General features: G+C 49.8%; 101 protein-coding genes (2 of these 101 cut by a window edge). 58 read left to right on the top strand and 43 right to left on the bottom strand.

Annotated elements, in window-relative coordinates:
- A protein-coding gene (locus tag H6F76_RS06535; RefSeq protein WP_190506892.1) for a M61 family metallopeptidase crosses the window boundary here: on the top strand, window positions 1–956 show its 3' portion. It extends 913 nt beyond the left edge of the window; only the last 956 of its 1,869 coding nucleotides appear in the window; its start codon lies beyond the left edge, outside the window; the stop codon is at window positions 954–956.
- Between the two features lie 82 nt (window positions 957–1,038).
- On the opposite strand, the gene H6F76_RS06530 is transcribed toward H6F76_RS06535, so the two are convergent.
- The 4 genes from H6F76_RS06530 to H6F76_RS06515 form a co-directional block, all read right to left on the bottom strand.
- On the bottom strand, window positions 1,039–1,788 hold the full coding sequence (locus H6F76_RS06530) for a response regulator transcription factor (RefSeq protein WP_190507089.1): 750 nt from the start codon (window positions 1,786–1,788) through the stop codon (window positions 1,039–1,041).
- A gap of 675 nt (window positions 1,789–2,463) precedes the next feature.
- The gene (locus tag H6F76_RS06525; protein WP_190506889.1) at window positions 2,464–3,603 is read right to left on the bottom strand and encodes an AI-2E family transporter; all 1,140 of its coding nucleotides are present in this window, start codon (window positions 3,601–3,603) and stop codon (window positions 2,464–2,466) included.
- Window positions 3,604–3,699: 96 nt separating this feature from the next.
- Entirely contained in the window at window positions 3,700–4,557 is an 858-nt protein-coding gene (locus tag H6F76_RS06520; protein WP_190506887.1) for an ABC transporter permease, read from the bottom strand.
- Window positions 4,558–4,687: 130 nt separating this feature from the next.
- On the bottom strand, window positions 4,688–5,698 hold the full coding sequence (locus H6F76_RS06515; protein WP_190506885.1) for an ABC transporter permease subunit: 1,011 nt from the start codon (window positions 5,696–5,698) through the stop codon (window positions 4,688–4,690).
- 477 nt (window positions 5,699–6,175) lie between these two features.
- Here H6F76_RS06515 and H6F76_RS06510 point away from each other — a divergent pair, with 477 nt between their 5' ends.
- The 7 genes from H6F76_RS06510 (at window position 6,176) to H6F76_RS06480 (ending at window position 14,135) form a co-directional block, all read left to right on the top strand.
- A complete protein-coding gene (locus H6F76_RS06510) occupies window positions 6,176–6,550 on the top strand; it encodes a hypothetical protein (protein ID WP_190450447.1) in 375 nt (124 codons plus the stop codon).
- Window positions 6,551–7,285: 735 nt separating this feature from the next.
- Window positions 7,286–8,194 (top strand): MoxR family ATPase, encoded by a 909-nt coding sequence (locus H6F76_RS06505; protein ID WP_190506883.1) that lies wholly within the window; start codon window positions 7,286–7,288, stop codon window positions 8,192–8,194.
- A gap of 139 nt (window positions 8,195–8,333) precedes the next feature.
- Window positions 8,334–9,605 carry a hypothetical protein gene (locus tag H6F76_RS06500; RefSeq protein ID WP_190506881.1) on the top strand — a complete coding sequence of 424 codons (1,272 nt, stop codon included), beginning with the start codon at window positions 8,334–8,336 and terminating at the stop codon, window positions 9,603–9,605.
- Between the two features lie 131 nt (window positions 9,606–9,736).
- Window positions 9,737–10,129, top strand: coding sequence for a hypothetical protein (locus tag H6F76_RS06495; protein ID WP_190506880.1), 393 nt, complete (start codon window positions 9,737–9,739; stop codon window positions 10,127–10,129).
- Between the two features lie 22 nt (window positions 10,130–10,151).
- On the top strand, window positions 10,152–10,337 hold the full coding sequence (locus H6F76_RS30315; RefSeq protein ID WP_199321960.1) for a hypothetical protein: 186 nt from the start codon (window positions 10,152–10,154) through the stop codon (window positions 10,335–10,337).
- 858 nt (window positions 10,338–11,195) lie between these two features.
- Window positions 11,196–13,145 (top strand): adenylate/guanylate cyclase domain-containing protein, encoded by a 1,950-nt coding sequence (locus H6F76_RS06485; RefSeq protein WP_199321959.1) that lies wholly within the window; start codon window positions 11,196–11,198, stop codon window positions 13,143–13,145.
- A 327-nt stretch (window positions 13,146–13,472) separates the two neighbouring features.
- Window positions 13,473–14,135, top strand: a complete 663-nt coding sequence (locus H6F76_RS06480) for a DUF928 domain-containing protein (RefSeq protein WP_190506877.1) — start codon at window positions 13,473–13,475, stop codon at window positions 14,133–14,135.
- Between the two features lie 188 nt (window positions 14,136–14,323).
- Here H6F76_RS06480 and chlP read toward each other — a convergent pair whose 3' ends face one another.
- On the bottom strand, window positions 14,324–15,547 hold the full coding sequence (chlP, locus tag H6F76_RS06475; RefSeq protein ID WP_190506875.1) for a geranylgeranyl reductase: 1,224 nt from the start codon (window positions 15,545–15,547) through the stop codon (window positions 14,324–14,326).
- 233 nt (window positions 15,548–15,780) lie between these two features.
- Complete coding sequence (locus H6F76_RS06470) at window positions 15,781–16,473, bottom strand: hypothetical protein (protein ID WP_190506873.1); 693 nt, start codon at window positions 16,471–16,473, stop codon at window positions 15,781–15,783.
- Between the two features lie 464 nt (window positions 16,474–16,937).
- Between H6F76_RS06470 and H6F76_RS06465 the strand changes: the two genes are divergently transcribed.
- Together H6F76_RS06465 and H6F76_RS06460 are read left to right on the top strand one after the other, a co-directional pair.
- Window positions 16,938–17,612: a PTPA-CTERM sorting domain-containing protein gene (locus H6F76_RS06465; protein ID WP_190506871.1), complete on the top strand. Its 675-nt coding sequence runs from the start codon at window positions 16,938–16,940 to the stop codon at window positions 17,610–17,612.
- 256 nt (window positions 17,613–17,868) lie between these two features.
- On the top strand, window positions 17,869–19,857 hold the full coding sequence (locus tag H6F76_RS06460) for a caspase family protein (protein ID WP_190506869.1): 1,989 nt from the start codon (window positions 17,869–17,871) through the stop codon (window positions 19,855–19,857).
- 413 nt (window positions 19,858–20,270) lie between these two features.
- Here H6F76_RS06460 and H6F76_RS06455 read toward each other — a convergent pair whose 3' ends face one another.
- From H6F76_RS06455 to H6F76_RS06435, 5 genes are all read right to left on the bottom strand, one after another.
- Window positions 20,271–20,906, bottom strand: a complete 636-nt coding sequence (locus tag H6F76_RS06455) for a hypothetical protein (protein ID WP_190506867.1) — start codon at window positions 20,904–20,906, stop codon at window positions 20,271–20,273.
- 232 nt (window positions 20,907–21,138) lie between these two features.
- Entirely contained in the window at window positions 21,139–22,785 is a 1,647-nt protein-coding gene (locus tag H6F76_RS06450) for a CocE/NonD family hydrolase (RefSeq protein WP_190506865.1), read from the bottom strand.
- A gap of 164 nt (window positions 22,786–22,949) precedes the next feature.
- Window positions 22,950–23,405, bottom strand: a complete 456-nt coding sequence (locus H6F76_RS06445; RefSeq protein ID WP_190506863.1) for a cupin domain-containing protein — start codon at window positions 23,403–23,405, stop codon at window positions 22,950–22,952.
- A 114-nt stretch (window positions 23,406–23,519) separates the two neighbouring features.
- Window positions 23,520–24,290 (bottom strand): isochorismatase family cysteine hydrolase, encoded by a 771-nt coding sequence (locus tag H6F76_RS06440; protein ID WP_190506861.1) that lies wholly within the window; start codon window positions 24,288–24,290, stop codon window positions 23,520–23,522.
- 262 nt (window positions 24,291–24,552) lie between these two features.
- Window positions 24,553–25,527 (bottom strand): DUF1517 domain-containing protein, encoded by a 975-nt coding sequence (locus H6F76_RS06435; RefSeq protein ID WP_190506859.1) that lies wholly within the window; start codon window positions 25,525–25,527, stop codon window positions 24,553–24,555.
- A 489-nt stretch (window positions 25,528–26,016) separates the two neighbouring features.
- Between H6F76_RS06435 and H6F76_RS06430 the strand changes: the two genes are divergently transcribed.
- The 3 genes from H6F76_RS06430 (at window position 26,017) to H6F76_RS06420 (ending at window position 28,520) form a co-directional block, all read left to right on the top strand.
- On the top strand, window positions 26,017–26,187 hold the full coding sequence (locus H6F76_RS06430; protein WP_190450462.1) for a hypothetical protein: 171 nt from the start codon (window positions 26,017–26,019) through the stop codon (window positions 26,185–26,187).
- A 171-nt stretch (window positions 26,188–26,358) separates the two neighbouring features.
- Window positions 26,359–27,747 carry an alkaline phosphatase PhoX gene (locus H6F76_RS06425; protein ID WP_190506856.1) on the top strand — a complete coding sequence of 463 codons (1,389 nt, stop codon included), beginning with the start codon at window positions 26,359–26,361 and terminating at the stop codon, window positions 27,745–27,747.
- Window positions 27,748–28,022: 275 nt separating this feature from the next.
- Window positions 28,023–28,520: a hypothetical protein gene (locus H6F76_RS06420; protein ID WP_190506854.1), complete on the top strand. Its 498-nt coding sequence runs from the start codon at window positions 28,023–28,025 to the stop codon at window positions 28,518–28,520.
- A 53-nt stretch (window positions 28,521–28,573) separates the two neighbouring features.
- Here H6F76_RS06420 and H6F76_RS06415 read toward each other — a convergent pair whose 3' ends face one another.
- Window positions 28,574–31,015 carry a GAF domain-containing protein gene (locus H6F76_RS06415; RefSeq protein ID WP_199321958.1) on the bottom strand — a complete coding sequence of 814 codons (2,442 nt, stop codon included), beginning with the start codon at window positions 31,013–31,015 and terminating at the stop codon, window positions 28,574–28,576.
- A gap of 736 nt (window positions 31,016–31,751) precedes the next feature.
- On the opposite strand from H6F76_RS06415, the gene ffh reads away from it, so the two are divergent.
- The 3 genes from ffh to H6F76_RS06400 all read left to right on the top strand — a co-directional run bounded on the left by ffh (window position 31,752) and on the right by H6F76_RS06400 (window position 36,460).
- On the top strand, window positions 31,752–33,209 hold the full coding sequence (gene ffh / locus H6F76_RS06410; RefSeq protein WP_190506852.1) for a signal recognition particle protein: 1,458 nt from the start codon (window positions 31,752–31,754) through the stop codon (window positions 33,207–33,209).
- A 150-nt stretch (window positions 33,210–33,359) separates the two neighbouring features.
- Window positions 33,360–34,139 carry a hypothetical protein gene (locus tag H6F76_RS06405; RefSeq protein WP_190506850.1) on the top strand — a complete coding sequence of 260 codons (780 nt, stop codon included), beginning with the start codon at window positions 33,360–33,362 and terminating at the stop codon, window positions 34,137–34,139.
- Between the two features lie 215 nt (window positions 34,140–34,354).
- Window positions 34,355–36,460 (top strand): thioredoxin domain-containing protein, encoded by a 2,106-nt coding sequence (locus H6F76_RS06400; protein ID WP_190506848.1) that lies wholly within the window; start codon window positions 34,355–34,357, stop codon window positions 36,458–36,460.
- Between the two features lie 194 nt (window positions 36,461–36,654).
- Here H6F76_RS06400 and H6F76_RS06395 read toward each other — a convergent pair whose 3' ends face one another.
- The 6 genes from H6F76_RS06395 to rpsB form a co-directional block, all read right to left on the bottom strand.
- On the bottom strand, window positions 36,655–37,335 hold the full coding sequence (locus H6F76_RS06395; RefSeq protein WP_242036560.1) for a TVP38/TMEM64 family protein: 681 nt from the start codon (window positions 37,333–37,335) through the stop codon (window positions 36,655–36,657).
- 67 nt (window positions 37,336–37,402) lie between these two features.
- A complete protein-coding gene (gene arsM / locus H6F76_RS06390) occupies window positions 37,403–38,371 on the bottom strand; it encodes an arsenosugar biosynthesis arsenite methyltransferase ArsM (RefSeq protein WP_190506844.1) in 969 nt (322 codons plus the stop codon).
- A gap of 199 nt (window positions 38,372–38,570) precedes the next feature.
- Window positions 38,571–39,491, bottom strand: a complete 921-nt coding sequence (locus tag H6F76_RS06385; protein WP_190506842.1) for a DMT family transporter — start codon at window positions 39,489–39,491, stop codon at window positions 38,571–38,573.
- 11 nt (window positions 39,492–39,502) lie between these two features.
- Window positions 39,503–41,023, bottom strand: a complete 1,521-nt coding sequence (locus H6F76_RS06380; RefSeq protein WP_190506840.1) for a site-2 protease family protein — start codon at window positions 41,021–41,023, stop codon at window positions 39,503–39,505.
- A gap of 134 nt (window positions 41,024–41,157) precedes the next feature.
- Window positions 41,158–41,850: a translation elongation factor Ts gene (gene tsf, locus H6F76_RS06375; RefSeq protein ID WP_190506838.1), complete on the bottom strand. Its 693-nt coding sequence runs from the start codon at window positions 41,848–41,850 to the stop codon at window positions 41,158–41,160.
- Window positions 41,851–41,946: 96 nt separating this feature from the next.
- Window positions 41,947–42,741 (bottom strand): 30S ribosomal protein S2, encoded by a 795-nt coding sequence (gene rpsB / locus H6F76_RS06370; protein ID WP_190450473.1) that lies wholly within the window; start codon window positions 42,739–42,741, stop codon window positions 41,947–41,949.
- A gap of 525 nt (window positions 42,742–43,266) precedes the next feature.
- On the opposite strand from rpsB, the gene H6F76_RS06365 reads away from it, so the two are divergent.
- Together H6F76_RS06365 and H6F76_RS06360 are read left to right on the top strand one after the other, a co-directional pair.
- Window positions 43,267–43,641: an SMI1/KNR4 family protein gene (locus H6F76_RS06365; RefSeq protein WP_190506834.1), complete on the top strand. Its 375-nt coding sequence runs from the start codon at window positions 43,267–43,269 to the stop codon at window positions 43,639–43,641.
- 257 nt (window positions 43,642–43,898) lie between these two features.
- A complete protein-coding gene (locus tag H6F76_RS06360) occupies window positions 43,899–45,449 on the top strand; it encodes a mercuric reductase (RefSeq protein ID WP_190506832.1) in 1,551 nt (516 codons plus the stop codon).
- A gap of 131 nt (window positions 45,450–45,580) precedes the next feature.
- Here H6F76_RS06360 and H6F76_RS06355 read toward each other — a convergent pair whose 3' ends face one another.
- Together H6F76_RS06355 and H6F76_RS06350 are read right to left on the bottom strand one after the other, a co-directional pair.
- Entirely contained in the window at window positions 45,581–46,324 is a 744-nt protein-coding gene (locus tag H6F76_RS06355) for a DUF2382 domain-containing protein (RefSeq protein ID WP_190506830.1), read from the bottom strand.
- Between the two features lie 142 nt (window positions 46,325–46,466).
- Window positions 46,467–47,384: a DUF2382 domain-containing protein gene (locus tag H6F76_RS06350; protein ID WP_190450477.1), complete on the bottom strand. Its 918-nt coding sequence runs from the start codon at window positions 47,382–47,384 to the stop codon at window positions 46,467–46,469.
- A gap of 668 nt (window positions 47,385–48,052) precedes the next feature.
- Between H6F76_RS06350 and H6F76_RS06345 the strand changes: the two genes are divergently transcribed.
- From H6F76_RS06345 to H6F76_RS06260, 18 genes are all read left to right on the top strand, one after another.
- A complete protein-coding gene (locus H6F76_RS06345) occupies window positions 48,053–48,697 on the top strand; it encodes a hypothetical protein (protein WP_190450478.1) in 645 nt (214 codons plus the stop codon).
- A gap of 253 nt (window positions 48,698–48,950) precedes the next feature.
- Window positions 48,951–49,994, top strand: a complete 1,044-nt coding sequence (locus H6F76_RS06340; RefSeq protein ID WP_190450479.1) for a hemerythrin domain-containing protein — start codon at window positions 48,951–48,953, stop codon at window positions 49,992–49,994.
- A gap of 688 nt (window positions 49,995–50,682) precedes the next feature.
- A complete protein-coding gene (locus H6F76_RS06335) occupies window positions 50,683–51,165 on the top strand; it encodes a rhodanese-like domain-containing protein (RefSeq protein WP_190450480.1) in 483 nt (160 codons plus the stop codon).
- Window positions 51,166–51,295: 130 nt separating this feature from the next.
- Complete coding sequence (locus H6F76_RS06330) at window positions 51,296–51,847, top strand: DUF6658 family protein (protein ID WP_190506828.1); 552 nt, start codon at window positions 51,296–51,298, stop codon at window positions 51,845–51,847.
- 332 nt (window positions 51,848–52,179) lie between these two features.
- Window positions 52,180–52,833 (top strand): DUF6658 family protein, encoded by a 654-nt coding sequence (locus H6F76_RS06325; protein WP_190506825.1) that lies wholly within the window; start codon window positions 52,180–52,182, stop codon window positions 52,831–52,833.
- Between the two features lie 406 nt (window positions 52,834–53,239).
- Complete coding sequence (locus tag H6F76_RS06320) at window positions 53,240–54,337, top strand: glycosyltransferase family 9 protein (RefSeq protein WP_242036549.1); 1,098 nt, start codon at window positions 53,240–53,242, stop codon at window positions 54,335–54,337.
- On the top strand, window positions 54,334–55,602 hold the full coding sequence (locus H6F76_RS06315; RefSeq protein WP_190506823.1) for a helix-turn-helix domain-containing protein: 1,269 nt from the start codon (window positions 54,334–54,336) through the stop codon (window positions 55,600–55,602). Before H6F76_RS06320 ends, H6F76_RS06315 begins: the two co-directional genes overlap by 4 nt.
- Before the next feature lie 348 nt (window positions 55,603–55,950).
- Window positions 55,951–56,943, top strand: a complete 993-nt coding sequence (locus tag H6F76_RS06310; RefSeq protein WP_190506821.1) for a glycosyltransferase family 4 protein — start codon at window positions 55,951–55,953, stop codon at window positions 56,941–56,943.
- Window positions 56,940–58,901, top strand: a complete 1,962-nt coding sequence (locus H6F76_RS06305) for a glycosyltransferase (RefSeq protein ID WP_190506819.1) — start codon at window positions 56,940–56,942, stop codon at window positions 58,899–58,901. Before H6F76_RS06310 ends, H6F76_RS06305 begins: the two co-directional genes overlap by 4 nt.
- 34 nt (window positions 58,902–58,935) lie before the next feature.
- A complete protein-coding gene (locus H6F76_RS06300) occupies window positions 58,936–59,661 on the top strand; it encodes an SDR family oxidoreductase (protein WP_190506817.1) in 726 nt (241 codons plus the stop codon).
- Window positions 59,662–59,767: 106 nt separating this feature from the next.
- A complete protein-coding gene (locus H6F76_RS06295) occupies window positions 59,768–60,397 on the top strand; it encodes an HAD family hydrolase (protein ID WP_190506815.1) in 630 nt (209 codons plus the stop codon).
- A 60-nt stretch (window positions 60,398–60,457) separates the two neighbouring features.
- A complete protein-coding gene (locus H6F76_RS06290) occupies window positions 60,458–61,549 on the top strand; it encodes a bifunctional ADP-heptose synthase (protein WP_190506813.1) in 1,092 nt (363 codons plus the stop codon).
- Window positions 61,546–62,808, top strand: a complete 1,263-nt coding sequence (gene waaF, locus H6F76_RS06285; protein ID WP_190506811.1) for a lipopolysaccharide heptosyltransferase II — start codon at window positions 61,546–61,548, stop codon at window positions 62,806–62,808. The genes H6F76_RS06290 and waaF overlap by 4 nt, the downstream gene beginning before the upstream one ends.
- Window positions 62,805–63,635 (top strand): glycosyltransferase family A protein, encoded by an 831-nt coding sequence (locus tag H6F76_RS06280; protein ID WP_190506809.1) that lies wholly within the window; start codon window positions 62,805–62,807, stop codon window positions 63,633–63,635. Before waaF ends, H6F76_RS06280 begins: the two co-directional genes overlap by 4 nt.
- A complete protein-coding gene (locus H6F76_RS06275) occupies window positions 63,632–64,762 on the top strand; it encodes a glycosyltransferase family 9 protein (RefSeq protein ID WP_190506807.1) in 1,131 nt (376 codons plus the stop codon). Before H6F76_RS06280 ends, H6F76_RS06275 begins: the two co-directional genes overlap by 4 nt.
- A gap of 42 nt (window positions 64,763–64,804) precedes the next feature.
- Window positions 64,805–65,950: a glycosyltransferase family 9 protein gene (locus H6F76_RS06270; RefSeq protein ID WP_190506805.1), complete on the top strand. Its 1,146-nt coding sequence runs from the start codon at window positions 64,805–64,807 to the stop codon at window positions 65,948–65,950.
- Window positions 65,951–65,981: 31 nt separating this feature from the next.
- Entirely contained in the window at window positions 65,982–67,229 is a 1,248-nt protein-coding gene (locus H6F76_RS06265) for a glycosyltransferase (protein WP_190506803.1), read from the top strand.
- A gap of 120 nt (window positions 67,230–67,349) precedes the next feature.
- A complete protein-coding gene (locus tag H6F76_RS06260) occupies window positions 67,350–67,583 on the top strand; it encodes a chlorophyll a/b-binding protein (RefSeq protein ID WP_347240761.1) in 234 nt (77 codons plus the stop codon).
- A gap of 115 nt (window positions 67,584–67,698) precedes the next feature.
- Here the strand turns inward: H6F76_RS06260 and H6F76_RS06255 are convergent, their stop codons facing one another.
- A complete protein-coding gene (locus H6F76_RS06255; RefSeq protein ID WP_190506800.1) occupies window positions 67,699–68,832 on the bottom strand; it encodes a glycosyltransferase in 1,134 nt (377 codons plus the stop codon).
- A gap of 546 nt (window positions 68,833–69,378) precedes the next feature.
- On the opposite strand from H6F76_RS06255, the gene H6F76_RS06250 reads away from it, so the two are divergent.
- The 7 genes from H6F76_RS06250 (at window position 69,379) to H6F76_RS06220 (ending at window position 80,241) form a co-directional block, all read left to right on the top strand.
- A complete protein-coding gene (locus H6F76_RS06250) occupies window positions 69,379–70,395 on the top strand; it encodes an SDR family oxidoreductase (protein WP_190506798.1) in 1,017 nt (338 codons plus the stop codon).
- Window positions 70,396–70,500: 105 nt separating this feature from the next.
- Window positions 70,501–71,205 (top strand): SRPBCC family protein, encoded by a 705-nt coding sequence (locus H6F76_RS06245; RefSeq protein WP_190506797.1) that lies wholly within the window; start codon window positions 70,501–70,503, stop codon window positions 71,203–71,205.
- Between the two features lie 65 nt (window positions 71,206–71,270).
- The gene (locus H6F76_RS06240; RefSeq protein ID WP_190506795.1) at window positions 71,271–72,440 is read left to right on the top strand and encodes a zinc-dependent alcohol dehydrogenase; all 1,170 of its coding nucleotides are present in this window, start codon (window positions 71,271–71,273) and stop codon (window positions 72,438–72,440) included.
- A 98-nt stretch (window positions 72,441–72,538) separates the two neighbouring features.
- Complete coding sequence (locus H6F76_RS06235; protein WP_190451108.1) at window positions 72,539–72,913, top strand: hypothetical protein; 375 nt, start codon at window positions 72,539–72,541, stop codon at window positions 72,911–72,913.
- 80 nt (window positions 72,914–72,993) lie between these two features.
- Window positions 72,994–73,362, top strand: coding sequence for a hypothetical protein (locus tag H6F76_RS06230; protein WP_190506793.1), 369 nt, complete (start codon window positions 72,994–72,996; stop codon window positions 73,360–73,362).
- A gap of 63 nt (window positions 73,363–73,425) precedes the next feature.
- Window positions 73,426–74,595: a zinc-dependent alcohol dehydrogenase gene (locus H6F76_RS06225; RefSeq protein ID WP_190506792.1), complete on the top strand. Its 1,170-nt coding sequence runs from the start codon at window positions 73,426–73,428 to the stop codon at window positions 74,593–74,595.
- 582 nt (window positions 74,596–75,177) lie between these two features.
- Window positions 75,178–80,241, top strand: a complete 5,064-nt coding sequence (locus H6F76_RS06220; protein ID WP_190506791.1) for an ATP-binding protein — start codon at window positions 75,178–75,180, stop codon at window positions 80,239–80,241.
- A gap of 406 nt (window positions 80,242–80,647) precedes the next feature.
- Here H6F76_RS06220 and H6F76_RS06215 read toward each other — a convergent pair whose 3' ends face one another.
- The 3 genes from H6F76_RS06215 to H6F76_RS06205 all read right to left on the bottom strand — a co-directional run bounded on the left by H6F76_RS06215 (window position 80,648) and on the right by H6F76_RS06205 (window position 83,809).
- Complete coding sequence (locus H6F76_RS06215; protein WP_190506790.1) at window positions 80,648–81,388, bottom strand: DUF2993 domain-containing protein; 741 nt, start codon at window positions 81,386–81,388, stop codon at window positions 80,648–80,650.
- Between the two features lie 469 nt (window positions 81,389–81,857).
- A complete protein-coding gene (locus H6F76_RS06210) occupies window positions 81,858–83,033 on the bottom strand; it encodes a PAS domain-containing protein (protein WP_190450503.1) in 1,176 nt (391 codons plus the stop codon).
- Between the two features lie 323 nt (window positions 83,034–83,356).
- Window positions 83,357–83,809 carry a response regulator gene (locus tag H6F76_RS06205; RefSeq protein WP_190506789.1) on the bottom strand — a complete coding sequence of 151 codons (453 nt, stop codon included), beginning with the start codon at window positions 83,807–83,809 and terminating at the stop codon, window positions 83,357–83,359.
- A gap of 187 nt (window positions 83,810–83,996) precedes the next feature.
- Between H6F76_RS06205 and H6F76_RS06200 the strand changes: the two genes are divergently transcribed.
- The gene (locus H6F76_RS06200) at window positions 83,997–84,377 is read left to right on the top strand and encodes a response regulator (RefSeq protein ID WP_190450505.1); all 381 of its coding nucleotides are present in this window, start codon (window positions 83,997–83,999) and stop codon (window positions 84,375–84,377) included.
- A 174-nt stretch (window positions 84,378–84,551) separates the two neighbouring features.
- Here the strand turns inward: H6F76_RS06200 and H6F76_RS06195 are convergent, their stop codons facing one another.
- Window positions 84,552–85,274, bottom strand: a complete 723-nt coding sequence (locus tag H6F76_RS06195) for a Crp/Fnr family transcriptional regulator (protein ID WP_190506788.1) — start codon at window positions 85,272–85,274, stop codon at window positions 84,552–84,554.
- 605 nt (window positions 85,275–85,879) lie between these two features.
- Here H6F76_RS06195 and H6F76_RS06190 point away from each other — a divergent pair.
- The gene (locus H6F76_RS06190; RefSeq protein WP_190506787.1) at window positions 85,880–86,065 is read left to right on the top strand and encodes a hypothetical protein; all 186 of its coding nucleotides are present in this window, start codon (window positions 85,880–85,882) and stop codon (window positions 86,063–86,065) included.
- Between the two features lie 312 nt (window positions 86,066–86,377).
- Here H6F76_RS06190 and H6F76_RS06185 read toward each other — a convergent pair whose 3' ends face one another.
- Window positions 86,378–87,109 (bottom strand): manganese catalase family protein, encoded by a 732-nt coding sequence (locus H6F76_RS06185; RefSeq protein WP_190450508.1) that lies wholly within the window; start codon window positions 87,107–87,109, stop codon window positions 86,378–86,380.
- Window positions 87,110–87,381: 272 nt separating this feature from the next.
- Window positions 87,382–87,837: a ribonuclease III domain-containing protein gene (locus tag H6F76_RS06180; protein ID WP_190506785.1), complete on the bottom strand. Its 456-nt coding sequence runs from the start codon at window positions 87,835–87,837 to the stop codon at window positions 87,382–87,384.
- Window positions 87,838–88,009: 172 nt separating this feature from the next.
- Between H6F76_RS06180 and H6F76_RS06175 the strand changes: the two genes are divergently transcribed.
- A complete protein-coding gene (locus H6F76_RS06175; protein ID WP_190507083.1) occupies window positions 88,010–88,819 on the top strand; it encodes a creatininase family protein in 810 nt (269 codons plus the stop codon).
- 35 nt (window positions 88,820–88,854) lie between these two features.
- Here the strand turns inward: H6F76_RS06175 and H6F76_RS06170 are convergent, their stop codons facing one another.
- On the bottom strand, window positions 88,855–89,364 hold the full coding sequence (locus H6F76_RS06170) for a TIGR02652 family protein (protein ID WP_190450510.1): 510 nt from the start codon (window positions 89,362–89,364) through the stop codon (window positions 88,855–88,857).
- Window positions 89,365–89,478: 114 nt separating this feature from the next.
- On the opposite strand from H6F76_RS06170, the gene H6F76_RS06165 reads away from it, so the two are divergent.
- Together H6F76_RS06165 and H6F76_RS06160 are read left to right on the top strand one after the other, a co-directional pair.
- On the top strand, window positions 89,479–90,024 hold the full coding sequence (locus H6F76_RS06165; RefSeq protein ID WP_190506783.1) for a gamma carbonic anhydrase family protein: 546 nt from the start codon (window positions 89,479–89,481) through the stop codon (window positions 90,022–90,024).
- Between the two features lie 72 nt (window positions 90,025–90,096).
- The gene (locus H6F76_RS06160) at window positions 90,097–90,219 is read left to right on the top strand and encodes a photosystem II protein Y (protein ID WP_190450511.1); all 123 of its coding nucleotides are present in this window, start codon (window positions 90,097–90,099) and stop codon (window positions 90,217–90,219) included.
- A gap of 128 nt (window positions 90,220–90,347) precedes the next feature.
- Here the strand turns inward: H6F76_RS06160 and H6F76_RS06155 are convergent, their stop codons facing one another.
- A complete protein-coding gene (locus tag H6F76_RS06155; protein ID WP_190506780.1) occupies window positions 90,348–91,205 on the bottom strand; it encodes a hypothetical protein in 858 nt (285 codons plus the stop codon).
- 324 nt (window positions 91,206–91,529) lie between these two features.
- Between H6F76_RS06155 and H6F76_RS06150 the strand changes: the two genes are divergently transcribed.
- Entirely contained in the window at window positions 91,530–93,206 is a 1,677-nt protein-coding gene (locus H6F76_RS06150; RefSeq protein ID WP_190506778.1) for a CTP synthase, read from the top strand.
- A gap of 19 nt (window positions 93,207–93,225) precedes the next feature.
- Here H6F76_RS06150 and H6F76_RS06145 read toward each other — a convergent pair whose 3' ends face one another.
- From H6F76_RS06145 to H6F76_RS06110, 8 genes are all read right to left on the bottom strand, one after another.
- Entirely contained in the window at window positions 93,226–94,077 is an 852-nt protein-coding gene (locus H6F76_RS06145) for a M48 family metalloprotease (protein WP_199321956.1), read from the bottom strand.
- A gap of 199 nt (window positions 94,078–94,276) precedes the next feature.
- Complete coding sequence (locus H6F76_RS06140; RefSeq protein WP_190506776.1) at window positions 94,277–95,587, bottom strand: Gfo/Idh/MocA family oxidoreductase; 1,311 nt, start codon at window positions 95,585–95,587, stop codon at window positions 94,277–94,279.
- A 42-nt stretch (window positions 95,588–95,629) separates the two neighbouring features.
- Complete coding sequence (locus tag H6F76_RS06135; RefSeq protein ID WP_190506775.1) at window positions 95,630–96,565, bottom strand: glycosyltransferase; 936 nt, start codon at window positions 96,563–96,565, stop codon at window positions 95,630–95,632.
- A gap of 60 nt (window positions 96,566–96,625) precedes the next feature.
- On the bottom strand, window positions 96,626–97,165 hold the full coding sequence (gene rfbC, locus H6F76_RS06130; protein WP_190450516.1) for a dTDP-4-dehydrorhamnose 3,5-epimerase: 540 nt from the start codon (window positions 97,163–97,165) through the stop codon (window positions 96,626–96,628).
- On the bottom strand, window positions 97,165–98,193 hold the full coding sequence (locus H6F76_RS06125; protein ID WP_190506773.1) for an SDR family oxidoreductase: 1,029 nt from the start codon (window positions 98,191–98,193) through the stop codon (window positions 97,165–97,167). The genes rfbC and H6F76_RS06125 overlap by 1 nt, the downstream gene beginning before the upstream one ends.
- Before the next feature lie 22 nt (window positions 98,194–98,215).
- Window positions 98,216–99,430 (bottom strand): L-2-hydroxyglutarate oxidase, encoded by a 1,215-nt coding sequence (lhgO, locus tag H6F76_RS06120; protein ID WP_190450518.1) that lies wholly within the window; start codon window positions 99,428–99,430, stop codon window positions 98,216–98,218.
- 84 nt (window positions 99,431–99,514) lie between these two features.
- Complete coding sequence (gene rfbF / locus H6F76_RS06115) at window positions 99,515–100,288, bottom strand: glucose-1-phosphate cytidylyltransferase (RefSeq protein ID WP_190450519.1); 774 nt, start codon at window positions 100,286–100,288, stop codon at window positions 99,515–99,517.
- 470 nt (window positions 100,289–100,758) lie between these two features.
- Window positions 100,759–101,319, bottom strand: a complete 561-nt coding sequence (locus H6F76_RS06110; protein ID WP_190506771.1) for a helix-turn-helix transcriptional regulator — start codon at window positions 101,317–101,319, stop codon at window positions 100,759–100,761.
- 280 nt (window positions 101,320–101,599) lie between these two features.
- Here H6F76_RS06110 and ureE point away from each other — a divergent pair, with 280 nt between their 5' ends.
- The 4 genes from ureE (at window position 101,600) to H6F76_RS06090 (ending at window position 104,822) form a co-directional block, all read left to right on the top strand.
- Window positions 101,600–102,034 (top strand): urease accessory protein UreE, encoded by a 435-nt coding sequence (gene ureE / locus H6F76_RS06105; RefSeq protein ID WP_190507081.1) that lies wholly within the window; start codon window positions 101,600–101,602, stop codon window positions 102,032–102,034.
- A 237-nt stretch (window positions 102,035–102,271) separates the two neighbouring features.
- Window positions 102,272–102,961, top strand: coding sequence for an urease accessory protein UreF (locus tag H6F76_RS06100; protein WP_190506769.1), 690 nt, complete (start codon window positions 102,272–102,274; stop codon window positions 102,959–102,961).
- A gap of 213 nt (window positions 102,962–103,174) precedes the next feature.
- Window positions 103,175–103,642 carry a pentapeptide repeat-containing protein gene (locus H6F76_RS06095; RefSeq protein WP_347275986.1) on the top strand — a complete coding sequence of 156 codons (468 nt, stop codon included), beginning with the start codon at window positions 103,175–103,177 and terminating at the stop codon, window positions 103,640–103,642.
- A gap of 37 nt (window positions 103,643–103,679) precedes the next feature.
- Entirely contained in the window at window positions 103,680–104,822 is a 1,143-nt protein-coding gene (locus H6F76_RS06090; RefSeq protein WP_190507080.1) for a 5-(carboxyamino)imidazole ribonucleotide synthase, read from the top strand.
- A 69-nt stretch (window positions 104,823–104,891) separates the two neighbouring features.
- On the opposite strand, the gene H6F76_RS06085 is transcribed toward H6F76_RS06090, so the two are convergent.
- Entirely contained in the window at window positions 104,892–105,377 is a 486-nt protein-coding gene (locus tag H6F76_RS06085) for a hypothetical protein (protein ID WP_190506765.1), read from the bottom strand.
- Between the two features lie 952 nt (window positions 105,378–106,329).
- On the opposite strand from H6F76_RS06085, the gene hisC reads away from it, so the two are divergent.
- Entirely contained in the window at window positions 106,330–107,379 is a 1,050-nt protein-coding gene (gene hisC / locus H6F76_RS06080; RefSeq protein WP_190506763.1) for a histidinol-phosphate transaminase, read from the top strand.
- A gap of 18 nt (window positions 107,380–107,397) precedes the next feature.
- Here the strand turns inward: hisC and H6F76_RS06075 are convergent, their stop codons facing one another.
- Window positions 107,398–107,679: a hypothetical protein gene (locus H6F76_RS06075; RefSeq protein ID WP_190506761.1), complete on the bottom strand. Its 282-nt coding sequence runs from the start codon at window positions 107,677–107,679 to the stop codon at window positions 107,398–107,400.
- 214 nt (window positions 107,680–107,893) lie between these two features.
- Here H6F76_RS06075 and hisH point away from each other — a divergent pair, with 214 nt between their 5' ends.
- Complete coding sequence (gene hisH / locus H6F76_RS06070; protein WP_190506760.1) at window positions 107,894–108,538, top strand: imidazole glycerol phosphate synthase subunit HisH; 645 nt, start codon at window positions 107,894–107,896, stop codon at window positions 108,536–108,538.
- Window positions 108,538–109,083, top strand: a complete 546-nt coding sequence (gene rsmD, locus H6F76_RS06065) for a 16S rRNA (guanine(966)-N(2))-methyltransferase RsmD (RefSeq protein ID WP_190506759.1) — start codon at window positions 108,538–108,540, stop codon at window positions 109,081–109,083. Before hisH ends, rsmD begins: the two co-directional genes overlap by 1 nt.
- A 73-nt stretch (window positions 109,084–109,156) precedes the next feature.
- Here the strand turns inward: rsmD and H6F76_RS06060 are convergent, their stop codons facing one another.
- The 3 genes from H6F76_RS06060 to H6F76_RS06050 form a co-directional block, all read right to left on the bottom strand.
- Window positions 109,157–110,020 carry a metal ABC transporter permease gene (locus H6F76_RS06060; protein ID WP_190506758.1) on the bottom strand — a complete coding sequence of 288 codons (864 nt, stop codon included), beginning with the start codon at window positions 110,018–110,020 and terminating at the stop codon, window positions 109,157–109,159.
- Entirely contained in the window at window positions 110,020–110,796 is a 777-nt protein-coding gene (locus H6F76_RS06055) for a metal ABC transporter ATP-binding protein (protein WP_190506757.1), read from the bottom strand. The genes H6F76_RS06060 and H6F76_RS06055 overlap by 1 nt, the downstream gene beginning before the upstream one ends.
- A gap of 169 nt (window positions 110,797–110,965) precedes the next feature.
- Window positions 110,966–111,961 carry a metal ABC transporter substrate-binding protein gene (locus H6F76_RS06050; RefSeq protein WP_190506756.1) on the bottom strand — a complete coding sequence of 332 codons (996 nt, stop codon included), beginning with the start codon at window positions 111,959–111,961 and terminating at the stop codon, window positions 110,966–110,968.
- Window positions 111,962–112,799: 838 nt separating this feature from the next.
- On the opposite strand from H6F76_RS06050, the gene H6F76_RS06045 reads away from it, so the two are divergent.
- Window positions 112,800–113,222 (top strand): response regulator, encoded by a 423-nt coding sequence (locus H6F76_RS06045; RefSeq protein ID WP_190450893.1) that lies wholly within the window; start codon window positions 112,800–112,802, stop codon window positions 113,220–113,222.
- 147 nt (window positions 113,223–113,369) lie between these two features.
- Here the strand turns inward: H6F76_RS06045 and H6F76_RS30930 are convergent, their stop codons facing one another.
- Window positions 113,370–114,467: a M23 family metallopeptidase gene (locus H6F76_RS30930; protein ID WP_277881193.1), complete on the bottom strand. Its 1,098-nt coding sequence runs from the start codon at window positions 114,465–114,467 to the stop codon at window positions 113,370–113,372.
- Between the two features lie 345 nt (window positions 114,468–114,812).
- On the opposite strand from H6F76_RS30930, the gene pgeF reads away from it, so the two are divergent.
- Window positions 114,813–115,343: the 5' portion of a peptidoglycan editing factor PgeF gene (gene pgeF / locus H6F76_RS06035; RefSeq protein WP_190507077.1), read on the top strand. It continues 252 nt past the right edge of the window; the window shows 531 of its 783 coding nt (coding positions 1–531); the start codon lies at window positions 114,813–114,815; the stop codon falls past the right edge of the window.

The raw sequence follows: 115,343 nt of genomic DNA, 5'->3' as shown, positions 1-115,343 counted from the left end.
CGCACGAATTCTTTCACCTCTGGAACGTAAAGCGTATTCGCCCTAAAGCGCTAGAAGTCTTTAACTACGAGCAAGAGAACTACACGCCCTCACTCTGGTTTAGTGAAGGTACAACGAGCTTTTATGATCTGGTGCTTCCCTACCGGGCAAAGATTTATGATGTACGGGCTTACTTCATGGCGCTGAACCGTGAAATTACCCGCTTCCTCATGACACCAGGGCGGAAAGTACAGCCCTTAAGTGAATCGAGCTTTGATGCCTGGATTAAGCTCTATCGCTCAGATGCCAATAGTCCCAACTCCCAAATGTCTTACTACCTGAAGGGAGAAATGGTGTCACTGCTGCTCGATTTGCTGATTCGTGAACGACATCGCAATCGACGATCGTTAGACGATGTCATGCGGCAAATGTGGGAACAGTTTGGCAAGCCCGACGTTGGTTTTACGCCAGAGCAACTCCAGCAGGTGATTGAAACCGTTGCCGAAATTGATCTGACGGACTTTTTTGAGCGCTATCTACACGGTCTTGAGGAACTACCATTTGACGACTACTTGAACCCATTTGGGCTGCGTTTAGTAGCTGATGCTGGGGCTGATGAGGGTGTCCCTGATCTTGGACTGGTGGTAAAAACTGAACATGGGCGTGATGTGATTAAATTTGTTGAAACAGCTTCGCCAGCCCAGAAAGCAGGTATGGCAGCGGGTGATGAGCTGCTGGCAATGAATGGGTTACGAGTCACTGCTGACCAACTTAACGATCGCTTGCGAGATTTTCAACCAGGCGATCGCGTGCAACTTTCGTTTTTCCATCAGGATGAATTGCACTCTCGCATAGTGACACTGGCAAAACCACGACTCAGCCGTTTTCAGATTGTGCCAGCCAAGCAGCCAACTCCTCGTCAGGAGCAAAACTTCCTGGGTTGGCTGGGCGTGCCACTAGCCGCAATGAGAGATTAGAGCACTGCGGCAACAGTTTTAATGCCAGTGTTCTCAATCGGTTGTATGGTTTTCAACCCATAAACTAATGCTAGCTAGACCCCTAGCCTAAGCGGTAGCCAAAGCCACGGACTGTAATCAGGTATTGCGGGCTGCTGGGGTCTAGCTCTAGTTTTTCTCTTAACCAGCGGATATGAACATCCACAGTTTTAGAGTCGCCCATGAAGTCAATACCCCAAACTTTCTCCAAAAGCTGATCACGAGAGAACACTCGCCGTGGATTGTTCATAAATAACTCTAGCAGCGTAAATTCTTTGGGAGATAGGCTTACAGCTTTATCGCGCACCGTAACCCGACATTCTTGAGGATAAAGCACAATTTCCTGAAACTGGATAACCAACTGCTCTTGAGGCTGGGGCTGCCGATTGGCTCGGCGGAGGAGCGATCGACAGCGGGCAATCAACTCTCGCATCCCAAAGGGCTTTGCCAAATAGTCATCGGCTCCAATTTCTAACCCAACAACAATGTCAGTTTCAGTGCCTTTTGCACTCAGCATCAGAATTGGGGTTGTCATGCCTTCTTGTCGCAACAGACGACATAAATCTAGTCCATTAATGTAGGGCAACATCAAATCCAGGATGAGCAGATCGATCGCTGGAATGTTTCCGCCCTCACTAGTGCAAGAGGCACGTACCACCTCTAGAGCTTGGCGACCGTCCTCAACAGCTAATACTTGGTAGCCTTCATCTGTGAGCGCCATAGTGATAGTTTCACGAATGAGAGACTCATCCTCTACAACTACTAGAAATGGCTGAGAGTCCTCAGGTGGCTTTGTCACTCCAGGCGATCGCATACTGGCAGTAAATTGTGCGGTTTCAAACATTCAATGATTACGGGCTAAAATTTCAGTGCTTGCCTTCGATCGTCTAAATGCCATTACGTACTGTTTAAGGCGCTCTTGCTTCCTTAAAAAACAGCAAAGAAAAGCTAGCGCTTAGAAACAGTTAGCTATAACCCAACTGCAAAAGCAGCCTTAACGAAGATAGAGATCTAAGCGGTAAAGCAACAGAATAAAGATTCATTGTTTACGACGAGTTAACGCTAAGTAAACAAAGGGTTAAGCCTAAAATAATTATTGGTTCAGATGATGTTTTAAGACGCCTATTTGTATTAGAAGCTGCTGAATGACTCGCCCAGTATCATACAAATTTTCTCAGCTACGACAAAGTTGTCAGGCACAGTGCACTCAAAACGTCGCGATTATGCTTACAAAAAATGCTATGGGTTTGAATTGCTAGAGCGATTAACTAGACCAAAGCCTAATAAGTTTTAGCGAGCTTTCTTTAGCAGGAGTTAACGTTTAAGGTGCAGCTTTCTGTCTGTTAAAGAAGCCAGAAAGCTCGTCCAGGCAATTAGCCTTTCATTGTCTCAGCCGCAATTGCAGCGATTAGGTTAGGCAGTAAGGCTCACGACTAATCCCTACACGTGAAGGCAGGATAACTTGCTTCTCTTAAGAGGGTGTAAAGCTCTAGGACGGACTTTCTGCAACGGATTGAATAGGGTCTTGGCTAACAGTTGAGTGAGATGCCTGATTGACGATCGCACTTTCAGAAGGGCTTTCAGGCGTAACTGACTCAACAGCAGAATGTTGCCGATCTTCGATCAGATCTTGAATGAATCCGGCTACAGGGACAGCCGTGAGCAATCCTGGTAAGCCAGCAATTTTAGTACCGATTAGGAGCGAAATAATGACCCAAATTGGTCTGAGACCAGTGAAGCCTCCCAAGACACGGGGTGCGATCGCCTGATCGACAATTTGATCGATGGTGGCAGCAACAGCAAGCGTTTTTACACCCAGCCCCAAATCTTGTGCGGCAACCAGCAAACTAATCAACCCAAAACTAAGGACATCCCCAAACGGAATAAGGGTCATCAACCCTACTAAAAGCCCAAGGAGTAAGCTGTATGGTACGTTGAGAAAAAAGAAAGCCAGCGTCAAAGCGGTGCCCATAATCAGCCCCATTGTCGCCTGACCAATGAAATAACGGTTGAAGTTGCTTTCTAACTGTTGAGCTGAGCGATCGCGGTACTTTTGCGGCACCCACTGAAAAAAACCATCCCAAACACGCCTGCCATCAAGCAACAGGTAAAGCGTTAGAACAATTACAAGCAGCGCTTCTGACAGGCTACCGATCGCATCAAGCGTCAATGTTACGCTCTGGTCAGCAAGTGCTTGTAGCTCACCTGGCAACCGATCAGAGAATTGTGCAATCAAGCGATTCAAATGTATAGGTAGCCGACGGCTCAACGCCCATGCCTGTAGCACCTCTAGCTTTTGGCTTAAGGCTGCAATCCAATCGGGCAGCAGTGTGACGATCTCGTTTAACTGCGTCACCACAGTTGGAAACAGCGTCACCCCCAGCGTAATCAATATCACCAGGCTCACCACCAACACCAGCAAAACGGCGTAACGGCGTCGAAGACCACTCCGATACAAAAACTGCACTGGGTAATTGAGGACGTAAGCCAGAACAGCAGACAAGATTAAAATCGTGAACAGTGGCTCAAAGTACTGCACGAGCTGGAGTAAGACCCAACCGTTGAGGACAATAAACGGCAGCGTTAACCGAATCTTAAGCCATTGAGTCCATTGATCAGATCCAAGCATGAGGGAGAGAGTAAGAGGGAGAGAGGATGGGGAGCCAAGCGTGAGGCTTCCTTCTACCCTACACCCTACACCCCTTCCCTAGCCCTGATGTATGGCTCAGTTCATGCTGACCGATCGCGGGTCAAGTCCATCGCGCAAGCCATCGCCTAAGAGGTTAAACGCAAGCACCATCAACGTAATGAATAAGCCAGGAAAGAGAGTTGTCCAGGGTGAAGAGAGCGAATATCCTCCTTTAAACGCATCCGACAGCATTGCGCCTAGTTCTGGTGTTGGTGGTTGTGCGCCTAGCCCAAGAAAACCTAGCCCAGCCGCTTCTAAGGTTGCCGTGCCGATCGACAGCGTTGTTTGCACCACAATAGGAGCAAGGCTAGCTGGCAGAATGTGGTGGATGATAATGCGATCGGGCGTTGCCCCCAAAGCCCGCGCTGCCTCGACAAATTCTTGCTCTCGTAGAGAAAGCACCATGGCACGGGTAAGCCGCGTAAACAGCGGAATTTGTGCCAGACCAACTGCAATCACTACACTTTGGATGCTGGGACGCGTGACAGTAACGATCGCGATCGCCAACAAAATTGATGGAAACGCCAGCAAAATGTCTGTGAGCCAACCAATGGCGACTTCAATAATGCCTCGAAAATAGCCAGCTAGCAGTCCCAACACTAAGCCAATCAACAGCCCAATGCCCACTGAGACAAGGCTGATGCTAAGTGATATCCGGATGCCATACCAAACTAGCGTCATCACATCCCGCCCCAAGGCATCTGTACCAAACCAGTGTGCTGCTGTCGGTGGTAACAGCCGCGCCAGATAATCACGATCGGTAGTCGGATCATACGGATGCAACACCGGAGCCAGCAACGCTAAAGCGCTCAGGGCGATCGTCAAAACCAGCCCAATCTTGCCAGCCGGAGACTGCCAAAAGCGCTGAAAAGCTCGTTGTGTCAGATATGGCATGGGAAAAAGCCGCAGAGGACATTGTTGGGGTTTAGAAGTAGACAGAAGACCAACGGTAAGAAAGTGTAGCCATAACTCCCAACGTCTAAAGCTTGCAACTCAAAACTCGAAACTCTCTTGTATTTCTTCCTCACCGAATTTGAATCCTAGGATCAAACAAAGCGTAGGAAAGATCGACCAGTAAGTTGACAAGGACGAAGGCGATGGAAACCAACATGACACCACCCTGCACCACAGGATAATCACGCGCCAGAATACCTTCATAAATCCAGGAACCGATACCAGACCAGGAGAAAATAGTTTCCGTCAAAATTGCGCCTGTCAGCAACGCCCCAAACTGTAAGCCCGCGATCGTTGTGATCGGCAAGAGTGCATTCTTGAGCGCGTGTCGCAAAATAACCCAGCGTTCTGGCACTCCCTTAGCGCGAGCTGTGCGGATATAGTCCTGAGACAGAGTTTCTAGCATGGCGCTGCGGGTAATGCGAGCGACGATCGCCAGGGGAATTGTACCCAGGGCAACGGCTGGCAAGATGAGATGCGCCAACACATCTTTAAGAGCAACACTATCGAGCCTAAGGAGTGCATCCAGAACGTAAAAGCCTGTAAGAGGCTGGAAGTTAAAGCCCGCTTCAACGCTGATCCGTCCGCTGGGCGGCAGCCAATGCAAGTTGATGGCAAACAGGTAGACCAACAGCAACCCTAACCAATAGACGGGCAACGAAACACCTAACAGCGAACCAGTCATCGCCAGGTTATCGAGCCAGCTATTTTTGCGAATCGCAGCAAGAATGCCAGCAGGCACGCCTACCACCAAGGCGATCGCCATCGCAGCCACCGACAGCTCAAGGGTAGCGGGAAACCGACTGCGAATTTCGTCAGCCACAGGGATACCGCTAATGATGCTGACACCCAGATCCAAATGGAGCAGTTGATTGAGAAACGCAAAGTACTGCGCCAGCAGCGATCGATTCAACCCAAGTTGCTCTCTCAGGGCAGCGATCTGCTCCGGTGTTGCCCGATCGCCCAGAATAACAACCGCTGGATCACCAGGGATGAAATACAGAAAACTAGATACTAGCCAAGTGATACCAACTAAAACGGGTATTAGTCCAAGCAAACGTTTAAGAATGTAGAGCCACACAGGCAATTAACTGGCAATGAGTATAAGGAAGATGATTGCACGCTTAAAAAGCATCTAAAAATTATTCTAAAAATCCATGCGGATGCCATTGCCGACAATTGTACGAGCGTAACTTAAAAGAGCTTTATATAACGCAATCATTAGTCTTAGATCTTAACTTGCGGCTAAGACAGAGCCAATGGGCGATCCCAGTCTTGTCAATCGCAAAAATTGACTAGCACTCGTCGCAGAATGGAAAACCAGATAAGAAAGAGTCATATTAAAGGTGCGAGTAATAGTTTGTTTTTGGGTACTAAAAGTAAGTTGAGGCACTGTTTAAGCTGTACCTAAGAAATTGTAAGTCAGCTACTACAGATGGTATAGAAAAACCACTTTCTATTGCCTTTTGTAAAGAGTATCAGCGCCTTAAAAAATGTGTCTCAAATTAACTTTTCTTTTGGTTCGGCAACTAATTAAGATCTTCAGGAGGACAAACCTATGTCAGTACTTTTTAAAACAGACTTAGCAGAATATGCTCGTCAATGTACTCTACAGCGACGACGGTATGAGGAATGTGTTCAGAACGCACAGAAAAGCGGCATGAACCCATCATTAGCCACTTCAGCTTGTTCAATAGACCAAGCCAGCGATTTAGATGGCTGCCCTGAACGAACCATGCAGGGCAGTGTCGTAGATCTCCTAGAACTATCGGTTGACCCATTATGGGAAGACAAACAAGTAGCTCTAGATAACGCAGGCAATGGGCAACCAGAAGAACAGCCCTGGCATGGCGATCGCTCACACTCTGTACAGCAACCGACCGCTGGTGCAACGCGAAAAGGTGCGAGTTCCGTCAGCTACGGCGCACCCTAAAAGTAAGCAAATTGCAGCACTTAATTTAAACTTAATTAAGCTATTAGCGGTCAATGATCAGCTTGAAAAATCAGGCTGATCACTGATAGTTAATAGCTTAAAATTTATTGATTTTGCCTATGACGTTGATGGCAACACCGCTTGCGGATCGGTCTGTACTAGATTGCAGTCTCTGAGGAGCAGGTGATTTTGCAAGAACGTCAGATGCTCTATACACACCATGCGCAGGTGCGATCGATGCTTCCATCTGCTCATAATAATGATCGGCATACTGTTGCCATCGCCTCTTGCTGCACTCAAAGAAACGCTTGGTATGAGATGCAAGCTTCTAAACGTGCTGTTCTGGAAGAAACGGGTGTAGTTGATCGAGCCTTTGAGTCATGTTTAGAGCGTTAGACGCCAGTGGCGATCGCCCGTAATCAAGGTCATTTTCCTGTAACCCGTCGCATGCCTAACGCTTCCAATGTTTGCGCTGTGGGGGAGTACCTAGCCGATACCAATGACATCGGTAGAACTTTGGCAGAGAGGAATAGCGCGTTTCCTTCCTCGCAGTGTAGTCACTTCCAACCTGAAAGAGCACGGAACGATTCCTAAACTCTGGAAAACACTGCGCCACAGCTTGAAGCTAGCCGCCATAATGCAACCCCTATTTGCGGTCTCGACGCTAGCTTGATAGTGTTAGTTGGGCATACTGAACTACTCACACTCCACTGCCCCCTTGGAACTTGCATCAGCATGAGAGAACGCATTCAAACACTGACAGAAAATTTGGGTCGAACAATCGTCGGCAAACATGACGCGATTCGACTGGTGCTGGTAGCGCTAATCTCAGGCGGACATACTCTCTTAGAAGACGTTCCGGGCGTTGGCAAAACCCTGCTGGCAAAATCACTCGCGCGATCGATCGATGGCAAATTTCAACGTATTCAATGCACACCTGACCTGTTGCCCAGCGACGTCACCGGGACAAATATCTGGAACCCTAGCAAAGGCACGTTTGAGTTTCTGCCGGGTCCCGTATTTGCCAATATTTTGCTAACAGATGAGATCAACCGCGCTACTCCACGAACCCAGTCCGCGCTACTGGAAGTGATGGAAGAACAGCAGGTGACAGTTGATGGTGTGTCGCGTCAGGTGCCGAATCCATTTTTTGTCATTGCCACCCAGAACCCTGTAGAGTACCAGGGCACCTTTCCCCTTCCAGAAGCGCAGATGGATCGGTTTATGCTGTCGCTCTCGCTGGGCTACCCTACAGAAGCAGAAGAACTGCAAATGCTGCAACGCTTGCAAAACAGAGGAGCATTGGAGGAACTGCAACCCTGCTTGTCGATTGCAGACGTACAAGAACTACGCCGACGCGCTGCCTTAGTAAATGTGGATCAATCGTTGCAACAGTACATCCTCAACTTAGTACGGGTAACCCGGCATGATGAAGAAATCACACTGGGAGTCAGCCCCAGAGGTACGGTTGCTCTATATCGTGCCGCCCAGGCAATAGCGTTTTTAGACGATCGCGATTATGTTATCCCAGATGATGTAAAGTTTCTTGCGCCGCACGTACTCGCTCATCGCATGATTCCAATTGGAGGGCGAAGGGCACGGGTGATCGTCGATCGACTACTAAACGCTACACCGATTCCCTAGCGTCGGTTTAAGGTGTCGTGCAAAAAAAATGATCACTACCCATGCTTCTGTAGTACTATCGTACTAATATCAATGACCTAGCCATTCGTTTCTTTTTGTTGAGAGACGTTTGGCTAAAGAAGCTGGTTATTCCCCGACCATGGACGAACTTCACGCACGCGTTAGATCTTTTCGATCATCGCCAACAGAAATAAACCTTGCCAAGCAGCCCTATCCAGAGTTTGACGATTCGGATACTGCTCTAAGGCAAGGAGAGGCAAATGTGGTAGAGATGCCCCATCGTCAAACGTACGAAGCCTTTGCACCGCAACCTTCTGAGCCGCCATCGCAAACGCAGCGCTCCACAGCAAAGCGGAAGCAAACTGCTGCCAAGCGTAAGCCAGTAGTGGCAAACCCTAAAGCACTTTCTTTTCGACAAATGCGGGATGGGCATCGACAGCCCTATATCGACGAGTTAAAGCGCTTGGAGGCACAGGCAGAACGGATTAATCAACTGCTTGCCGATCGCAAGCGAAAGCAAGCACGTGCTGGACAGCCCGAAGCCCTTACGAACCATGATTCGCTTCTTGAGGCAGATAAACCGTCTCCCAAAAAGAAGGCTTCAAAAAGTGCTAGACAAGCCTCTAGACCAGCAGCACGATCGCCTCAGCGAGAGGTTCCGCCGATGCCAGCACCAGATGACGACACAGAAGCGTTAGAAGCTCAGGCAGCACGGATTAAGGAGTTACTGCAAGCACTAGAAACCGCTATAGCAGAGGGCGAGACACTGCCGCCTGATGGGTCGATCGCACACCACAGCAGCATTGAAGACCCCGTTGAGCCTGCTAATCCTGAGATGAAAGTGTCAGTTCCATCTTCTGGTGTAGAACCGTTTAACTCCAGTACCTACCGCTATAGTGCCGATACACTGCCAACAGGTAGCCAAAAGCCAACAATCATCGGAGCGACTGACCACAAAGCACAGCAAGAGGCGGCTGAAACAGCTCAAGCGCTCCGCTATCTGGCAAGCCGAGACACGTTGGAACCTGCGATCGCTACTCCTCGGCAAGAGCCGCGCCGCCCTACAGGACGCTCACACGAACCGCGATCGTCTGCCAGTTCCTCGTCCGCAAATGTTTTGACCATCCGGCGTTATGCGTTAAAGCTGCGGCGGTTTCTCCAGATGCCACACACCTCGCTTGATCGAGTGAAGGATGCTGCCTTGTGGATTGTGCTTGCTGCTGCCATCCGAGTGGGAGCGCGACTTTTACTCATGCAGGTTCCAGCACTTGCGCCAGTGTTATTAATGCTGATGTTTGCGCCTGCAGCGGCGGCTGTATACCTAGCAATGTGTGTGCCAAAAGCTGGGTTCGTTTCCATTTACCGCCTGTTTCTTATCATGCTGGGGCTACTGCTGGGTGGCAGATTTTAGTTAACCAATAGTCAGCGCATCAGTCAGTACTTCAGGCAGCCCGACGGTAGACTCCAGCACCTAAAAGGCGTTGGTTGGTCTGCCGAGCGATGGCTGGATTTTTAGCTAACAGCGATCGATGAGGAGAACGAATGCAATACCCAAAGTCTGAACGGTTTAATTCAAGGCAGCTAATGGCTGGCGGAGTAGTGTTGCTGTCATTTGGGCTTTTGCTAGACCTGCATAGCCTGCCGTCTTTTCTTAGCAAAAAAACTTCTGGCGAACTGTGCCAGGAAGTTGTGCAATCACAAACGAAGCTGTCGAGGCAACAGTTAGCACGCTTACTTACGGTGCCAGAGGGCGATAAGAAGCAAAAAGTGCAGGAGATTTTGAAAGATCCGTATTGCAAACTCGTTGATCTTCAGGTGCGTGTCGGTGCAACAGCGCAGCGGGAGGCTTACCAGCTAGAGTTTGAACCGCAGACGTGGCTGGTCGTTCTTTATGAAGGTGAGCAATATGCTGGCTATCGTTTCAATATTCGCTAGGTCGGAGATTGCCCTGCTCAGCATGAGCTTGCTGGTCGCAACGCTGCTTTTACCGTTGGGCTGCGCTAAGTCTCCCAGTGATGAGGCACTACTTAAAATCAAGCTGTATCAAAACTGGGAACTGCAACCGGGTGATACGATCGGCGATCGCAAAGTTCTCGGTGGGCTTGGCGATATTGCTGTGGCGCTTGATGGTAACCCTGTTTAAGCACCCTTTGATGGTCGCGCCCAGCTTGATAGCAATCGTTGCCTGATTTTTTCTAGCCCTGACGTACCAGCCTATCTCTTTCGCCTCTGTGGGTTAAACAAACCGCGTCTCGGTGCTGTTAGTCAGGGCGATGCGATCGGCAGTGGCAGGTTACTTTTATTTGCAGCATTACGCAAGCAGCCAAACGGTACTTGGGCGATCGTCGAGCCTGCTAAAGGAATTTTGGAACGTACGCTGAAGAAGGCGGAGTGAAACAGTCAAAGGGTTGATAAGCGTAGCTATTGAGTAGCTGGCGCAATTATTGATAAGAGGCATTGAGACTTCGATGTGAGCGCTCAGTCGAATGCGAAGCCGAAATGCTCTAAGTTCGGTTGTAGGCGGGTTGAGCGCAGCCGAAACCCAGTCTCTCAGTAATGTTTAATCTAACTCTCCTACTTATAAGTGGAGACGGCACGTCATACTAATTCCCTTACACCCTACAAAGCAAGATCCCCCTGCCTGCACTTCCTTACGAAGGGGGATTGAGAGGAATCATTGGGAGAATCTATAGCCATCACTGTTTGAATTGAGACAAGCAGTGCAGTAGGACTTGTAATCTCGAAAGGGAAATCGGCATGAGAGTCGTTAACAGCTAAATTTTCTGGTTGTCAGGATATTGTGCTGTAAGGGATGTATAGCCTTAAAGGGCTGCTGCATTTTCTGAACAATCCAGGTGCATTGCTTGCCTTGCTTGAACTGTTAAGAACGAACGGTACGCTTTGAGCGGCTCAGAATACACGCCATACTAAATGGGGTTAAGCCACCGTTCAGCAGCTTCAGTTCAATATTCAATGTGGTGAAGCGAAGCTGAGAGTACCCGTGATTGCTAAATTGAAACGATGCCGCAATGGGTGGATAAAGTTGACGCATCTGCCAGCGATCGTTATGGTGCAGCTAGCGATCGTGGCTACAAGTGCGTCCGTAACCGGGGTTTTACTAGGTATGCGACAGGTGGGTTGGCTGCAACCGCTGGAACTTGCTAGCTATGATCTGATGGTGCGTTTGCGCCCCGATCAAGGTGTTGACCCACGCTTGCTGCTTGTGACTATTACCGAGGCAGACATCAAAGCACAAAAGCGGTGGCCCCTCTCAGATTTGACGATCGCAACAGCCCTAAAAAACTTGCAGCAGCAACAGCCCAGCGTTATTGGCTTAGACCTGTATCGTGATCTGCCCCAGGAGCCAGGTACTGCTGCCCTCGCCAAGCAACTGCAACAGTCAAACGTCATTGCCATTACCAAAGTTCCAGATGCGGATGATATTGGGGTCAAGCCGCCGCCCAGTGTGCCTAACGAGCGAGTTGGTTTTAACGACATTGCTAGCGACCCGGATGGTGTCATTCGTCGTGGGCTGCTGTTTGTTGATACTGATGCAACAACGCTCTACGCCTTTTCGCTACGGTTGGCGATCGCCCACCTTAAGCAGCAGGGCATCACACCACAGGCGGGACGTGATACCAACCATCTACGCCTGGGTGCTGCCGAATTTATCCCTTTAGAAGCTACTACTGGCGCGTACCAAACGGTGGATGCTGGGGGCTATCAAATTTTGCTCAACTATCGGGCACGTCACAAGCTGGCACGTCAGGTAACCCTAACTCAGGTATTGAACGGCGCGATCGATCCTAGTTGGGTCAAGGGCAAAATTGTGCTGATTGGCACCACAGCCCGCAGCGCCAAAGATTTGTTTCTTACGCCCTACAGTGCTGCTGAACCACAAAACCCCCTGATGCCCGGAGTGGTAATTCATGCTCAACTGGTGAGTCAGTTGCTGAGTGCTGCCTCAAACGAGATATCGCTTTTTGAATACTGGGCTGATTGGGTAGAAATGCTTTGGCTAGGGGTTTGGGTTCTGATTGGGGCTAGCCTTGCCTGGTTTGTGCGTCACCCGCTAGGGCTAGCACTAGCAATGCTCACTACAATGACAACGCTGCTGGCAACCTGCTATACCCTGTTTCTGCATCAACTTTGGGTGCCTATTGCTCTGCCTGTAGTGGGTGTTCTCACTGTTGTCATGCTGGTTGTCTCCTACCGGGCACAGCGAGCGCAGCGTCAGCAGATGATGATGATGAAACTGCTGGGGCAAAACACATCGCCAGAAATTGCTACAGCGCTATGGCAAAGCCGCGATCGCCTGCTTAAGGCTGGCAAACTACCAGGGCAACGGCTGACTGCAACCATGCTGTTTACCGACATTCGCAACTTCAGCGTCCTTTCAGAACAATTGCTGCCCGAAGACTTGCTGGAATGGCTAAACGAGTATCTCAGTGCCATTACCGAGGAGGTGAAAGCCAATCAGGGCATCATCAACAAATTCACAGGCGATGGCTTGCTTGCCGTTTTTGGGGTACCCATGAACCGGCGTACGCCGATCGAAGTGTCGCAAGATGCCTGCCTTGCAGTTGAGTGTGCGCTTGCCATGGGCGATCGCCTGGATCAGCTTAATCAAGACTGGCAGACGCGCAATCAGCCTCTTGCCCAAATGCGAGTCGGTATTTTTACTGGACCGATCGTGGCTGGTAGTTTGGGTGGTAAAGAGCGGTTGGAATATGCCGTTATTGGCGACAGCGTTAACATTGCCTCTCGTCTGGAAAGCTACGAAAAACACCGTCAGACAGAAACGTGCCGCATTCTAATTGCCCAAGAAACCCTCGTGCATTTACAAAACAAATTTGTGGTTGAACCGTGGGGGCTACTTGCCCTCAAAGGCAAACAGCAAATGGTTGATGTCTATCGGGTGCTAGGTCGTGCCCGTGCGTCGAAGGATTAGCGTTGTTGGTCAAGGTGCAACTAACCTAATAACTAAGCAAGCTGAAGCGTTGAGCAAGTTTAACCTTTGCTTAGAACGAGTGTATGAATAAGAACATCAAATTGTCAGTCATAGTTTGATAGAGAAGCTGAACATATCTGTCTAGCTGCTGAAGCTCCAGCACAATTTTCCGTAAGCCTGTATGCCGAGTCAGTAGTTATACCTGCTGTCAGTCTTACAGTTCCTCTCCCAAACAACGGTTTTAACGGTTAAAGCGGCTTAAATATGCGCCTTCAAAACAAGCGAAAACTGATGCTTGCCTGCCTATCTAGTGTTTTAAGCGTGGCTATGTGTAGTGCGCCACTGTTGGCGATCGCGCAAGAGTATCGCCCACCTCAGCGCGGCACCCCTGCACGACGTGAAGGTGCAGGCACACGCGGTACTTGCCTGCGGGGACCAAAACTACTCATGCCATTAATTCCGATCAATAACTTCAGTGCCACTGTGTCCAGCAGTCCCACCTTTTTCTGGTACGTGCCCAGAACGGAAGCGCAGACAGCCGAGTTCGCACTGTTAGATAGCAATGATCAAACGCTTTACAAAACTGTCATTAAGCTGCCAAACACACCAGGCATCGTGAGTTTCAACTTACCGACCAACGTTACCACGTCTGTTTTGACGGTTGGCAAAGATTTTCACTGGCAGCTTTCGCTTCTCTGCGATCCTAGCCAACCATCGGTTAACCCGTTTGTCGAAGGTGTGGTGCAGCGCATAAAACCGTCTGCTGCCTTAGCCAGCCAACTTAAAAAAGCAAGTGTGCGCGATCGCCCTGCTCTTTACGCTACCGCAGGTATCTGGCAGGATGCGATCGCTACTCTAGCGCAGCAACGCCGTGCCAATCCTCAAGATCCACGCTTGGTTGACAGTTGGTCACGGCTATTGCAGTCGGTTCAGCTCGAAGACTTTGCCAAAGAGCCGTTGCAGTCCTGTCCAACCGTTCCCCAGCGGTGATCTTAGAGACATGGCATTTGCAAAAAGTGCTGGCTACAGAGAATCAGTATTAGAGGACGGTGCTGGAAAATAGCCACAAACAACCAGCATTAAAGATACTCCTTAATGCTGGTTGAATCCAAGGCGTCAATGATGGGTTGATGGCGCAATAGCAACCGAATAACTAGCAATCAACCACGTTTCAGACTCTAGGGTGCAAGCGCATTGCCACGAATCAAGCTACCGATCGTCTTCGCTGTGATCTTAAGCTGCGTTAGTGGATTCGCTGGCACAACTGTTTTGTACAGGTAGCTGTCGAAGGTGAGCTTTTGCACATCAAGGTCAGAGCACATTTCAACAAACGCCTCGCGAGTCGCATCTGAGCGGTAGAAGACGGTTTGCAGAATATCTAGCACCTTGTAGGTCAAGCCATATTGCTTGTCCCAACGCTTGATGTAAACCTTAAGATCGGCTTCAGTGGGAACGCGATCGCCCTTGCCAGAAAATTCCACAATGGCTTCAGCACACATCCGTGCCGACTTCGCTGCAAAGTAAATGCCTTCACCGGAGGACTTTGTAACCGTTCCAGCCGCATCACCCACCAGTGCGACCCGACCTACCACGCGGCGAGGTCTGGGATGTTCGGGAATGGGGTGTGCTTCAACCCGAATGATTTTGCCGCCTCGTAGTTTCTCTGCTGCACGAGCGCGAATGCCTGCTTGCAGTTGCTTGATCTTTGCCTGGTTGGGCTTCATGGTGCCTGTACCGACTGCTACGTGGTCGTATTTAGGAAACACCCAGGCGTAAAAGTCGGGCGAAACATCATCACCGACATACATTTCTGCCAGTTCGTTGTAATACGCCATCTTGTCTTCGGGAAGACGAATCCGCTCCTGGAAGGCGATCGCATAATTGTAGTCACCGGCATCAATCGCTTTCGCTACCCGCGAATTAGCACCATCCGCACCAATCACCAAATCGACTTGCAGTGTCTTGGGTGTTCCTTCCAGGCTGCCATTGGAGTGATCCGCGTAGTGCAGCGTGTAGGGATCTTTGTCATTGCCGGGAATTTCCAGCTTGTGCATCGTACCGTTGATGACCTTAGTGCCAAGCTTTTCGGCACGATCGCGCATAAAGCCATCTAGCACTTCCCGACGGCACATCCCAATGTACTCATCATCCTTCAGTGTGCCGCCAATGTTGACCTCCACGTTTGAGGGCGAGATCATTTTCATCTTGCGAACACGGCGATCGATAATTTCTGGCGGCAGGTCAAATTCGCTCACCATACACAGCGGAATAGCTCCACCGCAAGGCTTCACGTTGTTTAACTTACGCTCAATCAAATAGGTTTCAATACCCGCTTTTGCCAAAACTTCCGCCGCAGAGGAGCCTGCTGGACCGCCACCGACAACCGCAACCCGTAGTGCCAAAGGTTTTCTCCTAAAATCGCTAGAAGCTACAGGATGCATGGTATCACGGAGCTTTAACAGACACCCGTGAGTTGGAGCAGATCCCGCCAAGTTGAAACAGAGCTTAACAAACCTGGGACCGGGAGAAGGAGACAAGGCAGAATTGGGAGCATAGGAAGAGACGGGAAGAAGGAGAGCTTTGCAACCACTTCCTCGCCTCCTCAGCTTCCCCTGCCTCCCCTGCTTTTTATCTGCTACTTTCCAATATTTGCTGGAGTGGGAATACGCTGCGGCAGAATAGGGCTGCGGGTCGGGGTTGGTGTTTGAGTTCTACCAGTCGTTGCACCAGTTGTTGCGCCACCACGAGCCGCTGCGGGTGCCGTGGAAGTATTGGCAGGAGTCGATCGCGGTTGCGGTGCTGTGGAAGTTGCAGCCGGAGCCGAGGTTGTAATCGTTGGCTGAGCGGTTGTTCCTGCGCCAGAGGGTGCTGTGTTCATACCCAAGAGCGCTTTAGCAGTGCTGTAATAGGTTGCCCAACGACGTGCATCTGGCTGACCACGCCACTGAGAGCGGGTTGTGGTAAGTGACAGCACTGGCACAGTAGAGGTCGCGCTTTGAGCAATCACAACGATCGCGACATCCGTCATCAAAATGTCACGATCGAAGCTGCGTTGTGTAGCGGCTCTGGCAATCGCTTCCGCCCGACGTACTAGCGTGTCATAGGTTTCGCTGGGCTGCACGTCGATCGTCACATTCACCGTCCCTGTATAAGCGTGAACGGCAGAGGGTGCGATCGTTTGAATAGCAATCAAACCTCCGGCAAGCCCCAGCGTCACTGCCATGTTTGTCACTGATGTCTGCCGTTTCAACCAGTAGCGAAACTGGCGTACCACTGGAGCAGTGACCAACGGGAGAAGATTTAGTTGGGGTGACACGAAGGGCGACATAATTACTCCTAGTTGCAATGAAGCGTGGGACTTGCAGAATGCGATGCCTCATTATGATTCAGCGTGCCCAAAATTCAACTTGCTAACGTGTAGTGCAATCATTCGCAAGCCTCGCAGTGACTGAGAGTGATTTCCACTCCGTACAATCTACATCTCCTAATGCGCTGCCTAGATGAAGTTCAGCAGAAATTCATGTCCATGTAAAACGGCTCAGGCTAGAATCTTACAGCAGCGGCATTTAAGTTGGATGAGCCAGCAATTCCTCAATGATTCACCGCTAGGGTGCCTTTTTCAGACTTTGTAGCATCAACCACTCCCCACGCACTACCCGACTCGCATTTTGATGCTGTCTAGGGAGCCAAATTTGCAAAGAATAAATGACATTTGAAAGAGGAGCATTCCTCTAGTCTCGCTCTCAGGGTACTCCTACCAATTACCTTCTAACGTGTGGAGTCTTGAATTTCATGACACTTGGGAAACGAATATCCACTTCTTTCGCAGCCGTTGCAACACTACTGTCCTTCGGTATCCTTAGTTGCGATCCTACTCAAGCTGCCATTGTTAAAGGCAGCGTCACTGGAACTTGGGACTATAGCTACGTTCAGGGAACCAATGTCAGTATTGGGGACTCGTATACAGCGACTTATAGCTACGATGATGCTCTCCTTACGCCTTACAGCGCTTCCATCCCTGGTGGCGTCCGGTATTCTGGGTTATACGGCTCCTTAATGAGCTTGGTTGTCAATAGCGGCAGCTACAGTCACACCTTTGATTTCTCAAACGGTCGTGGTGAAGTCCGCTTCGAGGATTACATTAGAGACCCTGACTTTTACAACGCCTCTTATACCTCTAAGTTTTTTGGTGTGTTTGGGTTGGATAACACGGCTCAGGGATATAACTTCTTTAGAGCCTACAATCAATCGGAAGAATTTGGCAGCTTACCCGGCATACTCTTCAACAGCGAGTATGCTCGACTTAATACCAGGAATAATCAGGGAACTGACACAAACCTTGTCGAGGCCTCTAATGCAAGGTTCAGGTCAGGCTCTACGGCTGTTCCCACTCCTGCACTGCTGCCAGGGCTGATTGGTTTGAGCATAAGTGTGTTGCGGAAGCGTAAGGCGCAAGCGGCTAAATAGGCTGTCGAAGTTTAAGTTCAGCCGTGTTTCTCAAGCACTGATTCTACCTCTACCTTATTAACGGCTGTGCTTCTGATTAAGAGGCACAGCTTTTTGGCGGGTGCAAATGATAGGCTGGGTCTCGGTTACGCCAGTTTTCCTCATTAAATCCATGCTGGATCGATGTTGAGCGAATAGTATTTTGCCTTCTGAGGTGAGCGTGTCATGATAGACATGACTGGGAATGCTATGTCAAGAGATATCTGGGACGGCTGGCATGAGACACTGGGCAATCAGCATTGGCATCAATCAGTATGAGTTCTTGCAGCCTTTGAGCTATGCCCAGCATGATGCTCAGGCGATCCACCGATTTTTGGTTGAGGCGGGGGGCGTTCCGGCTGAACAATGCCTTCTGCTAACAGAAACCTCGCCACCCCAATGGGGCAAATCGACCTATCCCGATCGCGAGACGATTCAAAGCTGGCTTGATCTGCTTATTCAGCGGTATATACAACCAGGCGATGTGCTGTGGTGCTTTTTTAGTGGGTATGGCGTATGCCAGCAGGGGCAAGATTATTTGATGCCGATCGAAGGCAACCCAACGGCGATCGCTACAACCGCCATACCGCTTGAAGCGATTTTTCGCAGCTTGAGGCAGGTGGCAGAGGCGACCGTTTTAGTGCTGCTAGATATCAACCGCAACGAAAGCAGTTCGTATGAAACAGTCGGCACCCATACAGAGCATTTAGCAAGCATCACAGGCATCCCTACCATACTGTCCTGCCAGTCAGGTCAGTTCTCGCGTGAAACGTCAGCGTTGAGACATGGGTTTTTCACCGCAGCGCTGCTAGAAAGCTTGCGAGACAACCGCTCTACCACGCTAGCGGCAGTGGAGCAGTATTTGAACGATCGCCTGCCAGAGTTGAGTGAGCACTATTGGCGACCGATCCAGCAAGCTGTCACAATTTGTCCAGACGAAAAACGACAACAGCCTCTACTACCCCTGGCTCCTGGGGCAGCGACTCAGCAGAACGGCGATCGCTACGCTCCTGCACAGACCGCTTTACAGAGTGGTTCTGCGGTAGCTGTGAATGGTTCCCTTTCTACTACCGCCAGAACGCTACCTGATGGAGGTATACCTTCTATAACGTCTGGCGGTGCTGCCAATGGTAGTGGTTGGCAGTCGGTTGCAACAAATGGGCAATCGCTCGACACGAAGGACAGTGCGATCGCGGCATCAGGATACTTACCCCCTTATGCTACTGCTGCATCTAATGGCAATGGCAATGTCTCGACGAATGGCTCCGCACACCATCCAAATAATTTGACCGCCGTCTCGCCTCAGACAAATGGCAGGATGTCAGCGCCTAGCATTCATGCAGCGCTGCCTATCGACAGTGTTGCCCAAAATCATGACAATAGAGTTGCCCAACCCCCTCCAGTGCCTACCGTGCCACAGCCGTATTCTGACCATCCCGAGGACGCGAACGAAATCCCTGATGCTCTTTTCTGGCGACCTGTGCTGCGGTGGGGTGGGGTGGCTGTCGTTGTGCTGATTGCGGGCGTGCTGTTACGCAATTGTGCAGCCTTTACACCTAAAGCACCAGCAACTGGACAGCAACCGGGTACTGCTGCCTTGCGTTCATCACCGTCTGGTACAGGGCAACCAGACGTAGCATCGCTGACAACGCCATCGCCATCTGCTAAAACAAGCTTACCCGTTCCAACCCCTACAGCCTCTGCGACGAAAGCGATGCCATCTCAGTCCATCGCAACGGCTCAAGACTTTGGCGCTTCAGGAGCAAGCCGTCTGTCTCCAACAACGATCTCGCCTAACAAGCCGGAAGCCACGACACAGGCGCAACCTGCTCAGACAACGGGCGCAGCATCGATCGCCCAACCATTAGCCCTATCTCCATTAAATAAAGCAAGAGCACTGGCGGCGGCAAATACAGGTCAGGCATCATCCTACTCGTCTGCGATCCAAGAAGCTAAGACGGTGAAACCAGGTCAACCAGAGTATGCCCAGGCTCAGAAAGAGATCGCGTCGTGGAGCCGCCAAATTTTGTTGATGGCACGCGAACGGGGTAGACAGGGACGTTATGATGCGGCGATCGTGTCAGCGCAATTAGTACCGCAAAACCAACCAATTTATGCTGAGGCAAAGGGCGCACTTCTCCGTTGGTGCTCCAGACTCGATCGCCAGCGAAACGCTAACCCAGTGCAACGACGACAGGCAAGAACGATCTGCCGTAATCGTGGCTGATGCATCGCAATGCAGGAGTATTTACTGTTTCACAACGACTGAGGATTGTGGATTTAATAAAACCGAGTATTTACGTAACGTGAGTTCGGGTTAAGCCGAAGGCTAAAACCCCTACTATGAATAGCTTGAGTTAAGTAGCCAGCCAGTCACCCTTTCTCAATAAGACCTGCTACTGCAAGTATTTGCAACTGTGAGACTTATTGACAAGAACTTGACCGAGAGCGTGGTGGCAAGCCGCAGAAAATCAGGGCTTCTAGCGATTCCTTATCCCGAACTCACGTTACGTAGGATGTATAAAGCCGTTCCGGCATAGCAGAAAAGCGCAGCGTCATGCATCAAAAGCTTTGGAGGTGAGGCGTTACGGCTATGACCTTACACATCCTATAAAATCCGATCTTATTTAATTCTCATTCCTAAGGGTGCTGCACGTTTTCTCGCGACTGCGCTGCACCGGGTTCAGTGTTGTAGTAAGGCAAAAGTACCGAACCACCCCAAAGCAAAACCACGCCAACTAAAATGCCAGTAAGCAGCCGCACGCGCTGCTGTAGCCGCCGAATTTGACGCTCGCTCTCTATTGATGGGGCGTCATTAACTGCCAAGGCAGCACTAACCGGCTGAGCGGCTGCATCAGTTAGCGGTGCGGGTACTGGTGTAGGGGCTTCCTGTGCCTCCATTACTTTCGCTACGGTAACGGCTGGCTGGGTCTTTGGCGTACTGAAGCGTACTTTTTGGTGTAGCCAGTTAGCAATTAAGCTGGGACAGTTTTTATACAACCAGCGCAACGCAAACACTTTGAAGGCGGGCTTAGACATCACCGCGATCGCCTTCATCAATTGATTAAGCGGCTGAGAACGTACTTTCTGGTTGATCAAGTTAACCGAGCCAACATCATAAAGGCAGTCCAGGATAAACTTAAGCGTCACATCCTCCTGTCTGAGCATATGAGCGAGCAAAAGCTCCAAGTCTCGCATCCGCTCAACTTGCATCTGCGCTTCTGCTGTCAACTGTCTTGACTTTTCTGTTTGTCCTGATAAAGCCAGTTTAGCCATCACAAACCTGGTTCAGCCTGTCGGTATATTCAAATATGGATGCGTACCACTCCAGCATGACAAAGACTGTGGCGGTTCTCCTTCTGTCTAAAGGCACTTCTGTCTAAAGGTAATAATCATTTTGTACTGGTACAGCTTTGTACTCACACAATAACAGCCGCTCTCACCTTTCCACTTTTTCACCCTTCCACCTTTGCACTCTCCTATAAGTCCGTTACCCTCCTTTTGAAAATTACTCTAACTTAACCACAGGCAGCAAAACCTGAGAGGGTCGATCGTCGCCACTAGCCACTGTCACTGTAATAATTTGTTGATCAATTAAGCGTGTTTTACCAGGTGGTGTCCCGGTACCTGCATTCACCGGATATGCAGGAAAACACGCGGCGCTCAGGCTCAGGCGAATGGCGTTGCCTTTTGGAATGCAGACGCAGGTTGGTTGAAGTGAAATTTGTAACGGTGTCGTGGGCTGTGAAAGCACGTGGATGTAGCCCTGAGTGACGTTATAGACAGTACCATTGGGACGCACGTCAGATAAAACGGCACACAGATCAAAGCTAGGCAGATCAGCAGCGCAATACACCAAGGCTGATACCTCACCTGCTAGGTGCAAGTCTTCGGTAAGCGGCTCGGAAGTGTAGGTAAGTATATCGGTGCGGCAATCCAGGCTAGAGCGATCGTACGGTCCAGATGGCGCAGAGGCATGACCACCGCTTACGGGAATCGGTCGCCAGGGATCGTGGACGAGAACATCGGCTGAAGGGGTGAAGGAGTGAGGCGGTAAAGGGGACAGGGTGCCTTCCTGGTCACTTATGCTGGCAAGCCCGGTGCTGGTGAGAAAAAAAGGCGTTGGGTGAGTGCTGTGCCATGTGTCAAAGGTGCGCCACTGGTTGCTGCCCATTTCAAGGAGAGCGATCGTAGGTTCAGCCAGTAGTCCTGTATTTAAGCCTTTGAGCCACTGATCGAACCAGCGGATTTGCAGGCGATCGCAGGGGCTAGCAGCGGTGGCTCCAAAGTCGATCGCCCCCACCTTGCGTCCCCACGGCAGATGCGCCCAGGGTCCCACAATCAACTGCTGGCGATAGGTGCTCCGGGCTGCCATTTCTTTGTAAAGATGGATCGTTCCCCGCAGGAAAGTGTCGAACCAACCGCCAATATGTAACATTGGCAAATCGACGGCATGTAAGTATGACTTCGGCGAAAGCTTCTCCCAGTAGTCGTCTGGTTCAGAATGTTGTAGCCACTCGTGGTAAAACGAATCAGGATCAAGATCTTGAAGGATGGCAGGATTAGCAGGCACTGAGTCGCTCGGAGGCGGTTGTTTCGCTGCTGTTGCCAGCATCTGATATGCCGCAACATCACCCTTTAAACGAGCCGTTTCAGCGCTAATCTGGATTGCCCAGCTTAAGTTGGCTTGCAAACAAAAGGCTCCACCTTCATATGCCCAATCTGTATACAGGTCATAGCCAATCATGGCAGGGCAGATGGCTTTAAGGGCAGATGGCTTTGCGGCAGCAGCATACAGTTGAGTCATGCCTTGGTAGGAAAAGCCGTACATCCCAACTTGCCCGGTGCTGCCAGCAAGAGCCGCTGCCCACTGCACAGTATCCTCACCATCCTCAATTTCATGGGCAAAAAGCTTGAAGCTGCCCTCTGACGTACCGCGTCCACGCACATCTTGAATCACCACGATATAGCCATGAGCGGCATACCAGGTGGGATGAGCGTAGACGATAGTGGAGGCGATCGCCCTTCCGTAAGGCTGCCGCATGAGTAAAACAGGAAACGTCTCCTCTGCATCAGGGCGATAGATATCTGCATCCAACCGCACCCCGTCGCGGGTTAGCATAGACGCGGTTTCTTTAGGACGAACGTTGAACATGAGAAAAGGACTTTAAGCTGGTAGGGGAGGCGGCAGGGGAAGTAGGGGAGTCAAGAGAAGCACGGAAACTCTTGAAGCTGCAGGGGAAGCAAGAGAAGCAGAGGCATTTGGATCAACTCCAAAGCTTTCCTTTCTCATCCTTTAGCATTCATCCCTTAGCCTTTTCAACACAATACTGGCGATGGTGTACGGCGTAAAACCGCCATATCTTCCTCGTCGAGTTCAGCCGGAATGCCGCTGCGGATGAGTTCAGCAAAATTCTCATTCGGCACCATAAAGCAGAGTGCGTACAGCCGTCCTGATCCTATATTCTCAATGCCATGAATGCCAGTTGGCGGCACTAGAATACTATCTCCTGCCTGTACATGAACCGTCTTACCATCACAAGTTGCCAGCCCTTCACCTTTAAGAACAAAAAACATTTCGACTGCCCATTGATGACGATTAGGTGGAGTCTTGCCACCAACATCAAAGATTTCGACACACAGGGTCAGCGACATATTAGCAATTTGCGGATCAAACACGATCGCCAACCGATTGGTATCTTGAGGGCTAATCCGAAACGCTTGATAATCGACTGGTGATTTCACAACTGGGATAACGCAACTTTCAGAAGCCATTGGGTGTTCCTCAAAAACGTGGGTGAGAAAATGTAAGGGTGTTCTGAGTAGCGCTTAATGACGCTTTGCTGAAAAGTTTTGAGTTTGTTGGGGCTGCTGATTCCTGTCTTCTTTCTACTTCATCGCAGTTAAAAGGGCATGAGAATCAGTGACAAAGCCAAAGCATTGATTGACGTTATAAAGTGTGGCTTTCCAACAATAGTCTGGGGACGTAGTAGCACTGCAATCGGTTAGCAAAAGGCAATCGTAGCCCAGAAAATTAGCATCTTGTAGCGTTGCCATCACACATTGGTCGGCGTTTACACCAGCAAAGAAAAGGGTGGTTTTGCCCAAGTTTTTGAGAATGCTGTCGAGTGGTGTGTCCCAAAAGCCGCTCATGCGGTATTTATCAACCCGAATGTCGTCTGGTTTTGGTTCTAATTCATCAACGACGGCGGCTGCCCAGCTATCTTTAGTCAGGACAGGGGCACCGTTGGCTGGCAAGCGATCGCCCAGCCCTACTCCGTCTCCCGTCGGATTGTAGACATGGCGCGAGGCAGCGCTGATGTTGAGTAAATCAGGACGGTTGCCCCAGTTTACCCACATGATCGGCACCTGAACTGACCGTAAAAGCGGCAACAAGCCTTGCAATGGCACGATCGGCGTGCGTGCAGGGCTGACATCAACCCCAATGTGCGCTAACCAGCCATCGGGGTGGCAGAAATCGTTCTGCATATCAATGACCAGGATGGCGGCTTTCGCCAGATCCAGGCGCAGCGTTTTAGTCTCAGTGGTCAGCGTAATGACGTGTGGAGCGAGGGGCGGACGGGTAATGTCTGCGATCGCAGCATTCACTGACCAGGCATTAGGCGGCACCCCTAACGTCCGAAGCGGTGTAGTCGTCATAGGTTACACATGGCTAGACAGCAGCGTGATGCACTCAATAACGTTGGCTCGATTGATCGCAACAATACATGAATTTGTCTCAGTTTCTTTGACACTACTTTTTACTACACATTCGAGTCTGGGGAATGTTTAACTCGTCACTAATTGCCGCAGTCCCCAGCCGTTTTTAGCAAGAGAACGACATTAAAAAAGGGGGCTACCTAGCCCCCCCTGTGGATTTGCAATGAAGTAACGATCGCCTCAGCAATCTTGAATAAAACCTCTAGACAAGTTTCAAGTCTGGATACTGCACCACTACATCTTCGTTAGTGAGAACATCACCTTCTGCTTGAGGTGTCCAAAGCACTTCCAGAGCCAGGAGGCGATCGCTCGACACGCCACCCAACTGCTGCAACGCCAACTTCAAGTCATCTGAACTGTTCACTTTAGGTAGCTCCAACTTACCTTGAGTACCCACTAACAGCGTCACGACGATATATTCACCGGGACCATCTGCCTGAGCCAACGCGCCGCCTTTCTCAGCCACTGCAAGGCTGCTTGTGGACGCCTGCTTAAGCTGATTGTTGACGTTAGAAAGGGTTTCGCCGCTAAACTTGCTACGTTCAGACAACAGCAGACGGTTGAATTGAGCTTCTGCTGCTTCCAACCGCGTTTGTTGAACGGTAGAACCTGCGTAGACCCAATACTCTGGATGGCGCAGTAGTGCCAACGTCGATTCTTGCAGTACTTCGGTTAAACCAGCCGTAGAACTAGTATCGGCTTTCTGAGCAATGCGGTTCAGGTCAGCCTGTAGCTCTCTTGCTTCTGCCAGAAGACCGACTTGAAGCTTGGCAACCGAGATGGTGGGGTTTTCGGTACTGTAGCCCAGGCTATCGTCATCGGAGCGCGATCGACGGAAGCTTTGTACCAGGAAGTTAGCAACTGCCAGGAAAATCAGGATGCTGAACAATCCGCCAGCGCCACCACCAATGCTAAAGAAGGGAAACAGGAAGGGAAAGCCAAAACCGCCACCAGGATAGTAACCACGACTGTAGCCACCACCATAACCGCCGCCTGGTGCATAACTACGGGGAGCCGTAAAGGTTCGGCTGGGTGCGCGGAAAGAGCCACCGCCCATGCGACCACCACCCGCTGCGAGAGCGCCATCCGCATGACCAAATGACAGCGCGACCACCAAACCGATCGCCATGAGCGCTTTTACCCAGGGCTTCATGATTGAACGTAATACTTTGTGCATAAACAGCCTACCCAAACGCTTGCTAAATGACAGTGAAACTCTGTCGGCTCCCTGTTCCATTTTGCCTGAAACTTCGCAGCGGTTGACTAAAAACGAAAGCCACTGGTACTAACCTACGAGCCGAGTAGAGCGGTCCAAAACGTCTTAAGCTCTGTTAAGAGTTGTTACTTTAGACCTCCCTACTACTGTATCGTCTCCCCTGTTGCTTGCAAATCAATTAAAGGGTGTAGTTGTGGGTAGAAAGCCGTACGATTATGTTCGTTCATCGTCCTTTTAACCAGCTTTAAGGATCATTACTGTTGATAGCAATTTTTGGTTTTAAAAGGATTCGAGTAGAGCGATCGCTGCATTGTCGCAAGCAACCGTTACAATAAAAGTGTAAATATTTGTAACCCTCCGTTGGATAGATCTTTGGAATCAGCCCAAAACTGACCCATGATGTCAAAGCGGTTCGGTTTACATTTCAGCCTTATTGAGAGCTATTAACTCATGACAACACCTCAACCCACTGTCACCCCCAAGTTAGAAGAACCGAAGTTTGGTTTTAGCGGGTATGCCGAACGCCTTAACGGTCGCGCTGCCATGATTGGCTTTGCACTTACTCTGATTATTGAATACGTTACTGGACAAGGCGTGTTGGCTTGGTTAGGGCTTGGTTAATCGAAACCTGTTCTAGACATAAGGGGCGCTCCGTTATTTAGCGTTAATGGCGAGACAACATCTTGTTCAGTTAACAAGCCTAAAAATAACCAAAGCTTAAACCAGTGTTAGCGTGCGCTTGATTGTAGTTAAATATACTGAAGCCGTTATTTCGCATGCGTAAACAGTTTAATGAGCGTTTCTCGGCGTCGGTTTTTAACACTTGCTGGCGTATCTGCTGCTGGCGTGACGATGGTTTCTCCTTTAGAAGCCCTCTATGCACGAGTTGCTAATGGGCAGGTTGCTAATGGTATTGGCTATGGTCCACTGTCACCCAAACTTCCTGAAAATGCGGATGAACTGCAAGGGGTTGTCATCGGTGGGATTGACCTGGGAACAACGCCCCTGTTAGAACTTCCCCCTGGTTTTAACTACACTGCCATTTCAATCACAGGTCAGCCAATGACCGATGGGGGGAGAGTTCCAAGTAACCATGATGGGATGGCTGCTTTCCCAGGCTCCAACAACACGACGATTCTGGTACGGAACCATGAAGTCGGTGCTGCAACGAGTTCAAACCCAGTCGTTACTCCTAGTAAGTACGACCCGCTAGCTGGGGGCGGCACAACAACTCTGGTAATCGGTCCCGATCGCCGAGTTAAATCGCAATACGCTTCTCTTGGTGGCACGATTCGCAACTGTGCTGGCGGACCAACTCCTTGGGGTTCCTGGGTGAGCTGTGAAGAAGACGTTTCTATTGCACCCAAAAAGCATGGTTACAACTTCGAGGTGCCTGCTAGTGCTGCAATCCAAGTTGCTAATCCTGTGCCTCTGGTCGCTATGGGGCGCTTCAACCACGAAGCGGTGGCAGTTGAGCCAGAGACGGGTTGGGTTTATCAGACTGAAGACCGTGGCGATAGTTGTTTCTACCGTTTCCGTCCAAATCAGAAGGGTAATCTACAGAGCGGCGGTGTGCTTGAGGCACTGAAAATCACAGATAGCAGAGCAGCTAATATTGAACCCGGCACAGGTAGCGCTAATACCAGCACGGGCTATTTGGGTCTTAAGAACGTACCGTTGTCAGTCACTTGGGTGAAGATCAACGATGTTGATCCCGTTGGTGATACTGTGCGGGTAGAAGCGCGATCGAAAGGTGCAGCCCGCTTCAGTCGGGGAGAGGGAGCTTGGTACGGGAATGGCTTAACCTACTTTGTGTGTAGCAATGGTGGCGATGCAAGAACTGGACAAGTCTTTGCGTACAAATCCAATCCTGCTGACCCTACCACTGGTACTTTAACCCTGGTGGTAGAAGCGACTGCCAATGATGTTCTCGCGGCTCCTGACAACATCTGCGTAGCACCCTTCGGCGACCTCTTCCTCTGTGAAGACGGCAGCGGCACTGAATATGTTGTGGGCGTTAACCAACAAGGCGAACTGTATCGCTTTGCAACCAATGTACTTAACGGCAGCGAGTTTGCTGGTGCCTGCTTCTCGCCCGATGGCAAGACCCTGTTTGTGAATATCCAGAGTCCCGGCATTACCGTTGCCATTTGGGGTCCCTGGTCTCGCAAACGAGCCTAGAGTTTGGTCACTAGCTGGGTAGTCTAAAGCGGTTGCTCTTAAAGAATTTACCTGATGAATGTCGAAGGGCAAGCGGCTCACTTGTAGCGAGGGCAAGTGTCGCACTACGTCAGATCATTTCTCTTTGAAAAATCGCTTTCACATTGGCAGGGCTACTCCACCAACAAATTGGAGTAGCCCTTCCTCAAGTCCCCAGGAGGAAGTTGCAGCAATGTAGACATCCTCTGCAATCTTTTCCTGCTTTGTTAACTCACGTCAGATTATTGTGCTTTGCAATGTTGAAACTGTTTGTCCTGGCTAGGAAGCGCGTTAAACGAACCGGACGATCGCCCAGTCTCTTTACCTTGATACTGACATCGGCTGCGATCGGTGTTCTCCATAATCCACATGCTGCTTTGTCTCAAACTAGCTCTCTGACGGCACTCAACCCGGAAGATCATATCTGTTATATGCAGACGAGTGATGGGCGGGTGCTGAATCTAAGCAAACTGTGTGGTGGTAAGCAAGGGACTGTGAATGCTCTCTCAACAACCGATCAGAGTTTTCTTAACGATTACCAATCGTTCTTAAGCAAACGATCAACACGACTACCAGCCGTGAAGGCGGCTCTCTTGCAGGCGCAACAGAACCCTCAAGCGGTTTTACAGCGTGCCCAAGCGGTTTGTACAGCGCTGAGAACAGGGCAACCCCAACCAACCACAACAGGTCAAGTGGGCGATGATTTGTTCACAACGCTGGCTCCTGACTACTTCTGCCCTGAACTGGATGAGTAATCTTCTGGTGTAAGCGTTGCCCTTAACCAGGATTACTACCGCTTCACCCCGGCTTAGGTAGTCGAGCTATAGTTGCCTGACGCTTGGTTAGTAGCATCACGACCTTCAGGCAAGATGCGTGCACGGGCATACTTCAAGCCAGTCACACCTTGAAGCGGTTGGACGGTGCCACGCTCAATCTGGTCATCAATCCAACCTTCCCGCATCAAATAGCGGAAGTACTGCTGGTATTCTGTCCACTCCTGCTCAGTACAAAAGACCAGGGTTAGCATTCCGGGTTGCGTGATGCGAGTGTTTGTTTTGTCGTCGATCGCCTTGTCAATGCGCTTTTTGACAATTTCATAGCGGGTATCGCGACTGCCGCGCACGTCAAACATCCGCTCGGTAGTTTCATCGTGGAAGATATCAATGGTTGCATCCTGGACAAGCACAAGATGTGTGATCTGCATGTGCGTGCTATGTTTTTCCAGTAGTTGAAACGCTGTCCTGGCACAGGCACATACGGCACGAAGCTGTTCGTAGCGCAGACTCCGAAGCTGAAAGCTACCAAATTTAGGATCGATCGAGGCTCCGGCGTAGATCATGTGATCGATGCCATCGGTAGCTTCAATATCGCAGTAGTGAGGCGTAATCCGCTGCATTGTCTCCTGCCAGCGCTCCCAGGTTTCCCGCAGCAGCGTGTTGATGTTGTGCACCATCGCGTCATAGCGGGCGCGTGCTTGATAAATGCATTCATGAGCATTGGCGCACGCATTGCGGTACGTGTTGATGGCAGCGATCGCTGCTTCACCACATTGGGCAAAGTAGTCAAAGTAAATTTCTAAATGCTCACGCAGATAGCGTAGTCGGCTCACTTCAGCATCGACGGTGATGCCTTCTTGCAGTTGGCGAATGTGTTCCAGTAAATCCAACCGCAGTTGCTCGCCCAGGGCTGTCGTCGTGGCATTGCAGGCAGAATCAACCACCGCTAGTGCTAAATGAAACTGCTCTAGCAAATCGGCTTGGATTGCCAGATTGCGCTCATGAGACGAACCGCGAATGTCGGAAATGCCGTATAGGGGATACACGTTGAGAAACGCAATAGGTTCTGGTGGTAAGCCCATGCTTCGACGCTCTGCTTCCTGCAAAAAGCGCCACTCTACAGACGGGTGAATATTGGTAATCAAGCGCTGTTGTACGAGTTGTCGCTGGGCAGTTGTGAGTGCTTGTGTAAAGGCAAGAATCAACTGCTCGGCATGGCGGCAATCTAGCGCATCAAACGTGTAGGGTTGATCACTTAACAGAGCGACAACGCCCACGGCACCCGGAGGCTTCAGTACTGGGGGTGCTGCTTGCAGACTATCGCTGCTAGATGCATCTACCGCTTCTGTCCGATCGCCCAAACCACCATTGAGGGCTAGCAGCGGAATAAGCAACAAAGAGCGTACGCCCATTTTGACCAGTTGTCGTCCGCCATCAGTACGTGGATCTTGAGCTAGATCGGCAACGACAGATACCTGATTGCTGCGGAGTGCGTGCATAAAGTGAGATTCTTGCAGCGCCTCCAGCGGATAGAGCGTTGGATGCGCTTCGTCGCTCAATGATCCCATGAACAAACGAATCTGGTCGGTTTCAATGCTTAACAGCAGGGTATTCTGAGTGCGAAAGAGCGATCGCATCTGCTGGTTCAACTCGCGAAATTTGTGAGTACGCAGAATCGAATCGTGATCGACCAACAATTGAGTAATGCGGCGAATAATCTCCCGCTCTGTAACGTCCAAGCCTTCTAGCAGCAGACAGCCTTCGGGCTGATAATGCTGTAGCTCTAATTGCTGCTCTAAGCGCTCAACCTGCATTGGATCGGCGAGTGCGGCTTCCATCTGTGGCAGTGTCATTTGCTTCAGCTTAAGGGCAGCAGGCTCATCCAGTTGAACGTCGAGGCGGGTAAGTTGCAGTTGCTCAGAGCGTAGCCAGAACTCGATGTAGCGTGGTTCGGAATGCAATGGGCTTTGCAGCGCAATCATCACGGGTTCGTCTAGCAGACGGTAGCTTTGCAAATCAATTTGGTAAAACTGTTGCAGCACTCGATAGAGTAAATGTCGGCGATACAAGCGCTGGATTGCCCCATTATCAGCAACACCCATCAACTGCTGAAGGATGTGCTCCAACTCCCCTGCTGCGCCTGCCGCTGGCAGACCGAGAAGCCGACGGAAGTAAGCATTGGCATACTGCAACGTCATAGACTTCGGTGCGATCGTCGCGATAAGTAGCCGACTACATTGCTGAAAGTAGCTCAACCAAGCGTGCGTGTCAGTGGCTTGGGGCTCTCCTGCCTGGGTTTCTGCTGCTGGCGTAGGGATGATCGCCGCCTCAGTGACTAAAGGCAGTGGCGCTGGCTGGTAGTCCAACTTTATCGTTGAGCGATCGGGCGACTGGACTGACGTACCAATATTCTGAGTCGTAGCGGTTTGATGCTCGTTCAATGGCATATTTGTCACCGACTCAGAAGGATTCATAATAGTCTGCCTTAAGTGGATGAACACTTATAAAGTGAGTAACGCTTCAGGGTAATACACCAGTTTTAGAGCATTGATAGCTATAACGCAGTGATCTAACTAGTCAGCGGGGGCTTTAAATCGGTGGAGCCTCAGGTCAGTAGCTTCTGTCCTAATGAATGGTGTGACTGCTGCAAACAGGAGAACGTCGGTTACAAAGCAAAGGGGCATGGCTGTAGACAATATTTCCTGATACTCAATGTCGTAGGGTTGGCGATCGCGCTTACTTTAGGACGGAGGGTTAAAAAAGCGGCACCGTCTCTCACCAACCCAAACTTATTCTTTAACCCAAACTTGGTCTTTCGCAATGGTTAAGAGGAGGACTTGAAGCCATGCCTGGTTAGTAAGGGGGCTAGGACGATCGCTGCCTACCAGTATCGCAAACTATACCTTTTAAAGTCTCTCTTTAAGAAATAAGTTCGGGTGCTTCTCGTTCAAAGAGACACGATAGAATCAATGTCTTAGGCTGCACGTGCGTCAGTTCGATGTTTATAAGTTACTGCAACGTTTTTTCGGGCGTGTGCCGAACCAGGAACGATACCATTCTCCTTCTCTCAGCCTTTTTATGAATTCACCAGATCAGGCGAACCGAAAGCGCTAATCTGGATAAAGATCAGGCAGCAATTTGCTGTCGGGCAGTTTTTCGTGTAACAGTGCCACATCTGTGGACAATTAACTAGCTGGCAAAAAACGAGTCATGTTTGAAGCACTCTCCGATCGCCTAGAGTCAACCTGGAAAAAGCTGCGCGGTCAGGACAAAATCTCAGAATCGAACATTAAGGACGCAGTACGTGAAGTCCGGCGGGCGCTGCTAGAAGCGGATGTTAGCCTTCAGGTCGTTAAAGACTTTGTGTCAGCGGTCGAGACGAATGCCCAGGGTGCAGCAGTCATTGCCGGCGTGCGCCCCGACCAGCAGTTTATTGAGATCGTCCACAACGAGTTGGTGCGGGTCATGGGTGGCGACAACGCGCCCCTTGCCAATGCCGCTACTGCGCCGACGGTCATCCTCATGGCAGGGTTGCAGGGGACTGGTAAAACGACTGCCACAGCAAAACTAGCGCTGCATCTGCGAAAGGAAAACCGCTCCACGCTCCTTGTCGCAACGGATGTGTACCGTCCAGCCGCGATCGACCAGTTACTTACCCTTGGTCGCCAAATCGACGTACCCGTTTTTGAGCTGGGGGCGGATGCAAACCCCGTTGAAATTGCGCGTCAGGGTGTTGCTAAGGCTAAAGCTGATGGCATCAACACCGTCATTATTGACACTGCCGGACGCTTGCAGATTGACGAAAGCATGATGGCAGAGCTGGCGCAGATCAAAGAGACGGTGCAGCCTCACGAAGTCTTGCTGGTCGTTGATGCCATGACCGGGCAGGAAGCCGCTAGCCTGACTGAAACTTTCCATAGCCAAATTGGCATTACGGGTGCCATTCTGACCAAGATGGATGGCGATACTCGGGGTGGTGCTGCGCTTTCGGTGCGGCAAATCTCTGGTCAGCCGATCAAATTCATTGGCGTTGGCGAAAAAGTTGAGGCATTGCAGCCCTTCTATCCTGATCGCATGGCATCCCGCATTCTGGGCATGGGTGACGTACTGACCCTCGTTGAGAAGGCGCAAGAAGAAGTAGACCTGGCAGATGCCGAAAAGATGCAGGAGAAGATTCTCTCTGCAAAATTCGACTTCACAGACTTTTTGAAGCAAACCCGGATGCTCAAAAACATGGGTTCGCTGGGCGGCATCATGAAAATGCTCCCTGGCATGGGTAAAATCAGCGATGAACAGTTGCAGCAGGGCGAAAAGCAGCTTAAACGTGCCGAAGCAATGATCGGCTCTATGACCGTGGCAGAACGCAAAAATCCTGAGCTTTTATCAGGTTCGCCTAGTCGTCGCCGTCGTGTGGCGCGTGGCGCTGGCTATGCCGAAAGTGATGTGAGCAAACTGGTGAGTGACTTTCAAAAAATGCGATCGCTCATGCAGCAAATGGGACAAGGACGCTTTCCTGGTATGGGCGGTATGCCCGGTATGGGTAGTATGCCCGGTATGGGCAATGCGCCCGGAGGCAACCGCCCCCAGCAACCCGGCTGGCGTGGTTATGCGACAGGCGGCAATAAAAAGAAGAAAGACAAGAAAAAGAAGGGCTTTGGCAATTTGTAAGTAGGGCGACATCACTAAAGGCAAGACCCTCTGTAGTCTAGTAGGGCTATGGCACGTACTTTGTAGTAGGTGCGTGACATAGCACATCTCAACTTTTTTGAGATTCCGCTACTATAAGGAATTTGTGCAATGTACGGAGAGCGTCTCGCGATGAAACGAATGCTTATTGCTGCATGTTTGGCAGTGGCTAGTGTAGGCGCAGTGGCTTTTTACTACTGGCAGCAAGCAACCCGACTGCCCGACTGGTATGGTTCTACCCAGCCTGATTCATCGAGTCAGACAGGTCAAACCGACGTATCGACATCCTCACCTGGTAACTTTATAACTGATACGAAGCGATCGACTGAATCCGATCGTCGTCAACCTAACAGCCAGCCCTCCGTGACCATCACCCAGCCGAGCAAAAAGGTTGGTACAGTGCCGCAATCCCCTCCCAAGCAGCCAACGCCAACTAAGACGGAAGTGCAACAAAAAGAGTTGTCGCGGTTGTTTACAAACGAAATCACACGTAAAGCTGAAGATAAGAAGCTAGGCGCGGCTGTGAAAGGTGCGAACACTACAATCCAAAACGGCAATGTTGAAAGTGGGGCTGTTGTTAACTTCAAAGATATTTCGCTGGATCAACTGCCACCTGCCGAACGTGACTTTGTGACAAAGTTAGTCACTGCCTTTCCAACCTTGGGTCAGCAGAGCTTTTACATTGGCATCGAAGGCAAGCCCACCATTAAAGATGGTCAAGCTCAGTTAAACGATGATGTGCGGATCAAGCTCGGTAAACTTAGCTTTACGCCAGCGCAACTCTCACAGCGGCTGGACATACCCGAAGAGCAGATTCGTCAACAGATTCAACTTCAGGTGCAGCTAGGCAACTTTACAGCTGACAAAGTGCCTACAGCAAACGATCGCAACAAGCAGGGCAATGCAAATTAGTAGCCTGCACTTGCTACAGATCAACAAGAACTAGCCTTAAGGATTGCTAACACTGCACTGGTGAGATTGCCTAGGAGCGCAGCTTAAATAACCTCTACACTTCGCCGGTACGAGCACGGCATTTGACAGATGATTCTTTGGAAGGTTGCCAAGTTACCGAATGCTGTGACCTTACTAAAACTTGAACTTATTTCATGTTGCGTGTGTGCCCCGTTATGACCAACCGCCTTGCCCAAGCCAACAGCCTCTACCTACGGAAACACGCCGAAAATCCGATTGACTGGTGGTCTTGGTGCGACGAGGCACTCGACACCGCTCGACGCGAAAACAAGCCGATTTTTCTTTCGATTGGCTACTCTAGCTGCCACTGGTGTACGGTCATGGAGGGGGAAGCCTTCTCTGATGGGGTTATTGCCGATTACATGAATGCAAACTTTCTGCCCATCAAGGTCGATCGCGAAGAGCGCCCCGATCTTGACAGCATTTATATGCAGGCAGTGCAACTCATGATTGGGCAGGGTGGCTGGCCTCTCAACGTCTTCATCTCACCAGATGATTTAGTGCCCTTTTACGGCGGCACCTACTTTCCAGTCGAGTCACGTTACGGGCGACCGGGCTTTTTGCAGGTACTCCAGTCTATTCGCCAGTACTACGACACGCAGGCAGATAAACTGCAAGCTATGAAAGGTGAAATCCTAACGCACCTTCAGGAAGCGGCGACGTTTAACGCGGCGCTGTCAGTCGAAGCCGACCTGTTGCAACGCGGGCTAGAAGCCAATACTGGCATTCTTGCGTCTCCCAGGCCTGGTCCTCGCTTTCCGATGATTCCCTATGCGGATGTAGCGCTGCGATCGGCACGCTTCTCCCTTGCCTCACTGCATAACGCCAGCGATGTGAGTCGTCAATGGGGGCTTGAGCTTGCGCTAGGCGGCATTCTGGATCATGTGGGCGGCGGTTTTCATCGTTATACGGTTGACTCAACCTGGACGGTGCCGCACTTTGAGAAAATGCTCTACGACAATGGACAAATCGTGGAGTATCTAGCGAATGTGTGGGCTTCTGGTATGCAGGAACCAGCGTTTGAACGAGCGATCGCCCGTACCGTGCAGTGGCTCCAGCGCGAAATGACTGCCCCAGAAGGCTATTTCTACGCCGCTCAGGATGCCGATAGCTTTACTGATCCCACGACTGCTGAACCAGAGGAAGGCGCTTTCTATGTCTGGGATTATCAAGCACTGGTCGAGCTTTTAACGCTGCCGGAACTAGCAGAACTGGCAGAGCAATTTACCGTAACGGCCAGCGGCAATTTTGAGGGTTTCAATGTCCTGCAACGACGGCACCCCGGTACACTCACTGAATCTCTCGAAAAAACGCTCGGCAAGCTCTTTCTCATTCGCTACAGCGCTCCTGCTGAAGCCCTTTCTACGTTTCCGCCTGCTCGCAATAATGAAGAAGCGAAAGGTACAGGCTGGGCAGGTCGCATTCCTCCTGTGACCGATACGAAAGCGATCGTCGCCTGGAATAGCCTGATAATCTCTGGTCTTGCTCGTGCTGCCAGTGTGTTTCAGCAGCCATCATACCTGACACTTGCCGCTAACGCCGCCCATTTTGTCCTCCAGCATCAATGGGTTGAGGGGCATTTCTATCGCGTCAATTACGATGGCAAGCCTGATGTCCTGGCACAATCGGAAGACTATGCGCTGTTTATCAAAGCCCTGCTGGATCTAGATCAGGCTTCCGTTAGCGTTCAGGGATCAAGCATTCGAGGATCCCTGAACGAAGAGCCTTCTGCCTCACTCCCCACTCCCCACTCCTTCTGGCTCGATCGCGCTGTCGCACTACAAGCAGAATTTGACGAATTTCTCTGGAGTATTGAGCTTGGTGGCTACTACAACACGGCTGCCAGCGATAACCTGCTGCTGCGGGAGCGGAGCTACATTGACCAAGCCACACCCTCAGCAAATAGCATTGCGGCAGCCAATCTAGTCCGCTTGTCGCTGCTCACTGAAGATTTGAGCTATCTCGACAAGGCAGAGCAAACGTTGCAAGCATTTGGTAGTGTGCTGGAGCGATCGCCTCAGGCGTGTCCCAGCCTTTTTGCAGCGCTCGACTGGTTCCACAACCATGTTCTGATCCGTACGACAGCAGAACAGCTTGCCGCACTCTCTCTGCAATATCTGCCCACGGCTGTTTTCAAGCTGGAGTCTGACTTGCCTACTGGTGCCGTTGGCTTGGTTTGTCAGGGTCTTAGCTGTCAGGAACCCGCCCTTACTCAGGAACAGCTACAGGAACAGGTGCGGCTCAGTCAGGTGAGGGGCTAGTGTCGCTTTGGCAAGACAGGATGGGCTGTTCTCTTGCCAATCAGCAGCTTTCGGTCATGATCCCAACGTTGAACAAAGCCGAAAAGGATGAAGGATGAATAGAAGCCCTTGCTCAAAGGATGTTTCAAGGTTTAGGTCTGTCCTAACGGTCTCTTCGACTGCTAGAGAAACGAGCGGTTGAGTCGGTGCGATCGTTAAGCGTTCACTTTCTCAACCAGCGCCTTCTGCGCCATACGAGTCACGTAAATTGTGACTGCAACTGTTGCCATTAAACCAATGAGGCGTACTGCCCATTGCATGGCTGGATCGGTCGGCTCCGTCCCAATTCTGGCGAGATTGCCTGCTAGGGAACCGACGTAGACATACAGCACTATGGCAGGAAGCATTCCGATCGACCCTAGCGCATACGCTTTGAGCGAAACACCTGTGATGCCAAAGGCGTAGTTCAGCAAATTGAACGGAAAAAGGGGCGAAAGACGGGTGAGCAGGACAATTTTGAACCCTTCGCTAGCAACTGCCTGGTCGATCGCGGCAAAGTTTGGTTTCCCTTCAATCGTTTTGCTGACCCACCCCCGCGCCAGATAACGACCCACCAGAAAAGCGGCGATCGCGCCCAGCGTTGCCCCAATAAAAACATAAATGGCACCCAACCACACTCCAAAGACCGCGCCTGCACCTAGGGTGAGGATTGAGCCAGGTAGGAAAGCGACTGCTGCCACAATATAAAGGGCAATAAAAGCAACGCCGCCTGCTAGACCCAAACCTTCAATCCACTGCAAGGTATGACGAAGTAAATCAGTAGGATTCAATACTGGCGTACTCCCGGCACTTTGAGCGAGTGCAGGCGAAGCAATCAACCAGGCGATCGTACTCATGCTCAACCCATAAGTCCACTGCAAAATGCGGCTTTGAAGGATGCGACTGGAGTGCATAAGGGTTGCTTTAGCAGCATCCGCCACCGTTGTAGTGCCAGGTAGAATCCGTCACAATCACATCTTGCGGAAATTGCAAGGCTAACTTTGCCGCTGTTTTATCGCAGACCGCTAAGGGATTGCCGCGTTGCAGCAGGTGCCCAGCGCGATCGTCCAACTGCGGTTCCACACCACTGTAAATAGCGGTTTTGCCAGTAAAGATACAGGCACCATCCTCTGGTATCGGTGTTTTGAATGAAACGGAATCAAGGCTTTCTAGCAGGAGGGGAGTATCTAGGTTGTAACTATGTGCATCGAGCAGGCGATAGGGACGACGAGCGCGAATCTCAATCTGCCCAAAGCCAATTTCAATCAAATGTTGGATGTAGGCATCGTACGTCAAAGCCCCTGACAGGCAAAGGGCACGTAACCGTTCATCTTGCTGAAGGTGGAGTGGTATGGGACGAGTGGCGATCGGGTCACTCATAATCAGCCGTCCACCGGGCTTTAGCACTCGATAGGCTTCAAGCAGTGCTCGTTTCAGATCGTCCGGCTCAAAGATATTGAACAGGCAATTTTGCGCCACCACATCTACTGAAGCATCTGGTACAGGCAATGCAAAGGCATCTCCCGCCAAAACTTTAACAAAAGCAGGATCAAACCAATCGTTGTCCTGCGTTGCAAGCTGTAAGTTGCGAGTGGCAGCCTGTCGCATTTCAGGCACCGGATCAACCGCAATCACACCGCCCGGTTGACGACAGAAATAGGCAAACTGAAGTGCTTCAATCCCGCCTCCTACACCGATATAGAGGACAGTAGGCGAGCCAAATAGCTCTGTCGGATGCACCGTTGAGCCACACCCATAGTTCATCTCTTGCATAATGGTTGGGATCTTTAGCCCCGGCAGTCGAGGTGGTGGGGTGCTCACACAGCACAAGCCAACTTGAGGGGTCTCAGCCGCTTCAGCGTAGAATTGGGCGGTGGTTTCTAGATAAGTCATAGATTCAGTTTGAGGTGGTCAAAGCAAACATCAAAACGTAACAATGAGAAGCAATACTGCTTTGCTCTAGAGGCAACTTGTTAGTCTAAACGGCTGTTGTAGATTAAGTGGCAATCTATAGTTTAGATAACTCAGCGTGTACTGACTCTGGCTACAGACTGTTGCTCTTGAGGGCTAACCTAGTTGCTCATAAAGTTGCTCACAAAATTCGTGATGCAGCGCTGATTTGAGTCCGTTTTCCCAGTGCCACGCAGGCAATGACTCCCAAGGCGAAAACCAAGGTTGTCATTGTTAGATGCTCACCCAGCAAGATTGTGGATGCCATGATGGTCAGAAACGGCTGAAGTAGCTGAACTTGTCCGACACGCGCCACGCCGCCCAGAGACAGCCCTTGATACCACGCGAAAAACCCCAGGAACATGCTGAAGAGGCTGAGATACAGGAAACCCAGTACGGCACCCGCTGAAACGGTTGAGAAATTGGAGGGTGCGTGTTGCCACACGATTGGAAGCAGTAGCGGTGCTGCCAAAATGAGAGACCAACAAATAACTTGCCATGAGCCGAAGGTGCGCGATAGCACTGCGCCCTCTGCATACCCTAACCCAGCTGCCGCTACTGCCCCTAGTAAAGCCAGATCTGCTAACCGGATGGAGCCGCTCCCTGATAGCAGCGAAAAGCTAATGACTAAGGCGCTGCCTAAACCTGCAAAAACCCAAAAGGGCAAAGACGGACGCTCATCTGCCCGCCACACACCACACAATGCTGTCGAGAGCGGTAATAGTCCTGTAATAACGGCTCCATAAGAAGCGGGTGCATCTCGCATGGCGATCGCAGACAGCAACGGAAACCCAATGACAACACCAGCAACAACGATGCAAAAGTTGGGTAAAAATTGCAGCGGCGGGATTGTTTGGCGCGTAACGACTAGCAAAATGAATGACAATCCGGCTGCCACGATCGCTCGACCTAACCCAACAAAGACTGGATCGAATCCTGAAACGGCAATGCGAGTGGCTGGTAACGTCAAACTAAAAATCAGTACGCCTAAAAAGCCATAAACGAAACCTGACAACTCGTTCTGAGACTGTGGACGAGTGATTCTGCCTGTTTGATCGTTCATCCGTTCTCGCACTAACTACCAATACCTAACCGCCCAGCAAGGCTAGGAGTTAGTGGTAATAGTGTCACGATCGTTAAGAACAGAGCCAATAAGCCAAGCGCGGCTCTAGTGTCGTTCGGTTCAGTCAGTTCGTTTTGACTGGGGCGTTCGAGTTCGCGTTGCAGAAACAGCACCACGACTGCCCAATACAACGCCAGTGGATTCACGATTGACGCAAGTCCTAGTATGACAATGGTGCCGATGGTGGTGCGCCCAGCAATCTTACGACCATAAATTGCTTGCACGATGCGCCCGCCGTCTAGCTGCCCCGCTGGTAATAGATTGAGTGCTGTAATGACAAGCCCCAGCCAGCCCAGAATGACGAGTGGATGCACATCGACAAGCGACTCCTGGAGCGACTCTTGCAGCACGACGCGCGTCAATGTGCCCACTAAAATGGAGCCTTGAAAAAACTCCGTTGGCACCTGGAACAAGCTGCCTTTGTGCGAGAGTAGCAGCCCAGACACCAGCATCACCAGCGAGAGAATGCCGCCTGCTGCGGGACCCGCGATCGCAATATCAAACAGTGTGCTGCGGTTGGGCAAAACCGACTCAAACCGGGTAATGGCACCAAACGATCCGATTTGCCAGGTAGGAATAAAGAAGGGCAGGCTAAGACGGACTTGATAACGCTTTGCCATCACCCAATGCCCGACCTCATGAACTGCAAGCACGCTAAGAAGACCTGCTGCCAGCGGTAAGACCTCTGCAAAACGGTAGGGAGCCGTAAAGAAATCGAAGCCAAGCATTAAGCCTCCGGTTTCCAGGGTGGCAGCGATCGTTGCCAACAGCAGCATGACTGCCATTCCCTTTTGAAAGAGTGTTGATGGCTGCGGATCGCGGCTACTAGGCAGCACAATGACGACAGGCTTGCCGTCTTGCCCTTCTACTAAAAAGAGACGATAGCGTGGCTGTGCTGGATCTGTTTCGCTGACACCGACCTTTGCTTGCAACTGTTCCGAGAGACGAGCGAGTGTTGCCTCTGCCTCGCCCCGCAAATTTCCTCGCAGGATCACGCCTTCCTGGTAAGGAATGGTTTCAGTGACAAAGAACGTGTCAATACCAAAAATGCTCTGAATGACTTTTAGATCGTCGGCTGGGATGGGAACCATCTCATCTTCGATCGCTGCTGCTGTTACAGGGTTAGCGGGCTGCAAGGCACTGGAGTCCTCACCAGTGGCATCCACATGACTGCCGTTCTGTTCATCGACGATCGCTGTGGCACGCTGAGTAAGCGCTTCCGTTTGGGCAAGCGATCGAAGTTGCTTCCCTAAATAGATATATAGCCCGGTCGAAAGCAGGAAGAGAAACAACACACTCACAAAGTTGAGGTAAATCCCCACTACGGACAGGCTAAAAAACAGCAGCCACGGCGAAATCAGCACAACTGACTGAAGCCAGGCAACTAGCCCCAATTTGCCAAGCGGTCGAGCGCGATAAAAGCCCAAGCCCAGGAAACCCAGCGCTACCAGTACAGTGATCGCAGTAATCATTCACAACCCTTTCCAAGACGCATTTTGGCATTTTCAAACATGAAATGCCTTTCCTTAAATCTACCTGAATCAGGCACGGTCGCAACCATGCTTACAAGAAAGGCAGCCCCGGAGGACTGCCTTTCTTGCTGCTTTTAAACCAATCGACTAGAGCGATCGACAGTAGGGGCAGCGGTACCTAGTTGAGCAGCCACTTCAGCCGCAAAGTCTGTTTCCTCTTTCTCGATGCCTTCGCCCAAAACAAAGCGCACAAAGCGACGCACCTGAATGTTTTCACCCAGTTGAGCTACGTTTTGCTTCACTAGCTCATCAACCGTGATGTTTTGATCGCGGATGTAGGGCTGATCGAGCAAGCAAAGCTCTTTCAAGCGCTTTTCAATCCGTCCCTGCACAATTTTCTCTTTGATTGCTTCTGGCTTGTTGCCAAGGTCATCACGACCCATCTCGATCGCCTTCTCCCGCTCCACAATTTCGGCGGGGATGTCAGCAATTTTCACGTACTCAACTTGCTGCGATGCCACAATCTGTTTGGCAATGTCTTGCACCAACTTTTTGAACGCTTCGTTGCGCGCTACGAAGTCTGTTTGGCAGTTCACTTCAACCAACACACCAACACGGCTACCCGTGTGAATGTAGCTATCAATGATGCCTTCAGCCGCTACTTTGCTTGCTTTCTTCTCAGCCGAAGAAATCCCTTTTTTGCGAAGCCAATCAGCCGCTTGCTCCAGGTCACCATTAGTTTCTTTGAGCGCTTTTTTGCAGTCCATCATGCCTGCGCCCGTTTTTTGGCGCAGTTCACCGACTAATTTTGCTGTGATTTCCGCCATTGCCTTTTACTCTGAATAGTTTTTAGTTTTAGTTTTAGTTTTTAGTTGCTAGTTGTCAGAGTCTCTAAAAACCAACAACTAGCAACTAACCACTCTCTACACTGCGGTTTCTTCGCCAGCTTCGGGAATAAACGAGGTGTCGTTATCTTCGTAATCGAACTCTTCCTCGCCGCCTTCGTAGTCTTCGTATTCGTCTTCGGACTCAAGCTGACCGTGACGACCTTCGTAGATCGCATCTGCCAATCTGCCTACGATGAGCTTAATGGAACGAATGGCATCATCGTTTGCTGGAATCGGCACATCGACCAAATCGGGATCGCAGTTGGTATCGAGCAATGCCACGATCGGCAGTGAAAGCTTCTGGCACTCCTGCACCGCGTTGTACTCGCGCTTTTGATCCACCATGATGATGATATCAGGCACTTTGCGCATGGCTTTGATGCCGCCCAGATACTTTTGTAGCTTTTCCAACTCGCGTCGGAGTACAGAAGCTTCTTTCTTGGGCAGCAGATCGAGTCCACCGGTTTCTTCACGGCGCTCTAGCTCTTTCAAGCGATCGACCCGCGTTTTAATCGTCACCCAGTTGGTCAGCATCCCGCCCAACCAGCGTTGATTGACGTAGTAGCCGCCGCAGCGAGCCGCTTCCTGTGCAATGATCCCTGCTGCTTGACGCTTGGTGCCAATGAAGAGAAACTTCTTGCCCTGCTCAGACGCAGTACGGACGTAGTTATAGGCTTCATCCATTAACCGGGCGGTTTGCACCAGGTCAATGATATGTACACCATTCCGCGAGGTGTAGATATATGGATCCATTTTGGGGTTCCAGCGACGGGTTTGGTGCCCAAAGTGAACCCCAGACTCTAACAATTGAGCCAACGAAACAACTGGCATTTAATTTGAACTCCTGATTCGGGTTAATCCTCCATCCAGGAGCATCTTTGAGCAGTCAGCGTTCAGCGGTCAGCAGTCAGCTTTAAGAGAAACTCTTAGGCTGGTAGCTGATAGCTAGTAGCTGATGGCTAAAAAACACCCGAAATCCTGGATGTGCGATTTTAGACAACTTCTCTAGGTTAGCATCAAACGGTATCTGGGATGGCATCAAGCAGTAGGGAAATCACTCCTGTGCAGCCGATCGAAGAGGCTGTCTTGCACGGTAAAACTGCTAACCGGATTGGTGCGATCGGGACACCTTTCGAGACGCAGTGATCAGTGTGTCCCAAGCCAAGCCTCAAAAAGACTTTCTCACAAAGCCTTAGACCTTATAAAACATCGCTCTTTTACAAAGGTTGCCTTATGTACTTGAACAAAGCCATCGAACGGTTTCCAGACTTTTGCCAACAAACCCAACAGTCATGTGAGTTAAAACCTTCCAGTGACGCCCAGATTAAGGCGTATGAAGCAGAAATCTAGCTCCCTTTGCCCAAGGCTTACAAAGAGTTTCTCCTCTGGCTAGGAGAAAGTGCCGGGGGCTTTATGGACTCTTACGTTCTGCGCAGTGTCTATTTACGCCGCAATCGAGAAGATGCGCTCGAAATGATGGTGGAGGATGGCTGTACAGAGTTGCTGCCTGATGATGCGATTGTCTTTGCCTGGTATAACCAGGGGCAGGGGTTTGGCTTTATCCGCGCCTCTGAGGGAGACAATCCACCGGTTTACTTTTACGATGGTACTAAAGGCAGAATTGTACAGACTCATCCGACTCTAGAAGCTTTTGTCATTGGTTACATGGATGCTTTCTTAGACAACATCGTGAAACGAAAAGAGTGGAGCCGATCATTGAACAATGGTTAATGTGGGTGCTGGATGCGCCAGTACGACGGTTCACTTTATAGCGCAATCCTCATCCTGTGGGTGCTCGTTCCGTCTTAAACCATAAAACTGCTAATGCTACAGAGAACGAGTGGCTTGATAAAACGGCGTACAACAGAGTGATCGTTGGTTAAGCTCGTTATCCTTGTTACTGTGGCGTGACGACTCAACATGACCCGCGCTACATCAGTTATTGAACCTGATCGTCAAACAGCGTCTTGCGCTCAAAGAGTGAATTTATGACACCTTCAATCAGACAGGAACCAGCGCTTCAGCCGTTGAATGAGTACAATCAGGTGCTCATGGCTCATGTTCATCCACCCGATTGGGTCAATCCTAAACCGGCGGCTGTCTACGATCTAGTAGTGCTGGGGGCTGGTACGGCTGGGCTAGTCGTTGCGGCTGGTGCGGCTGGGCTAAAGGTCGGTTTGAAGATTGCCCTGATTGAAAAAAGTCTGCTGGGAGGCGATTGCCTCAACATCGGCTGTGTGCCGTCTAAGTGCGTGATTCGCTCGTCGCGGGTTGTTGGTGAAATGCAAAATGCTGCCTCGTTTGGCATTCACTCACCAGAGCACATCGACATTGATTTTGCGGCTGTGATGCAGCGAATGCGACAGATTCGGGCTGGAATTGGTGATCACGATTCAGTCGATCGGTTTAGCAAGTTGGGCATTGATGTGTTTTTGGGCAGAGCAGCGTTTGTCGATGGAAACACGATCGCCGTTAACGATAGCCAGTTGCGCTTCAAGAAAGCGGTAATTGCTACAGGTGCCCGTGCCACTCGTCCTGAGATTCCCGGACTGGCAGAAGCAGGCTACATGACCAACGAAACGATTTTTTCCCTTACTGAATGCCCAAAACGGTTAGCAGTAATTGGTGGTGGACCGATCGGTTGCGAAATGGCTCAGACATTCCATCGCTTGGGTAGTGACGTGACCATTCTGCATAAAAATGGACAGTTGCTCGATCGTGAAGATGCCGATGCTGCCGCGATCGTGCAGCAACAATTCTTGCAAGAGAAACTTCACTTGCTTCTGGATTGCAGCCTGGAAAAAGTAGAAAAAACAGAGTCGGGGAAAGTCATTCACTATCGCCAAAACGGTATTGTAAAAACCGTAGTGGTGGATGAGATTTTGGTAGGAACTGGACGGACACCCAATGTTGATGGGTTGAATCTAGAAACGGTAGGCGTTAAATATGACGCTCATCAAGGTGTGGTAGTGAATGACTATTTGCAAACCACTAATCCCCGCATTTATGCTGCTGGAGACATTTGCATGAGCTGGAAATTTACTCATGCTGCCGATGCCGCTGCCCGCATTGTGATCAGAAATGCGCTGTTTTGTCCCTTTGGTCTGGGACGCAGCAAACTAAGCAGTCTGGTAATGCCCTGGGTAACGTATACCGATCCAGAGATTGCTCATGTTGGACTATATGAGTCAGAGGCGCAAGCGCGAGGCTGGGCAACCGATACCATCATGATTCCATTCTCCGATGTCGATCGCGCCCTGGCAGATGGTGAGCCGGAGGGGTTTGTTAAAGTCTTACACAAGCGAGGCTCAGACAAAATCTTAGGTGCCACGATCGTAGCCCGTCATGCAGGAGAGATGATTAGCGAGATTACATTAGCGATCGTGACCAAACAGGGTTTTAATGCCATCTCTAAGGTGATTCATCCTTATCCTACGCAAGCAGAAGCAATCAAAAAAGCGGCAGACAAATATCTTCAACGCGCGCTTCTAAATCCCCGCACTCAGTTCTTGCTTAAACTCTTGAAACGGTTTAGCTAGTGATGTCGTTGGAATGCTTCTAGCCTGGATTTGATTTTGTGTAAGGGTGACCAAGTAGGGCGGCGATCGTAGCTGTCATGCAATCCCATCTAATTGGCTCGTTATAGAGCGCTTGCTTCAATCAACTGACGTTAATCGACGGAAGCACTATTGCTAGAGTAGCGATCGAACCATTGCTGATAAAGCTGCGCCTGTTCTGCACCCTCGACCACGAGTTTAATTTGTACCGTTTGGCAATCTACATCCGACTGGGCAGATGCGATCGTTCCTAAAAATTGGCTTGCTGCTTTGATTGAACTAAAGGTGCCACTGACGGTTGTTGGCAGCGATGCAGTGGAATGATTTGCCAACGAAACACCATCAAGATCAGACTCCTTTAAGTCGAGCACAGCGAGCTGTCTTGTTTCTAAGCCAACTTGTTCAATAATTAACTTCTCTCGCCGTACTGGCACTTCAACCATGTACGTTTCAATTTCTTTACGAACAATAACTTCACCAATTTTACGACGCTGGCGATCAACCACTAACCGCTCTTCCAAAACCTGAACCACCAATTCCTCTGCTATCGTTGGTGCCGCAAGCGGTTGCGATTGCCTTTGAACGTTAACTGCCTGATGATTGTAAGTATCGACACGCGCCGGCTCTACTGACGGTACTGGCGGATAGGAGCGATCGCGATCTACGACGGGTGTTTGAGTCTGAGAAAGGTTTGCCAAAGCTTCATCGACCTGATTATTAGTCGGTGCTGTTACCGACTTTACCTCTTCTCTAAACTCTAATGGTGCCGATGCTTCTAAGGGTGCCGATGCCTCTAGGGGCATAGAATCTAAAAACGTAGGTTGGTTGGAATTATTTTTAGGTTTTTTAGGTGCCATAACGCTTCCAAAACTTCTCTGTAGTTGTAAAAATTTAGGTTTGAACGAAAGTGCAGGCAAAGCTATATTGCCTTTACCTGCACTTGTAATTCCTGTCTAATTAGCCACTAGAACTAGACTGACGTTTCTGTAGCTCGCCAGTTTAGAGTCCCTTTTTAGTCTGCTTGTTAGGAGTTTGGTCAACAACTGGACGACCTTGAGTATCGATATCCAGTTCCTCACGACGAAGCTGCTCTTCAGCCTCAACGGTGTCGTGATCGACTTCTTTACGGATGCTTACGTTCTCACGAACGATGGTTTCTTTATGGATGTCAGGAACTTCTTCGTAGACTTCCATACGAGCAACTTCGCCTTCATGAAAATTAGCGGCAGCCGCATCAACGGGCGTACCAACGTTGCTTCCTGCTGTCCGCTCAATGACAACACGCTCGTGCTCAACGGGTACTGATACACGTGCGGTTTCAGTTTCCACCCGTTTGTTAACTGCAACTTCGCCAGTCTTTTGACGGGTTTTATTGGCAATCAAGCGTTCTTGATAAAGTTTGATGTTTTGGTGATTAGCTTCGTTGAGATCATAGAGATCTGGATCGCGATCGTAGCTATAGGTATCACGGCTGTAAGCTGTGGCTTGAGCCGATTGATTAAGGGGAGCGTTGCCCAGTGAAGCCGATTGATCAAGAGCCGCAGTGCTACCAGCAGTTGGTGTAGCACCTGAGCGGTAAGAGCCACGTACACGCTCTTCATGGTCATAATCAACAGTTGCTTTTTCGTCGAACTCAGGCAAGCCTTCTACTTGTTCTCGGCTGAGGTTGTCTGCATAAATCCGGTTCTCTTGGTAAGAGATCCGAGCGCGACCGATTGGGAGCAACACTTTCTTGCCGAAAACCCAAATACCTGTGTTGACCACTAAATAGCGGAAGTTGCCTTGTTCATCAACCAAAAGGTTGTCAACGGAGCCAACTTTTTCATTGCCACTGTAAAGATCGAAACTCAAAAAATCTTGGTTGTCGAAATGCTGGCGATAGTCTGGATCGAAGTCTTTGATTTTATAGAGAGCCATGTTTTTTCCTCTTTTCTCTTAACGAGTGCGAGCGTTCTTGTACGACTATAGAAATTTGTTTCTTGCCTTACCTCCCTCTAAAAGAAGATCCGATGCCTTTACCTGTTTTTAACAAAGAGTGAAGCAGCAAAATTTTGCAGTTGCTTAATAAGACGCTCTTTATATTTGTTTATGATCTTGTTTTCAAAGAGACACCCACAATTGAAGCTAGATATAGATTCAAGAGAGCAGAGAGCAAAGATTAGCAAGGCAACTTTAACTACCAGCAGCTTGTAAATATAACTACGATTCAGTTCCTTAAACTGTACTTAATAAAGAGAGGAACACTAAGCTGTAAAGATGATTTAAGGCAGCATTACACTGAATTGGTAGATACTCCACAAGTAGTAAGTCTACAGATTAAGTAATATATTGGTCTTCAAAAAAGCAGCACTCAAGCGCTTGGCTGTCGGCTTGTCGTCCTAAATGCATAGTGGCAAAAGCGGTCACTCAATGCTGCGCCTGTTGCATCTATAGACTGCTAAATAAACTTTACAGCCTTGCTTAGTAGTTTATGCCTGTGGATAGGGGTAGGCAGATCAACTGTTGCCTACTCTATTTACATTCCCCTGCTGCAATTAATCCCATTTGATGCAGGAACCAGTGTAAATGAGTTAAAGGCATAAACTATGGCATACGCAGATAGACCTATCAATAACGTGGTAGAGCGCTCCACCCTTCCTGTCGCCGATTATCACGATCGCGTACGGTGGGGTCCAATCATTGCTGGTCTCGTTGTTGCTCTAAGTACTCAGTTAGTGTTGAGTGCGTTAGGCGCTGCGATCGGCTTGTCTAGCATTTCTGGTTCAGGGTCTCCTCGGTCAGATGCAGGTGGTGTAGGTTCCGCTGTTGGTATTTGGGCAATTATCAGTCTGCTCATTTCGCTCTTTCTGGGCGGCTGGACGACGACTCGTGCTTGCGGACCCATGAATCGCAGCACTGGCTTACTGAATGGTGCCATTCTTTGGGCAACGACCTTAGCAATCAGCGCATGGTTGCTTTCTAATGGTGTTGCAGGTGCGTTTGGTATTGCGGCATCAAATGCTGGTGAAGTAATTAACCAGGCGCAGCAGTCTGGAGCTGGTCTTCCTAATCCGGCTGCCTCTCCCGATGTAAATGTAACCGCTCAGCAGACCCGTGATATTGCTGGGAATGCCGCTAAGGTCGGTTGGTCTTTTGCAATTGGTTCTTTGCTAGGTCTGGCATCATCATTGATTGGTGCATCGATCGGTACTCGTAGTCCCCGCACTACTACAACTACAACAGTGCAGTAGTAAGAGTACCCGCTTAAATTCTGTCCCGTTTAGATTCTGCTCATTGACGCTTTAGCTGTTCTACGACAACACTGCTAACTGTTCTTGCTGTTTATACAGGCTATTAGTTAGCAGCTTTGTCGAAGCAGAGGCAGTCTTTCATAGACAAATATTGCTAGTTCATTAATGGCTTTCGCTGTAAAAGCTGTTACGAATTTGATTTTGTCCGATTTCCTAATCCTTCACTAATCCTTCAGAAGAGAGAGAGTAACTAATGGTTTCCACACTCAACGACGCAAAACGTGCTGCAATTGGTCAGCAACTTGCTAGCATCAAAGCGATTCAAGAGCTGTTGATCAGCAACGAACAAACGCTGCTTCCTACAATTCCCGATGCCAACATCCGCGATCGTTTCCAAGACATGCTTAAGGATGACCAAAAAAACCTGGGCATCTTGGATACAGTCATTGTTCAGTACGGTATCAAAGAAGAACCGAAAGAAACGGTAACTGAACTCGTAGAGAAAGCGAAGCAACTAGCTGAAGGCTCAGAGCTATCTCTGTATGAGAAAGTGTTTCAGCACGAGTTACTTAAGCATCAACAAGCCATGAGTGGCATACTCGTGCATAAGGCAGCACAAAAGGTTGGTGCTGATGTTGAAGCGGCGATCGCTCCCCTTAACACAGTTAACTTTGAGAACCGTGCTCACCAAGAGCAACTGAAAGGTGTGCTTGAAGTCTTGGGTGTACGTGAGCTAACTGGAGAAGAAGCCGATCAAGGCTTGTGGGCACGAGTACAAGATGCAGTAGCAGCCGTAACAGGCGTAGCAGGCAGCGTCATTACTCAAAACTCTGACAAGTCTGACATGAACATTCAGGATGTGATTCGCATGGATCACCAGAAGGTTAACGTCCTCTTTACTGAACTTAACCAATCGAATGATCCGCAGAAGATCCAAGAGTACTTTGGTCAAATCTACAAAGACTTGACGGTTCATGCTAAAGCAGAAGAGCAAGTTGTTTATCCTGCAATTCGCTCTTTCTACGGCGACCACGATACTCAAGAGCTATACGATGAGCAGGCTCAGATGACAGTCTTGCTGGATGAAATCAAGTCGCTAAATCCTGCTGATTCTCAATTTAAGACCAAGGTTAATCAGCTCAAAGATATTGTCATGGATCACGTCCGGCAGGAAGAGAGCACTATGTTCGCCGCTATCCGTAATAACTGTAGCAGCGACCAAAGTGAACAAATGGCAACTCAATTTAAAGCAGCGAAAAGCCAGCTACAAGATCAGCTAAAGGCTGCCCTTCACTAAGCTTTAATTGTTTAGTTGTTACCTAAAAGACCATTGGGGCGCACTTATGTGCGCCCCTTTCTTTTAAACATATTTACTCTTACTCTAACGTTTGAGTAAATGTACTCCTGTTTCTAAGTAGCTGAGCGTAATTATTTATAAACTCATTTCGATTGCGCGTTTGACGTTTCGGCTAAGCTTAATGTCGAAGCCTGAGTGTCCTTCGGCATGGACTCTCAGGTCAAAAGCTCATACTAAAGTCTCAATGCTCTCAGTCCTTTTATGTCGGCGGGTTAAGCGCACTCGAAACCCAATCTCTTAGTGGTGCTTAATTTAGCCCTTCTACTTAAGAAATTTCTTAAAAAAAGGGTTGGTATAATCTACCAACCCAACGAGTACGGATTTATGAGCTTACTGTGCATTTCGTTTGCACTGTTTTATGCTAGTAACGTGCGAAGGCAGCTTCATCATCTAAGTTAATGAGATGCCGCTTGATCATGTAAAGCGAAAAGGTGTATTTCCATACCTTGCACACGTCTAGATTAAGCAGTGATTGAGAAAATCAAAGCTAATATTTTTCTGTTTCCTAGGCTTATTCTATTGAAATCAAACTTTATTCTACCGGGAGAAATCCTCATCCTCTAGGAAGAGTACTCACCTAAAGTTTATTGTTATTGTTAACACTGACGTTACGTATTTATTAACAGCCATGGGAAACCTTGAAGATGCTATCAAGTCAGCAAAAGATGCTCTGCCTAACATAACTCCTACACCACCTGGTTTTAAAACTGAGTCATCGGCTCATGATTTGAAATCGCGCTTAGAGTGGGGCGAACCTGCGCTTACTATCCTTGATGTACGCGATCGTGAATCCTTCAATGCGGGTCACATCATGGGAGCGATGCCCATGCCTCCAGATAAGTTGGTTGGTGACACGATTCCAATTGCTAAAGAGCGTGATATTTACATTTATGGCGCGACTGAAGAAGAATCGACGCAGGCAGCAACCAAGTTAAGAGAAGCAGGTTACACCAATGTAGCTGTGATTAAAGGTGGTCTAGAAGCCTGGAAAGAGATTGCTGGCTCTACCGAAGGTACAGAAGAAATTGCTCACCCCGGTTCTGATGCTTACAACGTCGTTTCTCGCGTTGCCCTTCATCAAGATCTTGAGCGCAAAGAAGACCAACAATAGTAAGGCGAAGTCTTCCAACGCTATTAGGCATCAAAGCTTAATTGAAGGAATTGGACCAGGCATGCAATTAAGACTGTTGAATCTTTTTGATTTAACCGTCTGCCCTATGTAGAAATGAGGAAATGGATTTATGGATACACTTTTTGCCTTCTGTAAACGGCTGCATCTTGGCAAGCTTTTTACTGCTTTTGCAGCAAGCTTTCTGCTGCTTTTAAATGTTGCTTGTAGTAACGGAACTGCTACTGGCGCTCGTCCCAACAATCCGCCGGTGCAAATGGGTGGACAAAACAACCCCCATAAAGGTGGCGGGGACGGTTATACCGAGTACAAAATGTCTACCGATTCTGCTGTTAAAAAGCGCGATCGTGCTGAACTTCCGGGATTAGGGCTGTTAGCTGCAAACCCTAAGCAAACAGAACGCTCTATATCTGACCAAGTTGTTTCGGCTCGCAAGAATTCCAATGCAGGTACAAGTACAAGCCAGCCTGGAAATCCGACGAGAGACACGGTAAAAGAAGCGAAGCAAATTCCAGAGAAGGCGCAAGAGGTGATCGATCGCAGTGATCCAGATGTCAAAATTTTGGAAAAAGCAGGTCAAACGTTCAAAGAAGCTGGCAAGCATTTGACCGGTGACACTGAGAAGGCGATCGACCAATCAGGTGTAGTACAGTCCGATCATTAGTACCCCTCCTGGTTTTTAGTCAGGTTGAACCATGCAGTCGATCAATAGCCCCTCAATAACATTGTGAGGCTGTTTGCAAGGTTTCGACAGTTGAGTTCGTGACTACTGAGACGAAGTTCACCGTCGTAGGTTTACTTAATCATCCTAATGTTTCCACCTGCGGCGGTAGGCTATATCCTTTCCAACATAGTTGCCTTAGTGCTCCTATAGCGTGAAAGTTTTAGTCTCTTAAGCAGTAGAAACGCGACTCTTTAAATTAAGCAGCCTTTAAAGATTGACTATAAGGTCTGACAAAGATTGAGCAACATAATTAGCACTAACGGAGTAATAGAATGAACAAAGTTTTTTCCTTTTTTAAGGGCATTCAGTTGAGTCGAATTCTAACGATCGCCACGGTAAGTCTGTTGATGCTATTTAGTACCGCTTGCAGTCGTGCAAATGCAACCGATACATCATCAATGAAAAATCCTGGCGTTAAAGATCCCATTACTCCAGGTCAAGTTCAGCCCTATAAAGGTGGTATGAACAACTTTGAGGATACTGATTCTAATCGTCGCCTCGATAAAGGTAGTGTCGATGCAAAAGCTAAAGCCCTAAGAGATCGGGTACAGCGCAACATTGACGAGAAGAGCATTGATAGCCCTGAACAGTATGTTAAAAACTACCGCAGCGGCACACCCCTGAATGAGCGTATTGAAAACATTGGTGAAGATGTTTCTAAAGCAGCTGACGAGGCTAAGGATAGCCTAAAAGAGTTCAGCAATCGGGGTCCCAAGAATGTTGAGCGTAATGTGAAAGACGTACCAGAAAAAGCGTCGCGTGGTCTTGACCAGGCAAAACAAAATGCGGAAGCGGCTGGTAAGGACATCTCCCGTGGTGTTAAAGAGCCAATCGATAAAGCTGGTAAAGTGTTGAACCGTGCAGGTGAGTTTGCTCAAGACAAGGCAGCTGATTCGGCTAATGCTGTGAGCCGTTCAGCAAACTAAAGACTAAACTCTTTAGCAAATTCTGGAAATAAGTTAAGTAGTGCAAGCGTTTTGTCTATGGAGGCAAGATGCTTGCACTTCGGCTATAAACGTCAAAAATTTTAGTGTAAGAAGCAAATTTTTTTAAGCTTGCTTGGAGCGTTAAGTACAGATACTAACGATCGAACGTCGAAACTGATAAAAATGAAGCCAAAGTTTCTCTAAATAACGTTGGAGTACGGCTGGCTCTGAATTTAAAGGGTGCAGTGCTCAAAGTTTTTCCTAGAAACTGTTATGGAGAGAGTCATTTTTACCTTAACGCTGGTAACGCCATCTGGAGCAAGACCAAATCTACAGATAGACGCGCAAGAAAGAATAAACCACTAAACTGCTGAACGTAGTAGTGAACTGAGCAGCTAACACTGTTATGAATCAGCGGGCATCATCAAAAACTTCGATGTTCGAGCGAGGGCATCGTGCTAATTTCAAGCATATTGTGGTGGTGCGATCGCTGGCTGGATTAGGGGACTTTCTCTGCATTGTCCCAGCGTTACGATCGCTGCGTACTGCCTTACCTTATGCCAAAATTACGCTGATGGGATTGCCAAAAATGCAGCCCTTAGTGGAACGGTTCCATCAGTATATGGATGACCTACTGCCCTTTCCAGGCTATCCCGGTTTGCCGGAGCAAGCGCTACAGCTTCAGGCATTTCCCACTTTTCTTGCAACCGTACAGAAGAAACGCTTTGATTTGGCTTTGCAAATGCAGGGCAGCGGCATTCTGACCAATCCGCTCACCGTGTTACTAGGTGCTAAGCGTACTGCTGGCTTTTTTCTGACTGGGCAATACTGTCCCGAACCAAGTAGTTTTTTACCTTATCTACATGAGGAATCAGAGATACGACGTTATATCCGGCTGATGGAATTTTTAGGTCTACCCGCGCAAGGGGACGAGTTAGAGTTTCCACTTTGCGAGGCAGATTACAAGGCAATGGCGGCGATCGCCACAGCCCATTCTCTTCAGGTCGGGCGTTATATCTGCATTCATCCTGGTGCCAGTGTTGTTGATCGCCGTTGGTCTCCTAAGCGGTTTGCCATCATAGCAGATGCCTTGGCGCGGCACGGCTATCAGATTGTGCTGACAGGATCATTAGAAGAGGTGCCGTTAACGCAGGCAGTTGCCCGCTTTATGCAGGCTCCATCAATCAATCTTGCTGGTAGTACTAATTTGGGTGCTTTGGCTGTTTTGCTGAAAGGGGCATGCTTGCTCATTTGCAACGATACGGGTGTTTCTCATTTAGCGGCTGCCCTCCAAGTGCCCAGTGTGGTAATCTTTACAACCTCTGATCCGGCTCGATGGGCACCCCTTAATCGCACGCGGCATCGTATCGTTTGTGCTGCGGAAAATGACACGTTGGCGGATGCGATCGCGCAAGCAGAAATGCTTTTACAACTGTCCCTTGTCTCTAGAGAAGCAACACTAGTGGGGCTGAAACGTGTGGAGCAAGGAGACACACTCGTATGACTCAGCAGTTTAAACAGGTGGCGATCGTCATTGCAGAGCGGCTCGCTCAACTTTTGGCAGCAAACGTTTCGGTATTGAATGAGCAAGGCACGGTAGTGGCAATGAGTGACCTTCATGCAGAAAGTGCCCTTTACGCCAAGCATGAGGCAATCGATGCTCCAGTTCTAAGCATTCCCATCCATTTTGATGGGCAAATGGGAGAGGTACTCATTGTTCGGTCAGCGCAAAGCGAAGCGATCTCGCTCCGTCCGGCGCAGGTGCTAGTGGAATTATTGCTAAGTCAAGCCACAGCAACGCGACCCGATCAGCATGAGCTGAAGAACAAATTTATCCATGATCTGTTGCGCGGCTCTAACGCTAGCGAAGTCAACCTGCTACGAGAAGGTCAGATTTTGGGCATGGATCTCACCCGCCCTCGTGCCGTGCTTTTAATTGATGCCGCTGATTATATTCTGTCTACGATCGCCCTAAGAGAACTGGAACCATCGGCACAAATTTTGCGCCGTGCCCAGCTTGTGATTAGCAGTGTAGTTAGCTTCTTTCACTTACCGAACGATACCATTTGTGCCTATATCGGCGATGGTGAAATCGCGGTACTTAAAGCCAGCAGTACACAAGATTTAGCGGCATGGACGAACGGCGAGGATGAACCAAGACACGTTGATGCCTCTTGGGCAAACCTGATTGCCCTGAAACGAGCTGGAGCAGCCTTGCTCGATCGATTGCGAGGCGACACACGCACCACTATTAACATTGGCATTGGTCGCTATCACCCGACTTTAAAGGGGTTGGCATCTTCCTATCAAGATGCACGTGCTGCACTATCGCTGGGTAAGCGGTTTTCCGGTCAAAATCAGGTTCATTGCTTAGATGGGCTAGGCATTGCTGCTTTTGTGGGTCTTTCCCATGAACGTACCAAGATTGATCTGGCTAGATATTTACTCAGCCCTCTGGATCAGGAATCTGAACTGCTTGAAACGCTGGATGTGTTCTTTTTTGAAAATTGCTGCCTTTCAACCACTGCAAGTCGGCTGTCAATCCATCGCAATACGCTTAGCTACCGCCTGGAAAAAATCACCCTGCTGACTGGACTTGATCCACGTCGTTTTGATGCTGCCATGCAGATTCGGCTGGCTCTCTTTTTACGATCGCTCCACGGTGATGGGCATAAGTTGTGCAAATGCACAGTTGATGAACATTGGGATCAACCACATATTGGGCAAATATCCGATGAAAGTTGCCATGCAGCCATTCACTATAGATAGAGGCGTACTTAAATATGGGCTGTACAGCCAGATATTTGAGTTCTGCTAAAACCATTTAAGCCAGACCCCATCTGAGTTCTATCCCTTAAGAACACTGTTAAAGATGGGAATGTATAGCAGCAGGATGAAGGATGAGAGATGAATCGAAGCCCTTGCTTAAAGGATGCTTTAAGGTTTATGTCTGTCCTAACGTTCTCTTCGACTGCTATAGCGGCGTTTGGTAAGCACTCCTTTCTAGAGAACGGTTTAGTCCGTTTAAGTGGGCTATAACTCTAAGCCCACTACGGCTTGCGGGGTTCGTGTTACAAGTCGTGCAAACTCTTAAGTAAAAATTACTATGTGATCGTCATGCGTCCATTACGCATCTTAACCTGGCATGTGCATGGAAGTTATCTTTACTACCTGACGCAATCCCGTCATCACTTTTACTTGCCTGTAAAACCAGGGCATCCCGAAGGCTATGGAGGGCGTTTGGGAGGACTTCCGTGGTCAGACAATGTGCATGATGTGCCTGCTGAAGCGGTGCGTGAGCAAGAGTTTGATTGTGTGCTGTTTCAGTCGCGCAAAAACTATCAGGACGATCAGTACGAGATTCTCTCGGCAGCCCAGCGCCAGTTGCCGCGCCTTTACCTGGAGCATGACCCACCGCAAGAGCATCCAACCAATACGTGCCATCCAGTTGACGATGCAAATATCCTGTTAGTTCATGTCACACCGTTTAATGCGTTGATGTGGGACAGTCGCCGTACACCCACTTGTGTCATTGAGCATGGTGTTATGGTGCCGGATGTGCGCTACACGGGTGAACTCGATCGCGGTCTGGTGGTGGTAAATGGCTTGCGATCGCGCGGTCGTCGGCTCGGTGCTGATATTTTTGAGCGCGTGCAGCAGCAGGTACCACTGGATTTGGTTGGCATGGGCACAAACGATGGTGGTTTAGGTGAAATTCCACATCTGCAACTGCCTGCCTTTCAGTCACGGTATCGTTTCTTTTTTAATCCCATCCGGTATACCAGTCTGGGGTTGGCTGTCTGTGAAGCCATGATGGTCGGTATGCCGATCGTTGGTTTAGCCACAACTGAGCTGGCAACTGTGGTTGAGAACGGCGTTTCTGGCTATGTGGATACAGATATCGATCGCCTAGTGGCAGTGATGCAGCAGTTACTTCATGACCCAGCAGAGGCGCATCGTCTGGGTGAAGGCGCACGCCGCTGTGCTGAAGAACGGTTCAACATCCAACGGTTTACCCGTGATTGGGATGCTGCGTTTGCACTGGCTACAGGTACGGAGGAGCGGCAACGTGACTCAACACCCCCTACGTTAGTACGAGGTAGAGCATGAAACGACGGCTTGCATTAATTAGCGAACACGCATCTCCCTTCGGTGTATTGGGTGGCGTTGACAGCGGCGGACAAAATGTCTACGTTGGGCAGCTTGCCAAACATTTAGCGGCAATGGGCTATACGGTGGATGTGTTTACGCGACGCGATCATACCCTTTTGCCAGAAATCGCTGACTGGGTTGATGGGGTGCGCCTGATTCATGTTCCTGCTGGTCCGGCAACACACGTTCGCAAAGAAGATCTACTGCCGTTTATGGCAGACTTTACCGCGTATGTGCTTCAGTTTTGCAAGCGTCAAACTGTCACCTATGACCTCATCCACGCTAACTTCTGGATGTCGGGTCTGGTAGCGGCTGATGTCAAGCGACAGTTGGGCATTCCTTTTGTTATGACGTTTCACGCACTGGGTCGGGTGCGCCGTTTGCATCAGGGCAAGGCAGATGAATTTCCTGATGAGCGGTTTGCGATCGAAGACCGCATTGCGGCTGAAGCGAATGCCATTATTGCCGAATGCCCTCAAGATGAGGAAGACTTGTGCCAGCTTTACCATGCTGACCCTAGCAAGATTGTGATCATTCCCTGTGGGTTTAACCCAACGGAGTTTGAGCCACTGAGTAAGCCGCTGGCTCGCGTTGCTTTAGGATTGCCTGCCAATGAGCGTGTCCTTTTGCAACTGGGTCGCATGGTGCCCCGCAAAGGTATTGATACAGTAATTCGGAGTCTGGCGCATCTGATTCAGGACTACCAAACGCCCGCACATTTGATTGTAGTTGGTGGTGATGGTAATGATTTTGACTCACGCATCACTGCCGAAGTGTCTCGGCTGAAAGCGATCGCTGCTGAGGTTGGAGTCAGCGATCGCGTCATCTTTATGGGTCGTCAGCGGCGCGAAATGTTGAAGTATTACTACAGCGCTGCCGATGTATTTATCACAACGCCCTGGTACGAGCCGTTTGGCATTACACCAATCGAAGCGATGGCGTGTGGCACACCTGTGATTGGTGCCAATGTAGGCGGCATTAAATTTACGGTGCGGGATGGCGAAACAGGTTATCTAGTACCACCTAACGAGCCAGTGGCGATCGCTGAACGTCTGGCTTATCTTTATCAGCAGCCTGAATTGCTCTCTACCTTCCGGCAGCAAGCGATCAAACGCGCTAACGCTTTGTTCACCTGGCAGACAGTCACGACTGCAATTGCACGCCTCTACGAGCGCGTTGTTGCGGAGAATCAACCCGAGCAGCGGTCTACTATTAATGCTCTGGTACTGATTGATCGTCGGTTCGATGGTGCCTTAACCGCCCTACAAACATCACGGCAGCAGCTACAGGACTCAATTTTGTCAGCGGCAGCCATGCTCAGTGATTGCTTTCAACAAGGCGGGAAAGTGCTGCTGTGTGGCAATGGTGGCAGCGCCGCCGATGCTCAACACTGTGCCGCAGAGTTTGTGGGTCGCTTTCGGTGTGGAGACCGACCGGGCTTTCCAGCTATGGCGCTAACGGCAGATAGCGCAGTGTTAACTGCCTGGGCAAATGATATGGGCTATGACAATGTATTTGCGCGTCAAGTGGAGTCCTTTGGTAAAGCGGGTGATGTGCTGATCGGCATTAGCACTAGTGGACGATCGCAAAATGTGGTGCAGGCTTTTACAGTGGCGCGATCGCTGGGAATGCAGACGCTTGCTATTTTAGGGGGCGATGGGGGTGAGTTGCGCTTGTTGGCAGACCACTGCCTGCTGGTGCCATCGTCTGAGCCGCAGCATATTCAAGAAGTACAAATTGTCATTATTCATCTGCTCTGTGAACTGGTGGAACAGTGGTTTGTGGCACCGTCATCTGTAGTGAGCCGTCAGCCCCTAGCAAACCATCTTCAGGCGATCGAGCGCCAGCTCGGTAAAGCCATTGCGCCTGACGGTAAAGCCATTGCGCCTGATCAGTTCCCAGCGCCCATCGGCTAATAGAAAGGACAAAAAGTGGAAGGAGACTTAAATTATGAATGAGCTAACCGGAAAAGTAGCACTGGTAACAGGTGGTGGGCGTGGTCTAGGCGAAGCCATTTGCCGAATGTTGGGTACTGAAGGCGCGATCGCGATCGTGGCAGATATTCGTGAAGAGTTAGCTGAAACCATCGCCTTAGAGATTCAGGCAGATGGCGGTAAAGCCAAAGCGATACGGCTAGACGTTTGTGATGAACATCAAGTAGAAGCAGCCGTCGCAGAAATTGTGAGCGAATTTGGTCGGTTAGATATTCTGATTAATAATGCGGGTACTGATGTCACCTTGCCAGTGGATGAATTGACGATCGCCGAGTGGGATCGCGTGCTGGCAGTCAATCTGCGTGCGCCATTCGTCCTTTCAAAACAGGTGTTACCCACTATGCAGCAACAGAAACGAGGGCACATTATTAACATTGCCTCTACTGCATCGAAGCGTGCCTGGGCAAATGCATCTGCCTATCACGCTAGCAAATGGGGTCTTTTAGGCTTTAGCCATGCCCTTCATGTGGAAGCCCGTCCTCATGGGATTAAAGTTACGGCTGTGCTAGCGGGTGGAATGCAAACACCCTTTATTCTCGATCGCTTTCCCGATACCCCTCTGGAGAAACTCCAAGATCCCAAAAACGTTGCAGATACCATTCGCTATGTGCTATCTCAGCCAGAGGCAACGGTAATCCCTGAAGTGATGGTGTTGCCCATGCAGGAATCGTCGTGGCCTTGAAAGCGGTGAGGGGTTAGGAGCTAGGAGTCAGAAGTAGGAAGAAACTCCACGCTGAAAGCCGAAAGCTCAAAGCTGATAGCTGAATTCAGGAGTCAGGAGCCACGAGATGAAGCATCGAGCCGTGTTTTTGGATAAAGATGGCACATTAATTGAAGATGTACCGTACAACGTTGATCCCGCACAGATGCGCTTGACGGTGGGTGCAGGCGTAGGGCTAGAGCAGATGCATCAGATGGGTTATCAACTGATTGTTATTTCTAACCAATCTGGAGTCGCACGCGGCTATTTTCCTGAGTCGGCATTGGCAGCAGTTGAACAACGCTTGCACGCGCTGTTGAAACCATTCAATGTGTCACTGGCTGGCTTTTACTATTGTCCCCATCATCCAGAGGGCACTGTAGCGGAATATGCGATCGCCTGTGCCTGTCGTAAACCGGCTCCTGGTTTATTAATTCAAGCTGCCCGTGACCATGCTATTGACTTAACGGCATCCTGGTTTATCGGCGATATTCTCAACGACGTGGAAGCGGGTCGGAGTGCTGGTTGCCAAACGATTCTGCTCAATAATGGTAATGAAACGGAATGGCTACGTTCAGCCGATCGAGAACCCCATTACATAACGATGGATTTGGCTGAAGCGGCAGCAATAATTGGGAAGGCAGAGGGCGGAGGGCAGAGGGCAGACTTTCCAGAGCGTCAGGCGATGGGAGGCAGAGGACAAAAGGCTAAAGGCTGAAGGCTAAAAGCTGAACTCAAAACGCTTAGAATTGCTGGCTACTATTCAAGACCAACATCCATGTACACGAATTTACCTGGCTTAATCAATACGTTCGTCGATCGCCATATCGTTGTGCTGGGTGAAGCCATGCTAGACAGCTATTTGATGGGTAGTGCAAACCGTCTGTGCCAGGAGGCTCCGGTTCCAGTCGTGACGCTGAACGATCGTAGCGATCGTCCAGGGGGTGCCGCCAACGTGGCTGTCAATCTTCATGCGCTTGGGGCGCGGGTGTCCTTTCTATCGGTGATTGGGGATGATGGAGATGGCGATCGATTGCGGCAAACGCTAGAGCACTGTGGGCTTGAAACCGATGGACTTTTGGTGCAACCCTCTCGCCATACGTTAGCCAAACAGCGCATTATGGCAGCCTCTCAAATGGTAGTGCGGCTTGATCAGGGCAGCACTGACGCGATCGCGCCTGAGATTGAACAGCAATTGATTGAACGACTGCAAGCTCTGGTGCCACCCTGTGATGCTGTCATCATTTCTGATTACAGCTATGGTCTGCTGACCCAACGAGTGATGGACACGATCGCCACCCTCCAAGTCGCTGCACCAACATTGCTGGTTGTGGATTCCAAACGGTTGGCACGCTATCGATCGCTAAGTGCAACGGTTGTCAAACCCAATTACGACGAAGCCTGTCGCCTGCTGACTGACCCAGTGGGGACTGCGGATTCTATGCCTGATATGGGAACTCGCCTTGATTCTATAGCGCGACAGCGTGATCGGCTGCTTGACCTGACGGGAGCCAAGATGGTTATTGTGACGCTAGATGCAGAGGGTGCCATCATTTTGCAACGAGAGCAAGCCCCTCAGCCGATTGAGGCAAAACCTACCACTTGCAGGCAGACAACGGGTGCAGGCGATACCTTTATCAGCGCGTTGACCCTTGCTCTAGCAAGTAACGCCCCTGTCGTGATCGCAGCAGAACTAGCGGTTACGGCAGCGGCAGTAGTGATTGCCAAAGACGGCACTGCAACTTGCTCAATGGAAGAATTGCAAACAGCTAGCGCTGCCCTGCCATTGCAGATTGAACCATTGGCTAACCAGGCATCCCTATGGTGCAGCGGTGCTGAACGTAATCCATCAACAAAGGAGGTTGCATGAGTTTGCAAGAGCCAGGTTTACAAGCGCTCAATTTTCAAGCAATTGGGTTACAAGCGCTGAATGTACCAGAACCGAACTTAAAAGACCAATGGCAACAGGCAAAAAAGATTTTATGTATCCGGTTAGATGCGATCGGCGATGTGTTGATGACCACTCCAGCGATTAAGGCGTTAGCGGGCAATCGCCACATTACCTTACTCACGTCACGATCGGGGGCTGAAATTGCGGCTTTAGTGCCAGAAATTGATCAGGTGATGACCTACGATCCGCCGTGGATGAAGGCAACGTCACCACGTTTAAATAGCCGTCCCGAACTAGCAATGGTGGAAACCTTACGGGAGGGCAACTTTGACGCAGCCGTGATTTTTACTGTGTTTAGCCAAAATCCCTTACCGTCTGCATTGCTGTGCTACCTGGCGGATATCCCGTTACGGCTGGCGCACTGCCACGAAAACCCCTATCAACTCCTTACCAACTGGGTGCTTGACCCAGAACCCAGCAGTGGCATTCGTCATGAAGTGCGTCGTCAACTGGATCTTGTCGCTAGCGTCGGGTTCCACATTACTGATGAGCGTCTGTCGTTACAGGTGCCAGAGAGCGATTATCAACAAGTGTTTGACCATTTATCGCGGCTTGGACTTAACAGAGAGCAACCGTGGGTCGTCATCCATCCGGGTGCCACAGCCCCGTCACGACGCTATGCGGCAGAAGGCTTTGCTGCCGTTGCACGTCGTTTAGTGCTGGATGCCAACTGTCAGGTTGTGTTTACAGGGACAGAGCCAGAACGATCGCTCGTCGAAAGCATTCAAGCAGCAATGGCTATGGAGTCCTTTTCCCTAGTTGGTGTGCTGGATCTGGCAGAAATGGCAGCGCTGCTGGCGATCGCCCCTCTTCTTCTTGCCAATAACACAGGTCCCGCTCATCTTGCTGCGGCTGTGGGTACGCCTGTCGTTGATTTATATGCGTTGACCAATCCGCAGCATACACCCTGGGGAGTGCCCAATCGCGTGTTGTTTCATGATGTGCCGTGCAAGTTTTGCTACAAAAGTCTTTGCCCTGAAGGGCATCATCACTGTTTGCAGTTGGTGACTCCTGATGAGGTCTTTAAAGCCGCATGTGAACTGCTGGCTGGCAGCCCATCCACGATCGAACCAGACCCAATGGCAACCATACTGACCCGACCGGCGCTGACGGTTAGCCTTGAGGGCAATTGTCAATCAGCAACACGGGTGCCAACGGCACGGGAGGTCTGGCGATGACATTGGTAGATGTCTTGATTCCCACCTGTAACCGTCCCACAGCGTTAGCCGTCACGCTGACCAGCCTTATTGCCCAGACCTTTCAGAACTTTCGGATTGTCATTTCTGATCAGACAGAGGGCAGTAATCCCCTTGCGACAGGCGAAGTGCAGGCAGTCTTGCGGGTGCTGCAAGCGCATGGGCATAGCGTTGATCAACACAAGCACTTACCGCGTTGGGGCATTGCGGAACAGCGTCAATTTCTTCTTGATCAGGCGATCGCTCCTTACGTTCTTTATCTGGATGACGATGTGATCTTAGAAGCAAACGTCATTCAACAGCTATTGTCAGCCATTCAAACAGAAGGCTGTGGGTTTGTGGGCAACGCTATGCATGGCTTGAGTTTTCACCAGGATGTGCGTCCTCATGAGCAGGCGATCGAGTTTTGGCAGGGTGCTGTACAGCCAGAACTGGTGAGACCCGATACACCGCAATGGGAGCGATGGCGGCTGCACAATGCGGCAAATCTCTACCACGTGCAGCAGCGTTTAGGATTAGCCGTTAACCATCCACGCAAGTATAAAGTTGCCTGGGTGGCAGGCTGCGTACTGTACGACGCTGACAAACTTCGCGGCATTGGTGGTTTTAACTTTTGGCGTGACCTGCCACCAGAGCACGGTGGCGAAGATGTGCGGGTGCAGCTTGAACTGATGGCGCGTTATGGCGGTTGTGGACTCATACCCTCCGGCGCTTATCACCAGGAAGTACCAACGACGATTCCCGATCGCCTTGTTGCTGCTGACAACGCGATCGACTGGTCAACCGAGCAGCCTTTTTCTAGGAAATGAAGCCAGACGTACAGTCCATTCTCTTTATCGAGTTGCTGGGCGGCATTGGTGACGTGTCGATTGCCCTGCCTGCAATTCAAGCGTTGGGTCGTGCTTACCCACAAGCAAAACTCACTGTTTTAACCTTTGCATCAGGTGGCGAACTGATCCAAAGCGATCCTCTGATTCATGAAGTGGTTTGCCTTAAACCCCAGCCTGATGCACCTCACCTTGCTCGAAGCGCTATTGAGGCAGTGCTAAGACGCCAGTCTTTCGACTTAATTGTGTCGGATACAAACTATGACGGCATTGACACGTTGCTACAGCAGAGCAGTGCCCCTCGCGTAGTGACGAATCTCTGGCGATCGCCGCCACCCAACCAGAAGGTTGGCGATCGCTTTTTGCAAATCCTGCAAGCCGAAGGTTTGATTACACCTGCTGACAGCGCACCCGCGCAACTGCATCTCTTGCCTGCCGAACAATGCCACGTACAGCAGCAGCTTGGCGCGATCGCCCAGCCCCTCGTCGTTCTGTATCCAGATGCCGGGATGGCGATTAAGCGGTGGTCAACGGCAAACTTTGTGCGGGTGGGGCAAGCCTTACAGCAACAGTACAACGCCACGATCGTGGTGCCTATTGGCTCTGATCCTGAGTCAGCACAGATTGTGGAAGCGATCGGCGGTACTGCGAAGGTGTGGGCACCGGGAACCTTACGATCGCTGGCAGCACTGATGGCAACCGCTGCGTTAGTGATTGCAGCCGATACGGGACCCGCTCGCATTGCCGCCGCTCTGCAAACGCCAACCATCACGCTGTTTGGTCCCTCCTGGCACGAGCGTTACGGACAACCCGCACCGCACATCAATCTACAAGGCTACCCAGACTGCCCTGAACGCCAAATCAACAACTTCACCACGCAGCGCTGTTGGTATAGCGGCGAATGCCCCTTCGATCGCTGGCACACTTGCCTGGAGGACATCTCACCTGCCGAAGTCCTAGCTGCTGCCGCGCCCTTTCTACAACCTTTAGCCTCTAGCGTTAAACGACCAACCTCTGAACTCGGTCATTCAAGCTTAGAACTCGGAGTGTCAAGCTTAGAACTCGGAACGTCGAGCTTGGAACTTAATTCTTCGACCTCTAACCTCTGATTGCCAAACGCAGAACTTGAACCATCCACCTCAGAACTCGGAATGCCAAGCCCAGAACTCAACGCTCCCGACTCTAAGCTGCACGCGATCGCCCCGATCCCCGCTGATCGCGCCCTACAGCAGCAATGGTCATCCGTCCGTAACCTCCTGGTGATGCGGCTAGACAACATTGGCGATGTATTGATGACCAGCCCTGCCCTGGGTGCGCTGAAAGCAGCCTTGCCAGCCGCCCGTTTAACCTTAATGGCAAGCCCTGGGGGAGCGCAGGCAGCCGCAGTCTTGCCGTGGGTGGATGAGGTTTTACCGTGTCGGGCACTGTGGCAAGACTTAGGCAAACTAGGGTTTGATCCCGATCGCGAGCAGGCATTCATTCAAACCCTGCGCGATCGCCAGTTTGATGCGGCAATTATCTTCACAAGCTTTAGCCAAACGCCTCATCCGGCAGGCTTTATGTGCTATTTGGCAGGCATACCCTTACGCTTGGGGCAGTCTAAAGAATGGGGTGGTTCTGTCCTGACAACCGAGGTTAAAGCAGGGCTGGATACGATGCATCAAGTGGAACGAAACTTGCGCTTGATCGAAGCCGTCGGTTTCCCCGTCAGCGATCGTAGCCTCCGCATTCAAATACCGACCGCCGCTCAGCACAGTGCAGCCGCAAAACTATTAGAGCAAGGGTTGAAACCCGACGAGCCATACATTTTGCTCAATCCCTGGGCAAGCTGCCAGTCACGTAATTACGCTGCCGATCGCTTTGCGGTTGCAGCCCAGCAGTTAGCAGCAAAAACGGGTTATCGCGTTGTGGTGACAGGTGTAGCGAACGATCGTGCTCACAGTGCGCCTTTGTTGGAACAGTTGGGTACGTGTGCGATCGACCTCATTGGGCACACCAGTCTTGCCGAACTGTCAGCGCTGATTGCTAGAGCAAGCCTGATGTTGAGCAACAACACTTCTACCATGCATCTCGCTGATGCCACTCGTACCCCCAGCGTTATTTTATTTGCAGGCACCGAATACGAATGCCAGTGGCAACCGCGCCATACCGCTGCACGACTGCTGCGCCAGCCAACCGACTGTAGCCCCTGCTATGCGTTCACCTGCCCCTTCAAGCTGGAGTGTTTAGACATTGCACCCGAACAGGTGGTTGAAGCTGGATTAGCGCTGTTGCAGGCTTCTCTGCCCGTTTGTTAGGAATCCGTTCTATCCCTATGGCTCACTTCCTATGGTTCACGTCACGCTGATTGCAGGCACCTATGAACCGACCCGCTGTGGCGTGGCTCACTACACCGATCGCCTCCGCACCAGTCTTGAGCAACGGGGCATTCAATCCGTTGTCATGACGACCCATACTGCTGCCCAAACGGCGAATACACCAGACATTATTGGGGCAGTGCGAGACTGGCGCTTGTCTTCACTGATCCCACTGGTGCGAGCGCTCCACGCTATGCCTACAGATGTTCTGCATATTCAGCACGCGGCTGGGACATATGGCTTTGAACGCGCCATCTTTTTGCTGCCCTTACTGCTGCGGGCAACGGGTTGGCATCAGCCGATCGTCGTTACAGTGCATGAATACGGTTGGTGGGAATGGCAACCCCGCTGGTTACCGCCGCCTCTGCTGGAATGGTTGAAGCAATGGGGTCAGCACCACGGCTGGTGGGATCGAGAAGATGGGTTTCTGCTAACGTGCAGCAATGTCATTATCACCACAAATGCTGATGCTGAAATAGCCCTACGAGAGCGACTGCCAGCCTTGAGCGATCGCCTTCATCGTCTAGCGATCGCGCCCAATATTGATATTGTTCCGATTGACAAAACCAGTGCTCGTCAAACGTTGCGCGAAGTGCGTGGCTGGGCAGCGGAGACAGAAATCATTGCCTTCTTCGGCTTTCTGCATCCTGTGAAAGGGTTAGAAACGCTGCTGCCTGCCTTCAAACAAGTCCTTGCTACCCATCCCCATGCCCGGTTGCTCCTCATTGGTGGTGTGGAAAGTTTGGCATTGGTAGGTGAGCAAGCAACCACCTACTGGCAGCAATTACACACGCGGGTGGCTGCTTTAGAGCTAGGCGAAACCGTTCATTTCACAGGCTACGTGTCTGCTGAAACTGCCTCCTGTTATCTGTCTGGCGCTGATATAGGTGTGCTGCCCTTTAATCACGGTGTCACGTTAAAAAGCGGTTCCCTACTGGCACTGCTGGCGCACGATTTGCCTGTGATTGCAACCCAACCTGACTCCCCTGATCGTGAGCTAGAGAATTGCCTTCGCCTCGTTCCCCCTCGTGATGTCAACGAGCTAGCGATCGCGCTCACTGAACTTTTGCACGATCGTACAAACGGCAAGCAACTGAAACACGCAAGTCGTACCATTACTCAAACTTTGGTATGGGATGCGATCGCAGACGCACATCTGCAACTCTACCAATCAGCCTTGCTAAATCCTGTACTCAATCTTGGTGCGCTTAAACAGTAAAAAGTAACTGGGATAACGCTTTCAGGTAGCATTCCGTATGGTTATACAAGCGATGCAACTGATCATGTAACGATCTGTAACTTTTGGTAGAGTAGGCATCCTTTATGAATCGTTACAGTAATGGAATCAACTGAGTTAAGGAAATCAACCATGCAATCCTCTACCGATAAATCCGTTTTAACCCCCACAGCCGCTCCTGCTTTTAACGGCAAAGACCGCAACGCATGGCTGTTTGGTTGGACTCCTCAAGCTGAACTTTGGAACGGTCGCCTGGCAATGATTGGCTTTGTAGCTTACTTGCTATGGGATCTTGCTGGTTACAGCGTTGTCCGTTTGCTCCACCTCGCTTCTTAAGAACAGTTTCTTAAGGGTATTCACGTTGAACTAAACCTCCAATCTCTAGGCAAATAATGTAGCTGCTAGCCTCAACCCTTCCTGGGTGTTGCTAGCAGCTTTTGTGTGATAACCATTAATCGCAGGGGCGCGGTACATACAGTCGGGGCGATCGCGGCATTGACACGACTTTCTGCCAAATTTCTTCATAGCGCTTAGCCATCTGTAGCGCTGTAAAACGTGCATTTGCCAGTGCTTGTCCCTGCTGCCCTAAGCGTTCACGCAGCGCGGCATCATCTCTTAAACGGCATAACGCAGACACCAGACCTGCTACATCATCTTTCTCAATTAAGATGCCTGTTTCATCAGGAATAACGGCTTCGGCAATACTGCCTACCCGTGTTGCGATTACTGGGCGTGCGGCTAACATCGCCTCCACGATCGCCAATGGAAAACCCTCAGAACGCGACGGCAGCACGAAAAGATCGTACTGATGTAAGCGCTCGCGGGGTTGCTCAATCCATCCTGGTAAGCTGACGCGATCGTGAATGCCTAACTCAACTGCCAGTGCTTCTAAGGTTGTGCGTTGTTCACCTTCGCCCAAAATTTCCACCTGTACGTTGTCTACCTGGGCGATCGCTCGTAGCAAAACATCATGTGCTTTCATTGCGTCTAGCCGCCCCACGCTGCCAATCAATAAGCCATCATGCTGCTTAACTGGCATATAAGGGTGGCTCACTTCAGCAGGCACACCATTGGGCACCGAAAGAACAGTATGCCGACCCAGTGCATAAAAATCTTCCATTCGCCTTGCAGATGCCTCACCAACCGCAACATGGGCATCCACACGTAGGGATAAAGCGCGTGTGCGCCATAGTTCGATCGCGCCCGTCGTGCGTAACGGTAATTGATCCACTCGCACGACTCGCGCATTCGGTAACGATAGTGCTGCAACCAACCCACTTGCACACGCCCACGGCGTACAGAGATTGAAATGCACCACATCCGGCTGTAGTTGATGGAATGTTGTTAGATGTGCCAGCAGCGATTGAATGCCCGTTGCAGGCAGCACAAGCCCTTGAGTCTGAGGACGTTGAACGGCGATCGCGTCTACAACACGTTGTGAGACTCCTACGACAGTAATGGCAATGTCGCTCAACACATGGGCAACTAAATGACCCAGGCTAATTTCTGCGCCACCAATACCCATTGCATCGGTATAAACCACAATCCGAAGCGCAGAAGAGGCGCAGTGTGCAGGAGGCGTCATAGTTGCAATCTTCTCTCGGTCGTTATAAACACCATTGCTTTATAACAGATAGCCTCTACTAAGTAGGAGGGCTAAATTAAGCACCACGCAAAGACTGGGTTTCGACTACGCTCAACCCGCTGGCACACAGGATTAAAAGCATTGAGACTTCGGCATAAGCTTTCGACCTAAGCGCTCAAGCTGAGGGATGCTTAGCCGAACGCAAAGTCTCAATGCACCTTCAATAATTTGCCTAACGATCTGCGGAATCTTTACTACTGATACAGTTGCTTTCCAATTTACTGTTATCAGCAGCATTGCTACAACGTAACCTTGCTACGGCATTGCTTAACAGATGCTCCTCCCTCAGACAGACAACGCCTCTTCCCAGTGATGGACGGATGAAACCGTCATTCTCAGTAGCTTAGAGAGGTGCTTTAAAGGATTGACCCATTTGCTTTTGCTATTGGGATAGGCAACTGGTAAGTCGCACTCATTACAACGTGCGCTAGACAAACAAAAGTAACGAAATCAATCAAATCGATAAAACCGTTTTTAGGAGCAGGAATGCAACTTAAGCCAATAGCACAGCAGATCGTCGCCATTGTTGGAGCCTCAAGCGGCATCGGGCGTGAAGCCGCACTTCGCTTTGCACAACGCGGTGCCAAGGTTGTAGTGTCAGCTCGGAGCGAATCAGGCTTAGCATCGTTAGTTAATGAAATCCACCAGCTTGGTGGTGAGGCAACAGCGGTTACAGCGGATGTCTCTGTCTTTGAACAGGTGCAAGCGATCGCTGACAAAGCCGTTGCTACGTATGGACGCTTGGATACCTGGGTGCACTCCTCTGCAACTGGCGTTTTTGCACCGTTTGAGCAAGTGACACCAGAAGAGTTTAACCGTGTCATTGATGTCACCTTAATGGGACAGGTTTATGGTGCCATGGTTGCCTTACCCCATCTTAAGCGTGAAGGGCAAGGTGCTCTAATCCACATTTCCTCAATGGAAGGGCGACGGGCGCTTCCTCTGCAAAGCCCTTATTCGTGCGCGAAACATGGTGTGGAAGGTTTTCTCGAATCGCTTCGAGTTGAATTGCAGCACGAGGGCAGTGGAGTCAGTGTTACCAGCATCAAACCAGCAGTGATTAATACGCCGTTTTATAACAATGGCTTGACTAAACTGGGCGTAAAACCAACTGGTATTCCTCCCTATTACGAACCTAGCCTGGTTGTGGATGCCATCCTCTATACCGCCGAACATCCCACACGCGATTTTATCGTTGGTGACGTTGGCAAGGTTCTAGACGTTTTGCAACGGGTTTCCCCATCGTTAGTTGATTCCCTGTTAGTGCTGACAGGTTTCAAGGGGCAGAAAACAGATGAATTGAAGTCAGCAGACGCACCAAATAATCTCTACGAGCCAGTAGCAGAACACGATCACATTGAAGGTGACTTTGGCAATCTTACGATACCTAGCGTTACCGATTGGTTCGATCGGCATCCTGCCCTCGGATGGGGCGTTGCCGGAACTGTGGGAGCCGCCGTTTTAGCCCTGCTGGCAAACCAGGCATCGGGTGGCAAGAGTTAAGCAACCAGATGTAAACACGAACTGGCATGGAACAGAGCCAAGTTCATGGAGCTTTGGTTTTAGCAAACGGCATTAACAAACACGATCGCAGGAGAACGTGAAATTATGGAAGAGATTACGACCATACAAAACGATCAACCGTCAGCTTCATCGCCGGGTGATACTGAACGGTGGGCTTCAATCATTGGCGGCGGTGCCATGGTGCTCTTTGGTTTGCAGCAGCGATCGCTGCGTGGCGTCTTGACTGCTATAGCAGGTGGTAGCCTTGCCTATCACGGCGCTCAAAGTGAAAAGAGCCTACCCACTGTCGTCACTGATGCTGTTGGTTTGAACAAGGTCATTCGGGCAGAGCGAACAGTCACAATCAATAAGCCAGCCGCAGAACTCTATGCCTACTGGCATGACTTTGCCAACCTGCCGACGTTTATGAGGCATGTGCAATCCGTTACTGTGATGGATATGCGGCGATCGCACTGGGTAGCCAAAGCCCCAATGGGACAAAGTATTGAATGGGATGCCGATATTATTGACGATCGTCCCAATGAATTAATTGCATGGGCTTCGATCGAAGGTGCCGATGTGGATAATTCCGGTTTTGTTCGCTTCAAGCCCGCTCCTGGCAATCGGGGTACAGAAGTGAAAGTCGTCATCGAATACAACCCTCCTGGTGGCGTTTTGGGCAGTGCTCTAGCCAAACTGTTTGGCGAAGAACCCGAACAACAAATTGGTGACGAACTTAACCGCTTTAAGCAATTGATGGAAGCGGGTGAAATTGCCACTACTGAAGGTCAGCCAGCCTGTAGAAGCTAATGCAACGTTAGGGGATGGGATTCCCTTCCTAACCCCTAATGCAATTTTTAGGAGCCAAATAAACGATGAAAGCTGTTTGCTGGCACGGCGCTCATGATGTGCGAGTTGAAACCGTACCAGACCCCAAAATCCTGAATCCGCGTGATGCTATTCTCAAAATCACGTCAACAACTATCTGTGGATCAGATCTCCATATCTACGATGGTTACATCCCTTCTATGAAGCCCGGTGACATTATTGGTCACGAATTCATGGGGGAAGTGGTTGATGTTGGGCATGAGGTAAAGCAGCTACGGCGGGGTGATCGCGTTGTTGCATCATCGATTGTTGGTTGTGGACAGTGCTTCTATTGCCAGCAACAGAAGTGGTCTTTGTGCGACAACTCTAATCCTAACGGCTGGATGCAAGAACCCCTCTTTGGTTTTGGGACAGCCGCTATCTTTGGTTACTCCCATTTATTTGGTGGTTTGGCAGGGTCTCAAGCGGAATATATACGTGTTCCCTTTGCTGACTTAGGGTCAATTAAAGTGCCAGACCATTTACCTGATGAGCAACTGCTGCCGATTTCGGATGCGTTCCCTACCGGCTATATGGGTGCCGATTTATGTGACATTCAACCCGGTGATACAGTCGCAGTCTGGGGTTGTGGTCCGGTGGGTCTATTCACCATACGGAGTGCTTACTTGCTGGGTGCCGAGCGGGTCATTGCCATTGATCGCGTACCAGAGCGGTTGCAGCTTGCAAGGGAAAAAGGTGGTGCCGAAACCATCAACTATGAAGAAATGGATGCTGGTGAAGCACTTAAAGAGATGACAGGAGGACGAGGTCCTGACGCCTGCGTGGATGCGGTTGGGTTAGAAGCGCATGGGATGGGGCTGGAAGGGTTTTACGACAAAGCTAAGCAGGCAGTACGTCTAGAAACTGATCGCCCTCACGTCTTGCGTCAGATGATTGTTGCCTGTCGTAAAGGCGGCACCGTTGTCGTTATGGGTGTCTACAGCGGCTTTGTGGACAAAATGCCGATGGGTGCTGCGTTTAACAAAGGGCTAACTCTCAAGATGGGACAAATGCACGGTCAGAAGTATATGCCCCGCCTTTTGGAGCATGTTTTGAACGGCGACATTGATCCATCCTTTGTGTTTACGCACACCCTGCCCCTAGATGACACAAAGCACGCCTACGAGATCTTCAAACATAAGCAAGATCGCTGTGTCAAAGTGCTGCTAAAACCCTAAAACTCAGCACTCCTTACCCAGTGCTTATAAGAATATTGCTCTCTATAAGCACTCTTTCTCAGTTCATTTCAACCTTAGATTTTATCGAGGAGTTTTTTGTGATTTATATAGCTCAATTACGTAAATCTTTCAGCGCCTTTTTGGTCGCTGTTGTGTTGCTTTTAGGTTCTCTGTTTGTTGGTGATTTGCAGACGGCTGCGATCGCCGCACCACTGACCCCTGAAGCGGCTGCTTATGAAATCGATCAGGCTACTAGCCCTGATGAAGCTCATTCCCGACTTGAGGATAAAGCCAAGAGTTACAAAAAAGAGCTGAAAGAAGACTCTGCTTACACGAAGCAAGCAGCCAAAAAAGCAACTGGACAAGCCAAGAATGCGATCGAGCGCACGGCTGACAACGTACGCGAGAAGCTCAATTTGGATGAACCTCTACCACAAAGCACCAAAGATTTCTTGAATGACATCAAGCCATAAACACGGTGCTGTTTAACCATCTCAAAGTTCAATCATCGCAAATTTTAACGCACACCTACTTTTTCGCAGAGGACAAACTCATGAATCGTATTGCTCAACTACGTAAGTTTTTCACCATTTCACTGCTTACTGTTGCTTTGTTTCTAGGCACAGCCTTTAGCCATGTGGCTCAAAGTGCTTTGGCAGCTGACTCTCGCTCGACTAATGATGTGTCTAACGTTAAGGGTGACAGTAGCGCCGTCAATCGGTCTTACCACAATCTTCAAGCGGCAACTCAAGACTATCGACGCACCTTTCGCACTGGCGAAGAGGGTGGAACACCTCCGGGTAAAAAATCGCCTCAAAGTGGGCGTAATACCCGCACCAAACAAGCTGCTAAGAATGTAGGCAAGAATACTCGTGGTGCCTTTGAACGTGCGGCTGATGCTGTGAAAGACACCTTTGATTAGCTCCTGGCTACGAGTGCATTATTTCGCCTCAATTAGTTTACTGTCGCTGGGAGTTTGTATTTAATGAAAGCAGTTTGCTGGCATGGTGCCAATGATGTTCGGGTAGATAATGTGCCCGATCCTAAAATTCTCAATCCCCGTGATGCGATCGTCAAAATTACTTCTACCGCCATTTGTGGCTCCGACTTACATCTTTATGATGGCTTTATTCCCTCAATGAAATCTGGGGATATTTTGGGTCATGAGTTTATGGGAGAAGTGGTTGAATTAGGTCCTTCAGTAAAGAACCTGCAAATTGGCGATCGCGTCGTTGTTCCCTTCACCATTTCTTGTGGCAGTTGCTATTTTTGTAGCCGTGAGTTGTCGTCCCTTTGTGACAACAGCAACCCAAATGCCTGGATGGCTGAAAAACTCTATGGTTATTCCGCTGCAGGTTTGTTTGGGTATTCCCATTTGTTTGGCGGTTACGCTGGCGGGCAGGCAGAATATGCGCGGGTACCCTTTGCAGATGTCGGTCTGTTCAAGATTCCCGATGGGCTGACCGATGAGCAAGTTTTGTTCCTGACCGATATTTTCCCTACTGGCTACATGGCAGCCGAAAACTGCAACATCCAACCCGGTGACACAGTTGCGGTTTGGGGTTGCGGTCCAGTTGGGCAGTTTGCTATTCGCAGTGCTTACCTGCTGGGTGCCGAACGGGTGATCGCGATCGATCGCGTTCCCGAACGTCTGCAAATGGCAAAAGAACAGGGTAAAGCAGAAGTCATCAACTACGAGGAGGTGGATGCTGGCGAAGCCGTCAAGGAGATGACCGGGGGGCGTGGTCCTGATTCCGTGATTGATGCGGTTGGGATGGAAGCACATGGCACTGGTCTTGATGCCCTGTACGATAAGGCAAAGCAAGCGGTGCGCCTTGAAACCGATCGACCAACCGCGCTGCGTCAACTGATTGTTGCCTGCCGCAAAGGTGGATATGTTTCGATGCCGGGTGTCTACGGTGGTTTGCTAGATAAAGTGCCCATGGGTGCTGCGTTTAACAAAGGGTTGACCTTCAAAATGGGGCAAACCCACGTTCATCGTTATCTGCAACCACTATTGGAGCACATTCAAAACGGTGATATTGATCCTTCGTTTGTGATCACTCATCCTATGCCTCTGGCTGATGCCCCACGCGGGTATGAGATCTTTAAGCACAAGAAAGATAAATGCATCAAAGTTGTGCTGAAGCCGTAAGGTCAAAACAGCGTTCTGCATCATCAACTTGTGTTGCAGAACGCTATTAAAGACAAATATCTTTGACATTGCTGCAATTAGTGATTGGTTGATTCAGTGGCTAGCATGGCTAAATGCCAAGGTAAATAATCCTTACTCAAGCCCTTTTCTCTAAGGAAAAGGGCTTAAACTCATGTCTTAAATTGTCTGCCAGTTTTCTCTTAACAAGTAACTTTAAGCGGTTTCGATCGCTTCTTTCTAAGGAGCATTCAGGAGGATTAAAGAGCTTTAAGGTATACGTTAGTGCTTTTGTAGCGCTGGTTTTAGCCCTCGCTAACGTACTACAAGACATCAGCAGTAGCTTTCTGCGAAAATATTTAGGTAGAAGGGCAGCAGCTTAGGAGATTTCTGAGAAGAGTGTACCGCTTGTAGGGGGCAGATTTTGCTAGAAGCTTTGCGAATAGCCGATCACATTGGTATCAAAGCTGCCCCTACGGGTCTTTTGTTTGCCAGAAAGCTCCTTGTGTGTTTAACCCTGCTTAGTTAGGAGTCCTTAGCTGCGATCGTCGTTTACTAGTTTGGGCTGAATGGAGGTGTGAGGGCATGACCCAGCAGCAAGCGGCTGAACAGCTTTTTGCAGGCAGTAGTGAAATGGCAATGCTGATGCGATCGCACGACTGGTCGCAAACTCCACTTGGTGCCGTAGAGCAGTGGTCGCAGAGCTTAAAAACCTCTGTGCGTATTATGCTGACCTCACGTCAACCCATGTTTGTTTGGTGGGGCGATGAGCTGATTAATCTTTACAACGATGCGTATAAAGCGATCGTCGGTGGCAAACATCCGCAAGCACTTGGGCAACCCGCCTCTGTAGTGTGGCAAGAAATTTGGGATCAAGTCAGCCCACGGGCAGCATCAGCCATGCTCAAAAATGAGGGCACGTATGATGAAGCCCTGCTGTTGATTATGGAGCGCAACAGCTACCCAGAAGAAACCTACTACACATTTTCCTATAGCCCTGTCCCAGACGACCAAGGTGGTACAGGCGGCATTCTTTGCGCTAATACGGATGATACACAGCGCATTATTGGTGAACGTCAGTTAGCGCTGCTGCAAGAACTGGCAGCTAAAACAGCTGATGCTCGTACCTTTCATCAAGCCTGTACCCTTAGTGCCAGTTGTTTGGGAACCAACCCTTACGACCTGCCCTTTGCCATGCTGTATCTGCTTGAGTCAGATCAACAGCGACTGGTCTTAGCAGGCACTTCTGGTATCGATCATACCCATCCTGCTGTTCCAGCAGTGGTGGATCTGACTGCCAATACAATTTGGTCGTTTGCAGACGTTATCAAGACGCATCAGTCCTGTTTGCTCTCTGATTTAGCGGCAACGTTTGGCAGTTTGCCTACAGGTGCCTGGTCGCAACCACCGCATCAGGCAGTCGTAGTGCCGCTCGCTTCGTCTGGTCAGACAGGGCAAGCAGGTGTTTTGGTCGCTGGCTTAAATCCATTCAGGCTCTTTGACAGCAGCTATCGCGGCTTCGTTGATCTGGTGACGGCTCAGATTGCAGCCAGTATTGCCAATGCCCAAGCATACGAAGAAGAACGCAAGCGAGCCGAAGCACTGGCAGAACTCGATCGCGCTAAAACGGCATTCTTCAACAACGTTAGCCACGAATTTCGCACACCGCTCACGTTAATGTTGAGTCCATTAGAGGAACTGTCGCAGACGCTTGACGAACGGTTGCAACCAGACGAGCGGGAACAGCTACAGTTGGTGCAGCGCAATGGGTTGCGCTTGCAAAAACTGGTCAATACGCTGCTAGATTTCTCTCGGACTGAAGCCGATCGAGTGCAAGCTATCTATGAGCCAATTGATTTAGCCAGTTTTACGACCGAACTTACCAGTCTTTTTCGTTCGCTGATTGAACGAGCAGGCATGACCTTACAGGTTGATTGTAGGACCTTGCCGGAACCTGTGTATGTCGATCGCGAAATGTGGGAAAAGATTGTACTCAATCTGCTTTCCAATGCGTTTAAGTTTACCTTTACAGGCGGCATTACCGTTCGCTTACAGCAGGTTGATGATGCCGTTGAGTTAAGTATTGAAGATACAGGAGTCGGTATCCCTGCGGCTGAATTGCCGCAATTGTTTAAACGGTTCCATCGGGTCAGTGACACACGATCGCGCACCTATGAAGGGACTGGCATCGGGCTGGCTCTGGTACAAGACCTTGTTAAGCTGCATGGTGGCACAATTCGCGTTACCAGCCAGGTCGATCGTGGCACAAGATTTACGATCAACCTTCCGCTTGGCTCAGCGCATCTCCCGCACGATCGCCTTGGGGTACGCACCTATACACCCACTGCCCTAAGAGCCGATTCTTACATTGAAGAAGCGTCGCGCTGGTTACCAGCAGTGGGAAATGGGGAATGGGGAATGGGGAACGTGGAAGAGCTATCGACCCCTACTCCCTACTCCTCACTCCCTACTTCCGTTCGCATTCTTCTGGTTGATGACAACGCTGATATGCGGGGCTATGTGCAACGCTTGCTCAGTGTGTACTGGGAGGTTGAAACCGCTAATGATGGTTTAGCAGCTCTGGAAGCCATTGCCCAACAACCTCCCGGTTTGGTCTTGAGCGATGTGATGATGCCCCGGCTCGATGGGTTTGGGCTGCTGCGGGCGCTTCGTGCTGATGAACGCACCAAAGAGATTCCCTTGATTCTGCTGTCGGCTCGTGCTGGAGAAGAGTCACGCATCGAAGGACTCGCAGCAGGTGCTGATGACTATTTGACAAAGCCGTTTTCTGCTCGTGAATTGCTGGCAAGAGTAGAGTCATGTTTGAAACTGGCACAATTACGACGAGCCGCAACACAGCAGGAGCAGGTACTTCGGTTAGAAGCAGAACTGGCAAAGCAGCACGCTGAGACGATTCTCTCTAGCATTAATGATGCCTTTTATGTCCTCGATCGCGATTGGCGTTTTACCTACGTGAACAATCGCTTGTGCGAGATGGTTTCAATGGAGCGTGACCAGGTGCTTGGTTACTGCTTTTGGGACTTGTTCCCAGATACTGTGAATACTGACATTTATGTGCAATTTCAGCAAGCGTTCCATGAGCAAACGCCGAGCCACGCTGAGTATTTTTATGCAGCGTGGAATCGTTGGTATGACCACCGGGTTTATCCATCATCTGATGGGTTGACTGTCCTTGGCACTGATATCACCGCTCGCAAGCAGGCTGAGGCAGACTTGCGTAAATCGGCACAGCAACTTCGTGCCATTTATGACGGAACAGATGCCTACGTGGTACTGCTCTCACCCGATGGCACGTTACTCGAAGCCAATCGTGCATCACTTGAGTTTGGCATTAGCCAGCACGATGACGTGCTTGGGCTACCCTTTTGGCAAACAGAATGGTTTCGGTACACGCCAAAGGCACCGGAAAGAGTGCGACAAGCCGTGATACAGGCAGCAGGCGGTGAGTTTATCCGTTACGAAGCACCCATCATTAATCCATCGGGTGAACTGAGCACGTTTGACCTTTCGTTCTACCCAATTACGAACGAAGAGGGCGATGTCATTCTAATTCTGACAGAAGGGCGCAATATCACCGATCGCAAACAGGCAGAAGCCGAACTGCGCGAAAGTGAAGCACGTTTCCGGCAGATGGCAGACAGCGCGCCTGTGCTGATCTGGATGTCTGGCACCGATACCCTTTGTTATTATTTCAACCAGCCGTGGCTCAACTTTACAGGACGGATGATCGAACAAGAGAGAGGTAATGGCTGGGCAGATGGCGTTCACCCCGACGACTTCCAGCATTGTTTGGCAGTCTACGTCACTTCTTTTGAGGCTCGCCAACCGTTCCAGATAGAGTACCGTCTAAAGCGCTTTGATGGGGTGTATCGCTGCATTGTTAATTCAGCCGCACCCCGGTTTACAGCCGAAGGCGACTTCCTAGGCTACATTGGTTCCTGTATTGATATTGAAGATCGTAAGCAAGTCGAAACCGCACTGTATCAGAGCGAAGAGCGCTTTCGACTCTCGACCTATGCAGTGGATGGTGTGGTCTATGACTGGGACTTAGAAACGCATCAGGTCTATCGTTCAGAAGGCTTATATCGGCTGATTGGTATTCATCCCGAAGATGTCCCGGCTGCAAGAGAGTGGTGGGCTGAACGCATCCATCCTGAAGACCTGGCGCACATTCATGCTGTAATCACTCCTGTTTTTGAGAGTGATAGCGATCGCTACGAGTTTGAATATCGGGTGCGTCATCGTGATGGGCACTGGCTCAATGTTTGGGATCGAGGCTACCTCATCCGCAATCAGCAAGGGCAGGTAAAGCGCGTCGTTGGCTCTACAACTGACATCACCAGTCGTAAGCAGGCTGAACAAGAACGCGAACATTTGCTCAACCGAGAACGCCTCGCACGGGAAGAAGCAGAAGCCGCCAACCGGATCAAAGATGAGTTTTTGGCAGTGCTATCGCATGAGCTACGATCGCCCCTCAACCCGATTCTAGGCTGGTCGAAAATGCTTCGCGCTGGCAATTTAGATACAACACAGACGGAGCGCGCGCTAGAGACGATCGAGCGCAATGCTAAATTGCAAACTCAACTGATTGAAGATTTATTAGATGTCTCTCGTATTCTCCAGGGCAAATTGAACCTGAATATGGTTCCTGTCGATCTGGTGTCTTCGATTGAGGCAGCGCTAGAAACGGTGCGATTAGCAGCAGAAGCCAAGTCGATTCAAGTTCAAACCATGCTTGATCCTTCAGCAGCGCACGTCTTAGGCGATGCCGCTCGTTTACAGCAAGTCATCTGGAATCTGCTTTCCAATGCCGTTAAATTTACACCTGAAGAGGGGCAGATCGAGGTGCGGCTATCCTTAGTGACAGTGCCTCAAGCAAATAACTCTGGACGTCAGACGACTTACGCCCAAGTTCAAGTGGCTGATACTGGTAAAGGTATTGCTCCTGATTTTCTGCCCTATGTGTTTGAATACTTCCGTCAGGAGGACGGTAGAACCACCCGTAAATTTGGTGGGCTGGGCTTAGGGTTGGCGATCGTGCGTCATTTAGTAGAACTGCATGGCGGCACCGTTCAAGTTGCTAGCCCAGGCGAAGGACAGGGTGCCACTTTTACAGTAAGGTTGCCGCTTCTCAAGGAGAGTGGCGCAAGACAACAGGCACAAGAAGATGCTTTGCCAACACTTGCTGCCAGTGCCCAGCCGTTACAAGCAGTCAACGTTTTGTTGGTTGATGATGATGATGATTCACGCAATTTGATTACTTTTACGCTGAAGCAGAGTGGGGCGATCGTCACCCCAGTGACCTCTGCTGCTGAAGCACTAGACGTTTTGAAGCAAACGCGCTTTGATCTGTTGATCAGTGATATTGGGATGCCAGAAATGGATGGCTATACGCTCATGCAGCAGATCCGCGCTATGCCGCCAGAGCAAGGGGGAAACATGTTGGCGATCGCGCTCACTGCGTATGCCGGAGAGTATAACCAACGCCGAGCGATCGCAGTTGGCTTTCAAAAACATATCTCGAAACCAGTCGAGCCAGATGCCCTAATCAGCATCGTTGGCGCAACGTGTGCCTCAAACCTAAACGGCACTGCCACAAACTATAAACGGTCAAATCTACTCCTATAAATTCCGTAGTTAGGAGCGCTAAATTAGCATTACTGAGAGATCAGATTTCGACTGCGCTCAACTCGCCGACACGCAGAACTAAGAGCCTTAAGACTATCCTATACAGGGCAGGGAGGGACATTAATGAAACATCCCCACCTGATGCTCTACAGCCTGCCTGGTATAGCAGTCAAAGAAAATGTCAGGACAGACCGATAGCAATTAAAGAGAACGTATAGAACAGACATAAACCTTGAGGCTTCCTTTGAGCAAGGGTTTCGATTTATCCCACCACAGAGCGGAAGCAAGCTACATCCTTTATCCGTTTGCTATAAACTCTGAAATCTCCTTTGAAGAAGGACTTCTATTTGTCCTTCATCCTTCATCCCTTTGCCATACCAGCGCTCTCTCCTAACAGCGTTGAGCATTACGCCGACGGTATTTTGTCAATCTCCGTCGTCGCATGAATCACCAATTTGCCTTGCTGCGCCTCTAAGGTGTGAACTTGAAAGGAAGCAACTGGAAGCTTAAAGTTTCGCAGATCTAGAAGGCTAGCAATCTGGTCAAAAATAGCAGTGGTCAATTCGTCTGTTAGACCCTGCCCCTCAGCAGACAGAACGTCTAAAGCAATGCACTGTCCATTTTGCTGCACCTTCGGAACAGCAGTGGCAGTAAGCTGTTTGCTTTCACCAGACTCTACAAGCAAAAAATCAGAGTTAACAACCAGTTGATTGTTACCAGGTAGCGATACTTCTGCTTTCTTAACGTCGATCGTCACTAGCTGCCCCTCAACTGTCATTTTCAAACCACATAATTTGGCTTGAACAAAATCAGAGCTAAGCGCTCGGTTTAAATCGCTGTCTAGTAAAACAATGTGAGCTTCAGCGTTGGTCGATTGGTTGAATTCAATGTTGCCAAAAATAGCGCTAAGAGGATTGATTGAAATCTTGTCTGTGTTAATTTCCAGGGTTTCCATCCGCAAATCCTGTTTCATTACCAGACCTTTGCCGACGATCGTCACGGAGTCTACTTCTCCTTGCACCAGCTTTACCGGATTCGTCCGAATATCCACATCAACGTTTTCGGCTTCATCCAGTTGGCTTGTCATTCCTGCCTCTACAATTTTGCTGAGGGCTTGTTCTCCCAGGTCAGGGCTACCTGCGGTCATGTCATAAACTCCTGTCGTGTCGTTTGTAAATAAGATCATTCCTATGTCAGACCTGACTGACTAACAGAAATGAATGTCTCAAGCTGTATTTATAGCGGTTTCGAGTTGGGGATCGCATCTGCTCTTTAGGCAGGTTTCGCGTCACGCCGTGAGCTAAAAAATCTGTCTACATTAATACCAATGCCAAAAATGCTGGTTATGGATTCCCGTACTTGATCCTTCTCAATCCTCTTATAAAAGAGAAAGCTATAGGCAGAGGAGGCTTAATTGCAGCGTGCAAAAGGGGAGTTAGTATAACTTGTCAGCCTTATGAGTAGCTGGGCGCAATTATTGATAAGACCCATTTCAATTGCACGTTCGATTAAGCGCTCACGCCAAAGTTCCAAGGCTCTCAGCCCTGTTGGTAGGTGGGTTGAGCGCAGCCGAAACTCAGGATGCGTCAGGCAGGCAGAGCTAACAGGTTTAAGGTTTAATCTTTGAAAACTATGTGGTTTTTGGCATCTTGGGCGACCTTACCTTGCTCTTGCAACTTGCCTAAGAGCCGGGTCACGGTTACGCGTGTGGTACAGCAAGCGCTGGCAAAATCCTGATGCGTCAGGCGCGCACGCAGTCGAGTACCTTGCTCTACGGGTTGCCCGATCGCTTGCTTTAGCAAAACCAGGAGGCGGTTTAACCGCTCTTCTACGCGCATCTGCCCGTTAATGGCGAGCAAGCTTTCGGTCTGCTGGAGCCGTTGTTGGAGCGATCGCAACACTGCCTGAGCTAACGGAGGAGACTGCGCCACCTCTGAAAGCGAGATTGCCGCCAGTTTGACATCAGAGAGCGCCACTGCCTGATAAGTCTGCAACGCCGTCAAGCTTGAACCAAACACCATTGGTTCGCCTAACAGCCCTACTAGCATCTCTTCTCCTCGATCGGACAAGGTCGTGATTTTAACTACTCCATCGATGACGAGCCAGATTGTCTGAGGCTCCAATGGAATAACCTCTCCTTTGCCAAATTGCACCAGTGGACGATCGAGCGCAGGATCATAGTGAGGATGGGCTAACGCAGCTTCTGCTCGCTTGCGCTCCGTCACATCTCGCACTAGCCACTGTATAGACCCTAATTCGCCATTTGGTTGGCGAAGTACATTTACCGTTAGAGTCGCAGGAAAAAAGCTGTCGGACTGACGACGAAGCCGTACCGAAAACTCGGTTCCATTGTTCGCTCGATACTGCTGCATTACTTGCGAAAGCTTGACTTGAAACAGCGATAAATCTTCTGGGTAAATTAAACTTGTAAGCGACTTACCAACTAACGCGTGTGGCTGTGCATTCACCAAGGCAGCACCCACACGATTTACTTCTAAAACGACAGCCTTGGCATCGGTTACAAAGCAGCCATCTGGCACAAACTCTAGTAAATCTAAATAACGTTGACGTTCGGCTTCAATCTCCGTTTGAACGATTGCTAACTGCTTCGTTTTATAAGCGATCTCATCGATCGCGCCCTCCAATGCCTCCGAAACAAGACCAAGCTCCATCAAAGCGCTGGACAAAAGATCGTGAGAGGGCAAGGACGAATCATTAGCATTGCGATATAGCTCTAGCGATCGCTCACCAGCTAGCTTTGCACGTCGGCTTAAAGAATTAAGATTGCTCATACATCATTTGCCCGCACTATTCAAAATTCGGTAGCCCCTATAGCTAAACAGTATCCTTAAGAAATATTTGTTTACACTCTCTGAAGGCATAGAAAGACCTGTTTGAAATGGCGGCTTTAACAGTTGGTTTCATCTAACATTCGTACAATATTTAAACCTAGAATGTAAAGGCTGAAAGTGTACATAAACACCGATTAACGAAGCCAAAAATTACCTGGGTTCAGCAAAGTCAGTTTTATCTTTTTGTAGGGTTTGCTAAAGCAATATTTATCTTTTTTGTTTGAGCGCCAAAATTGCATTTGTTACCTTTTTTCGCTAGAGTGTTAGACTATCTGCTGCGATCGTCCAACTAGTTCCGCTACAATTGCCACAAATTGATCAATATCGGTTGGTTTCACTAACATTCGTTGAAAGCCTGCCGCCAAAATTTGTAGCTGCGTCTGCTCATCTGCAAAACCTGTAATTGCCATTGCTGGAATCTGCGCGTTTGGTGCTACTGGTAGCGCTCTCACCTGACGAAGTAGTCTGTAGCCATCAATATTTGGCAACCCAATATCGCTAATCAGTAAATCAAAGGGTATTTCTTCCATCGCCGCCATTGCGGCTTCAGCAGACGCTTCTGCGCTTACCACAGCACCCTTCTCTTGGAGCACAAAAGCAAACAACGACCGCGTATCAGGGTCATCATCCACTACCAGCACGCGCAAACCGTCTAAAAGAGGAAAATCGATTGGTGTTATAGTTGCTCCATCGTTAGCTAGTTCGGTTTGAGACATGAAACCCCCTGTAGCGACACACCTATAAAAACTTTTTCAGAAAAAGAAAATCCCCCCGCCGAAAAAACGAGGAGGACGTCTATCCGAACTAAAATCTCTTCCTGAGGATTGACTCAGTGCAATCTGAAAAGGAGCACTATAACGGCACAAGATAGTCTTAATTAACCCCCTTTAAATTCTCCTTAAAATGATTCACCATCAAGAATATTCTGTACTGGTTGTCGATGATGTTGCCGACAATCTACTTTTGCTGCAACTTGTCCTTGAAATGGAAGGTTATCGGGTAGAGCTAGCAGATAGTGGTGCTGAGGCACTTTCAAAAATCAAAGAATCGCCACCCGACCTGGTATTACTCGATGTCATGATGCCTGAAATGAATGGCTTGGAAGTGACCCAATGCCTTCGTAAAAGCAGAGAGCTTTCGTTGCTGCCGATCGTGCTTATTACGGCTGATCGAGATATCGATGTCGATCAGGCGCTAGCAGTGGGAGCAAACGATGTCATCAATAAACCTGTTGATATGGACGATTTGCTTGCAAGAGTTGGCAACTGGTGTCCCGCAACCTAAATCTTTTGTTGAAAAGGAGCATACTCTGATAGCGACGGTGGTGTCGGTACGGTTTTAAACAAAAGCCACGCTACTTTCAGATTCTTCTTTTAACTGTTTGAGGCTGAAGCATCAGGTGCTCGTTTCACCTTTTGCCGATGAGTTCTAGCTCAACAAATTACTACCATAGGCACATTACGTCGCGGAAGGATTGTAGAGCCAGGCAAACTCATCTCGTACCATCTGGTAACACTCGCAGGAAAAAGCTTCTAACCCAGAGCGATCAATGATCTTAATGTGACCGCGAGTGTAGCGAAGCAACCCAGCCTGATTGAGTGTGATAGCAGCAACGGTTACACCCGCTCGACGGACACCAATCATCTGAGCAATAAACTCCTGCGTGAGGTTAAACTCGTCCGCTTGCACACAGTCTGACACCAACAGCAACCAGCGGGCTAACCGTTCCTCAGTTGTATGAAACCGATTGCACACACCCGTTTGCGCGACCTGGGTAAAAAGTGCCTGAAAGTAGCGGAGCACCAATTTTTGAAAGCTGTCACCGCGATCGAACTCAGCTTTTAGGGCGGTTACACTCAAACGCCACGCTTGACCGGCAATTTGGACAAACCCATGATGGGCTTTGGTCTTGCCGCTAAGTAGTGCTGGCAGACCTGCCATGCCTTCACGCCCAACCATACCTGCTTCCATAATTGAGCCATCTTCCATTGTGATCACTAATGAAACAACAGCACCCCTTGGAAAGTAAACATGAGTGATTGGTTCACCTAGATCATAAATAGTCTGGCGCAGCGGGAGATCAACCAACTCCATGTACTGCTGAAGTCTCTGATAATCTTCGGTTGGCAGCGCTGCCAATAAAAAATTCTCTGATGTGTTAAAAGCTTGAGCATTAGACATAGTAAACCTTCCCTATAAAGCCCTTCGAGAAAAAGACATCGACGGCACAAGGAAAAGAGTGTAAAGCTCAACCCAGGAGGTCATAAAATGTATTTTCTAATTAGATTCAAATAAAAAATCTAGCTCTCTGCTCTCCTTTGCAGAGCAAAAGCTAGCTTATCTCCTTTAAAGAGGGAGGTCTGTACGGTGATAGATAGAGGAGTAGTTGACCTAATTTGAAAAGAGTTGGCGTAGACGTTTTAAACGTTCTATATCCTCATAACTAACGTTAGAAGTTAAATAAACTTTAGAAGCCGGGTTGAGCGCAGTCGAAACCCGCCGACACATGGGGCTAGAGCCTTGAGACCTTGACAGGAGCTTTCGACATGGAGCTGATAAATAATTACGCCTAACCGCTGATCATTGAGGTTGTAAGTTAAACAAAATTACTTGATTTTGGAGAGATGTAAAGGACTGTGAGTAAAGCTAGTAAATACATATCTCTGTAAACAAACGGCTACTCCTTACAACAATTGCTTCTAAAACCTTACAATGCTCAAAAGCGTACAGACGAATTTTTTAGAGTGTGCCAAGAATGAAGCCGACGCAAGTGAGCGGCTTCTTCTATGTTGTTTTATTCAATTTTTCTGATTGAAGAGTCAGTCGAACTTCGTACGCTGGATCAAGAACGTGTAGCGATCGCGCGACGAGGACGCTTAATTTCGACCCAGAAGGATTATAAAACTGCTAAAGAAGTTGGCTATTGCTGGCAAAAGAAAAACAGCTACTCTTTATCGACTTTACAGTACTAGAGCCATAGCCAACTGATAGTAATTAACGGGAGAGCGCGCGCGCTCTAGCGACAAGTTAACTGTAAAAAAGCGCACCACGCCCCTTCAACATTCAAGAGCGTAGCAGTACAAAAATCCAGAACTAAGCTGAACTGCTACTGCCACGCCCTCTGATAGCAATTTCCTTGCGATACGCTACAAAGCAAGATCCCCTCAATTCCCTTCTTGAAGAAGGTTGAGGGGATCAATGGGAATTATCGAAACGCAAGCGCTTTGCAATCTGCGGCGGCAGGTTTTTTCCGTATAGCCGCTACTTCAGCCGCTAAAGCTACTCTATAGCCGCACGGGTGGATTCTTAGGTTGAGTTTGCGCTGGGGCTTTACCTTTTGCACTAGGGTCTGCAACGTACTCAAAGTTTTCGTCCGAATTCCAGGGACCGCGCTCATCTTTCTCCCCGTTGGTTGACAGGTTAAAGTAAAGATCAACGGTTTCATCGGGTTGAATGTTGCCAAAGAATGGATCATCCAATTTGCCCAACGATTCCAGTGCTTTCATAAACATCTTGGTGTGAGAAATTTCTCGCGTCAACAGATGCGTCAGCGTTTGCTTGGTTCCTTCATCAGTTGCCAGCTTGATCAGTTCTTCGTAGGTCTGACGTGCTCCGGCTTCTGCGGCAATATTAGCTCTCAGATCACGCACAATGTCGCCACCTTCGTTCAGGTAGGCTGCCGTCCATGCGCTTCCCTGGCTATCGAGAAAGTGGGGACCCATACCGCGCACAGCAAACAACGTGCTTTTGTAAGCCTCTGTTTGATCGACGTTTTTGGTGTGTCCTTCGATCAGTTTGCCCACCATTTCAAGATGGCTAAATTCTTCGATCGCGATGTCTTGCAACATATCGCGCATACCAGCATCTTCAACGTGGAACGACTGCACCCAGTACTGCAATGCTGCCGAAAGTTCGCCAGTAGCGCCACCAAATTGCTCTAGCAATAGTTGAGCGTACCGAGGATTTGCTTCCTTAATGTCAACGTTATGGATAAGCTCTTTCTTGTGAAAAAACATGGTTTCCTCTCCATACAAATTTTAGATTTAAGCTGTTTTGAAAGTCTGACAAAACGGCTTCTCCCGAACTCACTCACGATAGAGGTAGGAGTTTACTAAAACATGAGTCTACAGGTTGAGGTCGAGGCATCTAAAGGAAGACGTAAGAGCGAGCTTTTTTGCGCTACGTCTGAGCGCCACTTGCACTTTCAGGCCGTGACAGTAACAGCGATCGCCCTCCATAGTCCCTCAGTCGCTAAAGAGAGGAAGCGGTCGCCTGTGCTGGGCAAACGCTACTCGATCGGAAAAACGTCCTTAAAGAGTCGTCGAATAGTTTCCCTGGCAGCGCTAAAGCCACCGTCGAAGTAAATGCCGCCAATGACTGCTTCCAGGCTTTCGGCAAGCACATACGGTTGATCGTAGGCACGCTGCTGCTTTTCGCCAATGCCCAGCTTCAGCACATAGCCAATGCCGATCGCCTGACTAATTCTTGCCAGGTTTTCTTCGCGCTCTAGCTCGATTTTTCTGGTGGTGATGTCTTGTCGCGTGTCGGAGCCTGCCCGAATCAGCAGTTCTGTCAGCACGGTTTTCAGCACGGCATCGCCTAGAGTGCGGTAAATCTCTTGGTCGTCACAGTGCTCATTTTTTTGACGTTGCTCTAACGCATACGCTTTGCGGGTCAACGCTCGCGTCAGAATGCGCTTATCAAAGAAAAAATAGCCGAGTTGTTCTTCGAGGACGGTGGACATTTGGGTTAGAAGGCTAAAGGCAAAGGGCAGAAGGCAGAAGGCAAGAGGCTAAAGACTGAAGGCAAGAGGCTAAAGGCAAAGGCGCTAGTAGTCAGAATGTATGCAAAACTCGAAACTTTTCATCCTTGATAATTTATCCTTTATCCTTTCCCACTTTATCCTTTCCCACATGCTGCACGGTTTTATTCCACCCGATCGCTTCTTTGCTTACCTGACATGGACGGATATTCAGGCAATGCCAGACAAAGACAATGTAGTGATTATCCAGCCTGTTGCCGCGATCGAGCAGCACGGACCGCATTTACCGCTAGCCGTTGATATAGCGATCGGGCAGGCTGTTATTGGCAAAGCCCTACAGCAGCTACCTGTTAGTGTGCCCGCTTATGCGCTGCCATCACTGTACTACGGCAAATCAAACGAACACTGGCATTTTCCAGGAACAATTACGCTGAGTGTCCAAACCTTGATTGCAACGCTGATGGAGGTCGGCGACAGCATCTATCGTGCAGGCTTTCGCAAGCTAGCGTTTGTTAACTCCCACGGAGGGCAGCCGCAGGTGATTGAAGTGGTGGCACGAGATTTGCACCAGCGCTATGAAGATTTTGTCGTGTTGCCGCTGTTTACGTGGCGAGTGCCCAATATGGCAAACGAGGTGCTCACTGCCAAAGAACAGGCGTTAGGCATTCATGCGGGTGATGCCGAAACGAGCCTGCTGCTGTCAATCTTGCCGGAACAGGTGAAGATGGAACGAGCGATCGCAGAGTATCCTCACGGGCTATCGGACGCTAGCTTGCTGAGTATGGAAGGGAACTTGCCGTTTGCCTGGGTAACGCGCGATCTCACCAAAAGCGGTGTTCTGGGCGATCCCACGACGGCTACCAGGGAGAAGGGCGATCGCATACTGGCATCACTTGCGGATGGCTGGGTACAGGCGATCAAAGACATTTATCACTTCCAGCAACCGCAGGCATGGAAGCAATAATTCGGTAGGGACGTTACATGTAACGTCCCTACCATTCATTCAAAGAGCCGAAAATAGGGATACTGAACAGGTGCGCCCGGTTCTTTATCCAAGTCAAAATTAATCACGTCCCAGCAAGGGTTTTCCTTGGGATCGGGACTAAACTCGACGGGTAGCCCATACAGGCGCGGTCGCTGAGAATCTGCCTGCCCCCGCCAGGGCGTGCTGCGCTCTAGATAAGTGCTGATCAAATCTTTGTAGCGTAGAGCAATGATGACGCGGGTGGCGCGATAGCCCTGGGTGTAAAGTCGATCGAGCGCTTCATGAATTTCAAACCGGATGCCGTCTGGGTGAGTATGCTGCCGATACCACTCGTTTTCCCACTGCCGCCAGTGCCGCCCAGATTGCAGATGGACTAATTCGCCTGTTTTAGGGTCTGACTCAAAAGCGCCGTGTCGCTGGCACAAGTAAGTGTCTGTGAGCGTCAACGCCGGAATGGTCTGGCGGCAGTGCGGGCACTGAATCTCCGGTCCAAAGATTGGATATTGCAAACTAAGGTTAATCATCAAGGACGGATATGCCTGTTCTTATGCGTCACTGCCAGTGGCTTTATTATACTCTCTAGGTTGCTGTCGCCCCTAACAGCAATTTTATAAGTCCTTTCTTTACGATCCTTTACTGTGACTAATCAACCCCAACCCTATCCTGCTTTTTGGACTGTTCCAGACTACTCTCAAGCTGCGTTTGTTGCTGCCAACGCAACGGTTATTGGGCAGGTGACGATCGCCGCCGGAGCAAGTATCTGGTACGGAGCCGTTGTGCGCGGTGATGTAGAGGCGATCGTCATCGGCGAGAGTACGAATGTTCAGGATGGCGCAATCTTGCATGGCGATCCTGGTAACCCAACGGTCTTGGAGGATCACGTTACAGTCGGACACCGCGCGGTCATCCACAGTGCTCACGTTGAACGTGGCTGCTTGATTGGCATTGGAGCCATTGTGTTGGATGGTGTGCGAGTTGGTACAGGCAGCATTGTCGGGGCAGGAGCGGTGGTGACAAAGGATGTACCCGCCCGATCGCTCGTTGTTGGCATTCCTGGCAAAGTGCTGCGACAGCTTTCGGATGTAGAAGCAGAAGAACTCATCGACCATGCCAAACGTTACGAAACGTTAGCGCTGGTTCATGCTGGAAAGGGTACTGACTTAGGATTTACGTCTAAGGGCTAGGAAAACGGAGCCTTTTGCGTAAAAATGGAATATGAGAATCATTCAAGAATCTTTAAGAGAGAGGCTCCAGACATGGACTTAGATCTTCGCATAGTGGTTGTGCTGCTTCCCATTGCTGCGGCGGCTGGTTGGGCAGTGTTTAACATTGGTCAAGCTGCCCTTCGGCAGTTTCAAACATTCACTTCTAAAGACTAGACTGGCTTAATCGCTTGAGGTTTAGCAAAAAAGCGATCGTCTTTCTTTAAGAAGGGCGATCGCTTTTTTAAGAAAGAATTTTGGCAAGAGGTTGAGTCGTCAGCCAGTGGATGATAGGAACCAGTAGTTTACGGCTGCTTCCGGTCACCTGTGCGATCGCTAGCAGGTTCGCTGGTGTTTGGCTTTGCTTCCTGTGCAGGTGCTGTGCTAGCAGGCTTCGGCTTGCTCGGCTGTGCCGGCTTGCTTCCAGGCAACGTGCTTCCAGGCGTACTAGCAGGTTGTTTGGGCACGGCTGAACCGCTACCAGGCGTTTGATCACTTTGCACCGTGAAGGAAGCAATGCTTTGCTCAAACATGGCTAGCCGCTGCTGATAGTCGCCCGATCGGGTCGAGTAAGCGACTGTCCACAGCATTGTGCCCTCTTTGATCACGTAAATCAACTGCCGCAGCCCATCTGCTTGAGTGCTAGACGGTACGCTTACTTCTGTTACCAAGCGTCCAGCTGGCTTTTGACCCACCTGCACTGTTTTGCGCTCGATCGTTCGCATTGGAGTCGGCAATGACTTCATTGCTGCATCAAGGTAGGCGTCTACCGTGACCGTTTCTGGCACCTTAACCGCGCTCACGACCACGTTAGTAATGCCGCCACTCACATCAGGCTTTGGATCTACCGCAATTAGCAGGAACGTCTCAGGGTTTTGCTCTACCATGCTGGCAATTTTCTCGTAGTCTGAACCCAGCGATCGAATGCCTTTAATCAACGTCTGCAAGCCTGTCGTGTTAGGGCTACCGCCGCGATAGTTTTCGGGTAGCGATAGCTCAAGTCCGGGTGCCTTAAAGGTTTGCCATTTTTGTGTGAGTCCTGCGGCACCAGCAGGATTCTTCAAGCGAATGCCAGACGTACCCGTAAGTCCACCTGCCCCAGTGGGTTTGGTCGGTGCGGTAGTTTTTGATGGTTTTGCCTGAGCCTGAGCGGGTTGGGGCATTACTACTCCCCCCGGCAATGATCCCAGGCTTAAAAGGAGCAAGCCAACGCTCATCAAAGTTTTTTGCATAATCCTCGATCGCGGTTTTTGTTTAGTGCACTGCTGATGCTTTTGCCTTTAGACACATTATGAATGCAGCTCAACAGTCTATCGAAGTCCCTTACATACAATCAGCAACATAAAAGAGCTTTTCTTATCTGTCCCCACTCCAGCAAGCTCTGAGCCTTCACTCCTCATTCCGCATCCCCCCATCTCTCTTCCTTATGGCAGAATGAGTTGGATACGACACCAGGCAAGTCCCTTACTCTATTTCTTCCCTAACCTATGGCTACTAAGTTTGTTTTTGTAACGGGCGGTGTCGTTTCTAGCATTGGCAAGGGGATTGTAGCAGCTAGTTTAGGGCGCTTGCTCAAGTCGCGGCAGTACTCCGTTTCCATCCTGAAGCTTGATCCCTACATTAACGTTGACCCAGGTACGATGAGTCCCTTTCAACACGGTGAGGTGTTTGTCACCGAAGATGGTGCCGAAACAGATCTCGACTTGGGGCACTACGAACGCTTCACTGATACGTCAATGTCGCGGCTCAACAGTGTGACAACGGGCTCAATCTATCAGGCAGTGCTGAATCGAGAGCGCCGGGGTGATTATGACGGCGGCACTGTGCAGGTAATTCCCCACATCACTAACGAAATTAAGGAACGGGTACGGCGCGTTGCTAAGGACACGAACCCTGATGTTGTCATTACCGAAATCGGCGGAACAGTCGGCGATATTGAGTCGCTGCCGTTTCTCGAAGCGATTCGCCAGTTTCGTAAAGATGTCGGGCGACAAAATGTGCTGTATATGCACGTCACGCTGGTGCCCTGGATCCCTTCCGCAGGGGAAATGAAAACAAAGCCGACTCAGCATTCAGTCAAGGAACTGCGATCGATCGGTATTCAGCCCGATATTCTTGTTTGTCGGAGCGATCGTCCCCTGCCGCCGGGACTCAAGGAAAAGATGTCAGGCTTTTGCGATGTGCCGGCTGAGTGTGTGATTACGTCTCAAGATGCCAGAAGTATCTATGAGGTGCCGCTGAATCTGGAACGTGAAGGGCTGGCGCATCAGGCAATTGAGCTTCTGCAACTGGAGCAGCGTCAGCCCGATTTGACGCAATGGGCAACACTGGTCGATCGTCTGTATAGCCCCAAAAAGACGGTCGAAATTGCGATCGTTGGTAAGTACGTGCGTTTGAGCGATGCGTATTTATCGGTGATGGAAGCACTCCGCCATGCCGCGATCGCGCTTGATAGCGACCTCAACATTCGCTGGGTCAATGCTGAAGCTATTGAAGACGACCATGCCACCAATCATTTAGAAGGCGTTCAGGGCATCATCGTCCCGGGAGGCTTTGGCATTCGGGGCATTGATGGCAAGATTGCGGCGATCGAGTATGCACGGACGCACCAAATTCCGTATCTCGGTCTATGTTTGGGCATGCAGTGTTTGGTCATCGAATGGGCGCGGCATATCGCCAACTTGCCCGATGCCCACAGTGCTGAGTTTTCTACTGAAGCAAGCAATCCTGTGATCAACCTCTTGCCAGAACAGCAAGACGTGATTGACTTAGGCGGCACTATGCGGTTGGGGCTCTACCCTTGCCGTCTGTCGTCCAACACCCTTGCCTTTAAGCTTTATCAAGAAGAGGTCATCTATGAGCGGCATCGCCACCGCTATGAATTCAATAATGCTTACCGGAACCTCTTCACCGAAACAGGCTACACCATCAGCGGCACCTCGCCCGATGGTCGTCTAGTTGAGATCGTCGAATTGTCGAAACATCCGTTTTTCATCGCAACTCAGTTCCATCCTGAGTTTCAATCACGCCCAAGTGCGCCCCATCCACTGTTCAAAGGGTTTGTCCAGGCAGCATTGGCGCTCTCAACGGCTAGTGTAAGCGATGACAACAGCCATGCACAAGCACAGGCGAGCAGCTCAGAGCCAGTGAGTGTAGCGCTGTAAGCCTTATGGAAAGGGTTGCTTAAAGGCGGGCTTGCACCATTTGAGCAAATATCTCACGGTTGTTCTTCAAGTTTCTGGGAAGACCTTGCGGATACGTTTGGGTAATCAATGTTTGTAACCGCTTCACACGATTATCGGGGCTAGGGTGAGTGCTAAAAAAGGCTGGTGGTCGTCCATCTTGCCGCGTGACTCCCAAGCTTTGTATCAGTTGAACAAAGCCTTGCGGGTCATAGCCTGCTTCGGTCATAAACCGTAAGCCCAGTCGATCGCTCTCCAATTCATCATCACGTCCGTAGCGCAGACTCACCAGTTGCTTAACTGTTTGTGCCAGTACTGCCGCTTTGTCCTGGCGATCGTTTGTAGTGGCATTAATAGCAGAGACTGGTAACTGGCTAACCGGGTGCTTTGTTAGATGCTCGGCACCATGACGCGCCACCACATGACCGATTTCGTGACCGAACACGGCTGCCAGTTGTGCTTCAGAGGTTAATTGTCTCAGTAAAGCAACGGTAAGAAAGACCTGCCCTCCCGGTAGTGCAAAAGCATTGATGGCACGCGAGTCACGCAATAGGTGAAACTCAAAGGGATAGGGGGATCGGAATGCGGTCGATCGCTCCACGATCTGCTTACCGACCTGATTGACATACTGCTGAAGCAGAGGGTCAGGATGCAAGCCATTATGTTGAGCCACCATCTGCTGCCGTGCTTCTAGCCCTAATACTATTTCCTGTTGCACCGATAGCTGCACATTTTGCTTCTCGCCTGTAATGGGGTTTTCAGCGGTGCTGCTACAGTAGTTAACCAGCCCAAGCAGAACGATAAGAAGCGCAATACCTAACCGAACGAGCGATCGCACAGCGTTACTCTTCAATGATTCATTGAGAAAAGCACTATTTGACGAAAGGATAGCAGAGGCAGGGCGGACAAGAGTGCTTTGACTAACGCAAAAACCGAGTTTCTTTAAACATTAGACTGTTAAGCCTGACGTTTAGAAACTCGGTTTTCTTCAATGTGCTACTGCGATCGCCTCAAAAGGCTAGGACAGACCAAGCTAGCTGTTGCGATAGCCGTTACACAGTGGCAAAGACTGGGGTAGGAGCAAAGTAAGCATTTTGCTCTGCCCGCAGCTTATCGGAAAGGCGATTTGGCGGCAATTCCACATCGTCATAGGTTAGCGCCCGGTCTTTAGGAAGATCGCGCTTCAGTCGGCAACCCTCTGCCAAACCCATAGGCAAAAGATTCTCCGCCTGCACAACCTCAGAGTTTTCGCACTGTCCATAGGTCATGTAGAAGCCAATGCCATCTAGCGTTTCGCCTGCTTTCAGGTCAATCTTGGCAACGGTAATGACATCGACAACAGGGGCAGCGATCGGAGCCATGACAGCATCATGAAACAACACGACCCGCGCTACGGATAGGGGCACTTCAAAGTGGCAGAGGTGATACGGTGTGTAGAAGCTGTACAGCGGACCTTCACCCAACTTGTAGAGGTTGAGATAGTGCCGCTGCTTGGGATCGTCGTGGGTGCCAAAAACAAAGACACCAGGACCCGGCTTTGCGCCCACTACATAATCGACAATGCCGCCCAGAGATTTGAGTTGGTCAATGTCATACATACTGGTCATTTCATCGACGTGCCCAGAGAAGTCGTAGCCCAACATCCCGCGTTTAGCAACCTTCATCCCCGTTGCGTTAGCCACGATCGCCTGCTCAAAGGAGATTTTGCTACCGTCGGCAAAACTGGTGACCATATGCGCCTGTTGCCCCCACTTCTTGGCAAACCCTTCCTGGGTAGTAGGGTTGCGATACGGGTCTTGCAAGCCTTTGATATTACCACAGAGCAACGGTGTGAGACCAATGCTTTTGACAAAGCGGTAAAGGTTGATCTCGACACCTGGTTGATCGCCATCACAAGCAGAGAGCACTACACCCGCGCGATCGGCATAAACCTTGAGGATGGGTCCGATGGTGCCATCGAGTTCAGCATTCATCAAGACAACGTGCTTCTTGTGAGCGATCGCCTCTAGCACCACTGCGGCACCAAACTCGATCGTGCCCGTGACCTCAATCAGCGCATCAATCCCCTCGGCGCGGCACAGCAACATTGCATCATCCGTTACCGCATACTTACCTTGTGCAACAGAGGCTTCTAAATCAGCAACCGTGTTTACAACCTGGAAGGTTTCGATACCCGCTTCTGTATAGGCACGCTTTGCCCCATCCAAATTACGGTTAAAAATAGCAACCAGCTCCATCCCTGGCACCGAGTTTGCAATCTGGTTTGCAATGCCACGACCCATAAAGCCAGCACCAATCATGCCAACTTTAATGGGCTTTCCTGCTTCGGCACGTGCTTTCAGGGCAGTATCAACAATAAACATGAGTAATCTCCTACAAGAATCTTTTAAGTGGCGCAAATGTTCTTAGTGAACTTGAATTTCCTGCTTATGCTGCGGGACAACGCTAGAACGTTGAGGACTAGTGAAAAAGCTGAAAAGAAAGTGTTTGAGCAGCCCCTGCACCTCTCCAACTTGCCAACCGAAGCTAAATAACCAGTTAGAAAAAGCTGCTCTTTTTGACACAGGAGGCTTGTGTAAGAGATGTTGCAAAAGCGCGAATGTCCTTCTAAAGAGCTCAAGCTTGCCCATCCCAACCCCATACCGCTTCCGAATTAATGGGTTGTCTTCACCCCATCGGCGCGCTTGACGATAAATATCGCGCCATGTATGACGAATGCGATAGTGAACGACAATCTGAGGCGCGAAGTGGAGCGGAATACCTGCAAGTTGCACTCTAAAGGAATAGTCCATATCCCAAGCGCAGGGGAAGGAGGTATCAAACTCGCCGACTGTTTCGTAGACAGAGCGTTTCATACCCAAATTACAGCCATAGGCAAAAGAAAGATAAGGCTTGTGCTTTACCACTATAAGTGCCTCTGATTGAGCCCCATTGCCATTAGCTTCAAGAATCCAGGGTTCGTTCAGCCGGGTGTACTCCAAAGCACCAGCTACGCATTGGTGTTGAGCAAGCGCTTCTGCCATTTGAGCTAACCAGTCTGTTGCAACTTCGTCATCTGCCTCACAGAAGGCTACAGCATCACCGTCTGCCGCCTGAACACCAGTGTTATAAGAGTGAGCAACGCCTAGTCTCGGACCAGGAGGTGTGTAAGCATTGACAATGCGTAGGTGTGGTAGGCGATCGCGGTAGCCCTCAACAATTTCCATTGAATGGTCAGTTGAGCCATTGTTAACGACAATGAGTTCCCAAGTTCCACCCCACTGTTGTTTTGCCAGTGACTCAAGTTGAACCGCGATCGTCTTCTCACCGTTGTAGCAGGGCAAAATTACACTTAGCTTCATGCCTTTCCTTCTGAAGAAAACAGTGTCCTGAAGGCAAATAATGCATTTTAGCCTTTTCGCCTAGGCTGGAACCGCTTCAAATAAGGACCAGGCAGCATCCTTTTCAGAAATGACCGTTACGGGAAGGGGCCATTCGATACCGAAGGCAGGATCGTCATAGCGCAAGCCGCGCTCGTAGCCGGGAGTGTAAAACTCACCCACTTGATACACGACTTCGGCATCGTCGGTGAGCGCTTGATAACCGTGGGCAAATAGTTCTGGCACATAAAGCGCCCGTCGATTTTCTGCCGTCAATTCCACGCCAATGTGCTGTCTGTAAGTGGGAGACTCAGGACGCATATCAATGATGACATCGTAGATAGCGCCCTTTGTGCAGCGGACTAGCTTGGTTTCGCAGGCGGGTGCAACCTGATAGTGCATCCCTCTCAGCGTGCCTGCCTTGTAGTTAAAGGACAGATTGCATTGAGCAACAGTTGGCTTCAGTCCGTGGTCTTCAAATTCTTTGGCGCAGAAGGTGCGGGCAAAACCACCGCGATCGTCGTTACGCAGCTCCAAATCAAGAATAAATGCGCCTTTTAGCTTCGTTTCTGTGAATTTCATTACTTGCTCCAAAAGAAGTCTTTGTCAATTTGTTGGGTGCGAATCAGGTACTCAAGCTGTTTCAAACGAGTAAAGCCGCGTGACTCAAAGACTTCTTTCGTCATATCAATGCGGGTAAATAGATCGAAAAGCTGCTGGGCACCACGTTCGGCATTCCAATCGCACTTAAAGCCTGGTAGTTGCGTATTGATTTTCTCGAAGGAAACGCGATAGCTGCGGTTGTCAGAGCCGCTATCGCCAAAGCTTAATTGACAGCCTTCAAACACGCTGGCAATGATTTCGGCAATTTCTTTGACTCGGTAGTTATTAGTCGTATCACCAACGTTAAACACCTGATTGTGCACAATGTCGCGGGGTGCTTCTAAGGCACAGGCGATCGACTTGGCAATATCTAGCGCGTGCACCAGCGGTCGCCAAGGTGTGCCGTCGCTAATCATTTTAATTTCTTTCGTCGTCCAGGCAAGACCAGCCAAATTGTTCAGCACAATGTCAAAGCGCATCCGGGGAGAAGCACCAAAGGCAGTAGCATTCCGCATGAACGTGGGCGAAAAGTTGTCATCCGCGAGTGGCTTCAAATCCCGCTCTACAAGCGTTTTGCATTCAGCATACGCAGTCTGAGGATTAACAGGCGTTTCTTCAGTGGTCAGACCGTCGCCGCTAGCAACGCCATACACACTACACGAAGACATATAGACAAAGCGCCGTACACCCGCTGCTTTTGCCAGTTCAGCCAGCCGCACCGAACCTTTATGGTTGATGTCATAGGTAATAGTTGGCGACAGTTGTCCCGTTGGGTCGTTGGACAGTTCCGCCATGTGAACGATCGCTTCAATACCCGCCAAATCTTCAACGGTAATGTGGCGAATATCTTTGTTAAGGGTTTTAGCCGTTAAGTCTGTGCCATTGTAAAGCCAGCCAACTTTATAGTAGCCAGTATCAACCGCTGTGATTTCATGCCCACGCTCCATCAAGAGGGGAGCCAAGAGTGAACCAAGATACCCTTCTGTTCCAGTAACCAGTACTTTCATTGCTTCTTCCTAGTAATCAATGCTAAACGTTGACGGTGGTGCGTAAGTGCTGTGGCGCGGGGATTTGCGCAACAATGGCTTTGCCAATTTCAATGGATGAGGTTGCTGCAGGAGAGGGCGCGTTGCAAACGTGAACAGACTGCTGACCTTTGATAATCAGAAAATCATCAACCAACTTACCATCGTTCATGAGTGCCTGTGCCCGAACGCCTGCATGAGTAGGCACAACATCCGCCGCTTGCACTTCTGGGATTAAACGCTGCAAGCTATGGACAAAGGCTGCTTTGCTAAAAGAACGAATGATCTCTTTAATCCCTTCATCAGCGTGCTTGGCAGCCAATTTCCAAAAGGCAGGGTAGGTCATCACTTCAGCAAAGTCACCCAGGTCAAAGTCGGTCTTTTTGTACCCTTCGCGTTTGAGACTCAGCACTGCATTGGGACCAGCATGGACGCTGCCGTCAATCATGCGGGTAAAGTGAACGCCTAGAAACGGGAAGTCAGGGTTTGGAACAGGGTAGATGAGACCTTTAACCAAGTAGCGTTTTTCGGGAGTCAGCTCGTAGTACTCCCCTCGGAAGGGCACAATTTTTGCCTTCGGGTCAACGTTACCAAGTTTGGCAATACGATCGCTGTGTAAGCCTGCACAGTTAATCACAAACTGCGTTTCAAAGGTGCCTTGATTAGTTTCAAGTACTTGACCAGTCGCCGTTTCAACAATCTTTAGAACTTTAGTGTTAAGTCGTAAATCGCCACCGCTCAGTTGAATGAGTTCAGCGTATTTTTGACAGACTTTTTTGTAGTCAGCAATGCCTGTAGAAAAAACCTGTACTCCGGCAATGCAGTTAACATGCGGCTCAATTTCACGCACTGCTTCAGCAGTCAGGCGAGCGACTTTAATATCATTCTGCAAGCCGCGCTGATAAAGATTCTCCAGCAACGGTAACTCTTTCTCTTCTGTGGCAACAATGACTTTGCCGCAGACTTCGTAGGGGATGTCATGTTCCTGGCAAAAGGCAACCATTGACTGGGCACCTGCACGGCAAAACGTTGCCTTAAAGCTGCCTGGTTTGTAATACAACCCAGAGTGGATTACGCCACTATTGTTACCAGTTTGATGAAAAGCCCAGCGACTTTCTTTCTCAAGCACCAATATCTTTGCATCTGGGTAGCGCTGACTCAAGGCGACACCCGTAGAAAGACCGACGATGCCACCACCGACGATCGCAAAATCGTACATAAATTCTTGTCCCTGCTTAAGTGATAGCTAAACCCTTATCTCGCCAACGCTGCTAGCAAAGCAGTCGTATTTCCACCAAACTTTCTACCAAACTTTCCAGGGTGCTTTCCCTTCTTTCCATAGCTCGTCGAGATACATTTTGTCTTTAAGCGTGTCCATTGGTTGCCAAAAACCGCTGTGTCTAAAGGCACTAAGCTTACCAGCCTGAGCGATCTTTTGCAGAGGCTCATGTTCCCACATCACAGAGTCATCAGTAATGTAGTCAATCACTTCTGGTTCGAGAACAAAATAGCCACCGTTAATCCAGGCACCATCGCCACCTGGCTTCTCATGAAATTGATTAATTTTGGTTTGTTCTTTTGACAGTGAAATCGCACCAAACCGTCCGGGAGGCTGTACGGCGGTAAGGGTTGCTGACACACCTTCTGCTTTATGAAAGGCAACTAATTCAGTGATGTTGACGTTACTTACCCCATCACCATAGGTAAAACAGAAGGTTTCATTGCCGACGTGCTCTTGCACACGCTTCAGCCGTCCACCTGTCATCGTATTTTCACCAGTATCAACTAGCGTGACGCGCCAGGGTTCAGCTTTACCGGCATGAATGTTCATTTGATTAAAGCGCATATCAAAGGTGACATCTGACATACGCAAAAAGTAGTTTGCAAAAAACTCTTTGATAACGTAACCTTTGTAGCCGCAGCAAATGACGAAATCATTGATTCCGTGGGCAGAGTAGGTCTTCATAATGTGCCAAAGAATGGGTTGTCCACCCACTTCAACCATTGGTTTTGGCTTAATAGTCGTTTCTTCACTCAATCGTGTACCCAAGCCGCCTGCCAAGATTACTGCTTTCATGCAACCACCTTTTGAAAGTTTGCGACGAACTGACCCGTGCTCATAGATTGAATAGTAATCCTAGCGTTTAATGATTTCAGTAAAGGTATGGTAATTTCGATGACTGCTCTATGAAGGAAATACAAAGATGTCCGTTTATCTACGGAGTATTCCTATCTGTGGCGGCTTTAGTCATGCAGCTAGATGAAGTTACTAACGTAGTTAGTGATTTCGGTAAAGGTATGATAATTTCAATGGCTGCTCTATAAGGGCAATCAAAAGATCTTCGCTTACCTACGGAGTATATCTATCCGTACCAGATCTAGTAAATATAGCCATGATGAAGCTACTAGTATAAGCTGATAGAGTGTGAGCGTATAGCTCCATCTTTTGACTGTTAGTCTTCAGCTTCAAAACCCCTACAGTCTGTTGCCATAAGTAAGCGAAAAATTAGCTAAAGAACCTGCCAGTCTTTAAGCTCTCTAGTTGCTTCAATCTGCAATCGCCATTACCATCTGACGCTTGGCGTGAATGTTTTTCATGTGTTTCTTCACCGTATTATGGGTGATGTAAAGCTCTGCAGCGATCGCTTTGTAGGAGTAGCCAGCACGGTAACGCAGCCAGACTTCCAGTTCACGGGGGGTGAGTCCGTAACGCTGCCCTTCACCGATCGCCGCCTGCTGCACAGACTGAAGCCGATCTTCTAGCGTGATCAGTAAGCAAGGGCGCTGAAAGCGTTCAAGGGTCAGCCATTGTGCTCGTACACGATAGGAGTCCGCTTGACCTGTAGTGATTTCATCTTCGATCGTCAATGCTTTATTGGGATAAAGATTAAGGCTGCCGATCAGGCACTGACACGCTCGCCAGATTTCTTGAGGCACGCGATCGGACTGGGCGATGCCTTTTGTGAGTTGATCGCAAATGTGGCGAGCGCGATCATTTGCGTGTATCCACTCACCTTGTTCAGACAAAATCAAGACGCCATCAATAAAGCCTTCCAGTACAGCTTGAAGCAATGAGGGTTGTTTTGTAATCGCAATGACGGTATCCATCGTGAGTTCATTGGGGGCTAAAGGAACAGCTCATGCGAAGGCTACGCACTCAGCCTCAGGTACGCGATCGCAACTAACGGTGAAGCCGTTTAGCTGCCACTGGTGATGAGATGAGCTAAGCACTTAACAGAGGTGCGAACTTTGTTTAACTTCCTTGAAAAATCAGCCCGTTTCGGAAGCGGGGACGATCGCTTCATAAAAGTACGTTGAATACATTAAGCTTTGGTTGAGACGCTCTAGACCCGCTATGCCAGACGCAAGGACGTTAGCTGAAGCCGTGATTACAACGCTGACACAACGCTTAACGGTAAGTCCACAAGCAGCGGTTGCCCTTACCCTCGCTTTAACAGCCGAGGAACGAACGCGATCGCGCTACCGCTTTGAAAGCCTGGATGGACAGTCGGTTTATCTTCAGTTACCCAGGGGTACTGTGCTACGCGATGGCGATTTTTTGCAGTCTGACGATGGCTTTGTAGTGCAGGTGAGCGCCAAACCAGAACCTGTTTTAACCGTCACGGCTGAGAGTGAACTGCCGTTGCTGCAAGCGGCATATCATCTCGGCAACCGCCACGTACCGCTAGAGATTATGCCAACTTATTTGCGACTGTCTCCTGATCCTGTCTTGCGCGCTTTATTAGAGCATCGAGGTCTGCACGTTGTTGAAGAAGTTCAGCCATTTCATCCAGAGGCGGGGGCTTATGGGCATGGGCATTAAGGGAGGAGAAGAGTGAGGAGGTGAAAGAGTGAAAGAGTGGAAGAGTCGTATTTTGTGCCGCTTCGTTAGAGGTTTTTGATTGCGTTTTGTCAGCTAGTTACTTACGTTTTGTCAGTTAATTACTGATCACTGAAAGCTGAAAACTGACTGCTCATAGAAGGGTTTTGATTGCGTTTTATCGGTTGGTCACTGAATCGCTGAAAGCTGACTGCTGAAAGCGCATGGAAGGATAGAGAAATGGAAAAAAACAATCATCAGGGTGCATTGCTGCGGTTGTTGCAGTTAGCGAGTCCGGCGTTGCCAGTTGGTGCTTACAGCTATTCTGAAGGACTTGAGGCGTTAGCTGAGGCTGGCAGATTGAGCGATCGCGATGCGCTTGAAAGCTGGCTAGTGCAGGAGCTTCGGTATGGTGCTATTCGTGTTGAAACGGCGGTCATGGTACGTGCCTATAGAGCGTGTCAGCTAGACGATTGGGATGCTTTGGGCGACTGGAATCGCTGGCTATCGGCAGCGCGTGAGACGGAGGAGTTGCGACACCAAAGTTTGCAGATGGGGCGATCGCTCTTGCGGCTGTTGCAAGATTTGCACCTTGTAGAGCTACCGCAAAGTATTGTTTTACAAAAAGATGGCTGCCATTTTGCGATCGCCTTTGCCCTTGCAGCGGTACGATGGCAGATTGACCTGCCTTCAGCCATGCTGGGCTATTTGCATAGTTGGGCAAGTAATCTGGTCAATGTCGGTGTCAAGCTGATTCCACTGGGGCAAACAACCGGACAGCAGTTACTATTGCAGCTTCAGCCTGCGATCGAAGATGCCGTTGAGGCGGTTTTGCTGCTGCAAGATGACGACTTAGGCAGTTGCAGTTGGGGATTAGCCTTGGCAAGCATGGCGCATGAAACTCAGTACAGCCGCTTATTTCGGAGCTAGATAGTCAAAAAGTCAGCAATTAGCGGTCAGCGGTCAGCATGGCATTTAACGCTAAAAGCTGAAGGCTAGAAGCTGAAAGCTAACCCAGAGTATTGATAAAGCAAAGGCGATCGCTTCACTTCTGACTACACTAAGAGATGTCGTTTCCATGCTGTGCGAATGCTGATAAATCGCTTTTTTGTCGTGCTGTTCGCGTTGTTGCTGACATTCGGTATGGTTTCGGTGCCAGCACAGGCGGTTACAGGTGCCAAATACTCTTCTCAATATACGCCGCCGCCTTCTTACAGCAATGCTGAACTAGCAGGCAAAGATTTCTCTGGGCAATCGTTGCGAGTGGCAGAGTTCTCGAACGCCAATCTCAACCGCACGAATTTTGCTCATGCAGATCTGGCTGGGGCGGTCTTTAGCGCTTCGACGATGACGGAAACGAACCTACACGGTGCTGATTTGACTCAGGCAATGCTGGATCAGGTGAAGCTATCGCGGGTTGATCTCAGCGATGCCGTTTTGGTGAATACGATGATGCTCCGAACCGTTTTTGAAGCGGTGAATATCGACGGTACTGACTTCAGTGACGCAATTTTAGACAAAGTGCAGATTCGAGAATTGTGCGGCATGGCAAGTGGGGTGAATTCTAAAACGGGTGTGGAGACGCGGGAGTCGTTAGGGTGCAGGGAATAAAGAAGAGGGATTGAGGGATGAGGGATGAGGGATGGTGATTAAACGTGTGGGTGTGATCGGTGGTGGGCAACTTGCCTGGATGATGGCAGGCGCAGCCGCTAAACTGGGTGTTGAATTGGTGGTGCAAACACCGTCTCGTGATGATCCAGCGGTAAGTATTGCGGCAGGGGTGGTTCTGGGGGCGATCGATGATGCAACGGCGACGGCACAACTGGCGGCTCAATGCGATGTCATCACCTTTGAAAATGAGTTTGTCAATCTGGAAGCACTTTCACAACTGGTAGCGCAAGGAGTCTGCTTTCGACCAGGGTTGGAGTCGCTAAAGCCACTGCTGGATAAGTATCATCAGCGCTGTTATTTACAGAAATTAGGTCTGCCAACGCCTCAGTTTGCGGCTTGGGATAACACCTGGCAGCAAGCGCTAAAAGAACGCGATCAAAACGTCCCGGTCTCTTTTCCGTTTGTGCTAAAAACCCGTCGGCATGGGTATGACGGTCAAGGCACGTTCATTATTAAGGATGCCCAGGCATTGAATGCGGCGCTGGCGCAGTTGGAGGACTCTCAGTTATTGGTAGAGGCGTTTGTGCCGTTTGAGCGGGAATTGGCAGCGATCGCCGCTCGTTCCACTACAGGCGAGATTGTTGTCTATCCGATCGTCGAAACACAGCAGGAGCAGCAAGTATGTCAGCGTGTCTTTGCGCCTGCCAAGCTGAGTGCGGTGATCGCTGTAGAAGTGGAAGCGATCGTCCAGACGCTACTCGATAGCTTGCAAGTGGTTGGCGTGTTTGGCATTGAGTTCTTTCTCACTGCTGATAGCAAGGTGTTGGTAAACGAGATTGCGCCACGCACGCACAACTCAGGGCACTTCACGCTGGATGCGTGCGAAACATCTCAATTTGAGCAACAGTTGCGATCGGTCTGTGGTTTGCCGTTAGGTAGCCCAGCTATGCAGTCGCCTGGAGCCGTCATGGTCAACCTTCTGGGCTATGAGCAGTCTCAAAGTGACTATCAAGCTAAGCGACAGCAGCTAGCCGCGATGCCGAAGTCTCATTTGCACTGGTACGGCAAAAAGGAATCTCGTCCAGGGCGCAAGCTAGGGCACATTACGGTGCTGCTGGAAGACGCACAGCAAGGAGAGGTGATCGCGAGTACGATCGAAGCCATCTGGTATGGCAGCTAAACGTTAGCAGCTAGTGCAGCCCTAATAGATAGCAGCTTGCGGGCTGTCAAACCGATTAGGCTTTTACCTTCAGCCCTCATCACTGATGTGTCCATTAGAGGTCGATTTTGGCTGGTTTAGCGACTGACATTGGGCGATCGCGGCGTTGTGGGCTGCGAGATACTCTTTGCCGCCCAGCATCAAATCGCCATAGTATTCGTAGGGAGCCTTGCCATAGATTGGTAGTGGATCGTCGTCGGGATAGTCTTCCTTCGCTTCTTCGATCGCGGCTTTCAACTGTTTCACCGTGAGGCGTTGAGCAGGAAAGTAGTGGAGTGCGGTAGCGGGGCGGTTAAAGTGCGGCAGCGACGGGTCAACGATGCAATCCTCCAGTTCCAGCCAACTGTGCTCGATCGGCTTGTGTGGCTGCCCGGACACGGCTACAAATCCCTGTACGTAGATTGCGCCTTTTGTTGCCAGTGCAGCACGGTAGGCATTGTCAAACGGTGCTTTGGCTTTGCTTTTGATGCTAGTAGACAGCGCTATCGACTGCTCTGCATCCAACGGTTTGTTCATGACGATCGTCTAGAGTCCACTGCTCTAAACAATAGCGCTTCCGTTGAGGTGCCGTCGAATCGTTGCACTATCTGCTCTTGTGAGACCTGTAACTCTTGTCATAACGGTGCTGTTGCCTGCTCCACAGGGCTCATCCCCCCTTGTCCACTTCAACATCTGTCACAAGAGGTATAGCAAACGTAGGCTAGTAGCGAGATTATGAATATGTGAGGAGTACGAATCGAATACAGAAAGCCCCTGAAGTCGAAACACGGCAAGACGCTCAGGGGCTTTTTGTTGCTTGCCTAAATCGTTGGATTGTCACAATACTTTTTGGTTGTCAGTGCTGTAATCCTTGCTCTAATTGTGCTGTCGTCTGCTTTACACACGTAATTCACACTTGCCCATCTCAACATCTGTCACATGAGATATAGCAAGCGTAGATTGGTAGCGAGATTATAGATGTGTGAGGAGTACGAATCGAATACAGAAAGCCCCTGAAGTCGAAACACGGCAAGACGTTCAGGGGCTTTTTGCTGCTTGTTTGAAGTGATCGTGCTGCAAAAGACTACCGCAAGGAAGAAATCTGTGGTATATTCGCAAGTGTGTGAGGAGTACGAATCGAATACAGAAAGCCCCTGAAGTCGAAACACGGCAAGACGTTCAGGGGCTTTTTGCTGTTTGTCTAGGAGCTTTGGGCAAACAGCAGGCTTTGAGCAAAGAGTTATGATCTTCTAAACTTAAGTCCACTAAACTAAGTTCACATACTGACGAGTAAGGTTCAATGCGCGATCCAAACGAGAACATTGTCAAGATTGATCCCGGAACGCTACTTGCGATCGTGGCTGCGCTTATTCTTGTGCCGCTGCTGGTAACAGGGTTTCTCTCGCAGTGATGTCCAACGTCACCATAAGCTAAAGCACTTATCTAAAGCCTTTGTCGAACGCATTTGCCTGAACCTATCCCTAGAGCCGTGACTACCTACTTCCGCCCCGCCATTGATGCGATGACTGGCTATGTGCCAGGTGAGCAGCCAAAGTCTGACACACCCATCATTAAACTAAATACCAACGAGAATCCTTATCCGCCCTCCCCAGCAGCGATCGCAGCGTTGCAAACGCTTAAGGCTGAGTCGCTGCGACGGTATCCTGATCCCTACGCCAATGAGTTTCGGCAGGCGATCAGTGAAGCGCTCGGCGTGCCGATGGACTGGATTATTGTGGGCAACGGCAGTGACGATATCTTGAATATCATCATTCGTGCGTGCGCTGAAACTGAGCGTAAAGTAGTTTATCCGGTACCGACTTATGTGCTGTATCGCACCTTAACTGCAATGCAGCCAGCGGACACGATCGAGATTCCCTACGGAGACGACTATCGCTTGCCGATCGCGGAACTCATTGCTGCGAATGGTGCCGTTACCTTTATTGCGTCGCCCAACAGCCCCTCTGGTCATGTGGTGTCGATCGCTGAACTACGCCAACTAGCGGCAGGGCTTACGGGTGTTCTGGTGGTTGATGAGGCATATGTTGACTTTGCCGAAGAAACTGCATTGCCGCTGGTGCATGAATTTGATCATGTGATCGTAACGCGCACGTTATCTAAAGGGTACTCACTAGCAGGGCTACGACTCGGTTTTGGCATCGCTAATCCAACGCTGTTGAGTGGCTTGTTTAAAGTTAAAGACAGCTACAACATTGATGCGATCGCGGGGTTAGTAGGTGCTGCTGCTATGCGCGATCAGGCGTACAAAAATGAGTGTGCTGCCAAAGTCAAAACTTCGCGGGCAGCGCTGGCGATTGCGCTTAAGCAATTGGGCTTCCGCCTGTGGGATTCGCAAGCTAACTTTTTGCTGGTACAGCCGCCCCAAAGCAATGCTGAACAAATCTATTTAGCACTTAAAGAGCGCGGTATTTTAGTGCGCTACTTCCATCAAGCTGGTTTAAGCGACAAGTTGCGGATTACCGTTGGCACGGACGAGCAAAACCAGGTGTTGGTGGAAGCGCTAATCCATTTGGTGTAGCAGTCCGCTGACGTAAATTCAGCCTGGTTCTGTATCATCATCCTGGCTGGCTGTTGTCTCCTCGTTCTCTGCCATCGCTTCTTGCACAAAGATTCTAGCAAGGCGATCGTACATACCTGCGCCAATGTATTGCGGGTACTTGTGCAAGCGGCTGTAGACCCATACCAGATCGTCAAACAGAAAAATGCGAATGTCTTCGGTCAGACTTTTGCATTCAGGTATCAGCGCTTTGGCTGTGTTAAGGGCATCCGTCCAGCGCTCGAACGTCTGCGAAAATCTTGGCGTGACAACTTTGAACATAGAGCGGGAATCGGGAGTTGGGATTAGGGAGTCGGGGGTTAGAAATCAGGAGTCAGGAGTCAGTGAGGAAAGGGCTAGAACGATGGGTCTCAAATTGAGGTGCGTATTTCTCTTAGAGAAAGTTTTTTAAGCGGTTGTGTTTTGACCGATCGTGTAGACAACAGTGCTTGCAGACTACAATTCTAGAGAGTGAACGTGTGTAAAGGTAAGAAAAATGCCAACGATCGCAGTGGTGGACTACGACATGGGCAACCTGCATTCTGCCTGTAAGGGGCTAGAAAAAGCAGGCGCAACTCCCATCATTACCGATTCTCCTGCTGCTCTGGATCAGGCAGAGGCGATCGTACTGCCCGGTGTTGGCTCGTTTGACCCAGCCGTACAACATTTGCGTTCACGCCAGTTAGAAGCGCCGATCAAACGGGCGATCGCTAGTGGCAAACCGTTTCTAGGCATTTGCTTAGGGCTGCAAATTTTGTTTGAGGCGAGTGAAGAAGGGAAAGAACCTGGTTTAGGCATCGTTGCCGGTACCGTCAAACGCTTTCGCCACGAACCCGGCATTACAGTTCCTCACATGGGTTGGAATCAATTGGAGTTAGCACAACCCAATTCTCCACTCTGGCAAGACCTTCCTATAGATCCGTGGGTCTATTTTGTGCACTCGTACTACGTCGATCCCAGTGATCCAAAAGCGCGTGCAGCAACGATTACACACGGCAGTCAAACAGTGACAGCCGCGATCGCCCAAAATAATCTCATGGCAGTTCAATTTCACCCTGAAAAATCTTCGACTGCTGGTCTACAGATTTTGGCAAATTTCGTTAATTTGGTACAGGCAAGGCAGGTTGTGACGGCATCCTAATGAGCTTGAGAATTTACGGCAATCGTCAGCTTAAGACCCTGCCAGGACAAGAGACGCGACCCACCTTAGCAATGGTGCGATCGGCATTGTTCAATATCTGGCAGGGCACGATCGCGGGCTGTCGCTGGCTCGATTTGTGTGCAGGCAGTGGTGCAATGGGTGCAGAAGCGCTTTGTCGCGGTGCAGCAGTGGTTGTGGGCATTGAGCTATCCACTCGCGCTAACGCTATCATTCGGCAAAACTGGCAGCAAGTGGCGAAGGATACGCAAACATTTCAAGTGCTGCGGGGTGATGTCAGGCAGCGCATCAAGTCATTAGAGGGTCAGCAGTTTGATCGTATTTACTTTGATCCGCCCTACCACAGTGATTTGTATGAACCAGTTATTGAGTCGATCGCGCACCTTCAATTACTAGCACCGAACGGTGAATTAGCAGTAGAACACAGCCCTTATCGCTTCAGCGTTCTCACACCTTCCATCTTAGAAATATGCCGTCAAAAAGTGTATGGCAACACAGCCCTTACCTTTTATCAAACGATTAGTTAAATGCTGCTACAACCGTCTTGGTTCGGTAAGGTAGCACTTATGGCGACAGAAAAGAAATAGGCGTATGAGAAAGTTATTGGTTGGGAGCCGATTCGGTAACAGTTTGAGCTTTAGCCAGTAAGCCATGCTTGGGTGCAAAAACCATTGCTATCACAAAGAGCAACGTTTGCAGTACAACAATACAGCCGCCCGTAGCGCCATCAATGTAGTAGCTGATATAAGTGCCTATAACGCTAGAAAAAACGCCAGAAGCCATTGCAATCAGCACCATATAATCAAAGCGATCGCTCAACAAATATGCAGTTGCACCCGGAGTTACTAACATAGCAACGACTAAGATGATACCAACAGTTTGAAGCCCTGCAACGGCAGTCAGTGACAACAAAGACAGCAAAACGTAGTACAGAAACGTTGTGTTTAAACCGATCGATCGGGCATGGGTTGGATCAAAGCAAAACAAAATTAAATCTTTGCGTAACAGTGCCAGCGTTGCTAACGTAATGACACTAATAATCACCGTTTGAACAATATCAGCATCCGAAATGCCTAGAACGTTGCCAAAGAGAATATGAGTCAAGTCAATGGAACTTCTGACTTTAGAAACGAGCACTAAACCTAAGGCGAAAAAGCCGGTAAACACTAACCCAATAACCGTATCTTCTTTAACACGAGTTTTCACCTTGATAAAGCCGATCGTAATGACTGAACCAACGCCAAAGACAAACGCGCCAACTGCAAGGGGAAGGTTCAGCATATAAGCAATGACAACTCCTGGCATGACGGCATGAGAAACAGCATCGCCCATCAAAGCCCATCCCTTTAAAGTCATGTAGCAAGAGAGTGCTGAACAGACCATTCCTACTAGAGCACTTACACAAATTGCCCTTACCATGAACTCACTCTGCAACGGTGCCGAAAACCACTGAACTAAATCCATCACTGCTCCTCTTGCTTACCCGGAGTTAATTTATTTTTCGTCAGGGACAAATCGATCACTGAACCACCAAAGGTGCGGGAAAGATTTTCTTCTGTAAAGACATCTGAAGTTTCGCCATACGCCAGAATTGTGCGGTTAATCAACACGACCTGATCACAAAAGGTGGTGATAGAGGCTAAATCATGGGTGGAAAGCAGTACTGTGTGACTGGTCTGACGCAGTTCCATCAGCAGTCTAATCATTGTTTTCTCGGTTTTGACATCAACGCCAGCAAACGGCTCATCTAGAAGTAACACGGTTGCTTGTTGCGCTAAAGCGCGTGCAAAGAAGGTACGTTTCCGTTGTCCACCCGATAGTTCTCCAATTTGGCGATCGCGCAACTCCCACATTTCGACTCGCTCCAGGCTATCCCGCACAGCCTGTTTATCAGACGATCGCGGCATACGCAGAAAATTCATGTAGCCGTAGCGCCCCATCATCACCACATCCTGAACGCTCACCGGAAAATCCCAGTCCACCTCTTCTGCCTGGGGGACATAAGCAACCAAATTCTGTTTTTGGACGCGATGAATCGGCAACCCATTTACCAACACTCGCCCATGCACGGGTTTGACGAAACCCATGACTGCCTTAAACAGCGTAGACTTGCCTGCACCGTTCATCCCTACCAAGCCACAAATGGTTCCTGCTTTGAGCTGTAACGAAGCGCTGTGTAACGCTACTTTGCCATGATAGGCAACGGTTACATTCTCAATATCGAGGCTGACTGCGGCCATTTTTTCTTCCCTAAAAAGCTCTTAAAAGTCCTACTATCTGTAGCAAAACGCTCAGTTCCCTCTTAAACCCTCTTTCAAAAGAGAGACTTAACGATTGCTTCCACCTTTTGAAAGTGATAGGGGCGATCGCTCAGTGCTTCACATTACATCTAGCCCTTTAAACACGTTCTTAACTGCCTTGTAGACCTTTAATCAATGTGGTGACGTTATATTCTAAAAGCTTGAGATAAGTTGATGCCGGACCATCGGAGGCAGACAGGGAATCGACATAAAACACCCCTGCAAACGTTGCCCCAGATTCTTTTGCCACTTGAAGCTGCACTTTGTTGCTGACTGTACTCTCACAGAAAACGGCTGGAACCTGATTTGCTTTAACGGTATTAATCACTCGTTCCACTTGTCTGGGCACGGCTTGCTGTTCGGCATTGACAGGCCAGAGATAGATCTCCTTCAAGCCATAGTCACGGGCAAGATAGGAGAATGCGCCCTCACAACTGACGATATAGCGTTTGTCAGGTGGGATCGCTGCAAGAGCTTGCTGGAGCTTTGCATCGATCGCCCGAATTTGTTTACTGTAGGCTGCCGCGTTCGTAGTGTAGGTAGCCGCATTCACTGGATCGAGGTTCACTAGTGCTTTGCGAATATTTTCGACGTAGATCAAGGCATTCTGCGGCGACATCCAGGCATGTGGATTGGGTTTGCCTTGAGCAGCCTCGTCTGCAATGTTGATCGATTGAATGCCCTCGCTTAAGGTCAGATGAGTGACCTGAGGGAAACGGCTGTAAAATCTCTCTGCCCAGCGTTCTAAGTCCAAACCGTTGTCTAGAATGAGAGCTGCACCTCGTCCTCGTTCCAGATCGCTAGGAGTCGGTTCATAACCGTGAATCTCTGCCCCGGTTTTAGTAATTGACTCCACAATTGCCTTCTCACCTGCCACGTTCTGTGCCATGTCTGCTAGCACAGTAAATGTAGTGAGAATGATTTTTTTACCTTCTCTAGCTGAATCGGTAGCAGTGGTAGGGCGAGAGCCTTCACCCGATCGAGTTTGCGTTGAAGGGGACGTGTTACACCCAGTCAGCCAAACCCCTAATAATAGCCCTAGCACCCCAAGGTGGAAGTGTTTCAAGGCTCGAAAGCCTTTGACAGAGGCAAGCTTATGATCCATTGCCACTTTCATAATTGTTTCATTTTTAAACGTAGCATGAACCAAGCAGGATCAAAGCCTGACGCAATCAGGGATTGGAGATCAAGCCCCACAAATCTTCCACGCTAAGATAGCCTGCATCCAGTCAAGGTCGCTTACAGCAGCTTTGAGGAGCATAAGGAACGATCATTAGGGGCGATCGTGGCACTCTGTAGCGCTGTCTCTACCCTACCCCTTGGCAGCACCACTGCCTTTTCTAGTGTTATAGCTCTAGTGTTACAGAGGTTGCAGACATTACAGAGCTTAGATTAGCGCTGTTGCTAACTCCACCTACAACTACCAACTTGGGCTACCAGAGTACAGTGATTCCCAGATGGATTGATCAGTCTAGGGGCAGACTACAACTTGGCTTTTCAGCAAACCGCCTAATGTACGCTCACGTTCAAACTTGGTTTGAACTTGGTGAGGTTGGAGGTTTGAGAACATTGAGTGAAGGTTCAGCTTAGCAAGTATTTTTTGAAAGTAAACACGTCAATCTAGTAAGGCGATGAAACGGCGTGAGTTAAGAACGTGCTGTGATGCAAACGACAACTCTGCAAAGCAAGACTTCACCGGAATTTACAAGCATTCTACTTTCAGCAGTACGCATTCCGTTCTTCGCTTTTGTATGTAAAATTGGTGAATGTGGTTCAAGAGATGAGCATTAGCTTTACCAGCTTGCCGTATTTCTGCTTAGGTGGAGTTGCAACCTGATAAGTATCGTCAGATGATTAGCCAAAAGCGCCAATTAGCCGCTGGAGGAACTTCGTCCGCTCTCCTTCAGAGAACGCCTAACGGTTAGATCTTTCCTGAAAAGAGTATGGACAATCAGTCTCTACACCCTGCTGACGCTCAAATCACTTTTCTTGTAGTTGATGATGATCCAGATAATCTTTTGCTCGTTAACTATCAACTGCTACAGCTACTCGATTGCACGGTGATCAGCGCTCAGGATGGTCAGACAGCGTTATCGCTCGCCGAAACGCACCAGCCAAGCTTAATCTTGCTGGATATTATGCTCCCTGAAATGGATGGTTTTGAGGTAGCTCGTTGTTTGAAGCAAAACCCTCAAACGCAGGCAATTCCAATTATTGCAGTCACCGCTATGGCTCGATCGCTCGACCACGATCTGGCGCTTGCCTCAGGCTGTGATGATTACGTTTGTAAACCTTACGAAATAGAAACGTTGGCAGCCGCGATCGAGCGTAACCTGAACCTTTCGTTTTCTTTGCTTATTAACTAAAGAATTTTCATAAGAATAAGCCATCAGTAGCCTAGGTTTAAACCATGCTCTGCCTACTACGGCTAGCGGTTGAAACTTTGGTATAAGTGCTCAGTCAAGCACGCAGTCAAAACCTGACTGCGCGGCATACTTTAAACCGACCAATCCCTAACCTCGAGTTGCTGCTTTCGCTTGAGCAACCTGCATAGTCTTAACTAACTGTGCCAGGGCGTATTCCAACTGTGCCCCTGCATCCATTGCAACCCAACCGTCGGACGTAAGTTGGCGAAACTCAAAGTGCAGATGCGGTCCAGTAGACACGCCTGTGCTGCCGACACGCCCAATGACCATACCTTGCTTCACTACTTCGCCTGGTTTAACGAAGATTTCGGAGAGATGGGCATAAAGGGTTTGTTGCGTACCTTTATTGTGGTCTAGAGCAACAGAAAGACCGTAACCGCCGAGGAAGTCAGCGATCGCCACTTTGCCAGCGTAAGCTGCTAATACAGGTGTGCCTAAGGGCGCTGCCAAGTCGGTACCGGAATGAAACCGTTGAGTGCCCGACACAGGATGCACGCGCCAGCCAAACAGTGAGGAAATAGGCGCAGGAATAGAGAGCGGAAAAATCAGGCGAATATTACCATTGCCTAAGCGTCCCGAAGGGCGTGCCGTGCGCTTGTAATAGGTTTGCCATGTAGGAGTTTGCGATGCAAAGGCAGTGGTTGTGCCAAGCCCAGCCACACTCATGCCACCAGAACTCGTGTTGCCAGAACTACTAATGCTAGATGCGGCTCTATCTGCTGTCACCTTAGCGTTAGCAGCCTGCCAGCGATCGTCTAACGAGCAGGGACTACCATTTAGCAGTTGCCCGCTTTGCAAAACGGCACGGCATCCGGTTGAACGCTCCGATAGCACAATGGAGGTCGGTGCATCATAACCATCGTTATAATCAGGACGCGCAGATGGCGTGGTTAGCTGAACGCTTTGAGGCTGGACGCTTAGAGGTTCCGGCGCTGGTGCAGTAGGTGCAACAAAAACAGGTGCCGATACTTCTGGTGGTGCGAGGTCTCGTTGGTTTGTAGAGTCGATCGGGGCTGAATTAAGATCCACCGATGGCATTGAGGGGGCAGTCAACACATCATCCGCCGACCCTTGCGCTAGCGCCATGCCGCTACTGAGTAACCCAAAACTCCCAATCCAACCCAAGCCACGCACTAGCACACGGTATCGACGATTCAGCAGCGTTGGATGAGTGTTTAGAGTCATGTGGAGATCCTGAGGGACGATCGGGTTGGTGCTGTCAGCTTAGTCGTGAAGGTAGACGGCTTAGTTCCGCAAGCGGCAATGGACTTTAGCTTTAAGCCTAAAGTATCCATTGAGATTGCTTTAGGATACGGTTGTAAACGTTGCAGTTGCAATAGCAGTGAAGGTTTTCACTCTTGATTCCAGCCTGAAGGTCGCCCTTCATTGAGCTGCGGCTATTGTAGAGGCGTAGTAGCGCTTCTTGAACCAAAGCGTTAACGACCTCGACTATTGTACCTGTCTTTGAAGAACCGTCTTCAGTAAGAACACATTCAGTCGGTTTTGTGTCCCTTGTTTTCTTCATACCATATGCATACCTGGCATTGGCGTACCTGGAATGAACTGCCGTACTTAACTTGTAGCCTTTTAGAGCCGTGGTCACATGGCTTTTTTACGCAACAGTTTTGGCAGCGATCGCCCAACGAACTAACCGAAATTTTGCAACCAACGGCACAAGCCTATCGAGCCAAGCAGGTGCATGGTAATACAGTTCTGTCACCGTCTGAAGTGGCATCACTCGCGATCGATGACGAAACGCCCTCGGCAGATGGACTTATAACAGAACGAGGCAATCAGGCAGTTTGGGCGTGTAGCGCTGATTGCACGCCTGTTTTGATTGCTGATGCTGTGACTGGGCAGGTTGCAGCCGTTCACGCTGGTTGGCGAGGCACTGCGCTAAAAATTGTGCCCCACGCGATCGCCCGTTTGCAGGCACAGGGTAGCCAGTTACAAAATCTGCGTGTGGCAATGGGTCCTGCGATCGCTGGCAAGGTGTACCAAGTCTCTGAACACGTGGCGGCTGAGGTAGGAGCGACCGTTGTTGCTCCTGACACTAGCGAT

The sequence above is a fragment of the Leptolyngbya sp. FACHB-321 genome (assembly GCF_014695975.1).
Lineage (GTDB): Bacteria > Cyanobacteriota > Cyanobacteriia > Leptolyngbyales > Leptolyngbyaceae > Stenomitos.
This window is presented reverse-complemented; position numbering and strand designations above follow the sequence as displayed.

Excerpts from the sequence above, each read along its gene's own strand:
- H6F76_RS06530 (WP_190507089.1), bottom strand. The coding sequence starts at position 1,788 with ATGCGATCGCCTGGAGTGACAAAGCCACCTGAGGACTCTCAGCCATTT.
- H6F76_RS06525 (WP_190506889.1), bottom strand. The coding sequence starts at position 3,603 with ATGCTTGGATCTGATCAATGGACTCAATGGCTTAAGATTCGGTTAACG.
- H6F76_RS06520 (WP_190506887.1), bottom strand. The coding sequence starts at position 4,557 with ATGCCATATCTGACACAACGAGCTTTTCAGCGCTTTTGGCAGTCTCCG.
- H6F76_RS06510 (WP_190450447.1), top strand. The coding sequence starts at position 6,176 with ATGTCAGTACTTTTTAAAACAGACTTAGCAGAATATGCTCGTCAATGT.
- H6F76_RS06505 (WP_190506883.1), top strand. The coding sequence starts at position 7,286 with ATGAGAGAACGCATTCAAACACTGACAGAAAATTTGGGTCGAACAATC.
- H6F76_RS06500 (WP_190506881.1), top strand. The coding sequence starts at position 8,334 with ATGGACGAACTTCACGCACGCGTTAGATCTTTTCGATCATCGCCAACA.
- H6F76_RS06495 (WP_190506880.1), top strand. The coding sequence starts at position 9,737 with ATGCAATACCCAAAGTCTGAACGGTTTAATTCAAGGCAGCTAATGGCT.
- H6F76_RS30315 (WP_199321960.1), top strand. The coding sequence starts at position 10,152 with ATGAGCTTGCTGGTCGCAACGCTGCTTTTACCGTTGGGCTGCGCTAAG.
- H6F76_RS06480 (WP_190506877.1), top strand. The coding sequence starts at position 13,473 with ATGTGTAGTGCGCCACTGTTGGCGATCGCGCAAGAGTATCGCCCACCT.
- H6F76_RS06470 (WP_190506873.1), bottom strand. The coding sequence starts at position 16,473 with ATGTCGCCCTTCGTGTCACCCCAACTAAATCTTCTCCCGTTGGTCACT.
- H6F76_RS06465 (WP_190506871.1), top strand. The coding sequence starts at position 16,938 with ATGACACTTGGGAAACGAATATCCACTTCTTTCGCAGCCGTTGCAACA.
- H6F76_RS06460 (WP_190506869.1), top strand. The coding sequence starts at position 17,869 with ATGAGACACTGGGCAATCAGCATTGGCATCAATCAGTATGAGTTCTTG.
- H6F76_RS06455 (WP_190506867.1), bottom strand. The coding sequence starts at position 20,906 with ATGGCTAAACTGGCTTTATCAGGACAAACAGAAAAGTCAAGACAGTTG.
- H6F76_RS06450 (WP_190506865.1), bottom strand. The coding sequence starts at position 22,785 with ATGTTCAACGTTCGTCCTAAAGAAACCGCGTCTATGCTAACCCGCGAC.
- H6F76_RS06445 (WP_190506863.1), bottom strand. The coding sequence starts at position 23,405 with ATGGCTTCTGAAAGTTGCGTTATCCCAGTTGTGAAATCACCAGTCGAT.
- H6F76_RS06440 (WP_190506861.1), bottom strand. The coding sequence starts at position 24,290 with ATGACGACTACACCGCTTCGGACGTTAGGGGTGCCGCCTAATGCCTGG.
- H6F76_RS06435 (WP_190506859.1), bottom strand. The coding sequence starts at position 25,527 with ATGCACAAAGTATTACGTTCAATCATGAAGCCCTGGGTAAAAGCGCTC.
- H6F76_RS06430 (WP_190450462.1), top strand. The coding sequence starts at position 26,017 with ATGACAACACCTCAACCCACTGTCACCCCCAAGTTAGAAGAACCGAAG.
- H6F76_RS06425 (WP_190506856.1), top strand. The coding sequence starts at position 26,359 with ATGAGCGTTTCTCGGCGTCGGTTTTTAACACTTGCTGGCGTATCTGCT.
- H6F76_RS06420 (WP_190506854.1), top strand. The coding sequence starts at position 28,023 with ATGTTGAAACTGTTTGTCCTGGCTAGGAAGCGCGTTAAACGAACCGGA.
- H6F76_RS06415 (WP_199321958.1), bottom strand. The coding sequence starts at position 31,015 with ATGAATCCTTCTGAGTCGGTGACAAATATGCCATTGAACGAGCATCAA.
- ffh (WP_190506852.1), top strand. The coding sequence starts at position 31,752 with ATGTTTGAAGCACTCTCCGATCGCCTAGAGTCAACCTGGAAAAAGCTG.
- H6F76_RS06405 (WP_190506850.1), top strand. The coding sequence starts at position 33,360 with ATGAAACGAATGCTTATTGCTGCATGTTTGGCAGTGGCTAGTGTAGGC.
- H6F76_RS06400 (WP_190506848.1), top strand. The coding sequence starts at position 34,355 with ATGACCAACCGCCTTGCCCAAGCCAACAGCCTCTACCTACGGAAACAC.
- H6F76_RS06395 (WP_242036560.1), bottom strand. The coding sequence starts at position 37,335 with ATGAGTACGATCGCCTGGTTGATTGCTTCGCCTGCACTCGCTCAAAGT.
- arsM (WP_190506844.1), bottom strand. The coding sequence starts at position 38,371 with ATGACTTATCTAGAAACCACCGCCCAATTCTACGCTGAAGCGGCTGAG.
- H6F76_RS06385 (WP_190506842.1), bottom strand. The coding sequence starts at position 39,491 with ATGAACGATCAAACAGGCAGAATCACTCGTCCACAGTCTCAGAACGAG.
- H6F76_RS06380 (WP_190506840.1), bottom strand. The coding sequence starts at position 41,023 with ATGATTACTGCGATCACTGTACTGGTAGCGCTGGGTTTCCTGGGCTTG.
- tsf (WP_190506838.1), bottom strand. The coding sequence starts at position 41,850 with ATGGCGGAAATCACAGCAAAATTAGTCGGTGAACTGCGCCAAAAAACG.
- rpsB (WP_190450473.1), bottom strand. The coding sequence starts at position 42,741 with ATGCCAGTTGTTTCGTTGGCTCAATTGTTAGAGTCTGGGGTTCACTTT.
- H6F76_RS06360 (WP_190506832.1), top strand. The coding sequence starts at position 43,899 with ATGACACCTTCAATCAGACAGGAACCAGCGCTTCAGCCGTTGAATGAG.
- H6F76_RS06355 (WP_190506830.1), bottom strand. The coding sequence starts at position 46,324 with ATGGCACCTAAAAAACCTAAAAATAATTCCAACCAACCTACGTTTTTA.
- H6F76_RS06350 (WP_190450477.1), bottom strand. The coding sequence starts at position 47,384 with ATGGCTCTCTATAAAATCAAAGACTTCGATCCAGACTATCGCCAGCAT.
- H6F76_RS06345 (WP_190450478.1), top strand. The coding sequence starts at position 48,053 with ATGGCATACGCAGATAGACCTATCAATAACGTGGTAGAGCGCTCCACC.
- H6F76_RS06340 (WP_190450479.1), top strand. The coding sequence starts at position 48,951 with ATGGTTTCCACACTCAACGACGCAAAACGTGCTGCAATTGGTCAGCAA.
- H6F76_RS06335 (WP_190450480.1), top strand. The coding sequence starts at position 50,683 with ATGGGAAACCTTGAAGATGCTATCAAGTCAGCAAAAGATGCTCTGCCT.
- H6F76_RS06330 (WP_190506828.1), top strand. The coding sequence starts at position 51,296 with ATGGATACACTTTTTGCCTTCTGTAAACGGCTGCATCTTGGCAAGCTT.
- H6F76_RS06325 (WP_190506825.1), top strand. The coding sequence starts at position 52,180 with ATGAACAAAGTTTTTTCCTTTTTTAAGGGCATTCAGTTGAGTCGAATT.
- H6F76_RS06320 (WP_242036549.1), top strand. The coding sequence starts at position 53,240 with ATGAATCAGCGGGCATCATCAAAAACTTCGATGTTCGAGCGAGGGCAT.
- H6F76_RS06315 (WP_190506823.1), top strand. The coding sequence starts at position 54,334 with ATGACTCAGCAGTTTAAACAGGTGGCGATCGTCATTGCAGAGCGGCTC.
- H6F76_RS06310 (WP_190506821.1), top strand. The coding sequence starts at position 55,951 with ATGCGTCCATTACGCATCTTAACCTGGCATGTGCATGGAAGTTATCTT.
- H6F76_RS06305 (WP_190506819.1), top strand. The coding sequence starts at position 56,940 with ATGAAACGACGGCTTGCATTAATTAGCGAACACGCATCTCCCTTCGGT.
- H6F76_RS06300 (WP_190506817.1), top strand. The coding sequence starts at position 58,936 with ATGAATGAGCTAACCGGAAAAGTAGCACTGGTAACAGGTGGTGGGCGT.
- H6F76_RS06295 (WP_190506815.1), top strand. The coding sequence starts at position 59,768 with ATGAAGCATCGAGCCGTGTTTTTGGATAAAGATGGCACATTAATTGAA.
- H6F76_RS06290 (WP_190506813.1), top strand. The coding sequence starts at position 60,458 with ATGTACACGAATTTACCTGGCTTAATCAATACGTTCGTCGATCGCCAT.
- waaF (WP_190506811.1), top strand. The coding sequence starts at position 61,546 with ATGAGTTTGCAAGAGCCAGGTTTACAAGCGCTCAATTTTCAAGCAATT.
- H6F76_RS06280 (WP_190506809.1), top strand. The coding sequence starts at position 62,805 with ATGACATTGGTAGATGTCTTGATTCCCACCTGTAACCGTCCCACAGCG.
- H6F76_RS06275 (WP_190506807.1), top strand. The coding sequence starts at position 63,632 with ATGAAGCCAGACGTACAGTCCATTCTCTTTATCGAGTTGCTGGGCGGC.
- H6F76_RS06270 (WP_190506805.1), top strand. The coding sequence starts at position 64,805 with ATGCCAAGCCCAGAACTCAACGCTCCCGACTCTAAGCTGCACGCGATC.
- H6F76_RS06265 (WP_190506803.1), top strand. The coding sequence starts at position 65,982 with ATGGTTCACGTCACGCTGATTGCAGGCACCTATGAACCGACCCGCTGT.
- H6F76_RS06260 (WP_347240761.1), top strand. The coding sequence starts at position 67,350 with ATGGAATCAACTGAGTTAAGGAAATCAACCATGCAATCCTCTACCGAT.
- H6F76_RS06255 (WP_190506800.1), bottom strand. The coding sequence starts at position 68,832 with ATGACGCCTCCTGCACACTGCGCCTCTTCTGCGCTTCGGATTGTGGTT.
- H6F76_RS06250 (WP_190506798.1), top strand. The coding sequence starts at position 69,379 with ATGCAACTTAAGCCAATAGCACAGCAGATCGTCGCCATTGTTGGAGCC.
- H6F76_RS06245 (WP_190506797.1), top strand. The coding sequence starts at position 70,501 with ATGGAAGAGATTACGACCATACAAAACGATCAACCGTCAGCTTCATCG.
- H6F76_RS06240 (WP_190506795.1), top strand. The coding sequence starts at position 71,271 with ATGAAAGCTGTTTGCTGGCACGGCGCTCATGATGTGCGAGTTGAAACC.
- H6F76_RS06230 (WP_190506793.1), top strand. The coding sequence starts at position 72,994 with ATGAATCGTATTGCTCAACTACGTAAGTTTTTCACCATTTCACTGCTT.
- H6F76_RS06225 (WP_190506792.1), top strand. The coding sequence starts at position 73,426 with ATGAAAGCAGTTTGCTGGCATGGTGCCAATGATGTTCGGGTAGATAAT.
- H6F76_RS06220 (WP_190506791.1), top strand. The coding sequence starts at position 75,178 with ATGACCCAGCAGCAAGCGGCTGAACAGCTTTTTGCAGGCAGTAGTGAA.
- H6F76_RS06215 (WP_190506790.1), bottom strand. The coding sequence starts at position 81,388 with ATGACCGCAGGTAGCCCTGACCTGGGAGAACAAGCCCTCAGCAAAATT.
- H6F76_RS06210 (WP_190450503.1), bottom strand. The coding sequence starts at position 83,033 with ATGAGCAATCTTAATTCTTTAAGCCGACGTGCAAAGCTAGCTGGTGAG.
- H6F76_RS06205 (WP_190506789.1), bottom strand. The coding sequence starts at position 83,809 with ATGTCTCAAACCGAACTAGCTAACGATGGAGCAACTATAACACCAATC.
- H6F76_RS06200 (WP_190450505.1), top strand. The coding sequence starts at position 83,997 with ATGATTCACCATCAAGAATATTCTGTACTGGTTGTCGATGATGTTGCC.
- H6F76_RS06195 (WP_190506788.1), bottom strand. The coding sequence starts at position 85,274 with ATGTCTAATGCTCAAGCTTTTAACACATCAGAGAATTTTTTATTGGCA.
- H6F76_RS06190 (WP_190506787.1), top strand. The coding sequence starts at position 85,880 with ATGTTGTTTTATTCAATTTTTCTGATTGAAGAGTCAGTCGAACTTCGT.
- H6F76_RS06185 (WP_190450508.1), bottom strand. The coding sequence starts at position 87,109 with ATGTTTTTTCACAAGAAAGAGCTTATCCATAACGTTGACATTAAGGAA.
- H6F76_RS06180 (WP_190506785.1), bottom strand. The coding sequence starts at position 87,837 with ATGTCCACCGTCCTCGAAGAACAACTCGGCTATTTTTTCTTTGATAAG.
- H6F76_RS06170 (WP_190450510.1), bottom strand. The coding sequence starts at position 89,364 with ATGATTAACCTTAGTTTGCAATATCCAATCTTTGGACCGGAGATTCAG.
- H6F76_RS06160 (WP_190450511.1), top strand. The coding sequence starts at position 90,097 with ATGGACTTAGATCTTCGCATAGTGGTTGTGCTGCTTCCCATTGCTGCG.
- H6F76_RS06155 (WP_190506780.1), bottom strand. The coding sequence starts at position 91,205 with ATGCCCCAACCCGCTCAGGCTCAGGCAAAACCATCAAAAACTACCGCA.
- H6F76_RS06150 (WP_190506778.1), top strand. The coding sequence starts at position 91,530 with ATGGCTACTAAGTTTGTTTTTGTAACGGGCGGTGTCGTTTCTAGCATT.
- H6F76_RS06140 (WP_190506776.1), bottom strand. The coding sequence starts at position 95,587 with ATGTTTATTGTTGATACTGCCCTGAAAGCACGTGCCGAAGCAGGAAAG.
- H6F76_RS06135 (WP_190506775.1), bottom strand. The coding sequence starts at position 96,565 with ATGAAGCTAAGTGTAATTTTGCCCTGCTACAACGGTGAGAAGACGATC.
- rfbC (WP_190450516.1), bottom strand. The coding sequence starts at position 97,165 with ATGAAATTCACAGAAACGAAGCTAAAAGGCGCATTTATTCTTGATTTG.
- H6F76_RS06125 (WP_190506773.1), bottom strand. The coding sequence starts at position 98,193 with ATGAAAGTACTGGTTACTGGAACAGAAGGGTATCTTGGTTCACTCTTG.
- lhgO (WP_190450518.1), bottom strand. The coding sequence starts at position 99,430 with ATGTACGATTTTGCGATCGTCGGTGGTGGCATCGTCGGTCTTTCTACG.
- rfbF (WP_190450519.1), bottom strand. The coding sequence starts at position 100,288 with ATGAAAGCAGTAATCTTGGCAGGCGGCTTGGGTACACGATTGAGTGAA.
- H6F76_RS06110 (WP_190506771.1), bottom strand. The coding sequence starts at position 101,319 with ATGGATACCGTCATTGCGATTACAAAACAACCCTCATTGCTTCAAGCT.
- H6F76_RS06100 (WP_190506769.1), top strand. The coding sequence starts at position 102,272 with ATGGAAAAAAACAATCATCAGGGTGCATTGCTGCGGTTGTTGCAGTTA.
- H6F76_RS06095 (WP_347275986.1), top strand. The coding sequence starts at position 103,175 with ATGGTTTCGGTGCCAGCACAGGCGGTTACAGGTGCCAAATACTCTTCT.
- H6F76_RS06085 (WP_190506765.1), bottom strand. The coding sequence starts at position 105,377 with ATGAACAAACCGTTGGATGCAGAGCAGTCGATAGCGCTGTCTACTAGC.
- H6F76_RS06075 (WP_190506761.1), bottom strand. The coding sequence starts at position 107,679 with ATGTTCAAAGTTGTCACGCCAAGATTTTCGCAGACGTTCGAGCGCTGG.
- hisH (WP_190506760.1), top strand. The coding sequence starts at position 107,894 with ATGCCAACGATCGCAGTGGTGGACTACGACATGGGCAACCTGCATTCT.
- rsmD (WP_190506759.1), top strand. The coding sequence starts at position 108,538 with ATGAGCTTGAGAATTTACGGCAATCGTCAGCTTAAGACCCTGCCAGGA.
- H6F76_RS06060 (WP_190506758.1), bottom strand. The coding sequence starts at position 110,020 with ATGGATTTAGTTCAGTGGTTTTCGGCACCGTTGCAGAGTGAGTTCATG.
- H6F76_RS06055 (WP_190506757.1), bottom strand. The coding sequence starts at position 110,796 with ATGGCCGCAGTCAGCCTCGATATTGAGAATGTAACCGTTGCCTATCAT.
- H6F76_RS06050 (WP_190506756.1), bottom strand. The coding sequence starts at position 111,961 with ATGGATCATAAGCTTGCCTCTGTCAAAGGCTTTCGAGCCTTGAAACAC.
- H6F76_RS06045 (WP_190450893.1), top strand. The coding sequence starts at position 112,800 with ATGGACAATCAGTCTCTACACCCTGCTGACGCTCAAATCACTTTTCTT.
- H6F76_RS30930 (WP_277881193.1), bottom strand. The coding sequence starts at position 114,467 with ATGACTCTAAACACTCATCCAACGCTGCTGAATCGTCGATACCGTGTG.